Here is a 115343-nt window from a genome sequence, read left to right on the forward strand (position 1 = left end):
CTCCTCCCCCGCGTTGGTCCGCCAGCGGGTCTCCCCGGAGTACGCCAGGAAGAGCACGGGCCGGACCACCCCGTCGCGCAGCGCGTCGGAGTAGCCGTACACCGAGTCGGCGCGGGAGCGCAGCAGCCCGTCTCCGCCCCGCTCGTAGCTGACGAACGGGATCGGGTTGTCATCGGAGCGGAACGGTGTCCCGGTGAGCATCAGCCGGCGTACGGCGGGCTCGAAGGCGGCCTTGACCCCGTCACCCCAGGACCGGGAGTCGCCGGCGTGGTGGATCTCGTCGAGGATGACCAGGGTGCGTCGCGTCATGGTGCGTCGCCGGTGCACCTGGGGGGCCATCCCCACCTGGGCGTAGGTGACCACCGCGCCGTGGAAGTCGGCCGCGGAGTGCACGTCGGCGTTGCGGAACGCGGCGTCGAGCTGAATACCCACCCGGGCGGCGGCCTCGGCCCACTGGTTCTTCAGGTGTTCGGTCGGGGCGACCACGGTGACCGCCTCCACGGTGCCGTCACCGAGCAGCTCGGCCGCGATCCGCAGGGCGAAGGTGGTCTTGCCGGCGCCGGGCGTGGCGACCGCGGTGAAGTCCTCGGTACGCCGGCGCAGGTACTCCACCAGGGCCTTGCGCTGCCAGGCACGTAGTGCCGGGAACGTCTCGAGCACCGGCGTCCGGGCTGCCACGCGAAGCTCCTCTCCGACCGCACGACGGCGGACCCCGGGCGAGGGCCACGAGTACCGCCGCCCATGAAAACGCCTCCGCGCAGAAGCTGCCGCGAAGGCCGACTCAGCATAACCAGCGCGGGCCCCACGGCCCAGGCGACGCCACGCTGGTCACATCAACCACCCCGTCCGGGCGGTCTCACCACTCCCGGTCGGTGCGCGGATCCGCCCCACCGGTACGCGGCGGGCGCAGCGTCGCCACCGGGGCGGACCAGCGCCGACGCAAAGCGATCAGGCGCAGCCCGAAGACCAGGACAGCGGCGGCGGTGAGCGGCACGGGCCCGGTCTGCCCGGTGACGTACAGCAGCGCCACCATGACCGAGCCGGCCAACGCCGCCAGCGCGTAGATCTCCCGGCGTAGCACGACGGGGATCTCGGCGGTGAGCAGATCCCGGCCGAGGCCGCCGCCGATCGCGGTGAGCATGCCGATCAGGCAGGCGCCGACCGCCGGCACCCGGGCGTCGAGCGCCTTGAGCGTGCCGGTCACGGTGAACAGCGCCAGGCCCGCCGCGTCCAGCACCAGGACGGTGGTGCGCAGTCGGGCCAGTTGTGGGTGCAGCCAGAAGACGGCGAGTGCGGTGATCGCGGCCGTGGCCGCGTACCGCCAGTCCGCGAACGCCAGCGGCGGCACCTCGTCGATGACCAGGTCCCGGAAGATCCCACCGCCGAGAGCAGCCACGAAGCCGACAAACGCGACACCGAACAGGTCCAGCCGCTTGGCCACCGCCGCCGACGCCCCGGATGCGGCGAACACCGCGACCCCGAGCAGGTCAGCGAGGAGCAGGGCGGTGGAGGTGGTCACCGCCGCAGGCTACGTCGCTGGCCGGGACCCCGGCCGAGGTTCACTCGCGGTACGAGTCGTAGATCTCCTTGCACTTCGGGCAGACCGGCGAACCCGGCTTGGCCGCCTTGGTGACCGGGAAGGTCTCGCCGCAGAGCGCGACGACGAAGGTGCCCATGACGGCACTCTCGGCGATCTTCTCCTTGCGGACGTAGTGGAACATCTCGGGACCGGTGTCGGCGTCCTTCAGCTCCGGACGCTCGAGAACCTCTGTGCTCACGTGTGCACCTCCAACGGTCAAGTTTGGCAGGTCATCACGGCCGGGTCCACTTGAGGCCGACCGAGGCCCCACCCCGTACCGTGCCCGTGTGACTGACTTTCGCATCAGCTACGGCACCGAGGTCGCCGAAGCCCTGCGCGACGGCCGGCCCGTCGTCGCCCTGGAGAGCACCATCGTCTCGCACGGCCTGCCCCGGCCGGAGAACCTGCGGGTGGCCAGGGAGATCGAGCAGGCGGTCCGGGGCGCCGGGGCCGTCCCGGCGACGATCGGGATGATCGGCGGCGAGCTGGTGGTCGGCCTGGACGACGCACAGCTGACCCGGCTCGCCACCGTCGACGGAGTGACCAAGCTCTCCGTGCGCGACCTCGCCGTGGCGGCGGCGACCGGCGCCGACGGCGCGACCACGGTGGCCGCGACCAGCGCGGTGGCCGCCGCTGCCGGGATCGGGGTGTTCGCCACGGGCGGGCTGGGCGGGGTGCACCGGGAGGCCACGCACACCTTCGACGAGTCGGCGGACCTGATCACCCTCGCCCAGACCCCGATCGCGGTGGTCTGCGCCGGGGTCAAGTCGATCCTCGACGTGGGCGCGACGCTGGAGCGCCTGGAGACCCTCGGGGTCGCCGTGCTCGGTTACCGCACCCGCCGCTTCCCCGGCTTCTACCTCACCGACGCCGGCTTCGACCTGGACTGGTCGGTGGACTCGCCCGAGCAGGTCGCCGCCGTGCTCGCCGCGAGGGACGAGCACGCCCTGCACACCGGCGGGCTGCTCGTCGCCAACCCGCTGCCGGTCGACGAGCAGCTCGACCCGGATCTGCACGACCGGACGCTCGCCGACGGCCTGGCCCTGCTGGAGCGGGACGGGATCACCGGGAAGGCCGTCACCCCGTACCTGCTCGCGCACTTCCACTCGGCCACCGAGGGCGCGAGCCTGGCGGTGAACGTCCGGATCATCCTGCGCAACGCCGACCTGGCCGCGCGGATCGCGGTCGCCGCGGCGGCCCGCACCACCGCCGCCCCGGCATGACCCGACCGGCCCGGGTGGTCGTCGTCGGAGACGTGATCACCGATGTGGTCGCCGTGCTGTCCGGGCCGCTCGCGGCCGGCTCGGACACCGGGGCCGAGATCAGTCTCGGCGGCGGTGGTCAGGCGGCCAACACCGCCGCCTGGATCGCCGCGCAGCGGGTGGACGTCACGCTCGTCGGCGCCGTCGGTGACGACGACGCGGGGCGGGTCCGGGTGGCCGAGCTCGAGCGGGCAGGTGTCGACTGCGCGGTCGAGCGGATCGAGGGCGTCCCGACCGGAACGGTGATCGTGTTGGCCACCGACGGCGAGCGCACCATGGTCAGCCAGCGGGGCGCGAACCTGCGGCTGGGCGCCGCGCACGTCGAGCGGGCCCTCGCGGCGGTGCCCGACGCTGGGCATCTCCACCTGTCCGCGTACACCCTGTTGGACGCCGGGTCGCGCGGCGCGGGGCTGCGGGCGTTGGCCGCCGCCCGCGAGCGCGGGCTCACCACCAGCGTCGACGCGGCCTCCGCGGCGCCGCTGCGGCGGGTGGGCGCAGCGGCCTTCCTGAGTTGGGTACGCGACGTCGACCTGCTGCTGGTCAACGCGGACGAGGCCACGGCGCTGGCCGGCGGGCTGGACCCGGCGGCGCAGGGGCGGGCGCTGTCGGCGACGGCCCGGCGGGTCGTGGTCAAGCGCGGCGCGGCGGGCGCGGTCTGGGTCGACCGCACCTCGGTGGTCTGCGCGGATTCGGACCGCCGGGTGGCGGTGGTGGACGTCACGGGGGCGGGCGACGCCTTCGCGGCCGGCCTGCTCACCGCCTGGCTCGCCGGTGCCACCCCGACCGCGGCGCTGAGCCGCGCCACCGACCTGGGGGCACTGGCCGTCTCCACCGTCGGCGCACGGCCACAGTCGTGACCGGTCGAACCCTGGCCCGTTCGCGGGTCAGGGTTCGACGTCGATGACCTTGTGCGGCCGCTCCTCGGCGGCGAGGCTCATCGGCGGGGTGTCGTCCTGCTGGCGGGAGTGGAACCGGTTGGCCAGCCGGTGCTGCTCCTTCGGCGGCCGGTCGTTCGCCAGCAGCACGGCCAGCCAGGGGATGAGCACCATGCCGAGGCCGCACAGCGGCAGCCAGAGCCAGAGCAGTGGGGCGTTCACACCGACCAGGATCGCGCCGACGATGATGCACGCCACCCGGATGCCCATCATCAGGACATAACGGCGCTGGCGGCTGGTGAGCTGATCGTCCTGGCTGCGCGAGGCGTCGGTGATCAGAATCGGCTGGTACGCCTGACGCTTCACCATGGACCTCCTCGAGGGGAATACGCCTCATCCTGTCACCGCACGACCGTGATCAGCGAAATTCGACTCATCCCGGTGCGTGTTACGTCCGTGGTACGCTCCGGGACGTGGGCAGCAGGTTCAGCTTCACCGACGAGGCGTTGGCCAACCTGAGGGTCTACGACGTCACGCCCGGGGAAGTCTGGGAGGCGCTGCACAGCGCTCGCCGGGTCATCCGCCACCTGGGTGACGACGTGATGGTGGTCTACGCCGCCGCCCGTCGGGGCCGCCGACTGGCGGTGCTGCTCGCCGAGGCCGATGGCACCGACAACGACTGGGACATCCTCTCCGCTCGCGAGCTGAGCGACGCCGAGTCCAAGCGCTACGACGAGGCCGTGCGGAGATCTCGCCGATGAGGAGGCCGTGACGATGCACCGTAACGACGCGACCAAGCAGTTCCACAGCGGCGACGACCGGATCGCCGAGCTGATCGATGAGAGCCCGGCGGTGGATCTCCCCACCCCCGACACCGACGTGCCGATGGTGAGCCGATCAGTCCGGCTGCCGCTGGAGACCTACGAGCGGGTGCGGGCCGCCGCCGACGCCCGGGGCATCGGGGTCACCACCCTGATGCGTCAGTGGATCGAGGCCGGCCTGGCCGACCTGGACGACTCCGCGACGGTCTCGCTGGCCGACGTCCGGCGCGCGCTGGCCTCGCTGGCGCACCCCACCGCCGCCTGAGCGGCAGCCCTCACCGGGTCGGTCGCGTCAGCCGCCGGTGGTCTTCGCCTTGGCTGCCGCCTTCATCTGCTGCTTGAACTCCCGCACCCGACGCAGCGAATCGGCGTCGGTGACGTCGGCCACCGACCGGTACGCGCCCGGGTCGCCGTAGTCTCCGGCCGCCTTCCGCCAGTCCTGCGGGGTCACCCCGAACCGCTTGCCGAGCAGGGCCACGAAGATCTGTGCCTTCTGCTTGCCGAAGCCGGGCAGCGCGGAGACCCGGCGCAGCAGCTCCGGCCCGTCGGCGACCTCGGCCCAGAGCAGCGCCGCGTCACCGTCGTAGCGCTCCACCAGCACCTGGCAGACCTCCTGCACCCGGGCCGCCATGGCCTTCGGAAACCGGTGCAGCGCGGGCGGCTGGGCGAAGAGCGCGACCAGGGCCTCCGGGTCGTACCCGGCCAGCTCCGCCGCGTCCAGGTCATGGCCGAGCCGCTGCGCCAGCACGTACGGCGACGAGAACGCCTTCTCCATCGGCACCTGCTGGTCGAGGACCATGCCGAGGAGCAGGGCCAGCGGGCTGCGTTCCAGCAGCTGGTTGGCCTCCGGGTCGATGGGCAGCACAAGCGTCATGCGGACATCCTGCCTGGCGTGCCGACCCGGGCGGACACCGACGCTCCGACGTCTTGCGGCGGGTGGTGCCGCCCCGGGGCGTGACGGGAGGCAGGATGGCGGCGTGGACGAACACGACATGCTGCTCTCCCCCGCCGGCATCGACGCGCTGCGAGCCGCGCTGACCCGGACCGGGTTCACCAGCAACGGCATCGCCGAGAGGCTGGGCGCGCAGGCCACCGCCGCGGTCGCCCGCAACGACTATCGGGCCGCGTTACGCGCCACCGAGGACGGCGATCCGCTCGGCACCCTGATCCGGGTGTTCATCTGCGACCAGATTGAGCCGGAGGCGGCGGTGGCCGCCGCGCTGGCGCCGCTGAGTCTGGAGGAGGCGCTGGCCGGCGGGCTGGTCGAGCGGTCCGGCGACGGCCTGCGCGCCGGCGTCGACCTGGAGCCGTACGGCGACGACTGGTGGGTGCTCGCCGACGTCTCGGCCAGCGCGCGGCCGGGCCGACCGTTGCATGCCGAGCACGTCCTCGGCATCGGCGGGGCCACCCAGACACTGATCAACGCGACCATGCGCCGGCCGGTCGACACCGCGCTGGACGTCGGCACCGGCTCCGGCGTCCAGGCCCTGCACCTGGCCACCCACGCCAGGTCCGTGACCGCCACCGACCTCTCCGACCGGGCGCTGCGCTTCGCCGCGACCACCGCCGCCCTCAACGGCCAGGACTGGGAGTTGCTGCGCGGCGACCTGGTCGCGCCGGTGGCCGGCCGGCGGTTCGACCTGGTGGTGAGCAACCCGCCGTTCGTGGTCGGCCCGGGCACCACCACGCACGTCTACCGCGACTCCGGCAGGGTCGGTGACGCGATCGGCGCCGAACTGGCAGCCGCCGCCCCCGGCCTGCTCACCGAGGGCGGCACCATGCAGTACCTGGCGAACTGGGTGCACGTCGCCGGTGAGGAGTGGGACGAGCGGGTGGCCGGCTGGTTCGCCGGGACCGGCCTGGACGCCTGGGTGATCCAGCGCGAGGTGGCCGACCCGATGGCGTACGTCGACCTGTGGCTCACCGACGTCGGCGAGACCGCCGACCCGCAGCGGATGGCCGCCTGGCTGGACTGGTTCGACGCGCACAAGGTGGAGGGGATCGGCTTCGGCATCGTGTCGCTGCGCCGGGGTGGACACGCCGACCCGGTGGTTCGCGTGGAGGATCTGCGCCAGCGGGTGCAGCCGCCGCTGGGCGACCAGATCGCCGCCTGGTTCGACCGACAGGACTTCCTACGGGTACGCGACACCGATGGGCTGCTGGCCGAGCGCTACCGGGCTGCCGAGGGCCTTCAGCTGCGGCAGGAGGCCACCATGGGCGAGGAGGGCTGGGCGGTGGACCGGCAGGTCCTCGCGATGCCGCACGGCCTGCGCTGGACCGAGGAGATCGACCCGCTGGTGCTGGCGCTGGTCGGTGGCGCCGACGGCCGGCTGCCGCTGCGCGACCAACTCGCCCTGCTCGCCGCGGCACACGACGTGGAGCCCGACGAGATGGCGGAGGCAGCGGGCCCGATCGTGGCGCACCTGGTGGAGCGCGGCTTCATCGAGCCGGTGACCGCCTGATGCGGGCGGTGGTGCAGACCGTCGGGCGGGCCAGCGTGACAGTGGACGACGAGGTGGTCGGTGCGATCGAGGACGGACTGCTGGTGCTGCTCGGGGTGACCCACACCGACACCCCGGAGACCGCTCGGACGATGGCCCGCAAGGTGCACGAGCTGCGCATCCTGGACGACGAGCGGTCCGCCGCCGACACCGGTGCGCCGATCCTGGTGGTCAGCCAGTTCACCCTCTACGGCGACGCCCGCAAGGGCCGCCGTCCGAGCTGGACCGCCGCCGCCCCGGCCGAGGTGGCCGAGCCGCTGGTGACGGCGGTCGTCGAGACCCTGCGCGAGCGGGGCGCCAAGGTCGAGACGGGTCGCTTCCGCGCCCACATGCTGGTCGAGAGCGTCAACATCGGCCCCCGCACCCTCCTCCTAGACCTCTAGCCCCACCCCACCCCGCCTTTGCAGAGTTGATCAAGAGGTTCGCGTCAGAATTCGCCGTTGGCGTGACGGAAACCTCTTGATCAGCGGAGGAATCCGGGGGTTAGGAGAAGAGGCCTCGGCGGGACAGGGACTGGCGGAGCCAGTTGTCGAGTTCGGTGGACCAGTCGGTGCGCTCGGCGGTGGCGTGGTCGACCGTGAACCGGCCGAAGGCGTCCCGCCCCTCGGTGAAGACACCGCCACGCTTGTCGACCTCCAGCACGACCTGCATCTGCCGCGCATCGGCGATGAAGGTGACCTCCAACTGGTTGATCGAGCGGGCGTACTGCGGTGCCGGGCTGAACTCGATCTCCTGGTAGAACGGCAACGTCTGCCGTACGCCGTAGATGTGACCACGCTCCACATCGGCGCGCGCGAACCGGAAGCCCAGTCGCAGTAACGCGTCCAGCAGTCGCTCCTGCGCCGGCAGCGGGTGCACCGACACGGCGTCCAGGTCACCCTTGTCGACCGCGCGGGCGACCTCCAACTCGGTACGCAGGCCCATCGTCATGCCGTGCAGGTGCTGCCCGTACAGCTCGGTGACCGGTGTCTCCCACGGCACGTCGAAGCGGAACGGGATGTCGTAGCGCTGCCCTGGCTCAAGGCGGAACGCGCCGGTGACCTGCTGGCGGTGGAACTCCTGGGTGGTGTCGTAGTTGTTGTCGCCGCTCTCCACCTCGACCCGGGTGACCAGGCCGAGCGTCACGTGGTCGATGTCGACCTGGTGGTCACCGCCAACCACCTGGATGCGGCCCTCCAGCTGGCCGCCCGGGCGGCTGTTCGGGTTGGCCAGCGCCGTCTCCACCGACGGGCCGCCAACCCCCATCGCCTTCATGAGCCGCTTGAAGACCACACCGTCCCCCATCTCATGTCCCCGCCGACCCGGGTGGTCGACCGTCCGCAACGTAGCCGGGGCGGGCAACCACACATCGGGACGACACACCGCACCAGCGATCCGATCCAATTCCTGTCGGGTGCCCGATCGCCTCACTCCCGTTTTACGCCCCGCCCGCCAAGCTGTGTCTCACACCGGCACCACCGGGCCGGAGACACGGCACAGACGTGGACACGGGGAGAGACAGAGATGGTCCTGCAGATGACGGAACACCGGACGCGCCCGGCCACCACGACCGACACCGACGGGGCCCCCGAGGTCCTCGCCGATCTGGACGCCACCGACGAGCGCGGCATCTCCACTGACCTGGTCCGGGCGTACCTCAACGGGATCGGCCGGACGAAGCTGCTGACGGCGGCGCAGGAGGTCGACCTGGCCCGGCGGATCGAGGCCGGCCTGTTCGCCGACGAGAAGCTGGCCACCTGCACCCCGGTCTCCCCGGAGCTGCGAACCGACCTGGAGCTGATCGTCGCGGAGGGCCGGGCGGCCAAGGACCACCTGTTGGAGGCGAACCTGCGGCTGGTGGTCAGCATCGCCAAGCGCTACACCGGCCGCGGGATGGCCTTTCTCGACCTGATCCAGGAGGGCAACCTCGGCCTGATCCGCGCGGTGGAGAAGTTCGACTATGCCAAGGGCTACAAGTTCTCCACGTACGCCACCTGGTGGATCCGCCAGGCGATCACCCGCGCGATGGCCGACCAGGCCCGCACCATCCGCATCCCGGTGCACATGGTCGAGCAGGTCAACCGGATGGTGCGGGCCCGCCGCGAGCTGGCGGTGACGCTGGGCCGCGAACCCACGGTCGCCGAGGTCGCCCGCGCACTGGAGATCCCCGAGATTCAGGTCATCGAGCTGATCTCCTACGACCGGGAGCCGGTCAGCCTGGACCAGGCCGTCGGCGACGACGGCGAGAGCGCGCTCGGCGACTTCGTGGCCGCCGTGGACCCGCGCACCGAGCCGGGCGACGCGGCCGCGCAGGGTGAGCTGCGCAACGAGGTCAGCATCGTGCTGGCCACCCTGTCCCAGCGGGAGCAGGCGGTCATCCGGCTCCGGTTCGGTCTGGACGACGGCCGGCAGCGCACTCTGGACGAGGTCGGTCGGGAGTTCGGCCTGTCCCGGGAGCGGATCCGGCAGATCGAGAAGGTGACGCTGCTGAAGCTGCGCGCCCCGGAGCGAGCCCAGCGCCTGGAGGCGTACGCCTGCTGACGCACCCGGTTCCCATGGAAGGCCCCGGCGGTTCGCCGGGGCCTTCCATGCTGTCGAGGTGATTGACGGTGACACCCACCCCGCGATATAACCATCTAGTTATTGAACTAGGAGGTTATAAGCGGTGGGTGCGGAGCTGTTGGATGCGACCTTCGCGGCGCTGGCCGACCCGACCCGGCGGGCCATCCTCGCCCGACTGGCCGTCGGTGAGGCGACCGTGACCGAGCTGGCAGAGCCCTTCGAGATGAGTCAGCCGGCCATCTCCAAGCACCTCAAGGTGCTGGAACGCGCGGGCCTCGTCAGCCGAGGGCGGGACGCCCAGCGCCGGCCGTGCCGGTTGGAGGCCCGCCCACTGCGGGAGGCGACGGCCTGGCTCGCCAACTACCGCGACTACTGGGCGGAGAGCTACCAGCGCCTGGACGACCTGCTCGACGAGCTCCAGGCCGTCAAGCAGACCGACGCCGAGCGCCCGGGCGCCCGACCGGACGGCACGGTCGGATGACCGGCGCCGACGACCCGATCGTCGTGCACACCCCGGGCGACCGGGAGATCGTGTTGAGTCGGCTGTTCGAGGCACCAGCACAGCTGGTGTTCGCCGCTTTCACCCGACCCGAGCTGCTGGTCCGGTGGTACGGCGCGCGCGGCTGGCGGCTGGCCCAGTGCGACGTCGACCTGCGGGTGGGCGGGCGGTGGCGGTTCGTGTCACTGGGCCCGGACGGCGCCCGGATGGTCCAGACCGGGGTCTACCGGCGGATCGAGCCACCGCACCGGCTGACCTGCACCGAACTCTTCGATGACCAGTCCTACCCGGGCGAGACTCTGGTCAGCCACGACTTCACCGAGCTGGCCGGACGGACGACGGTCACCACCACGCTGCGCTACGCCACCCCCGAGGGGCGGGACACCGTGCTGCGTTACCCGATGACCAGGGGCGTCGGGCAGAGCTTCACCCGGCTCGCCGAACTGCTGACCACCACAACGACGATGCGAGGAGAACAACCATGAACTGGACGCTGGAAGTGGTGATCGTGCCGGTCTCCGATGTGGACCAGGCGAAGACGTTCTACGCCGACCAGCTCGGATTCGCGGTGGACCACGACACGGTGATCAGCGACGAGGCGCGCATCGTCCAGCTGACCCCACCCGGCTCCGGCTGCTCGATCGTGATCGGCAGGGGCGTCGTCCCGGACATGCCGCCGGGCTCGCTCAAAGGCCTGCAACTGGTGGTGCCCGACCTGAAGCGGGCTCGCAAGGAACTGGTCGAACGTGGTGTGGAGGTCAGCGAGATCCAGGTGGTGGGGCAGAACCCTCGGCCGGTGCCGGACCCGCTGGACAACGTCGGCTTCGTCTTCTTCACCGACCCGGACGGCAACTCGTGGGGCGTCCAGCAGATCTCCAGCCGCGCCTGACCGGCACCACGCAGAGGGCACCTACAGGCGACGGGGGCCGGTGTCCGGCCGGGCCGCCACACCGCCGACCCGTACCTGGGCGTGCAGGACCGAGATGCCGTCCGGCCGGGCGAGCACCGGGTTGAGGGTCAGCGACCGCACCCGGGGCTGTTCGTCGGCGAGCTGACCCACCCGCAGCAGCAGGTCGGCGAGGGCCGACCGATCGACCGGTGCGGCGCCCCGGTGCCCGCGCAGCAGCGGCGCCGCCCGGGGCTCGTCGACCAGCTCGGCGGCATCCCGGTCGGTCAGCGGCACCGCCCGCCAGGCCCGATCGCCGAGCAACTCGGTGGCGACCCCGCCGAGACCGAAGCCGACGACCGGCCCGAACGCCGGATCTTCCACCACCTCCACCACGCAGGCCACCCCGGGTGGGACCATCGGCTGGACCAGTGCGTCCGTGCCGAAGGTCGCCGCCAGCTCGGCGTACGCGCGGCGGAGGGTCGGCTCGTCGGGCAGGTCGAGCCGGACCGCACCGAGGTCGAGCCGGTGCCGCAGCCCGGGGGCGGCCGCCTTGAGCGCCACCGGGAAGCCCAGCAGCGCCGCCGCTTCGACCGCCGCGCCGGCCGAGTCGACGGGCACCGACGCCACCACCTCGATGCCGTACGCGGCCAGCAGCGCGTTCGGGTCGCTGGCCTCGGTGCGGAGCGCGACGTGCGCGGCGGCCTGATCGATGCCGGGCAACTCGGGTGCCACCCCGGGCGGGCGGCGAAGCCACTCGGCGTACCGGTGCACCCGGGCGAGCGCCCGGACGGCCTCCTCCACACCGCCGTACGCGGGCACCCCCGGCGGCAGCCGCCCGACCAGGAACGTCGCCACGGTCGGCTTGCCCAGTGCGAGAGCCGCCGGTAGCGCGGCGGTCACATCGGCGTCCACCTCGGTCAGTTGGCCGGGCAGCGGCGGGGCGAAGACCACCACCAGCGCGTCCACCCGGTCGTCGCCGGCCGTCTCCGCGAGGGCGGCGGCGAACTCGGCGGCACCGGCGCTCGGCCCGACGTCGCGGGGGTAACCGTCAGCCACGGTGAGGCCCTGCCCGACGCAGGCGGTGGCGGCCAGCCCGGTCAGCGCCGACGAGTTGCCGACCACACCGACCCGGCCGCCGACCGGCAGCGGCTGGTTGGCCAGCAGAACACCCACGTCGAGCAGCTCCGGCACGGTGTCCACCCGGATCACCCCGGACTGGGCGAAGAGCGCGGCCACCGCCGCCTCGTCCGGCCCGGCGGTGTCACCCACCCCGAGCGGGCGGGCCGGTGAGGCGAGCGCGACGACGGGCTTGGCGCGGCCGATCCGCCGGGCCAGCCGGGCGAACTTGCGCGGATTGCCGAAGGTCTCCAGGTACAACATGATCACGTCGGTGCCGGGGTCGTCCTGCCAGTACTGCAGGAGGTCGTTGCCGGAGACGTCCGCCCGGTTGCCGGCCGAGACGAAGCTGGACAACCCGAGGCCACGCCGGTCCGCCTCGGCGAGCAGCGCTACCCCGAACGCACCGGACTGACTGAAGATGCCGACCCGGCCGGCCGGTGGGAGCGCCGGGGCGAGGGTGGCGTTGAGGCGTACCGTCGGGTCGGTGTTGGCCACGCCCAGGCAGTTCGGGCCGACCACCCGCATCCCGGCGGCGTGCGCCGCGCGGACCAACGCCCGCTGCGTGGCCGCGCCCTCGGCGCCGGCCTCGGCGAAGCCGGCCGAGATGACCACCAGGCCGTGCACTCCCGCGGCGGCGGCATCGGCGACCACCGCGGTCGCCGCCTCCGGTGGGACCGCCACCACCGCCAGGTCCACCGGCGTCCGCGCGTCGGCCGCCGACGGGTACGCGGGCAGGCCCGCCACTGTCGACGCGCTCGGATGCACCGGCACCACCGCACCGGTGAAACCGCCGTCGCGCAGGTGCCCGAGCACCGCCGCGCCGACGCCCTGGCCGGTGGCGCTGGCGCCGTACACGACGATGCCGCGCGGGGCGAGGAGCCGGGCGATCGAGCGGGCCTCGGTGCGGTGCTCCCGGCCGCGCTGCACCTCCAACGTGGCCTCGGTGGGCGCGATCGGGAAACTCAGGTGCACCACACCGTCGGCGTACTCGCGCTGGACCTGGTAGCCGAAGTCGGCGAAGACCCGCAGCATCGTCCCGTTGGCGGGCAGCACCTCGGCGACGAAGCTCATGATGCCGTTGCGACGGGCGGCGTCGGCCAGGTGCTCCATCAGCACCGAGCCAATGCCCCGACCCTGGTAGGCGTCCTCCACCACGAAGGCGACCTCCGCCTCCGGGGCCTGCGGGCCGAGCCGCTCGTACCGGCCCACCGCGACGATCCGGTCGGCGGCCAGCACCACGAACGCCTCCCGGTCATGGTGGTCGACCGTGACGAACCGGATCAGATCCCGTTCCGGGATGCGCGGATACGGCGAGAAGTACCGCAGATAGCGGGTGCGCTCGGAGAACCGGCTGTGCATCGCCACGATGCCCGGCGCGTCGGCCGGGTCGATCGGTCGCAACTGGACGGTGCTGCCGTCGCTGAGCAGCACGTCCACCGGTTGGTCCACCGTCGTCACCGGTGCGGCCCTCCCCCGGCCCGGCTCAGTCCCGCGGGTCGTACGGGTCGAGCCCCAGCAGCGGGAAGACCGTCTTGCGGGTCGCCGCGATGGCCCGGTCCACCGCGTTCGGCTCACCGGTCGGCTGCCACGGCTCGTACGACGGGTCCGCGTCGTCGGTCATCCGCAGCGGCACCTCCCGGCCCAGACGACGGGAGGCGACCAGGTCCCGCCACGCCGGCGGGGTGAGCGTGGCCGGGTCGATCGGATCGCCGGTGGCCACGGCCAGCAGGTGACTCCACGCCCGGGGCACCACCTCGACCAGCGCGTACCCGCCGCCGCCGGTGGCCACCCAACGGCCGTCGCACAGTTCGTCGGCGAGTGCCCGCAACGCCAGGTAGGTGGCCCGCTGCCCGTCCACCGTCAGATTCAGGTCGGCGAGCGGATCCAGTCGGTGCCCGTCCGCACCGCACTGGCTGACCAGCACCTGCGGCCGGAACGCCCGCAGCACCGACGGCACGATCGCGTGGAAGGCCCGCTGCCAGCCGGTGTCGTCGACAGCCGGGGGCAACGGCATGTTGACCGCGGTGCCCTGCGCGCCCGGCCCACCCGTCTCGTCGGCAAAACCGGTGCCCGGGAAGAGTGCCAACGGGGTCTCGTGCAGGCTGACCGTGAGCACCCGGGGGTCGTTCCAGAAAATCTGCTGCACCCCGTCGCCGTGGTGTACGTCGACGTCCACGTACGCGATCCGCTCAGCGCCCAGGTCGAGCAGGCGGGCGATCGCCACCGCGGGGTCGTTGTAGACGCAGAAGCCGGAGGCCCGCGCGGGCATCGCGTGGTGCAGGCCGCCGGCCACGCTCACCGCCCGCCGGGCGTTGCCGCGCCAGACCGCCTCGGCGGCGGCCACCGTCGCGCCCGCGACCAGCGCGCTGGACTCGTGCATCCCCTCGAAGACCGGGTTGTCGGACGTGCCCAGCCCGTACCCGGCGAAGAGCGGGTCGCGCGGCGCGGCGCGCACCGCGGCCAGGTAGGCCGGGTCGTGCACCCGGGTGAGCAGGGCATCGTCAGCGGGCTCCGGCTTGACCACGCGCACCCCTGGGCGATCCAGGATGCCCAGCTCGCGGGCGAGCGCGATGGTCAGCTCCACCCGGACCGGGTCGAGCGGATGGTCACCCATGTCGTAGGCGAGCAGCGACTCGTCCCACACCACCACCGTGTCGTCGGACATGAGCCCATCGTCGCACGAGGGCCGTCGCCGGCCCACCGCACGCGCTGGTCAGCGGCCAGGTGTCTGCCCGGAGGCGACCGGCCGGGCCGGGTCGGCCACCCAGTTGCTCCACGATCCAACGTAGAGCGCCGCGTCCGTGCGGCCGGCCAGGTGCAGCGCGAGCACCGCCTGCGCGGCGGTCACCCCGGAGCCGCAGTACGCCCCGACGGCCCGCGCCCCGGTCACCCCGGCCGCGGCGAACCGCTCGCTCAACACGTCGGCGGCCGGGAAGCGCCCGTCCGGGCCGACGTACTCACCGGCGGGCAGGTTCGCCGCTCCCGGTACGTGCCCGGCGACCGGGTCGATCGGCTCCACCTCGCCCCGATAGCGGGGCGCCGCCCGCACGTCGAGCAGCACAGCGTCGTCCGCGGCGGCCAGCGCGGCGGCCTGCCCCGCGTCGAGCACCGGGAGATCACCGGGGCTCACCACGACGTCACCGGGGGCGGGGGTGGGCACGTCGGTGGAGACGGGAAGGCCGGCGGCGACCCAGGCCGGGTAGCCACCGTGCAGCAGACGCACCGGGCGGTGCCCCGCCCAACGCAGCGTCCACCAGGCCCGCGCGGCAGCCATGCCGTCGCCGCCGTCGTACACCACCACGGGGTGACCAGCGCGGACGCCGGCGCCCCGCAGCGCGGCCTGCAGCGCGGCCGGGTCGGGCAGTGGATGCCGGCCGCCGGCGCCCGGCGGCCCGCAGAGCGCGGTGTCCAGGTCGATGAAGACCGCGCCCGGCAGGTGGCCGGCGCGGTAGTCGTCGCGGCCCGGCGCGCCGATGAGCCGCCAGCGGACGTCGAGCAGGGTGGGCGGATCGGCGTGGTCGAGCGCGGCGGCGAGCCGATCGACCTCGACCAACGGCTCCTGAGTACCGGACATGGCGACCATCCAACACCATCCGTGTCGACGGCACGCGGTTCGGCGGCGCTCGCTCGTCGTTCACCGAGGTAACATCGTGCACCGGAGGGCCGCTGACGTTATGAAGTCTCACGACCTGGTCGACACGACCGAAATGTACCTGCGCACCATCCTTGAATTGGAAGAGGAGGGGGTGCCGCCGCTGCGTGCCCGAATCGCCGAACGGCTGCAGCAGAGCGGCCCCACCGTGAGCCAGACCGTCGCTCGGATGGAGCGCGACGGCCTCCTCACCGTCGAGGGCGACCGGCACCTGACGCTCACCGCGCAGGGCCGTGGCAGCGCCGTGTCGGTGATGCGCAAGCACCGCCTCGCCGAGCTGCTGCTGGTCAACGTCATCGGGATGCCCTACGAGGAGGCCCACGAGGAGGCCTGCCGCTGGGAGCACGTGATGAGCGACGCGGTGGAGAAGCGGGTGTACGACCTGCTCAACCGGCCGACCCGCTCCCCGTACGGCAACCCGATCCCGGGTCTACAGGAGCTGGGCTCGCCGGCGACCGAGACCACCGAGGCCGTTGAGAGCGAGCGCAACCTGGCGTTCCCCGGTCTCTCCGGGCCCGTCGTGGTGCGCCGGATCTGCGAGAGCGTGCAGAAGGACGCCGACGTGCTGCGCCAGTTGCACGCCGCCGGTGTCGACCCGGGTGCCACGGTGACCGTGGCGCAGGAGCGCGACGGGGTGTCGATCGACCGCTCCGGTGACCGGGTGCGGCTGCCCCGCGAGGTCGCCTCCCGGGTGTTCGTCGCCGCCAACTGAGTCGCCGCCAACCGACCGACGGCACACCCGGGCGTCACAGCGCCCGGGTGTCCACCTTCTTGGCCAGCGCGACCAGGTCGCCGGTCACCTTCTCGGCCGCCGAACGCTCGCTGCCACGAGCACCGGTCCAGCTCAACGTGGCCAGCCGCCCATCGGTGGCGAGCCAGCCCACCTCGGCGACCGGCCCGTGCCCGCTCGCCGCACCGGTGGTCCGCTTGTACGCCTGCTGACCCAACCCGGTGACCTTCGCCGCCTTGTCGGGCACCACATCCGCGCCGAAGGTGGTCTTGTCGATCGTGGTCTCGGACACACTCAGCGTCAGCTCCGGTAACGTCGCGCCACCGGCCCGGACCACACAGGTGTGCGTGTCGCCCTGTTCGCTGGCCCCCGCCACGTCGAAGCGCGTCTTGACCAGCTGCTCGATCACCGTGAAGTCCAGCAACCGGCAGGCGCCGCCCGAGGAGGCCGCTGCCACGTCCACCGCGACCGGCACCGGCGGCGGCACCGCCACCGGCTCCGCCTCGGCGGCGCAGCCGCTCACCAGCAGGCCCGCCAGCCCGGCGACCACGATCCGCCCGCGCACGTTCCACCCTCTCGCCGACCGACGGCGGAAAGCAACCGCCGGATGTCCGTCGGAAACCGTACGGGGTGTCGGTGTCGGGCGGAAGCCCTCCTTTCGCCGCCCCGCTGACGCCTATCCGAACTGTGGGTCATCCACGTACGGGCAGTGCCGGCAACCGCGTCCGCAGCACGTGCCGCGCCGGGCCAGGAAACCGGCGCTGAGCACGAACAGCCCGGTCGCCGGGTCGAGGTAACCGGCCTCCCCGGCGGCCAGCGCGGCCGTGTGCGCGGCGAGGATCCGGGCCCGGTCGGGGTGCTCGGGCGGTAGCCGGGACGGGTGCGGCTCGGTGAGCGGCCGGTCGGCCAGGGGTCGAGGCTCTCCGGTCACCGCAGCAGTCTAGAGCGGGCCCGGCGACCCGACCGGGCGGCACGAAATGCGGTGTCGCGTGCGAGCGCGGCCCCGATAGGGTCTCCCGGCCGTCGGCCGGCGGCACGCGCGACCGCACAGACAGGCTGTGATCGTGACCCAGCAGGTGACCCAGGCCCCGGCGGGCGCGAGCGGCCCCGGCCCATCGCTCTGGCGCAGCCGGACCTTTCTGCTGCTCTGGGGTGGTCAGACGGTCAGCGAGCTGGGCACCCGGATCGCCAACGTGGCGGTGCCGCTGCTCGCCGCCGACACTCTGAACGCCAGCGTCTTCCAGGTCTCCCTGCTGACCGTCCTGGCCTGGCTGCCGTACCTGCTCTTCTCGCTGCCGGCGGGCATCGTCGCCGACCGGCTCGACCAGCGGCGGTTGATGATCGCGTGCGACCTGGGCCGGGCCGCGCTCATGCTGTCGCTGCCGGTGGCCGCTCTGGTCGGCCAGCTCACCCTCCCCTTCCTGTACGCGGTGGTGGGGCTGGGCGGGGTGCTGACCGTGCTGTTCACGGTGGCGTACAAGACCCTGCTGCCCCGGCTGGTGCCGGCTGATCTGCTGGTGGACGGCAACGCCAAGCTCACCGTCAGCGAGGATGCCGCCGAACTGGTCGGTCCGACGGTCAGCGGTGTGCTGATCGGGCTGGTCGGCGCCGCCCGGACCTTCGTGACCAACGGGTTCGCCTTTCTGGTCAGCGCGCTGACGCTGCTCCTCATCCGCGAGGCGCCGGTACGCCGCGAGCCGGCCCCTCGGGTGCCGCTGCGGGTGGAGCTGACCGACGGGCTCGCCTTCATCCGGCGGCAACCGATCCTCGTCAGCATCCTGGCCTGCACCACCTGGTCGAACTTCTGGGTGATGGCGTCCGGCTCGATCGAGGTCACCTTCCTGGTCCGCGAGTTGCACGCCAACCCGGTGCAGGTGGGGCTGGTCTTCTCGGTCAGCGCGGTCGGCGGGCTGGTGGTGGGGGTGCTGGCCGCCCGGCTGACGGCCTGGCTCGGCTCGGCCCGGGTGATCTGGGTGGCGATGGCCGCGCCAGGCCCGCTCTACCTGCTCATGCCGCTCGCGCAGCCCGGCTGGGGGCTGCTGCTCTACGGGATCGGGCTGGCCGCGTTCTCGGCCAACGCGGTGCTGTTCAACGTGGCGGCGATGTCGTACCGGCAGCGGATCACCCCACCGGCGATCCTCGGCCGGGTCAACGCGGCGTTCCTCTGGATCTGCCTCGGGGTGATCCCGCTCGGCGCGCTGACCGGCGGTGCGCTCGGCACCGCGCTGGGGCTGCGCGCCGCCCTCTGGGTGTGTGTGCTGGGCACCTGGGCGGCGTGCCTCTTCGTGGTCTGCTCCCCGCTGCGCCGGATGCGGGACATGCCGTCCTGAGAGGATGTTCTCATGGCCACCTTCGCCGCGCCCGACGGCACCGCACTCGCGTACCGGACCATCGGCGGGGGTGACCCGCTGGTCTGCCTGCCGGGCGGGCCGATGCGGGACTCGGCGTACCTCGGTGATCTCGGCGGTCTGGGCGCGTACCGGACGCTGGTCGTCCCCGATCTGCGGGGCACCGGTCGATCGGCCGTGCCGGCCGACATCTCCACCTACGGTTGCGACCGCCTGGTCGGCGATGTGGAGGCACTACGCCGGCACCTGGGCCTCGACCGACTGGACCTGCTCGGGCACTCCGCCGGAGCGAACGTGGCGTTGCGGTACGCGACCCGGCACCCCGAGCGGGTCGGCCGGCTCGCGCTGATCACACCCAGCACCCGGGCGGTCGGGCTGGAGGCGACCGCCACCCTGCGCCGGGAGGTCACCCAGGTCCGAGCCGGCGAGCCGTGGTACCCGGCGGCAGCAGCCGCGTTGGACTCGATGGTGTCCGGTCGGGCAACCCTGGATGCCTGGCAGGAGATCGCGCCGTTCTTCTACGGCCGGTGGGACGAGGCCGCCCGCGCGCACCAGGCGGCGGAGCCGGACCAGCGCAACCAGGAGGCGGCCCGGGTCTTCGGCGCCGAGGGCGCCTTCGATCCGCCGGCCACCCGCGCCGCGCTCGCCGCACACCGGGGTCCGGTGCTGCTGCTCGCCGGTGAGGTCGACCTCGGCGCCCCGCCGGGCCTGGTCGCCCAACTCGCGGAGCTGGCACCCGGCGCCGAGCTGGTCGTGCAGCCGGGCGCGGGGCACTACCCGTGGCTCGATGACGCCGACCGGTTCACCGCCACGGTCTCGACGTTCCTGCGCTGACCCGCCGCTCCGCATCGCCGGGGTGTTCTGGCGACTGCCGCTGGTGTTGGCTTGAGTCTCCAGCGGGGGGAGACAGCAGGGTGGGGGCATGAGCGGGGAGACGCGTCACACGATCGGCGAACTGGCCCGGCGGACCGGCCTGAGCGTCAAGACCATCCGGTACTACGCCGACCGGGGAATCGTGCCGCCCACCGACCGGAGTCCGGCCGGCTACCGCCGCTACGGCCCGGAGGCGGTCGCCCGGCTGGAGCTGGTCCGGACGCTGCGCGACCTCGGCGTGGACCTCGCCGCGATCCGGCGGGTGGTCGACCGCGAGGTGCCGTTGGCAGAGGTGGCCGCCGCGCACGCCGAGGCGGTGGCGGTGCAGATCCGCGTGCTGCGGTTGCGCCAGGCGGTGCTCACGGTGGCGGCGAGGCGCGGGTCGGGCCCGGCGGAGATGGACGATCTGCACCGGTTGGCGCAGCTCACCGCACACGAACGACAGCACCTGGTCGACGATTTCCTGAACGTCGTCTTCGTCGACCCGAGCGACCAACCCACGTACCCCGGGGTGGTCGTCTCGATGACGCCGGACCTGCCCGACGAGCCCACCACCGAGCAGGTCGAGGCGTGGTTGGAACTGGCCGAGTTGTGCCGCGACCCCACCTTTCGTGCGAGCATGCGGCAGTTGGCACGGCAGCACGCCGCCGACCACGACGTTCCGGGGTTGCCCCGCCCGGACGCGGTCGCGGTGGTGCGGGACGCGGTGGCCCCCGCACTAGCGGCCCGTCTCGATCCGACCGGGCCCGCGGCCGATCCGGTGATCGCGGCGGTCACCACCCGGTACGCGAGCCTCTGCGACCGTCCCGACGACGCCGACCTGCGCCAGCGGCTGCTCGCACGGCTGACCGTGGCGAACGACCCCCGCCGGGACCGGTACCTCGACCTGTTGTCGGTCATCAACGGCTGGTCGAGCGGCGTTCCGGTCACACCGGCCGTGGGCTGGTTCCTCCAGGCCCTGCACGCCCGGATGCCCGAACCGACCAGGTAGCCGGCCGCCTCGACTCGTGTATCAGGCGAACCAGGTCATCGCCTGGCCGTGCCCCCGGGTCCAGGCCAGTGGCGTGCCGTCCAACGCGAGGACGTTGTGGAGCCCCTCTTCCGGCGACGGCGGCAGCCCCTCGTACGGGAGCACCTCCGGGGCCTCGTTCGCGACCCAGTGTCCGGGCAGGCCACGGACCAGCCCGACAAACTCCTCCCGACGCGGCGCGGACACCTGGTAGAGCACGGACGTGTGGAAGACCACCAGCGTCGCGCCGGCCGGAGCCCGTGCGGCCAGCGCCGGCAGGTCATCCACCAGATCGCCACGGACCAGCAACGGCGGCTCGACAGCGGCGACCGCCGCCGCGGCGCGCAGCCGGGCCCGCCGGTGCGCGTGCTCCGGCCAGATCAACGCGTCCAACCAGGACACGTCGTCGGGGTCGGTCACGTCGAGCGGGTTGAGGTCCAGGCCGGCCCGCCACACCACCTGGGGTACGCGTGCCGGCGGCACCAACCCGCTGGCCGTGCAGTCCAGGACCGGCTCGCCGGAGCCGACCTGATGCTCGCCGTAGCGGTACGCGTACCGGTCCGGGTAGAGGCAGAGCCCGGCGGACGCGCCGACCTCCAGCAGAGCGAGCGGCTGCGGCAGCGCGGCGAGCACCGGCAGCAGGACCGCGCACCGCCCGGCCTCGTTCGTCTGGGTGGCCCGGACACGCACCTGCGCCTCGATGGCCGGCCAGTTCGTCACGGCGTAGTCGTGGAACGCGGCCGGGTCCTCGACCGGGCCGCCGAGCCACCGGACGACACCGAAGAGCAGGTTCGGCTGCCGCTTGACCGGCGGGAGCCCGTCGAGCAGAGCGAGCAGTTCGTCGTCGCGGGAAACCGCCCGGGACAACCGCTCGTACGCGGGCGAGATACCACGCACCTCGCGGCCGGCAAACCTGGCGTACGCATCGGCGGTCGTCATGCCCTGATCGTCGCAGCCATCCCCGTGCACGTCACACCCCGTGTCCCCGATGCCAGGCGCCGCCTCCACCGCCTCGTAGAGTGCGCCGGCGGCCGGACCGTTGAGCAGCAGCTCAGCCGGCCGCAACGGGAACGGGGAGGTACGTGTCGTGCGGGGTGACGGTGTTCGGGTACTGATCGTCGGCGGTGGTGTCGCCGGGCTGGCGACGGTGGCCGCGTTGCGGGACTGGGGCGCGGCGGTCGACGTGGTCGAGCGGGCACCTGGGCCGGTTGACTCCGGCACCGGCATCTACCTCACCGGCAACGCGACCCGGATGCTCGACGTACTCGGTCTGCGGGAGCCGGTCGCCGACGCTGCCGTGGAGATCACGCGGCAGCGCAGCGCCAACCAGCGCGGGCGACGCCTCTTCGACATCGACGTGACCGCACTGTGGCAGGGCCTCGGGCCCTGCGTGTCGCTGCCCCGGGCGCAGTTGCACCGGGCCCTGCTCGCCGGCGTCGGCGACGCCCCGATCCGCTGGGGCCGCCAGCCGGTCGCGCTCCGCCAGGAGGGCGACGTGGTCGCCGTCGAGTTCGACGACGACAGCACCGAACGGTACGACCTGGTGATCGGCGCCGACGGGGTGAACTCGACGGTCCGGCGGCTCGCCTTCAACGGTCAGACGGCCCGCAACCTCGGCCAGTACGCGTACCGGTGGATCGCTCCCCGAATCGACGACGAGCCGGTCTGGTCCGTGCAGTTGGGGCGCGGTAGGCAGTTCCTCACGATCCCGATCAGCGCCGAGCAGACGTACTGCTACTACAACGACGGCCCGGTGGCCGACCGGCCCGGCTGGCGCGACGAGCTGGCCGAGACGTTCACCGAGCCGGCCGCCACCATGCTCAAGGCCCTCGACTACGACGACAGCACCCTGCACGCCGGGCCGAACCAGGAGGTCGTTCTCGACTCCTGGTCCCGGGGGCCGGTGCTGCTGATCGGCGACGCCGCCCACGCCACCTCGCCGAACATGGCCCAGGGCGCGGCGATGGCCCTGGAGGACGCCGTCGTGCTCGCTTCGTCGTTGGCCACCGCCGATTCCGTCGCCGACGCGCTGCGTGGCTACGAGGCGCGGCGCCGCCCGCGTACCGACTGGGTGCTCAGCCAGACGCACCGCCGGGACAAGGCCACCGGCCTTCCGCCCGCGCTGCGCGACCTGGTGCTGCGCCGGCTCGGCGAGCAGATGTTCCGCTCGAACTACGGGCCGCTGTTCGCCCAGCCCTGACCGGTCCGACGTGACCGGACCGGTCAGGGCTGGGGCATGCCCACCGCCGCTCAGGGCAGCTGGCCCGGCCGGTCGACGATTGCGATGCGGAGTAGCGCGACAGCGTCGTACAGGGACTCCTTGCCGTTGCGCACCACCGACCCTCGGGTGCCGAGGAATACGTGGGTGTCCCGGTCGAAGAGGAAGTCCTCGTTACCACCGATCACGCCGGGCATCCGAATCGCCACCCCATGCCGACCTGCGGCGTCCACCACGTCGCCCGATATGACGACCGCTCCGGGCTCCCGTGCCAGCAGTTCGAACAGCGCCGCGAGCGCTCGGGGCGGCACGTAGCCGCGGAGCATCGACCGCGCGGTGGTGTACGCCATGCTCTCGTCCCCGTAGACGGCCTCCTCATCGGCTCCTTCGGGAAGATGCAGGTCGACCGGGTGTTCCCGAAGGTATCGAAGCAGCTCGTCCGGATCGGTGGGCAGGTCGCCGTGGTACGCGGGCGGCTGGAACGCGTCGAGCTCCTTCTCGGGATCGACGGGATCGTCGATGCGGAACACCCTCAGCTCGCTCCACCCGTTCGGATCGGCCTCCGGTCGGTAACGTCCCTGCGTGTACGCGACTCCACCGGCCGACTGCCACAGTTGGTTCCGCACGGTCTGGTACGGGCCGCTGTCCGGCATCTCCCGGATCGTCGCCAGGGATTCCGTGAAGACGTACTGATCGGGTCGGGCGGTGAGCTCCGGCTGCTGCCGGGCCGCGTCGGCCGCCAGATGGAAGATCTCCGACGCGCTGGCCGTCGGCGGCGGCCGATTGCCCAGCCTCATCGTCTGGACTGCCAGACCACCGGCGGTCAGTGCGACCGCCAGCCCGAACGCTCCGGCGAGGCGCCAACCGTGGACGAACCGGGTACGGCGTCCGGCCGGACGGGCCGCCGAAGCCATCTCGGCGCGCCGGGCGACGTGTGTGGTCAGATCCCTGAGGAGCTGCTCCTCGAAACCCTGCGGCGACCGTTCGGTCTCGTTCATCGTCATCTCCGTCTCCTCAGGCGAGGGTGGTGACCGGGCGGGCGAGCACGGCGCGGACGACGCGGCGGGCACGATGCAGGCGGACCCGCGCGGCGACCGGCGACATCCCGAGTACGGTCGCCGCCTCCGCGACGGTGAGGCCGTCCACGGCGACGAGTTCGACAAGCGTCCGGGTGCCCTCGGGTAGCTCGCTCAGCGCCCGATGGGTGTGGCGGGCCGCCGACTCGGCGTCGATCCGCTCCTCGATGCGGGCGATGTCATCGGGGCCCAGGTCCCGTCGTCCGGCCAGTCGGCCGGTCACCCGCAGGCGTTGGGCCGCCCGACGCCGCTCGTCGCCGATGACGTTGCGGGCCACCCCGTACAGCCAGCCGATCTGGCTGCCCCGGTCCGGCCGATAGCCGGCCGCCGACTCGATCACCGCCAGGAACACGTCGGCGGTCAGGTCGGCGGCGAGGTGTGGGTCGTCGACCCGCCTCGCCACGAACCGGCCCACCGCCTCCAGGTGCCGCCGGTAGAAGACCTCGAAGGCCACCGGATCGGCTCCGATGCCGGAGATGTCATCATCGGCTCGGCTCATTCACAGGCCGTCCTCTCTCGTAGCCTTCACACCCCTTCTTCGTACGGCGGAGCGCAGGTGTTACCGAACCATCCGGCACGACAGGCAGGTGGATGGCGGGGATAGGCACCCGCATCATGAGGTCACCCCGCCGGATTTCCATGATCCTTCGTGGCGATTCCACGGCCCGTTCAGCCGTCGCCCCGCCTCGTTCACCAGGCTCAGCGAACGGGTCGTACCAGCTGAGATACGGCCGAGGGCAGCGGACCTGGGGAGTTGAACAACGTGCGCAGACAGTGGATGAGCTGGGCGTTCGCCGTAGTGGCGACCGGCGTCGTGGTGGGCCTCGTACCGCCCGCCGTGGCGGGCGCGATCGGAAACGCGACGACCGCGACCGGCGCGAGCGTCGAGGGCGACCGGCCCAAGCCACCCGCTCAAACGATCGAGCAGGTACGACGTCAGTACCTCGACCACCGGCCGGAGGTTCCGGTCATGGTGGTGGCGCACCGCGGCTACTGGCGGGGTGCGCCGGAGAACTCCGTACCGGCGATCGACCTGGCGATCAGGAACGGCGCGCAGGTCGTCGAGATCGACGTGCAGCGGACCTCCGACGGCCAGCTCGTGGTCATGCATGACACATCGGTCAACCGGACGACGAACGGCACCGGCCAGATCTCCGGCATGACCCTGGCGCAGATCAAGGCGCTGCGTCTGCGCGCCGGGCTGGGCGGCGGGCAGGCGCCGATGACCGACGAGCAGGTGCCGACGCTGGCCGAGGCCCTCGCCGTGGTGAAGGGCCGAGCGCTGGTCAACCTGGACAAGGGCTGGCCGTTCCGGGACCAGATGTACGACCTGCTGGTCGCCACCGGAACCCTGGGCCACGCCATCTTCAAGAGCTCGGCGCCCGTGGCAGAGGTGGAGGCGTTCCTCGACCGGGACCCGCACATCCTCTACAGCCACGTCGTCGACGACGGCAACGCGACCAGCATCGGCGCCTTCACCCGGCACCTGCCGCCGTCGTACGAGCTCGTCTTCGACCGGCTCACCGACGCCCAGATCCAGCCGGCCGCCGTCGCGCTCGCCCGGAAGGACGCCCGGATCTGGGTCAACAGCATGTGGTACGGCCTCGCGGCCGGCTACACCGACGAGGGTTCGTTGATCGACCCGGCGAACGGCTGGGGCGCGCTGCTCGACCGCCACCAGGTTGACATGATCCAGACCGACAACCAGGAACAGCTGCTCGCCTGGCTGGCGACCCGCCGCGAGCACGGTAAGAAGGCGCAGTGGCCGGCCCTGCCGGACGGCAGCGTCCGCGTACAGGCCGAGGATTACTCGCGCGACGGCAAGGACGTCGGCTACCACGACGCCGAGGACGACAACAAGGGCGGCGCGCAGCGCAAGTACGAGGGCGTCGACATCTGCGACCAGAACGGCGCGATCGACGTCTGCTGGATCCGCGGCGGTGAGTGGATGACGTACACCGTCGAGGTGCCGAAGAGCGGCACCTACCAGGTGGCGGCCCGGGTCTCGTCGCCGTACGCGCCGGCGGGACGGTTCACTCTGACGTTCGACGGCACCCGGACCACCGCCCCGGTCGACGTCATGACCACGACCTCGCACGACGCCTTCACGCTCCAGCAACTGCCGGAGACCCAGTACCTCACGCGGGGCACCCACGAATTCGTCATCAACATGGATGCGGCCGCGTACCAGAACTTCAACATCGACTACTTCGACTTCCGGTACGCCGGCAAGCGCTGAACCATCGGTCGGCCATTGTCAAGATCACTTGATGCCGAGTAGTTGAATCGGGTCCTCCACAACTACTCAGCATCAAGTGATCGAGCCGACTTCCTACGCCGGGAGATCTCCTCCAGGTGCTGAAGCTGGTGCTGCCGGACCATCTCGTCCCAGACCTCCTGGTCGTAGTCCGGGCCAGGCGGGATCCACCTGTGCGAGTTGTCGCTGTAGTGGAACCGCTCGTCGCCCCGCCGGATCAGACTCACCGGACCCAGCCCAGGAAGCGCCGGTGCAGCAGCCCGGCGGGCACCCAGGTCAGGTCCTCGGCAGCCCAGACCAGGTAGGACCCCATGTAGAGACCCAACGACACAGGTGCGCCGTCGAACTCGGCCCGCAGCTCGGTGCGCCGGGTCCGGCAGGGCCACGGCGCGTCGCAGCCACCGCAGGTCCACACCGGAAGGACCGGGCCGTGCGTGGTCACGGCAGGCCATCCAGGAAACGCCGGGTGGCGGCTCGCGCGTGCCAACGGGCCGCCCATTCCGCCTGATAGCAGGGGTACGGAGACAGCCGTGCCCACCACCAGCGGCAGCCAGCGCACAGGCCGTCGACGCCGGGCACATGCACGGACAGGATGCGTCCGACCTGATCCTCACTCACTCCTGCTCCTCCCCTGGCCAGTGGCCTCGCCGGATCGGGATGCGATGCCGGGCTCGACACGGCAGGTCCGCACCGCAACGACAGATCCGCCGCCACCGACGCCACGACCAGACCGGCCTGTGTCGCCGCGCCAGGGTCAGCGCCACCGCCAGCAGGTAGTCGTCGTACGGCACGTGCGATCCCATAAGACCCCAAACTTGGACTCCTATTTTGGAAGTACAAGAAGACTAAAGTTGGACTCCTAATTTGGGAACCTCTTGGCGGCGTGTCGCGGAATCCAGCGATGGCCGGGCCATAATCAGCCGGTGGTGAACCCGACGATCCAGCGGCGGCGTCTCGGCCTTGCCCTCAAACGGGCTCGCGAAGGTGCAGGCAAGACGCAGGACGAGGCGGCTGCCGTCATTGACGCGGCAGCAAGCAAAATCAGTCGACTTGAGCTTGGACAGTCGGGGCTCAAGCTGACGGACCTGAACCTGCTGCTCGACCTCTACGGCATCCACGGGGACGACGCCGAGCCGCTACGTGACCTCGCACGAGCTGGGCGGCAACGCGGTCGCTGGAGCACCTACCGGAACGCCGTGCCGGACTGGTTCCGCCAGTACCTGGACCTCGAAGGTGACGCGTCAGAGATCCGCTGGTACCAGCCGGAGGTCATCCCCGGAATACTTCAGATCGAGCCGTACATCCGCGCCATGAACGCGATCGCCCATCCACGCCCGTCCACCGACGAGGTCGACCGGCAGGTTGCCGTCCGCATGGAACGGCAGTCGATTCTGCGGCAGGACGATGGGCCTGACCTGAGCTTCATCCTCAGCGAGTCAGCGCTGCGGCGAAGCATCGGCGACGGAACGACGATGCGCAGCCAACTCCTGCACTTGGCAGAGGTCAGCGCGCAATCCAACGTCGCGCTGCAGGTGTTTCCGTTCGACGCGCAGACCTACGAGACGGCGTCGTTCAGCTTCATCATCCTGCGCTTCGGCGACGATGCGGCATCGGACGTGGTCTACGTCGAGACCCTCACCGACGCCGACTACCTTGACCGGCCCGACGCGGTCCGCACCTACACTCGACTGTGGGACCGACTCCGGGCAGCCGCTCTCGGGCCGGTAGAGTCGCGCAAGCTCATCCTGAGGATGGCGGACGACATGGAGCGGCAACAGACCTGAGAGAGTGATCATGGAGACCTCAGATCGCCTGGTCTGGCGCAAGTCGAGCTACAGCGACAACAACGGCGGCGCATGCGTCGAGGTAGCCGAACTGGATACGAGCATCGTGGTGCGCGACAGCAAGAATCCCAGCGGGTCGACCCTTCGCTTCAGCAGAGGCGCGTGGATCGGGTTCGTACGGGGGGTTCGGTAGCTCCAGTTCCCAATCCCAAGGATCAAGAGACCGGCGTGCCGTGGTGTGGCGACAGGTGGCGCTGGTGGCTCACAGCAGGCGGTGGTGCGCTCGCGCTACTGCCGCTCGGGCAGGGTACGCCCATGGTCGCGGTATTGGCGGGGATCTGCGGCCTGCTCGTGGTCAGCGCCTGGGCGTGGGGAACCCGATCGCCGCGCGTCAGTGCATGAGCGACTCGGGTTCCATGAAGCCGGGCTGTCCGCGCGAGATTGATACGCCGGTTTCACGGAACCCGAGTCGATCATGCGGCGGGCGGGCCCATCGACCCTGCCACGAGCGGAAGCGCCGCGAGCGCGGCAGGTGACCCCTGCCGCGCTCGCGTCTGTTGCGGTCGTACGTCAGCTGCAGCCGCTGGTGGAGCCGCAGCCCTCGCAGACGTAGCAGCTACCGGCCGGGCGCATCTTCGTACCGCAGGTGAAGCAGAGCGGTGCGTCGGCGGCCTTGCCGATCACGGCTTCGAGCAGCTCGGTGCTGGAACCCACGCTCGGAGCCGGCTTGGCGGCGGCCACGTCGGCCATCTCCTGTGCCGGCTGTGCGACGGCCTCCGGCTTGACCGGGGTCTCCACCGGTGCCGAGGACGCCATCGCGGTGAGCTCCACGCCGGTGACCGCGGCGGCTTCCGCGTCGGCCTCGGCCCGCAGCTGGGCGGCCCGCTCCGAAGCGGTGAAGATGCCCAGCTCGGCGCGGCGCTCGTAGGGCAGGAAGTCCAGCGCCAGGCGACGGAAGATGTAGTCCATCACCGAGGCCGCCATCCGCACGTCCGGGTCGTCGGTCATGCCGGCCGGCTCGAAGCGCATGTTGGTGAACTTGCTGACGAACGTCTCCAGTGGCACGCCGTACTGCAGACCGATGCTGATGGCCACCGAGAAGGCGTCCATCACCCCGGCCAGGGTCGAGCCCTGCTTGGACATCTTGAGGAAGACCTCACCAAGGCCGTCGTCCGGGTAGGACGACGCGGTGAGGTAGCCCTCGGCACCTCCGACGGAGAAGCTGACCGTCTCGGACGGGCGCTTCTTCGGCAGACGCTTACGCACCGGCCGGTACTCGATGACCTTCTCCACCGCGGCCGGCGCGGCCGACGCGGTCTCGACGGCGGCCGGCTCGGTGGCCTTGTTGGACTTGGCCACCGAGAGCGGCTGGCCGACCTTGCAGTTGTCCCGGTAGATCGCCAGTGCCTTGAGGCCGAGCTTCCAGCCCTCGAAGTAGATCTTCTCGACGTCCTCGACGGTGGCCGCCTCCGGCATGTTGACCGTCTTGGAGATGGCGCCGGAGACGAACGGCTGGATGGCCGCCATCATCCGCACGTGACCCATCGGGGCGATCGTCCGCTCGCCCATGGCGCAGTCGAAGACCGGGTAGTGCTCCGGCTTGAGGCCGGGGGCGTCCACCACGTGGCCGTGGTCGGCGATGTGCTCGACGATCGCCTCGACCTGCTCCTCGGGGTAGCCGAGGCTGCGCAGGGCACGCGGAACCGTCTGGTTGACGATCTGCATCGAGCCGCCGCCGACCAGCTTCTTGAACTTGACCAGCGCCAGGTCCGGCTCCACGCCGGTCGTGTCGCAGTCCATCATGAAGCCGATCGTGCCGGTCGGGGCGAGGACGCTCGCCTGCGCGTTGCGCCAGCCGTTCTTGTCGCCGATCTTGTTGCCCTGGGTCCACTGCTTGGTCGCCTCGCGGACGATCGCGGTGGCCACCGGGCTGGTCGGCTTGATCTCGTCGTTGGCCGCGGCGTGCTTGCGCATGACCCGCTTGTGCGGCTCGGCGTTGCGGGCGTAGCCGTCGTACGCGCCGACGACGCCGGCCAGCTCGGCCGAGCGGCGGTAGGCGGTGCCGGTCATCAGGGACGTGATCGCGGCGGCGACCGAGCGGCCCTGCTCCGAGTCGTACGGCAGGCCCGTGGCCATCAGCAGGGCGCCCAGGTTGGCGTAGCCGATGCCGAGCTGCCGGTAGGCGCGGGAGGTCTCACCGATCTTCTCGGTCGGGAAGTCCGCGAAGCAGATGGAGATGTCCATCGCGGTGATGACGAACTCGACGGACTTGACGAACTTCTCCACCTCGAAGCCACCGTCGGCGCGGAGGAACTTCATCAGGTTGAGCGAGGCCAGGTTGCACGAGGAGTTGTCCAGGTGCAGGTACTCCGAGCACGGGTTCGACGCGGTGATCCGCCCGGTCTCCGGGCAGGTGTGCCAGTCGTTGATCGTGTCGTCGTACTGCAGGCCCGGGTCGGCGCACTCCCAGGCGGCCTGGGAGATGGCGCGGAACAGGTTCTTGGCATCGACGGTCTCGATCACCGAGCCGTCCAGCCGGCCGCGCAGGTCGAAGCCCTTGCCGTTCTCCACCGCCGACATGAACTCGTCGGAGACCCGGACCGAGTTGTTGGCGTTCTGGTACTGCACGCTGACGATGTCGGAGCCGCCGAGGTCCATGTCGAACCCGGCGTCCCGCAGCGCGCGGATCTTGTCCTCCTCGCGCGCCTTCGTGACCACGAACTCCTGGATGTCCGGGTGGTCCACGTCGAGGATGACCATCTTGGCCGCGCGCCGCGTGGCGCCACCGGACTTGATGGTGCCGGCCGAGGCGTCCGCGCCGCGCATGAAGCTGACCGGGCCGGAGGCGTTGCCCCCGGAGGAGAGCAGCTCACGGGACGAGCGGATCCGCGACAGGTTGACCCCGGAGCCGGAGCCGCCCTTGAAGATCAGCCCCTCCTCCTTGTACCAGTCGAGGATCGAGTCCATCGAGTCGTCGACGGCCAGGATGAAACAGGCGCTGACCTGCTGCGGCGACGGCGTGCCGACGTTGAACCAGACCGGCGAGTTGAAGCTGAACACCTGGTTCAGCAGCATCCAGGTCAGCTCGTGCGCGAAGATCTCGGCGTCGGCCGGGCTGGCGAAGTAGCCGTACTCCTCACCCGCGGTGCGGTAGGTGGTGACCACCCGGTCGATCAACTGCTTGAGCGACCACTCCCGCTCCGGGGTCCCCACCGCGCCCCGGAAGTACTTCGTGGTGACGATGTTGGCCGCGTTGACGCTCCACGACTCCGGGAACTCCACCCCGCGCTGCTCGAAGTTGATCGAGCCGTCCCGCCAGTTCGTCATCACGACGTCGCGGCGCTCCCAGCTGACCTCGTCGTACGGGTGGACCCCCTCCGTCGTCCACACCCGCTCGATCTTCAACCCCGCGCCTGCCTTGCTTCGTGAACGGCTAGTTGTCACGCCGTCGCCCCCTCGTCTGCGCGGTCACCCACCGCGCGTCCACCTGTAAGAACACAAAACTCAACTGGTACGGCCGGCGGGCCCCGCCGCCCCGGCCTCCGCCGCGCCCTCCCGGGCGCGAGCGGCGGCCCGCAATGTCTCGATCTCCTGCTCGAAGTCGGCGAGCGAGTCGAAGGACCGGTAGACGCTGGCGAACCGCAGGTACGCCACCTCGTCCAGACCCTGCAGAGGGCCCAGGATCGCCAGCCCCACCTCGTGGCTGGGGATCTCGGCCGCACCCTTGGCCCGCACGGTCTCTTCGACCTTCTGTGCCAGCAGGGCGATCGAGTCCTCGTCGACCGGCCGGCCCTGGCACGCCTTCCGCACCCCGCCGATGATCTTCGTACGGCTGAACGGCTCGGTCACACCGCTGCGTTTGACGACCGCGAGGACCGCCTCCTCGACGGTGGTGAACCGCTTGCCGCACTCCGGGCAGGACCGCCGCCGTCGGATGAGCTGACCGTCGTCGGCCTCCCGCGAGTCGACCACCCGGGAGTCAGCGTGCCGGCAGTACGGACACCGCATCGCCCACCTCCTAAAAATGATCAACTGCGAGCACACCGGGCACCCCCGGACACGACCGACCGCGACGGTGTCATCGTCGGATGACGCCCGCCGTGATCGACGTTACGGGAGTGCGGTCGGTAGTCGGACCCAACCTGTAGGCAACTTACGCCCGTGTCACTACTACATCTAGGGGTTGACCGTATGTCGCTGGCGAAGCCGGGTCAAGTTGGCGGGCGTGTCCGGCGCGTCACGGACCATCCGGTCATCCACGCCCGCCACCACGCCCGAAAGCCCAACGCCGAGACCCCGCCCGGGTTACCGGCCAGCAGGCCGGAGTGGCCCGGAAAACGGCCGACGATCGAACATCAGTGCTACCTGACGTACCATTTATCAGAACATCCGTACGACCGGAGCGGTTTTTCGCCTCGACACGCCGGTAAGAGGTCGTACAGATGTTTGAAAATGACCGATCTCACCTATACGGTCATGAACAACGTGGCACCACCGCACGCACCACGAGCCGACGAGGCACCCAGCGCCGACCAGGGAGGACGGACGTGACCGAGGACCGGGCCAGCCGGCCGAAGAGCCCGCAGCACATCACCGAGGCGGGCCCGCCGGCCACCCGACGCCGCAGCGCCGCGCGCAGCCGGACGGGTCAGCCCGCCGTGCGCCCGGTCACCCCGGTGGTCAGCGCCTTCCCCGACCCGGCGACGGTCGACCTGACCGCCCGCCAGCGCCGCATTCTGGAGTTCATCCGCACCTGGGTTGAGCGGCACGGCTACCCGCCCAGCGTCCGGGAGATCGGCGAGGCTGTCGGCCTGGTGTCGCCGTCCAGCGTCGCCTACCAGCTCAAGGAGCTGGAGAAGAAGGGCTTCCTGCGGCGCGACCCCAACCGGCCGCGCGCGGTGGACGTCCGCGCCCCCAGCGAGGCGATCGACGACGAGCTGTCCCGCGCCCAACGGCCGACCCCGGCGTACGTGCCGATGCTCGGCCGGATCGCCGCCGGTGGGCCGATCCTCGCCGAGCAGGCCGTGGAGGACATCTTCCCGCTGCCCCGCGAGTTGGTCGGCGAGGGCGAGGTCTTCATGCTCCAGGTCAAGGGCGACTCGATGCTCGACGCGGCGATCTGCGACGGCGACTGGGTGGTCGTCCGGCAGCAGCCGACCGCCGACTCGGGCGAGATCGTGGCCGCGATGCTCGATGGCGAGGCGACCGTGAAGACCTACCGGCGGCGCGACGGCCACGTCTGGCTGATGCCACAGAACCCGGCCTTCGACCCGATCCCCGGTGACGACGCCACCATCATGGGCCGCGTCGTGGCGGTGCTGCGCCGGATCTGACCGGTCGGCGGGTGAGTGCCCACGGCGCTCACCCGCGCCTGTTCACCGGGCCGTCAGACCGACCGGCCCCGTGTCCCGAACCAGCCGTCAGTAACGGTCGCCCCGGTAACCGCGACCGCCCCCGGGATACTGCCCGTACGGGTCGACGGGCGCGTCGTCTTCACGCCGACGGCCGGGCCGCTGGCCCCGGTAGTCGGGCTCCTGCCCACCGCGCCGGGGCGGCTCCGCGCGACCGGCGCCGGGCTGACCGCTGTCGCCGCCGTACACGCCACCGCCAGGGCGACCGCCCCCGCCCTGCGGACGACCGCCGCCCCCCTGGGAACGACCACCGCCGCCACCGGCCGGAGGGCGCCCGCCGCCACCACCCTGGGGACGACCACCGCCACTGGCCGGAGGGCGTCCACCGCCGTACACGCCACCGCCACCGCCACCCGGTCGGGGCGCACCGTAGCCGCCGTCGGCGACCGCCGGACGGCCGCCGCCGTAGACCGCACCACCCGCCGGGGCCGGACCGCCACGACCGGCACCACCGCCGCCGCCGTAGACCGCGCCTCCCGCCGCCGCGCCGCCACCGTAGACACCACGCTGACGATCACCAGCTGCCGGGGAACCGTCGACGGCACGGCCCCCTCGCGGACCCAACGGCTCGCCATCCGGGTCGGACGCGTCGGCGCCCGGCGGGCGGCTGCGGGCCCGGACGATGCCGATGATGCCGGCGCCGACCAGCAGCAGGCCGATCAACCCGACCGCGCCGACCAGGTACGTGATGTCGTCGAGACTCAACCCGTCCGTCCAGGATTTCGAGGCGGCCGGCTTGGTGCCGCCCTCCGGAGCCAGTGGCACAGCAGTCGAGCTGGACGGCGTGTAACTGACGATGTCGAGGGGTTCGTCTTCGGCGAACCGGGCCGCGTCGGAGACGGTGAGGAACGACTTCCCGTCCGGGGTGTAGCTGATGGCCTCGCCGAACGGGTCGGCCAGCGCCGTCACCCGAGGCTTGACCGTGGTGAGCGCGCCGACGATGTCACCGCCGGTCACGTCGAACTCGAAGGCGTCGGCGTAGGTACGCAGGACCACCCGGGAGCCGTCCGGTGACCGGGAAGCGCCGGTGATCGCGATCCGGCCGAACGTGTTGAGCGCGTTCTCCGTCTGCGTCTGCGGCAACGCGATGTCGCCGACCTTGCGCATCGGCACCGGGTCGGTGTCGCCGCTCTTCAGGGCCGCCGTCGGGGTGTAGATCTCGGCCTTGCCGCTGGTCACCTTGGTGATGATCAACGGCTTTCCGTCGTCGCCGATGAGCAACGCCTCGGCGTCGCGCGGCTTGGACTCGGGGTAGGAGAGCCGGTGCAGCGTCGGCTGCTTGGCACCGGTGACGGGCATCGACCAGAGCGCGACGCGTGAGCGGCGCTCCTTCGAGCTGGTGTTGTCACCGGTGTCGGCGATCCAGAGGGTGGAGCCGTTCTTGGAGAGCGCGAGATCCTCGGTGTCGGTCGGACCCTGACCCGAGTATCGGACCGGCTCCTTCGAGATCTTGCACTTGCTGTCGAGGAAGAAGATCCGCTCGCGTGCCGCAACCTCGGTGTCATCGTTGATGACGATGAACCCACTCTTGGTCGCGACCAGGCCGGACAGCTCCCGCAGTCGCTCGTCGGTGATCGTGCAGCGCTTCTGACCGGGAGTGACGGCAGTCGGCCCGGACGACCCGGGAGCGGGAGCCGCCGCGGCGACTCCGGCGAGCGCCACGGTTGCCCCGAACAGGCCGAGGGCAACCGTGACCGAGGAAACAACGCGGCGCATTCGGCCAGTGTCGCATGCCACGCGTTTCCGGTGGATGACGCCGTGGTCGCTCAGGACCGGATGCCGACCACCTGCTCCTGCCGCTCGACATCGAACGGCGCCAGCTCGGCAGCCAGCTCCGCACCGACGCGGACGTGCAGCAGCGTGCCCTCCGGCAGGTGCGCCGTGCTGAGCACCTCGCCCGTGCGGTGCACCCGGGCCACCAGGTCACCCCGGTCGTACGGCAGCACGGCCCGGACCTCCACGGCTGGGCGCGGCAGCCGCTCCTCGATGGCCGCGCGCAGCCCGTCGATGCCCCGCCCGGAGTACGCGGACACGAAGATCGCGTCCGGCCAGAGCCGCTTGAGCCGCAGCAGAGTGTCCTCGTCGGCCGCGTCGGTCTTGTTGACCACCAGCAGCTCGGGGAGCCGGTCCGCGCTCACCTCGGCGAGCACCGCGTGGACCGCCCGGACCTGCTCCTCCGGATCCGGGTGGGTGCCGTCGACGACGTGCACCACCAGATCCGCCTCCGCGACCTCCTCCAGCGTCGAGCGGAACGCCTCGACGATCTGGTGCGGCAGGTGCCGGACGAAGCCGACGGTGTCGGAGAGGGTGTAGAGCCGCCCGTCCGAGGCGGTGGCCTTACGGGTGGTCGGATCCAACGTCGCGAACAGCGCGTTCTCCACCAGCACACCCGCGCCGGTCAGGCGGTTGAGCAGGCTGGACTTACCGGCGTTGGTGTAGCCGGCGATGGCCACCGCGGGGACGGCGTTGCGGGAGCGTCGGGCGCGCTTGGTCACGCGTACCGTCTTCATGCTCTTGATCTCGCGACGCAGCCGGGAGATGCGGTGGCGAATACGCCGCCGGTCGGTCTCCAGCTTGGTCTCACCGGGACCACGAACACCCACACCACCGCCGGCGCCGCCGCCCCGGCCGGAACCACCGGTCTGCCGGGAGAGCGTCTCACCCCAACCGCGCAGTCGGGGCAGCAGGTATTCGAGCTGGGCCAGCTCGACCTGCGCCTTACCTTCCTTGCTCTTGGCGTGCTGGGCGAAGATGTCGAGGATCAGCGCCGTGCGGTCGACAACCTTGACCTTGGTGCGCTGCTCCAGGTTGCGCAGCTGCGACGGGGACAGCTCACCGTCGCAGATGACCGTGTCGGCCCCGGTGGACAGCACCACCGCGCCGAGGTCGTCGACCTTGCCACGGCCGATGTACGTGGCCGGGTCGGGCCGGGTACGGCGTTGGATGAGCCCTTCGAGCACCTGCGAACCGGCGGTCTCGGCCAGCGCGGCGAGCTCGGTCAGCGAATTCTCCGCGTCGGTCACCGTGCCCTCGGTCCAGACGCCGACCAGGACGACCCGCTCCAGCCGCAGCTGGCGGTATTCCACCTCGGTGACGTCGGTGAGCTCGGTCGACAGACCCGGGACGCGTCGGAGGGACTGCCGCTCCGACAGCTCCATCTCGCCGGTGGTGACGTCGTCGAGCTCGTCCTCGACGGGGACAAAGCTCTCCTGGTCTCGCAAGCGGTTCTCCTGTCCGTTTTGATAAGTAGAACGTAATCCTGACATGACACAACACGGAACGCACCTGCTATATGCCCATGCTGAAGGTCGCCAAAAGTGGGGGCGAATGCGGGTCGGCCTCGACAACCCGGTAGAAATGCGGACGGCGGCCGACCGGCCGCACAGCCGTGACGGAGGGATCCCGTGGCCATCACCCGACTGCCGAGCGCCGGATTTTCGATCACCATCCGGATCGCCGTGACCGCGGACGCCTCCTCGATCGGCCGCCTCACCACCTCCGTTGGCGAGGCCGGCGCGATCGTCACGGCGCTGGACGTGGTGGACTCGGATCCGACCCATGTGATCGTGGACCTGACCTGCGACACCGCCGACGCCGGCCACGCCGACCAGGTGGTCGACGCGCTGACCGCGCTCGACGGCGTGGACGTGCGCAAGGTTTCCGACCGGACGTTCCTGCTGCACCTGGGTGGGAAGATCGAGGTGACCTCCAAGGTCGCGCTGCGCAACCGCGACGAGCTGTCCCGGGCGTACACCCCGGGGGTGGCCCGGGTCTGCATGGCGATCGCCGAGAACCCGGCTGACGCCCGGCGACTGACCATCAAGCGCAACACCGTCGCGGTGGTCAGCGACGGTTCGGCGGTGCTCGGCCTGGGCAACCTGGGCCCGGCCGCGTCGCTGCCGGTGATGGAGGGCAAGGCGGCGCTGTTCAAGCGCTTCGGCGGGGTCGACGCCTGGCCGGTGGTGCTGGACACCCAGGACACCGACGAGATCGTGCAGATCGTCAAGGCGATCGCGCCGGCGTACGGCGGGATCAACCTGGAGGACATCGCCGCACCGCGCTGCTTCGAGATCGAGGCCCGACTGCGCGAGGCGCTGGACATCCCGGTCTTCCACGACGACCAGCACGGCACCGCGATCTGCGTGCTGGCAGCGCTGACCAACGCGCTGCGCGTGGTGGGCAAGCAGCTCGAGGACGTCCGGGTGGTGGTCTCCGGAGCCGGCGCGGCCGGCACCGCGATCATGAAGCTGCTGCTGCGCCAGGGCGTCGGCGACATCATCGCGTACGACCGGCAGGGCGCCCTGCACCGAGGGCTGACCGGGCTCAACTCGGCGTGGCAGTGGCTGGCGGACAACACCAACAAGGAGAACTACTCGGGCGACCTGCCGGGTGCGATCCGGGGCGCCGACGTGTTCATCGGCGTGAGCGCGCCGAACCTGCTCACCGGCGAGGACATCGCTCAGATGGCGAAGGACGCGATCGTCTTCGCGCTCGCGAACCCGGACCCGGAGGTCGACCCGCGCGAGGCGCGCAAGTACGCCGCGGTCGTCGCCACCGGCCGCTCGGACCAGCCGAACCAGATCAACAACGTGCTCGCCTTCCCCGGGGTGTTCCGCGGCATGCTGGACGCGCACGCCGAGGAGTTCACCGAGGAGATGGCGATCGCGGCCGCCCGGGCCATCGCCGACGTGGTCGGCGAAGACAAGATCAACCCGACGGTGATCGTGCCGAGCGTGTTCGACTCCCGGGTCGCCCCGGCGGTCGCCGCCGCCGTCCGCGCCGCCGCGCACAACCCCAGCCCGCTGCCGGCCGCCGACCCCGGCCCGGCGGACCTCCCCGAGATCGCGGCCAACGCGAGCGCGACCCCCTGATCACCTCCCCCGTTGATCAAGAGGTTTCGGTCACCAGCGAGGCGCAGGGTGACGCAAACCTCTTGATCAACGGGGTGGAAACTCAGGCGGACACTTGCAGGGCGGCCGGGTCGATCTCGCCGGTGGCCACCAGGACGGCCGGGCCGGACAGCCAGCAGGAGTTCTCGGTGACGGTGACCGTGACGCGGCCGCCGAGCACGTCCACGGCGACCACTCCGGTGTCCCGGCCGGCGTCGCGCAGGGCCACGGCGGCCACCGCACAGGCGCCCGTGCCGCAGGACAGGGTCTCGGCGCTGCCGCGCTCGTACACCCGCATCAGCGTGTGCCCGTCGGTGCCGTCGACCGGATCACCCGCCACGATGAACTCCACGTTCACCCCGGTCGGGAAGACCGTCGGGTCGAACCCGGGCGCGGTCGTCAGGTCCAGCGCGGACAACTCCAGACCGGCCGGCAGGACGCAGACCAGGTGCGGGTTGCCGACGTCCACGGCGGTGCCGGGCAGGGTCAACCCACCGAGGGTGGCCGTGGAACCCTCGTGCAGCCGGGGACGGCGCATCTCGACGGACACGGTGCCGCCCTCGACCAGGGCGCGCACGACGCCGGCCCGGGTGGCCACCGGCAGCGCCGCGCCGGCGGGTGTCGCCAACCCGGTGTCGAGCAGGTAGCGCACGAACACCCGAGCGCCGTTGCCACACATCTCGGCGAACGAGCCGTCGGCGTTCCAGTAGTCCATGAACCACTCGGCCTCGGCAGCCTGCCCGGCGCCGTCGGGATGCTTGGCCGCGCGCACCACCCGCAGTACGCCGTCCGCGCCGATGCCCCGGCGCCGGTCGCAGAGCGCCGCGACCAGCTCCGGGGTCAGGTCGAGCTGACCGTCCGGGTCGGGAAGGATGACGAAGTCGTTGCCGGTGCCGTGGCCCTTGGTGAACTCCACGTCCCCATCATCGCGCAACGGCCGGCACCAGGCGCAGGGCGGCCTCGATCAGGTCCGGTGCGGTCGAGTCCAACCAGCGGATCCGCGGGTCACGGCGGAACCAGGACCGCTGCCGGCGGACGAAGCGCCGGGTGGCCCGAACCGTCTCGTCGTGCGCCTGCGCCTCGGTCAACTCACCGGCGAGCAGGCGCAGCACCTGCTGGTAACCGAGCGCCCGGCTCGCCGTCCGCCCTTCGGCCAGCCCCCGCCCGACCAGCTCGCGTGTCTCCGGCACCAGGCCGTCGGCCCACATCCGGTCGACCCGCAGTGCGATCCGCTCGTCCAGCAGCTCGGTGGCCAGGTCGACTCCGAGCTGCACCGACGGGTAGTACGGCGTGGGCTCCGGCAGCGAGGCGGTGAACGGCGCGCCGGTGATCTCGATCACCTCCAGGGCCCGGACGATCCGCCTGCCGTTGCCCGGCAGGATGCTCTCGGCGGCGACCGGGTCGGCGGCACGCAGCCGCTCGTACAGCGGAGCCGGACCGCCCTCGGCCAGCTCCCGTTCCAGCCGCTCCCGCAGCTCCGCGTCGGTGCCGGGGAACTCGAACCGCTCCAGCACCGCCCGCACGTACAGCCCGGACCCACCGACCAGCAGCGGCACCCGCCCCCGGGACAGGATGTCGTCCACCGCCGCGCGGGCCAGCCGCTGGTACTCCGCGACGCTCGCCGGCTCGGTGACCTCCCAGATGTCCAGCAGGTGGTGCGGGACCCCGTCCCGCTCGGCGGGGGTCAGCTTGGCGGTGCCGATGTCCATGCCCCGGTAGAGCTGCATCGAGTCGGCGTTGACCACCTCCCCGTCGAGGGCGTGCGCCAACGCGATGCTCAGCGCCGACTTGCCCGCCGCGGTCGGGCCGACCACCGCGACGACCGTGCCGACTCCGCCGCTGCTCACACCCGCTCCCAGGACGCCACGAAGTAGGCGACGCCGTAGGGGGCCGCGTCGTACAGCAGCTCACCGCGCCACCCGCCGTCGGTCGAGCGGGCCGCGCCGGCGAGCACCTGCCAGGGCGCGCGACCGGCGGCCTTCAGCTCCGTCGACACCACCGGGTCGAGGTCGAGCAGGACGTCCAGGTCCGCCTCGGCCAGCGCCGCGGCAACCCGCTGGTCGTACGGGCGGGCACGCGGGTCGTCGTACCCGGGGGCCTTCTCTCCCCGGCAGGCCGAGCCGTCCCCGAGCACCAGCAAGGCCACCCGGTCACCCGCGGCGCCGACCCGGTCGGCGAGCGCGGCCAGCTCGGCTGGGCCGGCGTCGGCGGCCACCTGCAGGGCGGCCACCGGCGCTCGCGCGTCGTGCCGGGCCAGCAACCACGCACCGATGGTCAGACTCAACGGCAGCACCGCGCCCCGGTCGGGCTGGCCGGAGAACAGCGGCACGTCCAGGTCGACGCCCCAGGGCTGGAGGCTGCCGGTCGCCGGGCTGTGGATCGGGCCGGTCACCGGGCCGGTGCCCAGCAGCACCACCGCGGCCGGATCGGCGGCCAGCAACCGGCGTAGGGCCGTGTCGCAGGCCGCCCGCAGATCGTCCAGCTCCGGGGCCGCGGAGCCGGCCACCTCGGGCACGAGCAGGGGCGGATGCGGGCAGACTGCGGCGGCGACCAGTGGCACCCGTTCACCGTAGCGGGAATCCCCGGTGCGTCTGCGCGCCGATACGGTCATTCGGCCCCTAGGACACCGTATGGTCACGGTCGGCGATAGGCGCTCGACGCGGACCGGGTCGGACCTGTGACAATGCCGGGAGCAACTTGGCTGCGCCGTGGCGGCGGCGGGGGTCGATTCCCTCGACGCCGGGAGAACGAGGATGGGCACATGAGCGACTGGACTGCCTTCGGACGGGTGGACGCGGACGGCACCGTGTACGTCAAGACCACCGAGGGCGAGCGGGTGGTCGGATCCTGGCAGGCGGGAGCACCGGAGGAGGGCCTGGCGCACTTCGCACGCCGCTTCGCGGATCTGGTGACCGAGGTGGACCTGACCGAGGCGCGGCTCAAGTCGGGTGCGGCGGATGCCGGGCATTCGCTGAGCACGATCCGGCGGATCCGCACCACGCTGCCCGAGGCCCACGTGGTCGGCGACATCGACGCGCTGGCGGCACGCCTGGACAAGCTGGCGATCCTCGCCGAGGAGAAGGCCGGCGAGGCTCGTGCGGCCCGCGACGCCGCTCGCGGTGAAGCCCTGGCCCGCAAGACCGCGCTGGTCGAGGAGGCCGAGAAGCTGGCCGCCGAGTCCACCGGTTGGAAGACCGCCGGTGACCGGCTCAAGGAGATCCTGGACGAGTGGAAGACCATTCGTGGGGTCGACAAGAAGGCCGACGGTGAGCTGTGGAAGCGGTTCGCCGCCGCCCGGGACGGTTTCACCCGGCGCCGGGGCGCCCACTTCGCCTCCCTGGACTCGCAGCGCAAGCAGGCGCAGACGGCCAAGGAGGAGCTGGTCGCCGAGGCGGAGAAGCTCTCGGACTCCACCGACTGGGCCGCCACCGCCAACCAGCTCAAGGATCTGATGACCCAGTGGAAGGCCGCGCCGCGCGCCTCCAAGGAGGCCGAGCAGAAGCTCTGGGAACGATTCCGGGCCGCGCAGGACGCCTTCTTCAGCCGGCGCAGTGAGGTCTTCTCCGCACGGGACAACGAGCAGCGCGGCAACCTGGAGCGCAAGCAGGCCCTGCTCGCCGAGGCCGAGGCGTTGGACATCGACGCCGACCCGAAGGGCGCCCAGGCCAAGCTGCGGGAGATCCAGGCACAGTGGCACGAGGCCGGCCGGGTGCCTCGCGAGGCGGCCGCCGGGCTGGAGCGCCGGCTGCGCGTCATCGACGACAAGGTCCGCGAGGTGATGGACTCGGCGTGGCGCCGCACCACCAAGGAGGACAACCCGCTGCTCGCCCAGATGCGGTCGCAGGTGGCGGAGGCCGAGGACCGGCTGGCCCGGGCGCAGAGCGCCGGGGACGCCCGCCGGATCAAGGAGGCCGAGCAGGCGCTCGCCGCCAAGCGGCAGTTCCTCCAGCTCGCCGAGCAGGCCGGCTGAGCTGACGCGTTCCGGGAGCCCCCGGTCCCCTGAGGGGACCGGGGGCTTCCGCGTGCCTGGCTCCGGGCAGGTTGACGCATCGACCTCGGCTGATCAGAATGAGCGGCGGAGTCAGGTAGGGCGACCGGCACGAGGGCGACGAGGGCGGAACACCGCTGTCGAGGGTCGCCGGTGAGCTTCCGCGAGTGACCGCGTCCGCGTGACATGGACCGTCGCGCACTGTCCGCGTACCCCTGAGGGACCGTGACGTGCGGACGGCCGCCCGCCCGGGCGCCGCCCACGGACGGCGCCCGGGCCTCCGAAATGGAGCTCGCATGTTCCGTCCCACCGCCTTCGGCGGCGCGCTGACCGCGCTCGCCACCGTCGCGGCCGGCGTGTTCCTCGCCGCCGCCGTCAACACCAGCCCGGCCGTCGCCGCTGGCACCGGTACCGGCTACCTGCACACCAACGGCAACCAGATCGTGGACAGCACCGGCGCCACGGTCCGGCTGACCGGCATCAACTGGTTCGGCATGGAGACCGACAACAAGACCTTCCACGGACTGTGGTCGAACAACCCGTGGCGGGGGCAACTCGACACGATGGCCCGGCTGGGTTACAACACCCTGCGGGTGCCGTACTCGAACGACGCCCTGAAGCCGGGCGCGACGGCCAGTGGGGTCAACGACTTCGTCAACCCGGACCTGGTCGGGCTGTCCCCGCTGCAGATCCTGGACAAGGTGATCGACTACGCCGGCAGCAAGGGGATGCGGATCATCCTGGACCGGCACCGGCCGACGGCGGCCGGGCAGTCGCCACTCTGGTACACGTCGACGGTCTCCGAGGCGACCTGGATCAACGACTGGAAGATGCTCGCCCAGCGGTACGCGGGCAACCCCACGGTGATCGGCGCCGACCTGCACAACGAACCGCACGCCGAGGGCACCAACCCGGCGGCCACCGGCGCGTGCTGGGGCTGCGGCGACACCACCCGGGACTGGCGGCTCGCCGCCGAGCGGGCCGGAAACGCGATCCTCGGCGTCCAGCCCAACTGGTTGATCTTCGTGGAGGGGGTGAGTTGCCCCAGCGGCGGCCTCTCCAACGTCTGGGACAACGACCCGAGCAACGACGAGGACTGCGGTTGGTGGGGTGGCAACCTGTCGAAGGCCGGTGAGTTCCCGGTGCGGCTGAGCGTGGCCAACCGGCTGGTCTACTCACCGCACGAGTACGCCACCTCGGTCTACCGGCAGAGCTGGTTCGACGCCCCCGACTACCCGGCGAACATGCCGGCCATCTGGGACAGGTACTGGGGTTACCTCTACAAGCAGAACATCGCCCCGATCATGATGGGTGAGTTCGGCAGCACCCTCGCGGACCCGAAGGACCGGGTGTGGCTGGAGAGGTTGATGGCCTACACCGGCACCGGGGTCAGCGGCATGTCCTTCACCTACTGGTCGTGGAACCCCAACTCCGGGGACACCGGCGGCATCGCGCTCGACGACTGGACCACCATCAACACCACCAAGCAGGCGATCCTCCAGCCGTACCTGATCGCGCCGTCCGGCGGCGGCGCCGGCCCGACGCCAACGCCGACGTCGACGCCCACCGGCGGGCCGACGAACCCGCCCACCGGCGCCTGCTCCGCCAGCTATCGGCAGGTGAACGCCTGGCCGGGTGGCTTCCAGGGTGAGGTGACGGTGAGCAACACCGGGTCCGCGGCGGTGAACCCGTGGTCGGTCACCTGGAGTTGGCCGTCCGGGGTGACGCTGGGCAGTGGCTGGAACGCCACCGTCACCCAGTCCGGCACGACGGTCACCGCCGCCGCCCCCGGTCACGCCCCGTCCCTGCCGGCGGGCGGGTCGGTCACCGTGGGCTTCACGGCCAACGGCACCGCCAGCGCCCCGGCAACGGTCAAGCTCAACGGCACCAGCTGCTGAGCCGCCGGGCGGCCGGTGCCCACCGCATGGGCACCGGCCGCCCCTCACCTGTCAGTGCGCGGCGCAGCCGGCGGTGGGCGCCGGGGCGACCGGCGGCGCGCCGATCGTCGGCAGACCGAGCAACACCCCGGGGGTACGCGGGGAGCGACCCGCCTCGGCAGCGTCGCCGGCCCGGGTCCGCCGGTGCGCCACCGGCGCTCCGTCGGCGTTGAGGTGATGCGGCGCGGCGTACGTGATCGTGGTGTGCACGATGTCGCCCGGTCGGATCTGGCCGGCCAGCGAGTCCGTGCCGGGGGCCTCGGTCGCGAAGTGCACCAGCCGACCGTCACGGGCCCGGCCGGACATCCGGCCGGTCCGCTCGTCCTTGCGACCCTCGCCGACCGCGACCAGCACCTCCACGGTCTCCCCCACCAGGCGCTTGTTCTCCGCCCAGGTGATCTCCTCGACGGTGGCGACCAGCCGCTCGTAGCGCTCCTGCACGACCTGCTTGGGCAGCTGGCCGTCCATGGTCGCGGCGGGGGTGCCGGGGCGCTTGGAGTACTGGAAGGTGAAGGCCGAGGAGAACCGGGCCTCGCGCACCACGTCCAGGGTGCGCTGGAAGTCGGCCTCGGTCTCGCCGGGGAAGCCGACGATGATGTCGGTGGTGATCGCCGCGTCCGGCATGGCCGCCCGGACCTTCTCGATGATGCCCAGGTACTTCTCCGACCGGTACGAGCGGCGCATCGCCTTCAGCACGTCGTCGGAACCGGACTGCAACGGCATGTGCAGCGAGTGGCAGACGTTGGGCGTCTCGGCCATCGCGGCGATCACGTCGTCGGTGAAGTCCTTCGGGTGCGGGCTGGTGAAGCGGACCCGCTCCAGCCCGTCGATGTCGCCGCAGGCGCGCAGCAGCTTGCCGAAGGCGTACCGGTCGCCGAACTCGACGCCGTACGAGTTGACGTTCTGCCCGAGCAGGGTCACCTCCAGCACGCCCTCGTCGACCAGGGCGCGCACCTCGGAGAGGATGTCGCCGGGACGGCGGTCCTTCTCCTTGCCGCGCAGCGCGGGCACGATGCAGAACGTGCAGGTGTTGTTGCAGCCCACCGAGATCGACACCCAACCGGCGTACGTGGACTCGCGGCGGGTGGGCAGCGTGGAGGGGAAGACGTCGAGGGACTCCAGGATCTCCACCTCGGCGGCGGCGTTGTGCCGGGCCCGCTCCAGCAGCACCGGCAGCGCGCCGATGTTGTGGGTGCCGAAGACCACGTCCACCCAGGGCGCCTTACGGACGATTTCGCCCCGGTCCTTCTGGGCCAGGCAGCCACCGACCGCGATCTGCATCCCGGGATGCTTGTCCTTCACCGGGCGCAGCCGACCGAGGTTGCCGTAGAGCCGGTTGTCCGCGTTCTCCCGCACCGCGCAGGTGTTGAAGACGACGATGTCCGGGGTGTCGTCGGCCGGCACCGCGCGCACGTAGCCGGCCTGTTCGAGCAGCCCGGAGATGCGCTCAGAATCGTGCACGTTCATCTGGCAGCCGTACGTCACGACGTTGTAGGTCCTAGCCACCCTCTTGGTGCCCCTTCCCCTCGGGCTACCAGGGTAGCGGCCCGTACGGCGGCCCCAACCCACCGGCATTGACCCGGTGGCCCATGGCGGGCATCCACGACGGGCAGTACGCTGCACAACAAGAATGTGTTCTGGGCGATTTCGGGGGCTTTGCACTCGGCGCCGACGATGCGCGGCTCCGTTCACGGGGGAGCACATGACGACCCGCGGGAGGCCAACCGTGACGCGACAAGATGCGACACAGCGCACCGTCACCACCCCGGACGGGCGGCACCTCGCGGTGGAGACCTCCGGCGCGCCGGACGGGCCCGCGGTCTTCCTGCTGCACGGCACCCCGGGCAGCCGCAGTGGTCCCCGACCCCGGGGCATCGTCGTCTACCGCCTCGGCGTGCACCTCGTCTGCTACGACCGGCCCGGTTACGGCGACTCCGACCGGCACGAGGGTCGGCGGGTGGCCGACGCCGCGGCCGACGTGGCGGCGATCGCCGACGACCTCGGCATCGAGCGGTTCGCGGTGGTGGGCCGATCCGGTGGAGGGCCGCACGCCCTGGCCTGTGCGGCGCTGCTGCCGGACCGGGTCACCCGGGCCGCGGTGCTGGTCGGGCTCGCCCCGGCCGGCGCACCCGACCTGGACTGGTACGCCGGGATGGCCGAGACGAACGTGGAGGACTACGGGCAGGCCGACGAGGACCTGGCCGAGCTGACGCTCAACCTGAAGGTCCGCGCGGAAGAGGCCCGGCGGGACCCGATGACGCTGCTGGATTTCCTCCGCCCCCAGTTGCCCGAGGCGGACATCCGGGTCGTCGACGATATCGCGATCCGCCGACTGCTCACCGACATGTACGCCGAGGCGCTGCGGCACGGCCCCGAGGGCTGGATCGACGACGTGCTGGCGATACGGCGGGGTTGGGGCTTCGACCTCGGCGCCATCCGGGCGGAGGTCCGGCTCTGGCACGGCGAGCAGGACCGCTTCTCCCCGGTGGAGCACTCCCATTGGCTCGCCTCGCGGATCTCGCGCGCCGAGGTCCAGGTGCAGCCCGGCGCCGCGCACTTCGGGGCGGTGGAGATCCTGCCGCAGACCCTGACCTGGCTGGCCACGCCGGAACTCGCGACCAGCCCACGGCTCTGAGCCGCCGAGGCGGCACGGCCCGACCGGCGGGCGGGCCGGACGCCCGACCGCCCGCCGAACCGATCCCGATCAGATCGTGTGCGGGTCGATGACCCGCACGATGAACCGCCGCTCGCGCAGGGTCTGCACGGTCGGATGCTCCTGGCCGATCACCTCGGCCAGCCGGTCCGCCACCGCGGCGACGTCCTCGGCCGGGGCGCCGTCGCGGGCCTGCCTCGACACCAGGGCGAGATCACCGAGGCAGCGCAGCGTGTCGGGGTGACCCGCGCCGATCACCGCGGACAACCGGCCGGCCGTCTCCCGCAGCCGGTCCCGCGCCGACCCCCAGTCGCCCTCCTCGGCGAGGCACACCGCCTGGTTCACCTCCGCCGCGAGGGTGTGCGGGTGATCGGGGCCGAGCACCTTGCGCAACTCACCGGCGGCCCGCGCAGCGGACACGAGGGCGTCCGCCCGGCGGCCGAGCGCCCGCTCGGCAGCGGAGATGTTGCTCAGCGTCGCCAGGGTGTGCGGGTGCTCCGGGCCGAGCTGGAGCTCCTCCTCGTAGGCCTGACGCACGGCGGTCATCTCGGTCAGCGCCCGGGTCGCGTCGCCGACCGCCAGCAGGTTCGCCGCACGGCTCGACCGGCACGCCACCGTGTCCGGGTTGTCCGGTCCGAAGAGTTCGTCGAGCTTCCGGTAGGCCGCCTCGAACATCGGTGCGGCCTCGGCTCCCCGACCGGCGCTGCGCAGTGACACCGCCAGGTTGACCTGGGCGCCGAGGCTTCTGCCGTCATCCGGCCCGAGCACCTCGCAGTACGAGTCGTAGACGGTGCGCAGCAGGGTGGCCGACCTCTCGTACTCGCCGGCCTCCCGCAGGTCGGTGCCGAGCCGCAGAGCGGAGATGAGGGTGTACGGGTTGGTGGGGCCGAGCACCAGCCGCCGCCGCTGGTGCACCTCGTCGTCCCAGCGACGGGCCGACCGGTAGTCGCCGACCAGCCGGTACGAGACGGCGAGGTTGTTGGCCGCGCTCAACGTCCGCGGGTGGTCCTCGCCGAACACCTGGAGCCAGGAGGCGTAGGTGGACCGGTCGCGTTCCAGCGCCTCGGCGTACCGGCCGAGCGCCCGCAGGTCACCGGCGAGGCTGCCGGCGGTCATCAGGCTGTGCGGGTGCAGCGGGCCCAGCAGTCGCCGCTGCTCGGCCAGCACCGCCTCGTCCAGGTCCCGGGCCTCGTCGAACCGGCCCAGGCTGCGCAGGATGTTCGCCCGGTTGAACCGTAGGTGCAGCAACTGTCGACCCAGCGCCGCCACCTCCGCCTCATCCTGCATCTCACCGAGCCGAGCGGACCAGGTGTCGTCCACCTCCTGGCTGAACCCGTCGGCCTGGTCCAGGCCGCCGCGCTGCCACAGATAGCGGACCCGGTCGATCAGCAGCTGACACACCGACTCGTCCGGGCAGGTCAGCGCCTCGGAGACCTCCAGGTGCGGCCAGAGCATGCGCAGCCGGGGCCAGGTGGTCGGATCGTCCACGTCGCCGCGTGGGCGGGACGCGGCCAGCACCAGGTGCACCTGGTGCCGGGCGGCGCTGATCTCGTCCTCGGTCATCCGGTCGCGTACCACCGCCTGCAACAGCCGGTGCACCTGGACCCGACCGCCCTGCACGTCGACTTTGAGCAGCGCCAGCCGGTTGATCTGCTGGACCAGGGCACCGCGCACGAGCCGCTCCGACACCGACGGGTCGAACGGTACGAGGGCCTCCGCCATCTCGTCGCTGTAGATGAGTTCGAGGGCGATCTCCGGGGCCAGCACCGAGCAGAGCTGCAGCAGCCGGTACGCGGCGGGCGCCTGATCGAGCAGCCGGTTCAGCGACAGGTCCCAGGTGGCCTCCACGGAGAGCGCACTGGGGCCGTGCCGCTCGATCTGCCGCAGGTAGTCGGCGACCGACGTGCCCGTGTCGGCGAGCCACGCGCCCGCCGCCGCCACCGCGATCGGCAGGTCGCCGAGCGCCTCGGCCACGCGGTCGGCCTCCTCCGCGCTGATGGTGGGCACCCGCTGGACCAGGTGCGCGACACTCTCGGTGCGGTCGAAGACGTCCACCTGGATCGGGTTCGCCCGGTCACCCCAGGCACGGTTCCGGGAGGTCAGCAGGACGTGCCCGGGGCCCTGTGGCAGGAAGGGCTCGATCTGGTCGAGCTCCTCGGCGTTGTCGAGCACGACGAGCCACCGCTCGTACGGCTCGCCCCGGCTCAGCACCTGCAGCACCGACCGAACCGTGTCGGGCAGGGTGGGCCCGGCCAGGACGCCGAGGCGAGCGGCGAGGTCCGCCAGAGCGGTGTCGACGAACTGCGGCGGGTCCGCGACGATCCACCAGACCACGTCGTACGCGGCCTTGAACCGGTGCACGTATTCCAGGGCCACCTGCGTCTTACCGACGCCGCCCATGCCCTGCAGGGCGACCGGCAGCACCACCGCGCTGCCCCCGCTCTGCAACTGTGCGCGCAGCCGCGCCAGGTCGTCCTCCCGGCCGGTGAACCGGGCGTTCCGGTTGGGGGCGTTGAAGATCAACGGCTCGGAGCCGGGATAACGGGCGGCCCCGCCCGCCGGGCCGTCCGCCGTCGACGGCACCGGCCGGCCGACCAGCCGCAACACCCGCTCCACGGCGGTCGCGGCGCTCACGTTGACCAGGTTGGCAGAGCTCTGGGAGGGGAACTCCGCCAACGGGCGCAGGTCGGCGACGTACACCGCGAGGGCCGTGGAGCCGGTGCTCGTGTCGCGGTCGGGCAGACCACCCGACGGCGTCGCCACGTAGGCCGGCGAGACCACGGTCAGCGTCCGCGGGGCGGGCGTACCGGCGGACCCGACGACAGCCGCAGGCTCCACCACCCGCATCCCGGCCGAACTGAGCACCCGCTCCAGCCACTCGGCCCAGATGGCGTCCTCCGGGGCGCAACGGAGCACGATCTGGTCGTCGATCGCCTCGGTACGCCGACGGAAGCGGGCCTTGCCCCGCTCCCGCACCGACTCGTCCATCACCGGCAGCGCGGTCACCGTGCCGTCGGTGAGGATCCCGGTCAGGGTCTCGAACGCGGCCAGCAGCGACGTCGGCGAGCCGGGCGGGTCGCCGAACGTCGCCAGTGTCTCCTCGTACGCGTAGAACGGCCGGTACGGGACCTCGACCGCCGCCCAGTACCGTCGCCGTTCCGCCTCGGTCATGCCCGCCGGCAAACCGGCGAACCGACGCATCGCCAGCAGGCGGCCCGCCTCGGCCCGCTCCTTCTCGGCCTGGTCGACCCGCATCGGCACCGGCAGGACCCGGATGTCGCGCCGCCGGTACCGGTCCCGCACCGAGTGCGCCACCCGGGCCGCGCCGTCGATGCCCTGGTCGCTGAGGGTGAAGCAGTCGACGAGGGTGTCCGGCAGGTGCAGGGTGCAGATGTCGGCGACGTCGCTCAACCCGGTCCGGCTGTCGATCAGGGTGAAGTCGTACTGGCGCTTCATGTCCGCCCGCAGCGCCTCGAAGAACTGCGCCCCGCCCAGCCGGTTGTAGAAGTTGTCCCAGTCCAGCCCGCTGACCGAGACGGCGTAGTCGCTGTTCTGCCGGCCCGCGGAGAGGAAGTCGAGGCCGCCGCCGTCCGGAAAGTTCCAGCGCAGCGAGAACGCGTGCCGCCCGACCTGGGCGTACTGCTCCATCCAGCGATCCGGTCGGTCGACGACCCGGGTGGTCTCCCACTCGTAGTCGCGGATCATGTCGATCACACCGCTGGTGCCCTGGATCGTTTCGGCGTCGAGGAACGGATGGAAGAAGCGGTGCAAACCGGGTGACTCGAGGTCCCAGTCGGCGACAAGCACCCGTCGCCCGCTGGCCGCGAGGATCCAGGCCACGTTGGCCAGCGCCATCGTCCGGCCCGTCCCACCCTTGAACGAGTAGAAGGTGACGACCTGGCCTTCACGATCGTTGTTCATCGGTTCTCTCCGTGGGGACGCTGTGGGGCCGGATCATCAGGCGGGGACGCGGGATCGGGCGTAACGGTCGGGCCGTCGCGCAGGGTGGGCAGCGGCTCCGGTGGTGGCTCGAAGGGAACGACCGGGCCGTGTTTGAGGAACTGACGGCGGGCCTCGGTGACCAGGGCCGGCATCAGATCGACGAACTCCGGCATGCTGCACGCCCTCTTCACCTGGGGCAGACCGGCGTCCTGCAGCAGCTGAGTCACCTCGGTGGCCCATCGGGTGGCGTCCTGGGTGTCGTTCTCGTCGGTGACGACCAGCGGGACGACCCACTCCCGCAGACCGTGCAGCATGCGGGCGAGGGCGCTGGACGCGTCCGGTGCCGCCGCGATCCACGGGTCGACCAGCAGCACGGCCGGTCGGTGTTCGAGCAGCCCGGCGGCCTGCGCGAGGTCTTCCGTGCGGGCCGCCAGCCCCAGGCGCTCGGCGGTGCTGGCCGCGTACTCGGCGGCGGGCAGCACCTGGCGTCGCCCGTACGGCCGCCAGAGCCGACCGCTGGCGGCGTAGCCGGCCGGGTCTCGGTCGGGCGGCAGACGGTCCCGGGTCGGGGCCAGGACGGCGACGACGAAGTCCGGGTCGGTCGGTGCGGGGCGGGTGACCTCGTCGAGGCTGGGCGCCCGGGACGGGCCCAGCGGTCGCTGCTCGGCGGTGTGCACGATCCGCTTGGCCAGGCGGCTCAGCAGAAGGTCGTACTGCGCCCGGTACGAGTCCAGCATGCAGAAGGCGCGGAGGCCGTTCTCGGCGTACTCCGGGACGTCCCGGCCCAGGTCCAGAGCGCCGTCCAGCTCCGGATGGGACTCCCACGGCGGAAACGGGATCCACAACACGGGGGTGAGATGGCCGGCGGTGAGCCGGGCCGGCCCCGCGGCGGCCAGCCGGGCCCGGAAGGACTCCTGCTCCCCCAGGGCCCACGGGCGACTGAAATAGCCGGGCGAGTAGAGCGGGACGAAGACCTCGGCGTCACCGAGCGCCTCCGCCAGAGCCGCCTTCCAGTCGGCGCCCAACGGGATGTGCTGGTCGAAGAAGCCGATCCGCATCCCCGCCACTGGCCGGGCCTCGCGCCGCACCTCGTTGACCAGGTCGGTGAAGAACTTCCCGACCCAGGCGTCGGCGTCGAGAGGGGCGCCCTGCGACTGAGCGGAGTGGGCATAGCTGAGAAAGAAGTACGTCCCTCCCGCCGCCGACCGGCGCCGGTCCGCCGGCGGGCTCATCCTGGTTCCTCCGCGAACCGGTTGCACAGCTCGTCCATGCTCGCCGGCACCCAGGGCTCCACCAGGTACGACCGGTGGATGGCCACGATCCGCTGGGCGAGCCGCCAGACCACCACCCGGTACGCGTTCTCCAACTGCATGGTCAGCAAGCCATAGACCCCATCCCGCTGGTAGTGCACCGCGATGTCCGGATCCGGCATGGCGGTCGGGGAGAACCGTTGGATGTCGCGGAGCACCCGAGGCAGTGGTGTGCCGTTCGTCGGTAACCAGGTGACCGGCACGATCGCCGTCTCATGGGCGGAGGCGGACCTGTGCCGCGGGACGATCCGGCGGCGGGAGAACGCGTCCCACTCCCGGCCACACCAGTCGCTGCCGAGCAGTGCGGCGGACACCAGCGGAACGAAGACCTGGCAGGTGCCGGCGGCCTGGAGAAGCTCCGGGCTCCAGCGTTCCCCGCCCGCGATGGAGCTGTCCAGGAAGCCGGGGTCCACCCCGGTCACCGGGCCGACCAGCTCACTGACATGGACGGAGAGGTCCTCGAAGAACCGGGATTCGAACTCGTCGGGTTTGCCGGTGGCCCGGCGGACCGGCGCTTGGGAATAGCTGAGAAAGAAGAGCGGCGCGCGCGTTCCGGAGGGTGCGTCCACTGTGCTCACGACTGCCCCTCCGCCCTCCCCACGCGGCCGGAACATCAGCGTAGTCCCCACGTCAATGTCTTGCCGCCAAGCGGTTCGCGGCGAACCAGCCGACCGCGAAGTCCACAGAGGCGCGCGCGGACAGCAGGCGAGCGCGCGCCCGACCGACCCGACCGTGCTGGACGAACGGCGCGTCGTCGAGCGCGGCACCCACCTTCGGAAAGTCACGGTCGTCCAGGTCGAGTGCGCGGAAGTCGAGGCGGACCCGGCGCCCGTCGACGAGCCGGAAGCAGTGGTAGTCGCGCTCGGGCGGCGGCACCGGGAGCCGGTACTCGGCCAAGTGCAGGGCGCTGCACGCCTCATAGCCGAGGCCGAGCAGCAGGATCTGCCCGTCCGCCGCGTAGAGACCGCCCACCGGTGAGCGCTCCCCCAGGTGGCAGGTGAGGTCGTGGCCGTCGGTGAGCTGCCGGGCCCGGGGGCCCAGCGCGGCGAACGAGGTCTGGGGGTGATCGCTACGCACGGCCCCGGGGGCGCACCGGACGTACTCGGCGAGCGCGCCCATCCGCTGGGAGGGGGTGTTCCGGCGGTCCCAACCCGGCAGCGACGCCTCGTACCGGTCGCGCTGCGCCCGGTCCATACCGGCGGTGGCCGCCAGATAGGCGCGGGAGGTGGTCGAGTTGCCGTCGGTCTGCGTCGGCACCAGCAGCGTGCCGGCAGGGCCGAGGACGTCCCGCAGAGCGCCGGCGAGGGTCGCGGGGCCGTGCTCCAGTGGGCCCACCCTCCGGAGGCCACAGTGCACCAGGAGGCACGCGCCCGGGCGGACGCCCAACGTCCGCAGGTCGTCGGCGAGGCGAGGACGGCCCAGTGTGGGCGGGTGCCGCTCATCCGGACCCGACACCGGTCTCCTCCAGGGCGTGGCGCATCTGGCCGACGAACCGCTCACCCGCCGCGGTGAGCGACCGGCTGGCCAGCAACGCGTCGACGCCGTCCCGGGTCCAGGCCAGGAATCGAGCGGCGTGCGCCGACGCGTCCCCGCCGTCGGTGGCCGCCCGGGACCGCCACACCTGGGTGACGGCCAGGTGGGCGTACACCCCCTGGAGCACGCCCTCGGGCGGCCGTGGGTCGGGGCGCCAGGGCACCCGGATCAGGGTGCCCTGGCCGGGTGCCACGAGGTCGTACAGGTCGAGCACCGCGCCGAGCTTCGCGTGCTGCCACTCGTGCACGAGGAGCACCGCCATCGTCTCCGGGTCCGGATCGGGGGTGACGGCGACCGCGCCGAACGCGTGCCGGGCCGTCGCACTCCGCAATGGTCTCACCGGGTCGGGTGCCAGCGGCACAACGACGCGCAGGCCGCCGTCCAGCGCCGCCGCGTGCGCCGGCACGTCCCGGTGCGCGATCCGCCAGGCCTCGGCCAGGGTGCGGCCCAACGCCCGCGCCGCCGAGGGCTCCAGGCGCGGTGCCACCGGCTGGCCGTAGCAGTCCCGGTACGGGTCGCCGTCCTCGACGAGCAACCGGCCACCGGGCACCGACACGTCGCGCGTCGGCCGCCAACCGGGCGGCGGCGGCGCGATCGGATCGAGAAGCACCGTCTGCTCCGTCGACCCGTCCCGGATCCGGAAACCACCGGGCAGGACGGTCACCTCGACGCTCTCCGCCGAGTCGGGCAGCGTCAGGCTGCCGAGCGTGGGCACGGTGATCGCACCGCCTCGCACCGGCACGGTCACCACGGCGGCGACGCCCGCCCGGAGGGCCGCGGCGACGGCGAGCGCCGGCAGCGGGTCGACCGCCGCGCGGACGCCGGACCGGGGCGACGAGTCGAGGCGATGCACCAGCCAGGGTCGAACGAAGGGGTGCTCCAGGACCACCCGGACCGCTTCCGGTGCCGCTTGGTCGAGGTGGACGAGCAACTCCCAGGCCGCCGTCGGGCCGACCCTGTCCCGGCAGGCCGCCAGCAGCGCCCGGGTGATGGAGAGCTGCGTGGCGGCGAGGAGAGCGAGCGTCGGCGGCGACCCGTGCCCGGTCGCCAGGTCGTCCAGCACCTCGTCGACGGGCGAGTCGGCCCACTGGGTCGGCGCGGGGTGGGCCGGCTGCGGGTACGCGTCCACGCTGTCGATCAGCCGGAGCAGGTCCGCGCAGTACACCGAGGGGTTGTCGAAACCGGAGCCGGTGCGCCAGCGGTGGGCGTACAGGCCGCCCCCGCACCGGTCGACCACCGGGCAGGCCCGGCAGGTCGCGCAGAGCCCGTCGACGCCGTCCTGTCGGACGGCGACCCCGGGGTGCCGGGCGGCCTCGTCCACCGAATGGTCGAACACGTCGAACCCGGTGCCGGCCGCGCCGTGGTACGTGGTCTTCAGCGAGTCGACCTGCTCCCAACTGCCGTCCGCCTCGATCACCAGCACGTCGGCCGGCGCGAGGCCGAACGCCTCGGTGCCGCCGCCACCGGGCCGTAGCGCCTCGAACAGCCGGATCGACACGGGGCGCCCGTCGTCCACCCACCGTCGGTGCAGCCGCCCCAGCCAGTCGGCGTACGGGGTGGACCCGGGGCCGGGTCGCTCCGGGGGATGGTCCCAGGTGGCGTGTGGCAGCAGCAGGTCGACCCGGGGCGGGCTCTCGGCCACCAGTGCCTCGTACACCCGGTCGGGATCGTTGCGGACGTCGATCGTGCAGAGGATGCCGGCGTAGCTGGCGCGGTGCTCCGGTCGCCGGAGCAGGGCCAGCGCCCGCCGGACGTGGTCGTGGCTGCTGCCGCCGTGGGCGAAGACCCGGTGGCGGTCGTTGGCGGCGCGGTCGCCGTCGAACGACACACCGACCCGCACGTCGTAGTCGACGAGCAGCCGGCACAGCTCCTCGTCCAGCAGGACCCCGTTGGTCTGCATGCGCAGGTCGAGCGTCGTCCACGGCGTGATCGCCGCCCGCAACTCGGCCAGCACCTCGCGCAGCCCGGCGGCACCCAGCAGCAGCGGCTCACCCCCGTGCAGCACCACGTGCACAACCGGCACCTCGTGCTCCCGGGCGTGCTCGGCGATCCGTCGTGCGGCGGCGCGGACCGTGGCCGGTGGCATCCGCACCGGTCGGTCACGCCAGGTCTGGTCGGCGTGCTGGTAGACGTAGCAGTGGTCGCAGCTGAGGTCGCAGCGGCTGTGCACCTTCAGCACGAACTGACTGATCCGCCGGCAGGATCCGCCCGCTGAGGGTGGACCGCACCGGCAGGCCATCAGTCAGATGGACGAGTTGAAGGCGGCGACGGCCACGCTGCCGGACGGCACGGACTGACTCGCAACGACCCGCCTGCGCACCGCCTCGACCAGATCGGCGTGCTCGACGGCGATCCGTTCCAGCGGGGTGTGCAGGCTACGTGTGAGGTCATCGAGGTCGGGACGGGTGGGACGGGTGGGGGCGTGGTCCACAATGAGTCTCCGGGGGCCCGGGGCGCTGGGAGCGCGAACGGCGGCAATGGCTCGAAAGGCTCTGGTCCGTGACCAGGATAGACAAATATCGACCCAGTGTCACCGTCGGTACAGCCGCCGGCACCAGGGGTGGCAACCGGGGCGCCGACAGAGAAGGAGCGCACATGTGCCGGAGCATCAAGACGCTGCGTGAGCCGTTCACCCCGCAGGTGACCGACGCGGACGTCGAGGCGGCGGCGTTGCAGTACGTCCGGAAGATCTCTGGCTTCCGGGCGCCCGCCGCGCACAACGCCGCCGCGTTCGACGCCGCGGTGGCCGCCGTGACCGAGGCCACCCGCACCCTGCTCGACCAACTGGTGGTGCGGGGTGCCGGGTCGGGCACCCCGGACCGGCAGGCCACCGCCTCCAGCTGATCGCCGAGGCCGTCGGGCTCGCCCGCCAGCGCGCCCGACCGGCCGGGCCCGACCCCTGGGTCAGGCCGCGGCGAGCGCCGGGGCGACCGTGTCGGGTGCCCAGCGCGAGCGGTGGCACTGCGACCAGCCCCGACAGCCCGGGTCGCCCAGCGAGCAGAGCCGTTGCCTGCTGAGCACCTCGCCGTCGTCGGTGTCCCGCACGTCGAAGTGCACCGGACGGACCGTGCCGTCCGGGGCGACGAGCAGGTGCCGACCCGCGTCGAGCGTGTCGTCGCGCAACAGGCAGTTGCGGCTGAGCAGTCGAGCGAGCGCCGCGATGCTCGCGTGCTCGGAGAGCTGCTCGGGCACCCCGTAGCAGTCCACGACCGTCGCGAACTCCCCCGGCGCCTGCCAGACGTCGCACACCACCGCGTACGCCGGCAGCCGGACCGGGTCGGCCACCGCCAGCGGCATCACCACCCGACCAAGCGCCTCGGCCAGCGCCGGGTAGACCTCCACGGGGCGCACCCCGTCGATTCTCCAGTTCCACAGCTCGGTCATTCCGCCTCCTCGCTGCGTTCGTCCCACCGGCCTCCGGATCGGGCCTTACTCACGATGGTGGGGGGCATTTGACCCCAGCCGGGGGCAAGTTACCGGTCTGTGACCATTCCGGGCAAAATTTCCCTGAGCGGCATTGCTCCGAGTAGCGGGAAGGTGACAGTTTATCGGGTATGGTGCGCCATCCCCACCACCACCGCCGCGTGTTCGACGACGGCCGCGGAGAGGGTCACCGCAGGACGACGAGGTGCTCCCCGCGGGGCAACAGCTCGCCCACCACGGGCGCGCCGGGCACCTCGCCGGCGACCAGCAGGCCGCCAGAGGTCTGCGCATCGGCCAGCAACAACCGCTCGTCCTCGCCCACGGCGCCGAAATCGGTCCACGGGGTGACCCATTCCAGGTTGCGCCGGCTACCGCCGCTGACGTAGCCGTCCCGCAGCGCCTCCCGCGCCCCGGACAGGTACGGCACCCGGGCCGTGTCGATGGCCACCGTGAGGCGGCTGGCCCGGGCCAGCTTCGAGGCGTGCCCGAGCAGCCCGAACCCGGTCACGTCGGTGCCACAGCGGATGCCGGCGGCGACCGCCGCGCGGGCGGCGTCCCGGTTGAGCGCGCTCATCGAGGCGACCGCCTCCGGGAAACTCTCGCCGGTGGCCTTGTGCCGGGTGTTCAGCACACCCACCCCGAGCGGCTTCGTCAGCGACAACGGCACCCCGGCCCGCCCGGCGTCGAGGGTGATCAACTCCTCGGGTCGGACCGTGCCGGTGACCGCGAGGCCGTACTTCGGGCCGTCGTCGTCCACGCTGTGCCCGCCGGCCAGGTGACAGCCGGCCTCCCGGGCCACATCCTGGCCGCCGCGCAGGACCTCGCCGGCCAGCTCCATCGGCAGCACGTCGCGCGGCCAGCAGAGCAGGTTGAGCGCGACCAGCGGGGTGCCGCCCATCGCGTACACGTCGGAGAGCGCGTTGGCCGCGGCGATCCGACCCCAGTCGTACGCGTCGTCGACCACCGGCGTGAAGAAATCGGCGGTGCTGACCAGCCCGGTCCGCTCGTCCAGGCGCACCACGGCCGCGTCGTCGCCGTGGTCCAACCCGACCAGCAGCTCCGCGGTTCCGGTGGCCGGGCCGAGACCGGACACCATGATCTCCAGCTCGCCAGGCGGGATCTTGCACGCACAGCCGCCGCCTCGGGCGTAACGAGTCAGCCGTACCCGTTCGGTCATCCCCCTATGATCCCGACAAGCCGTCACGATGACCACCGTTGCCACCCACACGGTGACTGGAATCGGACGCGCCACGACGATCGTGACCGGTGTTACCGCTCCGTGACCCGCCGAGTTGCATTCCGCCACATCAGGCCGCCTACAGTGGCCGCACCGGGGGTCAACCGACCCCGATCCGGGAGACGACAGGGGACGGTGGACGACGTGACGACGGGCGAACCGCTCATCGTGCTGGACGCGGTCAACAAGTGGTTCGGGCCGCTGCACGTGCTGGACGACGTCTCGCTGTCGGTGGGTCGTGGCGAGGTGGTCGTGGTGATCGGCCCGTCCGGCTCCGGCAAGTCGACGCTGTGCCGCGCCATCAACCGACTGGAACCGATCAGCTCCGGCACCATCACCTTCGACGGCCAGCCGCTGCCGGCCGAGGGCAAGCCCCTCGCGAAGCTGCGCAGCGAGGTGGGCATGGTCTTCCAGTCCTTCAACCTCTTCGCCCACAAGACCATCCTGGAGAACGTCACCCTCGGCCCGATCAAGGTCCGCAAGGAGAAGCCGGCCGCCGCCCGCGAGCGCGGCCTGGCCCTGCTCGACCGGGTCGGCATCGCCAACCAGGCGGACAAGTTCCCGGCCCAGCTCTCCGGCGGCCAGCAGCAGCGGGTGGCCATCGCCCGGGCCCTGGCCATGCAGCCCAAGGCGATGCTCTTCGACGAGCCGACCAGCGCACTGGACCCGGAGATGGTCGGCGAGGTGCTGGACGTGATGACCTCGCTGGCCCGAGACGGCATGACGATGGTCGTGGTCACCCACGAGATGGGCTTCGCGCGGCACGCCGCGAACCGGGTCATCTTCATGGCCGACGGCCAACTGGTCGAGGACGCCCCACCGGCGGAGTTCTTCGCCAACCCGCGCAGCGACCGGGCGAAGGACTTCCTCTCCAAGATCCTCACGCACTAGGCGTCCGTAGTGGAGCGCGCCGCATCCCGGTGGGCTCCGTTGAAGAAGGAGAAGAGTATGCGTATCACGCGCGTTGCGGCAGTCGCCGCGGTCGCCGCTCTGGCGCTCGGCCTCACCGCCTGCGGTGGCGACGACGGCGGGGAGGGCACCGGCGCTGGCAGCAAGTCCTTCGCCGCCGGCAGCACCATGGAGAAGCTGAACAAGGCTCAGAAGATCAAGGTCGGCACCAAGTTCGACCAGCCCGGCTTCGGCCTGAAGGGCCTGTCGGGCAAGCCGGAGGGCTTCGACGTCGAGATCGCGAAGATCATCGTCAAGGAGCTCGGCATCCCCGAGGACAAGATCGAGTGGGTGGAGGCCCCCTCGAAGGTCCGCGAGGACGTGATCGTCAACGGCACGGTCGACCTGGTCGCCGCGACGTACACGATCAACGACAAGCGCAAGGAGCGGATCGCCTTCGCGGGCCCGTACTACGAGGCTGGCCAGAACATCCTGGTCAAGAAGGACGACACCTCCATCACCGGTCCGGACTCGTTCAAGGACGGCACCAAGAAGGTCTGCTCGGTCACCGGCTCCACCCCGGCCGAGACGATCAAGCAGTACGTCAAGGACGTCGGCACCCAGCTGGTGCTTTTCGACACCTACGACAAGTGCCGCGACGCCCTCAAGGGCGGCCAGGTCAACGCCGTGACCACGGACAACGTGATCCTGCTCGGCTACATCGCCAAGGACGAGGCCTCCTTCAAGCTGGCCGGCACCAACTTCACCAAGGAGCCGTACGGCATCGGGGTGAAGAAGGAGGACGCCGACTTCCGCAGCTTCATCAACGACACGCTGGACAAGGCGGTCGCCGATGGCAGCTGGAAGAAGGCCTGGGACGACACCGCCGGCAAGTTCGGCGCGGAACTGGGCTCGGCGCCCACCATCAACCGCTACTGATCTGATCCTTCGATCTGGAGGGTGGGGAGGAACACCGACCCGTGAACGTGCTCATCGACAAGTTCGACGTCTTTGCGGGTGGTTTCTGGCTCACCCTCCAGATCTGCATACTCGCCGCGATCGGCGCCCTCATCCTGGGCGCCGTCGTGGCGGTGCTCCGCATCTCGCCGGTGCCGCCGCTGCGCGCGCTCGGCACCAGTTACGTGAACGTCTTCCGCAACATGCCGCTGACCGTGGTGATGTTCTTCGCCGCGTTCGGTCTGCCGGCGCTCGGCTCCAACGCGGATTTCCTCCGCATCCCGGTGATCGACTCGTTGTTCACCCGACTCGGCACGGACCTGCCGTACTTCCGGTTCGCGCTGATCGCCCTCGTGCTGTACACCGCCGCGTTCGTCTGTGAGGCGCTGCGGTCCGGGGTGAACGCAGTGCCCGCCGGCCAGGCGGAGGCCGCGCGGTCGCTGGGCCTGACCTTCGGGCAGAACCTGCGCCACGTGGTGCTGCCGCAGTCTTGGCAGGCGTCGGTGGTGCCGCTCGGCTCGGTGATCATCGCGATGATCAAGAATTCGGCGCTGGCCGGCTTCTTCGGGGTCGTCGGCGATCTGTCGGCCACGGCCGACCAGCTCACCGGGGCCGAGGGCTACGCCTTCATCCCGGTCGCCATCGGCATCTCGATCGGCTACCTGATCATGACCGTGCCACTCGGCGCCCTTCTGGACCGGATCGAGAAGCGACAGGCGGTGGCCCGATGAGTCAGCAGACCAGCGTCCTCTACGACGTCCCCGGGCCCCGGCAGCGGCGGATCACGCTGATCAGCAGCATCGTCGCCGGGCTGGTCCTGCTCGTCGGGGCGTACTTCCTGATCTACCGGCCCTTGGACGAGAAGGGCCAGATCTCGATGGAGTTGTGGGGGCCGCTGGTCGACCCCTCCAACGAGAACTTCGCCCTGGTGTGGGAGCGGATCGGCCTCGGCTTCAAGAACACCCTGATCGCGGCGGCGCTGGCCATCGTGGCCTCGCTGGTGGTCGGCACGCTGCTCGCCGTGCTGCGGGTCCAACTCAAGAGCCTCAGCCGCCGCCGGTTCACCGGCGCAGCGGTGCCGGTGGCGTACCTGCTGCGCGGGCTGAGCCTGCTGCTGTCGGCGGTCACCCGCGTCTGCGTCGAGGTGTTCCGCGGCCTGCCCGTCGTGATCACCATCTTCTTCGTGGCCCGCGGCTTCCCCGAGTTCGGCCTCTACTTCGACAACCTCTGGTATCTGGTCATCGGCCTCACCATCTACAACTCCGTGGTGATCGCCGAGATCCTCCGCTCCGGCATGGAGGGCCTGCCGGGCGGCCAGGCGGAGGCCGCCGCCGCCATCGGGCTCTCGCCCTCGCAGACCACCCGGATGATCCTGCTGCCGCAGTCCTTCCGGATCATGCTGCCGGCACTGATCAGCCAACTGGTCGTGGTGCTCAAGGACACCTCGCTGGGCTTCATCATCAGCTACGAGGAGACCCTGAACATCGGCAAGCAGATCATTGGCGTGCTGGGCAACCCGATCCAGGTGTACGTCGTGATCGCCGTGCTCTTCATCATGGTGAACTACTCGCTGTCGAAGCTCGCCCAGTACGTCCAGCGGCGGCTCGCCAAGGGCCGCAAGACCGCAGGCACCCCGGCGCAGAATCCGCCGTCGGCGGCACTGATGTCCCAGTCCGAGAGTTCCGGCGTGGGCATCTGACACTCAGCTCGCAGGGAAAGGGCCAGCCCGCGTCCGGGCTGGCCCTTTTCACTTCGCCCGTGCGCAGGGCAAACTCTCACGGATGAACACCGTCGCCCAGTTCGTCGTCGGGACAGTGGTGGCGCCGACGTCCGCCATCGTGATCTATCTGCACGGCGTATGGGCGGGTCATTTCCTCGACCTCCGGGCAACCAGCGAATACTGCTCCGCGAAGCCGTTGGGGTCGACCCCGACGAGCACCGACTGGGTGCCGCTGAGACACCTCTGTCGCTACGCCGACGGCACCACCAGCAATCTCGTGCCCGCGTACGTCAACCCGATCGTGTTTCTCTGCCTGGCCGCCGGAGTGGCGTGCACGGCACTGGCCGTACGAGCCGCTCGCCGGCCCGGCAGAACCGACCCAGCGGCGGACAGTCTGGCCCACCCCGTCGGCCAGGCAGGTGTGTCGGACTAGCGGGCGATCTCGGTGACCCGGGACTCGCGGACCACGGTGACCCGGATCTGACCCGGGTAGGTCAGCTCCTCCTCGATCTGCTTGGCCACGTCCCGGGCCAGCACGGCCGCCCCGATGTCGTCCACGTCGTCCGGCTTGACCATCACCCGGATCTCCCGGCCGGCCTGCATGGCGAAGACCTTGTCCACGCCGAGCTTGCTGGCCGCGATCTCCTCGATCCGCTCCAGGCGCTTGACGTACGCCTCAAGGCTTTCTCGACGCGCGCCCGGCCGACCACCGGAGCAGGCGTCGGAGGCCTGGGTGAGTACGGCCTCGATGGTCTGCGGCGGCACCTCGTTGTGGTGCGCCTCGATGGCGTGCACCACGTCCTCGTGCTCGCCGTACTTGCGGGCCAGGTCCGCGCCGATGATGGCGTGGCTGCCCTCCACCTCGTGGGTGAGCGCCTTGCCGATGTCGTGCAGGAACGCCGACCGCTTGATGGTGGGCACGTCCAGCCGCAGTTCGGCGGCCATGATGCCGGCGATGTGGGCGGTCTCGACCAGGTGCTTGAGCACGTTCTGGCCGTACGAGGTGCGGTAGCGCAGCCGGCCGAGCAGGGTCACCAACTCCGGGTGGATCTCGGTGATGCCGACCTCGACCAGGGCGTCCTCGGCGGCCCGGAGGCAGAGCTGCTCCACCTCCTGCCGGGCCAGGTCGTAGACCTCCTCGATCCGGTGCGGGTGGATCCGCCCGTCCAGGACCAGCTTCTCCAGCGTCAGCCGACCCACCTCGCGGCGGACCGGGTCGAAGCAGGAGAGCAGCACCGCCTCGGGGGTGTCGTCGATGATCAGGTTGACGCCGGTCACCGACTCGAAGGCGCGGATGTTGCGCCCCTCCCGGCCGATGATCCGCCCCTTCATCTCGTCACCGGGCAGGTGCAGGACGCTGACGACGCTCTCCGCGGTCTGCTCGCTGGCGACCCGCTGGATCGCGTCCACCACGATGTGCCGCGCCCGCTGCTCGGCGGTGTTGCGCGCGTCGGACTCGATGTCCCGCACCAGCAGCGCCGCCTCCCGCTTGGCCTGCGTCTCGATCGCCTCGACCAGCTCCAGTCGCGCCGAGTCGGCGGTGAGCCCTGCGATCCGTTCCAGCTCCCGGCGGCGCAGTTCCTCCGACTCGGTCAGCTCGGCCTCCCGCTGGGCGAGCGCGGACTCCCGGGCCGCGAGGGCGGCCTTCGCCGCGGTGAGCTGCCGCTCCCGCTCGGCGAACCGCTCCACCTCCTCGGTGTGCATCCGCTCCCGCTCGTCCATCCGGGCGGCCCGACGTTCCACCTCCGCGGCCTGCTCCCGGGTGGTGGCGGCGAGCACCGCTACCTCCCGCTCACCGCTGCGCCGGGCCGCCGTACGTAGCTGCTCGGCGTCCGCCTCGGCCTGCTTGTGGGCGCGCTCCAGAACGGTGTCCGCCTCGGCGCGGGCGTCGTCGAGCACCCGGCGCGCCTCGGCGCGGGCCGCCTTAGCTTCGGCCTTCGCGGCCGCCGCCTCGGTACGGGCCGCCGCGGCGGCGGACTTCGCCACGTCGATCGTGCTGTTCGCCTCGTCGGCCGCGGTCCGCAGGGCAGCGAGGGACTGCTCCTGCCGGTCCTTCTCGGCGATGAAGGCGGGATCCTCCGGAGCCGGCGCCGCGCCCATCCGACGCAGCGTCCGGATGCCGACCAGCACGGCCCCGATCACCACCACCGCGAGGACGAGGACGGCCGCGAGGAGCACGACGTCGAAGGCGTTCATGCCGGGACCCCGTCGGGTCTACCGGTGAACCTGTGCCGCCGCCCCGCCATGGCCGCCTCCCCTAACGTCGAGACCGCAGCGACCGTGCCAGGGGCACACTCCTGCGGCTGTGGACGCCCGACCGGAGCGGCTGGCCGTGGGTAGCTCTCTCCGCCGGCGGTGCCCGCGGGCAACGTCGGCGACCGGGTGCAGTTGTCGCGGCGTTCCGGACCGGCCTGTCCGGAGTTGCCGCCAAAGGCCGTGGAGTCGGCCAAAGTGATGCTGTCTTGTTACGAGATCTATGTTGTGCGCTTAGCCTGCAATGGTCGGGCAATGTGAGCCTGTATGGCGAGGCTAGGTCGCCGGGGGTGCTCTGGTCAAGGACTCATGATCAAACCCCCCGAACGGAGAGAAGTTGAATCGTCACGGCGTGCTGATGTCGCGCCGGACACGAGGGGACAAACTCCGCGAGGCGTTCGATCCGTCGAACGAGTCACGCCTGGTCAACCCGGGCCTAACCGGCCATCAACTCTCATTCCACCGGGTGCACCGGTCGGTGGGCGGGTGTGACCCATCCGTCCAATTGCGAACAGCCGCCGGACCGAGCGGCGGGCGGTCAGTCGGCCGGACGGTTGTCGCGGTCCAGCTCACCCTCGGCGTCGGCGAGCGCGTCGGCGTCGATCTGCTCGGCGAACTCGGCCGCCTCGGCGCTCTGCGCGGCGAGCGCGTCCTTCACCGCCCGGATCGCCACGCCGGGCGGGTAGCCCTTGCGGGCCAGCATGCCCACCAGCCGACGGAAGACCGCGTCCGGCTCACCCCGGGCGGTGCGCAGCTTGCGCTCCACCAGGGCGCGGGCGGTGTCCGCCTCGGTCTCCTCGTCCAGCTCACCCAGCGCCTCGGTGGCCACCTCGCCGTCCACGCCCTTGCGGCGCAGCTCGTTGGCGAGCGCCCGGCGAGCGAGGCCGCGCCCGGCGTGCCGGCTGGACACCCAGGCCCGGGCGAACGCGGCGTCGTCGATGATGCCGACCTCGTCGTACCGGTCGAGCACCTCGGCCGAAACCTGCTCGGAGATGCCTCGCTTGGCCAACGCCCCGGCCAGCTCGGCCCGAGTGCGGGGCCGGACGGCAAGCTGGCGCAGACAGATCTCGCGGGCCACCTCGGACTCGTCACGAGGAGGAGCCGGAGACTCGACGGTGTCGGCCTCCTCGGACCCACCCCGGCGGCCTCGCCGAGGGCGCGGCGGATCGGTGGCGTCGCCCGTACGAGGCGGGCTGGCATCCCAGCCTCGCCCCGTACGAGCGCGTCGTCCTGCCATGGGTCAGCGACCGGTCAGAAGTCGACCGGCGGCAGCTCCGGGCCACCGGCGGCGTCACCCGCGCCGACCCCGACGCCGAGCTTCTCCAGGATCTTCTTCTCGATCTCGGCGGCCACGTCCGGGTTTTCCTTCAGGAACTCCCGGGCCTTCTCCTTGCCCTGGCCGAGCTGGTCGCCGTCGTACGTGTACCACGCTCCGGACTTGCGGATGATCGTCTGCTCCACGCCGACGTCGATCAGCGAGCCCTCGCGCGAGATGCCCTTGCCATACATGATGTCGAACTCGGCCTGCTTGAACGGCGCGGCGACCTTGTTCTTCACGACCTTGACCCGGGTGCGGTTACCGACCACGTCGGTGCCGTCCTTGAGGCTCTCGATGCGTCGCACGTCGAGCCGGACCGAGGCGTAGAACTTCAGCGCCCGACCACCGGTGGTGGTCTCCGGGCTGCCGAACATGACGCCGATCTTTTCCCGCAGCTGGTTGATGAAGATCGCCGTGGTGCCGGTGTTGCTGAGCACACCAGTGATCTTCCGGAGTGCCTGGCTCATCAGCCGGGCCTGGAGGCCCACGTGGCTGTCGCCCATCTCGCCCTCGATCTCGGCGCGCGGCACCAGGGCCGCCACCGAGTCGATCACGATGATGTCCAGAGCGCCGGAACGGATCAGCATGTCCGCGATTTCCAGCGCCTGCTCGCCGGTGTCCGGCTGAGAGACCAGCATCGCGTCGGTGTCGACGCCGAGGGCCTTCGCGTACTCCGGGTCGAGCGCGTGCTCGGCGTCGATGAAGGCGGCGATGCCGCCGTTGCGCTGGGCGTTGGCCACCGCGTGCAGTGCCACCGTGGTCTTACCGCTGGACTCGGGACCGTAGATCTCGACCACCCGGCCACGGGGCAGGCCGCCGATGCCGAGGGCCACGTCGAGCGCGATGGAGCCGGTCGGAATGATCGCGGTCTGGACGACCGGCCGGTCACCCAGCCGCATCACCGAGCCCTTGCCGAATTGCTTGTCAATCTGAGCGAGAGCAAGGTCGAGTGCCTTCTCCCGGTCAGGCCCTGCTGCCATGGTTGCCACCCCTGCCTTCGCCGGCGTCTTTGCTGAGCTTCGCGTCACGCGGACACGCTAGGCGCTGGGTCCGACAGAAAACCAGCCGACGGGCCGCGAGCTGTGGACGAGCACCCCGCTGTGGACAATAGCCGAACAGGTGTACGACTCGGCAAGCGACACGCGGAAGCGGCGAAAAGGCTGCTCAGCGTAGTCGAGCGGGCACCCGGTCGGGGTACGCGGCGCAGACCGCCCGCCACACCACATGCGTCTGCTCCCCCGACGCCAGTGCCTGCTCGATGGTTCGTCCGCCGAGCTGGGACAGCACCTGATCGCGGGCGATGCTGGCCGCGTAGCCGGGCCCGAACGCCTCGTCCAACCGCGTCCAGAAGTCGGTCAGCCGCACAGTGATCAGCCCTCCTCGTCCGGTGCCCCGGTCGGCACCGGGCGCAACGCTAGCGCCACCAGGGGCACCGCCGCGACCGCCGCGAGCAGGGTGAGCACGGGATAACCGGCGAACTGCATGACAAACCCGCTGACCAGGGCGGCACCGGTCCCGGCCAGTCCCATGATCAGGTCGGACAGCCCCTGGACGCTCGGCCGCACACCGGCCGGCACCGACTCGGACAGCAGTGTCGAGCCGGCCACCATCGTCCCCGACCAGCCCAGCCCGAGCAGGACCAGACCCACCGAGAGCCGGGGTGTGTGGTGCCCGGCGGTGCCGGCGACCGCGCAGGCGGCCAGCAGCAGCCCGACCCCGCCGAGGATCACCGCCCGCCGACCGAGGCGGTCGGTGAGCCAACCGACCACCGGGGAGAACGCGTACATGCCGGCGATGTGCAGGCTCAGCACGATGCCGACCAGCCGCAGCACGTCGGCGTCGGCGTGCGACTCACCGAGCCGGACCGGGGTCATCGCCATCACCGCCACCATCACCAGGTGACCCACCGCCACGGCGGCGATGCCGAGTCGGGCGGCGGGCTGTCCGCGTACCACCGACCAGGCCGCCCGCATCCCGGCGCCGCGCGGCGCGCGCACCTCGACCGGCGCGGCGGCCGGCACCGCACCACCAACGGCCGGGCCACCACCCGCCGGCGCCTCGGCCGCCACGGCGGTCGACGTCGCATCGGCGGCCGGCGGCAGGTTGGCAACGGGCGCCCCGGTCGCCGCGAGCCGCCGCGCGGTGAGCAGCGGGTCGGGCCGGAGCAACCCCAGGAGTACGACGGCAGCCAGCACGAACGCCACCGCGCTGAACGCGAACGGACCGGCCAGCGGGGGCAGCCCCCAGCCCGTGGTGACCCGGTCGGCCAACGCGGCGAAGTTCGGCGCGGCCACCGCACCGATGGTGGTGGCCCAGACGATCAGGGAGAGCTGCCGCCCTCGTCGGGCCGGCTCGGCGAGGTCCACCGCCGTGTAGCGGGCCTGCAGGTTCGCGGCGGTGCCCCCGCCGAAGAGCAGCATGCCGAGGAAGAGCAGCGGCACCCAGCGGGTGGCCGCGGCCAGCACCACCAGCACGCCGCCGACGGCGCCGACCGCGTACGCCAGCACCAGGCCCGGCCGGCGACCGTGCCGCGCCATGATCCAGGTGACCGGGACGGCGAGCAGCGCCGCACCGACCACCCCGGCACTCTGCGCGACACCGGCCGCCGCGGTGCCGGCGATCCGTGTCGCGAGCAGCGCGCCCACGGCGATGCCGATGGTCACGCCGATGCCGCCGATGATCTGGGTGGTGAAGAGCAGCCGCAGGGTACGCCGCTGGATCGTCGTGACATCGGGGGCGGCGGCGGTACGCGGCGCGGTCAGGTCGGTGGCCATCGGCGCTCCTGTCGAAAGGGGGTGCCCCATCCTCGCGCACCCGCACCGCCGCCCGCCGCGTCAGCTGGCCATCACCCGCTGGTGCAGCGCGGAGACCGCCGAACGCGCCGCCACGAACGCACCGTGCTGCCAGGCCACCTCGTGGCTCAGCCAGTCCCCGGCGAAGTAGACCCGCCCGGCCGGCTGGAGCAGCAGGTTGTATCCGGCTGAGCCGTACCGGGGCGACGTCCAGGCGCCCTCGATGTAGCGGGTCCGGTCCCAGGCGTGGGAGTACGAGGTGACCAACTCGCTGCGGTACTTGTCGCCGTGGATCTTCACACCCTGGCTGATCGCGCGCTCGCTGCGCTGCTCGGGCGTGAGCCCGCTGTACGCCCGGGCGTTCGCCCCGGTGTTGTAGTAGCCGACGACCAGGCCACGCTTGCCGTGGAAGCCGTGGGACGGGTACCAGATGTGCGACAGGTCCAGATCGGTCTCGGTGATGCCGCCGTAGATCCGCTGATCGGTCTCCCACCAGCGGCTGCGATATTCCAGGCCGATCTTTCCGGAGGCGGTGACCGGGAAGTCGGCCAGAGCCGCGGTCACCGCCGTGCCGAGATTGTGCGGTACGCGGGCCATCAGGTGCGGCGGCAACGCCGCCACGCAGTAGTCAGCGGTGATCTGCGACTGCCGGCCGCCCTGCCGGTAGGTCACGTCGACCCGGCTGCCCCGGTCGGTCACCGCGGTCACCTCGGCGTTCAGTCGGATCCGATGCGGGCCGACCGCCTTGGCCAGGGCTCGGGGAATCTGGTCCATCCCGCCGACCGGCTGGAACATCAGCATGGCCTGGTCGTAGCCGAACTCGAAGGAGAAGTACCGGCCGACGTTGCTGGCGAAGACGTCGGAGAGCGCCGGCGGCGTGCCGAGCGGGCTTCCCACGTCGTTGCCCGCACCGGGGTACGCGGAGAAACCGCGACGGTTGGTCCCGGTGTACGCCCAGCCGCTGGTACGTCCGCCGATCGCGCCGAAGCTCTGGAGGAACGACAGCAGCCGGTCACGGTCCTCGGCGGTGAGCCGGGCGTCCAGCGCGCCCTGGTCGGTGGCCTTCGCGAGCAGCTCCGAGACGTAGCCGTACACGTCGGCCTTGGCGGTGCGGTACCGGATCGGCTCGGTCATCCCGGCGGACTCGTTGTAGACCCAGGCGTCGGCGTTCTGGTTGGTGAAGACCTCGATGGGTACGCCGAGTTCCCGGCAGTAGTCCATTGTGACCATCCACTGCGCGATCCGCCCCGGCCCGGCGTTGAAGTAGACCCCGTCGGAGAAGCCGGCCCGCTGGGTGCGTCCGTCGAGGTCCGTCTCGACATCGCCGCCCCGGATGGTCAGGTTCCGACCACCGACGCGGTGCCGCGCCTCAAGGATGGTGCAGTGGTAGCCCGCCTTGCTCAACTCGTACGCGGTGGTGAGCCCAGCGATGCCGCCGCCGAGAACGACCACGCTGGCGCCCGACCGCCCGGTCAGGGCGAAGTCGGAACGCTCCGGCGCTCGGAATGCTGGGGTTGCGGCCCCGGCCGCGCTGGGAGCAAGCCCCATGGCACCCATCGTGGCGAGCATCGCACCGGCACCGCCGCTGATTCCGACGGTGCGCAGGAACCCACGCCGGCTGACCATCGACTGCGTCTGATCGCTCATAACGGCCTCCCCTACAAGATCGACTCAGCTGAGTCTGTAGAGGACCTGTTTCACTGATCACGCATTGCCGTTTCCGGCAGGTATCGCCTTCCCGTTCGACCGCGCCGGCAATTTCCGACGAGCTACGTCCGGCTCCACTGTCGTCCCACAGTGACCCGGCGGGACCGCAACACGCCGTGCAGGCGATCGGGTGGCAGAGGAGGCGGCCGAGGCCGCCGGCTATCCGGGCAGGGCGCGCTATCCGGGCAGGGCGCGGGTGACGACGGTGAGGTCGGAGACCAGTCCCTCGTACGCCTTGTCCTGGTCGTCGGCGCGCAGCACGGCGGACGGGTGGATGGTGGCCAGCAGCCGTGCGTCCGGCGCGTCGGCCCGCTTTCCGGCGTTGTCGATCGGCACCCGCCGGAAGTCCTCCGGGTGCTGGGCCGACTCCGGCCAGGGCAGCAGCTCGCCCCGCTGCCGGGTGACCCGGAAGGACGGGCCGAGCAGCGCCTTGGCGGCGGTCGCGCCGAGCACCACCACGATCTCCGGACGTAGCCGGGCGAACTCCGCGACCAACCAGGGACGGCAGGCGGTGATGTGCACCTGGTCCGGGGTCTGGTGGATCCGCCGCTTGCCGCGCACCTGGAAGCGAAAATGCTTCACGGAGTTTGTGAGATAGAGCTGACCCGGGTCCAGCCCGGCGTCATCGACCGCACGGCGCAGAAGGCGACCGGCGGGCCCGACGAAGGGCAACCCCTTCTGGTCCTCCATGTCGCCGGGCTGCTCGCCGACCAGCACCACCCGGGCACTCTCGTCGCCCCGGCCGAAGACCGTCTGCGAGGCGTCCCGGTACAGCTCACAGCCCCGACAGCCGCCGGCCGCGGTGCGCAGCTCGTCGATGGTGTCGGCGTCCGGCGGGATGAACCGCTGGGCGCCCGGGGCACTCCCGGTCTGCTCGGCCATGCCGACTGTTATATACCCGTTCGGTGCCCACTGCCGGATACAACCCGGCGCGGTGCCCACTGCCGGGTACGCCCCGGCGCGGGTGCCCAGCCGGGTACGCCCCGGCGCGGTGCCGGCCCGGCCGTCGCGTCAGTACCCGTTACCGCCGCCGTCCCCACCCGAAGCGATCGCGATCAGCACGATGATGATGATGATGATCGCCACCGCAACCGCGATCCAGACTCCCTTACGCGTCCCACCTGATGCCATGATCCCCACCTCCGGCGCGCCGCATACCCACTCTCTACGCCCCAAACCATCGTGAGCCAGTACTTTCTGCACGAGCCGATGGTCGGGCGCCGTCGGAGTCAGATGGGGAAGCCCGGGAGTGGGGTGGGATTTGTCGCCTGGGCCAGGGCGGCGGCCAGGGGGGCCAGATCGTCGGTGGTCAGAGAGCTGACGGTGATGCGGAGGGCGGGTGGCGCGGCGATCCGGTAGAGGGCGCCGGGGGCCACCGCCCAGCCGGCGTCCCGCAACGCGGTGACCGCGCTGGTCTCATCCGCCACCGGCAGCCAGAGGTTGATGCCGCTGCGGCCGCGCGCGGCCAGGCCGTGCTCCGCCAGCGCGGCCAGCAGACCCTCGCGCCGCTGCTCGTAACTCTCCGCCGCCCGCTCGACCAGTTCGGCGACCTGACGGTCCCGCCACAGGGCGAGGACCAGCCGTTGCAGCACGGTGGAGACCCAGCCGGCGCCGACCCGCGTACGGCCGGTCACCCGGGCCACCGTGGTCTCGTCGCCGACCAGCACCGCGAGCCGCAGGTCCGGGCCGAAGGGCTTGCTCACCGAGCGGAGGAAGGCCCAGCTCTCGGTCGCCCCAGCCAGGGGGTGCAGGGGTACGCGGGCCAGCTCGGCCGCGTGGTCGTCCTCGATCAGCAGCAGGTCCCGCCGGCCGGCGAGCAGTGCGCGCAGCTCCTCGGCGCGGGTGGCGGAGACGGCGGCACCGGTCGGGTTCTGGGCTCGGCTGGTGACCACCAGCGCCCGCGCTCCGGCGGCGAGCGCGGCGGCCACCCCGGCCACCAGCGGCCCCTCGTCGTCCAGCGGTACGCCGATCGGACGCAGCCCCAGCGCGGCGACCAGGTCGAGCAGGTTGGCCCAGCCCGGGTCCTCGACCGCCACCGCGTCGCCGGGGCGCAGGTGGGCGCCGAGCAGCCGCTCGATGCCGTCCAGCGCGCCGCCGGTGAGGGTGAGTTCCCCGGCCGGCACCCCGTCGGCGCTCAGCCGGGCGCGGGCCGCCGTCGCCAGCTCGGGCAGCACCCCGGCGTCGGAGTAGCCGACCGACGGGCCGGCCTCGGTGGCGAGCGCCGCGAGGTGCGGGCCGAGCGGGGGCAGCAGCCGCGGGTCGGGCTCACCCCGGGACAGGTCACGGGCACCGGGCAACGGCGCCGGGCGGAGCGCGGAGCGTCTGGCGGCCACCGGCGGTCGGGGGCGTACGTGGGTGCCGTACCGCCCGGCCGTGGCGAGCAGGCCGCGCTGGCGCAGCTCCTGGTAGGCGCGGGCGACGGTGGCCGGGCTGACGCCCAGCTCGACGGCGAGTGCGCGCACCGGCGGCAGGGCGGCTCCCGGTGACAGGGCGCCCGTACGGATGCCCGACTCGATGCTGGCCGAAATCTCGACCGCGGTCGTACCGCTGAACTGATAGCGTGCTGACACAAACAAGAGATTGTACTAGAACAAAGGGGCGAGCATGTATCCACCCACCGCCCGGACCACACCCAACCGTTCACGCGACAAGATGAGCTACGACCGGGCCACCGCCCACGCCGTGCTCGACGAGGCGTACGACTGCGCACTCGGCTTCGTTGTCGACGGCCAGCCACGGGTGTTGCCCACCCTGCACGTCCGCATCGGCGACACGCTCTACCTGCACGGCTCCACCGGCAGCCGGCCACTGCTCGCCGCCCGGGGCGACGGGCTGCCGGTCTGCGTGGCGGTGACCCTGCTCGACGGGCTGGTCTACGCCCGATCCCAGTTCCACCACAGCGCCAACTACCGCTCGGTCGTCGCGCACGGCACCGCCCACCTCGTCACCGACGAGCGGGAGAAGACCGCCATGCTCACCGCGCTGGTCGAGAAGGTCGGCTCGGGACGCAGCACGGAGACCCGCCCACCCAGCCGGCGCGAACTCGCCGAGACCGCCGTGCTGGCGCTGCCGCTGCGGGAGGTGGCGGTCCGGGCCCGCAGCGGCGGGGTCCGCGAGGACGAGGCCGACCTGCACCTGCCGCACTGGGCCGGTGTGCTGCCGCTGCGGCTGACCGCCGGGCCGCCCGAGCCGGACGCCGGGGTCACCGCGCCGCTGCCGGCGTTCCTGCGCACGGCCCGCACGCCCTGGCACGACCCGGTGTCGCTGCACGGCGAGCACGTCCGGCTGGAGCCGTTGGACCTGGCGCACGCCGACGAGCTGCACGCCGCCACCGCCGACGCGGAGGTCTGGCGGCACCTCAGCGTCGCGCTGCCCACGACGCCGGCCGGGACCGCCGAGGTGATCGCCGCCGCGCTGGCCGCCCAGCACCGTGGCGAGCGGGTGCCCTGGGTGCTGCGCTGCACGGCGACCGGGGCGGTGGTCGGCACCACCTCGTACTACGAGATCGACCCGGAGCGTCGCTCGGTGGCGATCGGGCACACCTTCCTCGGCCGGCCCTGGTGGCGTACCGGGATCAACACCGAGGCGAAGCTACTGCTGCTCAGCCGGGCCTTCGACGAGCTGGGCGCGGTACGGGTGGCCTGGCACACCGACATCCGCAACGAACGCTCGCAGGTGGCCATCGAACGGCTCGGCGCCACCCGGGAAGGCGTGCTGCGGATGCACCGGCAGCGCCCGGACGGCTCCTGGCGGGACACCGTGCAGTACGCGATGACCGTCGACGAGTGGCCGAACGCACAGGCCAGGCTGCGGGAAAGGCTTCGCCGGACGGCACCCGTGGCGTGATGATGGCGGGCGTGCTGGGGATCACCGACATCTGGACGTACGTGCTGGGCACCGTGGCCATCATCCTGCTGCCCGGGCCGAACTCACTCTTCGTGCTCTCCACCGCCGCCAAGCGGGGCGTGGGGGCCGGTTACCGAGCCGCGGGCGGGGTGTTCGTCGGCGACGGGGTGCTGATGTTCCTCTCCGCCGCCGGGGTGGCGTCGCTCCTCAAGGCGTACCCGCCGGTGTTCTTGGTGATCAAGTACGCCGGTGCCGCGTACCTCGGTTATGTGGGGTTGACCATGCTGCGCGGCGCCTGGCGGCGCTGGCGCGACCGCAACGACCCGAGCACGCCGCGGCTCATCGACGCCGCGGCGCCGGCGGCGATGCGCAGCCCGTTCCGCAAGGCGCTGGTGATCAGCCTGCTGAACCCGAAGGCGATCCTCTTCTTCATCTCGTTCTTCATCCAGTTCGTCGACCCCGGCTACGCCTGGCCGGCGTTGTCGTTCCTGCTGCTCGGGCTGATCGCCCAGGTGACCAGCGCGCTCTACCTGACCGCGTTGATCTTCGCGGGCACCTTCCTGGCCACACAGTTCCGCCAACGTCGCCGACTGGCCGCAGGCGGCACCACCGCCGTAGCCGCCCTCTTCCTGGCCTTCAGCCTCAAACTGGCCACCGCCAGCGCGGGCTGACCCCACCCCCGACCGCCACCCCCCTCTCGCGCGATCTTGCAGTTTCGGTCGCCGGAATGCCCCGCTTGGCGTTGTTTGTCGAAGCAGAAACTGCAAGATCGCGGAGAACGGCGGGGCGGGGCGCGGGGGCGACGGGGGGCGGGCGGGGGCGGTTAGGTGCCGTCGCCGCCGGAGCCGCCGCCGCCGATGCCGGCGCCACCGGCGGTGCCGCCGAGCCCGTAGCCGGGTTGGACCGGCTCGTCGGGGTGACGGCTGACGTGGGCGGACCCGGCGATCTGCGCGGACCAGTCGGCGTGCGCGGCCGCGGCGGCGTGCCGGTTGATCGCCTGACGCAGCCAGCCGTCCACGGTGGCGACCCAGTCCCGCCGATCGGCGTCCGCGTGCCAGATCCGGAACCGGCTGATGCTCTGGTGGGTGATCCCGGCCAGCGCCAGCCGGCGGTCCATCCAGAGGATCGCCTCCAGGCCCGCCGAGTTGGTCACGAAGATCACCTCCATCTCGGTGATCGGGCCGGCGTAGAGCGGCGCCACCCAGTAACCCCAGCGCTGGTGCAACGGCAGGGTGTGCTCCACCCCGGGCAGCCCGCCCTCCTGCAACCCGGCCTGGCGGATCATGAAGCCCAGCGTGTCCAGCGCCGCCAACACGTGCTGCTGGGTGGGAATGGGGTGCACGAAGACCGGCACCATGGCCCCCTGGTCCAGATCCGGGTCGACCGATACCTCGGTACGCAGACCCATCCGCAGGCTCAGCAACGGCACCCCGCCGAAAATCGTCACCGGGGTCTCCCAGGGCAGCGGCAACGCGAAGTCGACCGCCCGGCGCCGACCGGCCGGTACGACGAACCGGCCGGCGATCGGCAGTTGGTGGAACTGCATGAGGCGCCTGGGGGCGGCCGGGTCATCCGGCTCGACCGTGGTGACCAGGCCGAGCCGGATGTGCCGAACCAGCACGTCCTCCGGCCCGGCCGCGAGGGTCACCCGCCCCGGCAGGCGCAGACCCGGCCGGGTGCTCGGATTGGGGAGGGTGGTCTGCACGGACAGGCCGGTCCAGCCGGACTCCCGGGACACCCCCGTCAGCCGCACCGCGCGCCCCCTCCCGGAACGGGGCCCCGCCGGCCCCGCACCAGCCGCGCCTACCCCGTCGGGGTGACCTCAAGCCCGCCGCGCCGACCCGGCTGCGCCCGACCCGGCCGCGCTTCGTCAGCGCGGCCGGGTCGGCAGCTCAGCGCAACCGCCGCCCGCGCGGCACCGTGTCGGTCTCGTCGTCGAACTCCCCGATGACCTCCTCCAGAAGGTCCTCCAGGGCCACGAAACCGATCGGCCGGGCCGGGCCACCGCCGTTGCGCACCAGCGCGAGCTGCGACTGCCGGGCCCGCATCGCCGCCACCGCCTCGGTGACCGAGGACGTCGCGGGCAGGGTGAACGCAGTTGTCATCAGCTCACCGGCGGTGGCGACGCGGCCGGTGGTGACCACCCGCACCGCCTCCCGAACGTGCACCAGGCCGCACACGTCGCCCGCCTCGTCCAGCACCGCCAGCCGGGACCGACCGCTGTCCCGGCTGACCTCCTCGATCCGCTCGGCCGGATCGTCCCGACGGACGGTGACCATGGTGGCGAACGGTTCCATCACCTGCGCCACCGACGTGCCCTGCAACTCCAGCATGCTGGTCAGCAGCTGGTGCTGCTCGGCGCCGAGCAGCCCGTGCTCACGGGACTGCTCCAGCAGGATTCGCAGCTCGTCCGGGCCGTGCACCTGGGCGAGCTGATCCTGCTGGTTGACCCCGAACAGCCGCAGGATCGCGTTGGCCAGGGCGTTGAGCGCGGAGAGCACCGGCCGGGACACCCGGGCGAAGGCGCGGAACGGCAACGCGAGCAGGGTCGCGGAGCGCTCCGCGTCGGTGATGGCCCACGACTTCGGCGCCATCTCCCCCACCACCAGGTGCAGGAAGGTGACCACCCCGAGGGCGAAGACCAGGGCGATCAGGTGACTGGCCGCGTCCGGCAGACCCACCGCGTGCAGCAGTGGGCTGAGCAGGTGCTCGATCGCCGGCTCGGCCAGCGCGCCGAGACCCAGGGTGCACAGCGTGATGCCGAGCTGCGCGCCGGCCAACATCAGCGACAGCTCGCGGACGCCGTCCAGCGCGGCCCGCGCCGCCCGACCACCCGTCGCCGCCGCCTGCTCCAGGCGGTACCGCTTGCTGGCCACCAGGGCGAACTCGGCGGCCACGAAGAACCCGTTCAGCGCCAGCAGGATCACCGAGCTGAACAGCGCGATCGAGGGGCTCATGCGGTCACCCCCGGCTTGGTCAACTGCAGCCGCACCGAGTCGGCCACGTGCCGGTCGACGGCCAACACCTCGACCAGCGCCCGGGGCTCAGCCTCGCTGTCCTCGCCGTCCGCGCCCTCGGGCAGCAGGGTGATCTCCAACCGGTCACCGACCTCCGGCACCCGGCCCAGCTCCCGCATCACCAACCCGGACAGGGTGTCGTACTCCGGGGCCTCGGGCAGGGCGATGCCGGTGCTGTCGGCGACCTCGTCGATCCGCCAGCGGGCCGGCACCACCCAGGACCCGTCGTCCTGCCGGGCCGGTGCCCGCTCCGGTGGGTCGTCCTCGTCCCGGATCGGGCCGACCAGTTCCTCGGCGATGTCCTCCAGCGTGATCACGCCGGCGAAGCCGCCGTACTCGTCGACCACGCAGGCCATCTGCCGGTGCCCGGACCGCAGTCGGTCGAGCACCGTGGGCAGGGGCAACGTCTCCGGTACGAGCAGCGGGGGGCCTGCCACCGCACTCACCGGAGTGGTCGCCCGCTCCCCCGGCGGTACGCCGAGCACATCGGCGATGCCGACGACACCAAGCAGGTCGTCGACGCCCTCCGCACCGCGCACCGGGAAGCGGGAGTGGCCGGTGTCCAGCAGCTCGACCACCCGGCTGACCGGCTCGTGCGCCCGTACGGTGTGCACGTCGACCCGGGGCACCATCGCCTCGCCGGCGGTCAGCTCCCGGAAATCCAGACCTCGGTCGAGCAGCGTGGACATCTCCGGGTCCAGGCTGCCCTCCTCGCGCGACTCGGCGATGATCTGCTCCAGGTCCGCCGGGGTGGCGCCACTGGGCAGTTCCTCGATCGGCTCGATGCCGATCCGGCGGAGCAGGCGTACCGACGCCCGGTCGAAGAGCCGGATCACCGGCCCGGCGACGGCCAGGTAGATCAGGGTGGAGCGGCTCAGCGCCCGGGCCAGCGGCACGGCCCGCGCGATGGCCAGGTTCTTCGGGGCCAGTTCACCGAGGACCATCTGCACCACGGTGGCGATGACCAGGGCCAGTGCCACCGACAGCGGCAGGCTGACCGCCTCGCTGACGCCGGCCACGCCGAGCAGGTCGGCGAGCCCGCCACCGAGGTACGGCTCGGCGACGTAACCGACGAGCAGGGCGGTGACGGTGATGCCGAGTTGTGCGCCGGAGAGCATGAAGGAGAGCCGGCTGGTGACGGTCAGGGCCCGGGCGGCGGCCTGATCGCCGTCATCGGCGAGCTGACGCAGCTTGCCCCGGTCCACGGCGACATAGCCGAACTCCTGCGCCACGAAGTAACCGGTGGCGGCGGTGAGAACGATGATCAGAAGGAGACCAACGACGATCAACACGGGTCGCTCAGGGCTCCCGGGGTCGTCGGTACGGGAATATGCCGGGCACGACCCGGCTGGCTACTGCTGCCCTCCTGGGCAGAAGAGTCGATCATCCCGCTATTTTATCGGCGCTGGCTGGGACTCCGCTGCGGGTGGGCCGAAGGAGCGGATCGTCCGGTTCACCCGCCGTGCCCAGGTGGTCACGCCGGCCCCGCCGAACCGCCACCGGATCCGCGTTCGGCCAGCTCATCGGCGTCGAGCAGACCCCGGTCGAGCCGGCCCGACCGGTACGCGGCCCGCCCGATCATCTGCGCCGCGACCGGCGCGGTGGCCAACTGGAAGACCGCCACCAGCAGGATCATGCCCAGATCGGCCGGAGACCGCAGCCGCAACGCGATGCCCAGCAGCAACAGGAGCACCCCGAGCACCTGCGGCTTGGTGGCCGCGTGCATCCGTGACAGCGCGTCCGGGAAGCGCAGTACGCCGATCCCGGCGGCCAGGGCGAGCAGCGCGCCGGCCACCAGGCACACGGCACCGAGCCAGTCGGCGACCGTCGCGATCACTGCTGCTCCCGGACGGCGAAGCGGACCAGCGACACCGAGCCCACGAAGCCGAGCAGGGAGAGCACCACCAGGACAGGCAGGGTGGTGGCGTGCTTGTTGACCGCCGCCTCGGCGCCCACCGCGCCGACCATCGTGGCGAGCAGCATGTCCGCGGCGATCACCCGGTCCACCAGGGACGGGCCGCGGTAGAGGCGGGCCAGCGCGAGGAGCGCGGTCACCGACAGCAGAACGGTGAGGACGACGGCCAGGAACGTGGTCACGGGCGGGTTCCCTTCTCGGAAGCGTCGGTCTCGACGCGGCGCAGTTCGGCGGCGGAGCCCACCGCGCGGACGATCCGCCGTTCGAGGGCGAGGGTGCGTTCCCGGGCCACCTCCAGGTCCGCCGGCCCATGGGTGTCCAGCACGTGCAGGTAGAGGGTGCCGGATTCCCGGTCCACCTCGAGGATCAGCGTGCCGGGCACCAACGAGACCGCTTCGGCGGTGAGCGCCAGGTTCAGGTCGGTGGTCACCCGCAACTGGACCGCGATGATCGCCCCGCGCGGCCGGTACCCGGGCTGCACGGCGATCCGGGCGATGTGCAGGCTCGCGCTGACCAGCTCGACGACGAACCGGCCCGCGAACACCAGCAGCGCGACGGGCCGCAGCCGGCCGCCGAAGCTGACCGCCGGCAGCGGAAAGAAGACCAGCACCGTGCCGCCCACCAGCAGGCCGCCGGCCAGGTTGGCCCAGTTGATCTCGCCCCAGAGGAGGTTCCAGACCACCACCAGCCACCCGAGCGCCACCGCCTGGTCCCGCCGGCGCGCGAGCCGGCCGCGCCCCGACGGGGGCGGCCCGGGAAGGCTCCGGGTCGTCTCAGGTGGGCCGCTCACGGCACGCCGCCCGGCAGCACGGCACGCACGTACGGGGTGCGCAGGCGCAGGTCGGCAGCCGCGTCGGCGGTGACGTCGAAGAGGGGACCGGCCAGCACGGTCAACGCCAGCCCGAACGCGACCAGGGCCACGGTGGCCCCGACCATCAGGCGCGGCAGCCGGACGGCCGGCTCGGTGGTGGCCAGCCGGGGCGCCCGCCAGAAGGCGATGTTCCACACCCGGGACGCCACGTAGAGGGTGAGCAGACTGGTCAGTGCGCCGGCCGCGACCAGCACCCCGGGCAGCGGCCCGCCGGCCGCAACCCCGGCCTGGAGCAGGCCGAGCTTGCCGAGAAAGCCGGAGAACGGCGGCACCCCGGCGAGGTTCATGGCCGGGACGAAGAACAGCACACCGAGCAGCGGCGCGACCCGGGCCAGCCCGCCGATGCGACGCAGGTCGGTGCTGCCCGCCCGCTCCTCGACCAGGCCCGCGACCAGGAACAACGTGGTCTGGATGGTGATGTGGTGCACCACGTAGAAGATCGCGCCGGAGAGCCCGGCGGCGGTGCTCAACGCGACCCCGAAGATCATGTAGCCGATGTGGCTGACCAGGGTGAACGAGAAGAGCCGCTTCAGATCGGACTGGGCCACCGCGCCGAGGATGCCGATCACCATGGTCAGCCCCGCGACCACCATGAGCAACACGTCGGCATGTCCCCCGGGAAACAGCAACGTCTCGGTGCGGATGATCGCGTAGACACCCACCTTGGTGAGCAGACCCGCGAAGACGGCGGTGACCGGGGCCGGCGCCGTGGGGTAGCTGTCCGGCAGCCAGGCCGACAGAGGGAAGACCGCCGCCTTGATCGCGAAGGCCAGCAGCAACATCAACTCCAGGGCCAGTCGGACGCCGTCGGGCAGGTCGTCGAGGCGCTGGGCGAGCTGGGCCAGGTTGAGCGTGCCGGTGGCCGAGTACACCAGACCCACCGCCGTCAGGAAGATCATCGACGAGAGGATGCTGACCACCACGTACGTTGACCCGGTGCGGATCCGGGTCTCGGTGCCCCCCAGCGTGATCAGCACGAAGCTCGCCGCCAACAGGATCTCGAAGCCGACGAACAGGTTGAACAGGTCACCGGCGAGGAACGCGTTGGTGACGCCAGCGGTGAGCACCAGGTACGTCGGGTGGAAGATGGCCACCGGCGTGGTCTCGCTCGTCTCGCTGCGCCCCTGGCCGATCGAGTACAGCAGCACGCAGAGGGTCACCGCCGAGGAGACCACCACCATCAGCGCGGCGAGTTGATCGGCGACCAGCACGATGCCGACCGGCGCCGGCCAGGCGCCGACCGCCAGCACCACCGGGCCGTACCGGTACGCCTGCACCAGCAGCAGCACCGCCACCGTGAGGGTGCCGCCCAGGCAGAGCACGCTGACCGCGCGCTGCAGCCGGGGCTGCGCGGCCAGCAACAGGGTCAGCGCCGCACCGAGCAGCGGCACCACCACCGGCAGCGGCAGCAGCGCGCTCATCACGCCTCGTTCCCGCGTCGCAGCCGGCGGCGGGCGGGCTCGGGATCGACCTGCTCCGGGTCGTCGTCCGGGCCCTCCCCACCGAGGTCGACAGGGCCCACCTCGTTACGCCCGGCCCGGCGAATGATCTGCCGGTCCTCCAGGTCGTCGGGCACCTCGTCGTCGCCGGTGAGATACCAACTCCGGTACGCCACGGCGAGCAGGAACGCGGTCAACCCGAAGGTGATCACGATGGCGGTCAACACCATCGCCTGCGGCAGCGGATCGCTCATCCGCTCCACCGGGCCGGTGCCCACGATCGGCGCCCCACCGGGCCGGCCACTCAACAGGATCAACACGTTGACCCCGTTGCCGAGCAGGATCACACCGAGCAGGATCCGGGTCAGGCTGCGCTCCAGCAGCAGGATGACGCCGCAACCGACCAGCACCGCGACGGCCAGCACCAGCACCAACGTCGGACCAGCGCCGCTCGCCGTCACTGTGCCACCTCTGTTCGCGACTGCGGGGCTCGCAACCCCGGCTCACTCCTCGCGCTCACGGCCGCTCGCCCTTGTCGACGGCCAAGCCGCCCGTGGCCGCCCCGGTCGCCTCGATGTGCCGGTCCACCTCGGCCCCGAGGCTGCGCAGGATGTCCAGCACCAGCCCGATCACGACCAGGTACACACCGATGTCGAAGAAGAGCGACGTGACCAGGTGGGCGTCGCCGATCAGCGGCAGGGACCGGTCGATCTTGGCACTCTCCAGCACCGACCCACCGACCAGCAGCGCCACCACGCCGCTGCCCACCGACACGGCCAGCCCGGCACCGAGGATCGCCCCGGCGCCGATCGGGGCCGCCTCGGTCAGCTCATAGCGGCCGCCGGCCAGGTAGCGGACCACCAGGGCGAGACCCGCCACCAGGCCACCGGCGAAGCCGCCACCCGGCGCGTTGTGCCCGGAGAAGAGCAAGAACAGGGAGAACAGCACGACGGTGTGGAAGATCAGCCGGATGACCACCTCCAGCACGATCGAGCGGCGCTCCTCGTAGAGGGTGGGGCCGCCCCGCAGCCACACCCGGCGACCGGGTCTGTTCACCCGCCGGTCCGACTCCGGCCGGCGCGGTCGCGGCCCGGTACGGGACCGCTCGAAGATCAGGCTGGCCACCCCGGTCGCGGCCACCACCAGCACCGCCAGCTCACCCATCGTGTCCCAGGCCCGGATGTCCACCAGGGTCACGTTGACCACGTTGCGGCCGTACCCATGGATCACCGCCAGGTCCGGAAAGGCGGCGGAGACGTCCGGCGCCCGCCGGGCGCCGGCCGCCATGAGGGCCAGGCCGGCCGTCGCCACGCCCACCGCCACCCCGATCGCCCGACGGACCCACCGGGTGCGCCGCAGCGGCCGGGCCGAGAACCGATCCGGCAGGCGACGCAGCACCAGCACGAAGACCGCGATCGTCGCGGTCTCCACCAGAAACTGGGTGAGCGCCAGATCGGGGGCTCCGTGCAGGACGAACAGCATGGCGGTGCCGTAGCCGGTCATTCCGACCAGCAGCATCGCGGTCAGCCGGCGGCGGGCCCCGACCGCCAGCACAGCGGCCACCGCGATCACCAACACGACCACCGGTTGCAGCAGGCTGTCCCAGAGCGGGATCCGAGCCCGCCACGGACTGGCGGTGAGCATCGCCCCGCCGGGCACCACCACCAGGGTGATCAGGATGACGCCCAGATACTGCGGCAGGGAACCGCGCTGGGTCGCTCCGGTGACATCGATGGCCAGCTGGTCGAACCGGCCCACGACCCACTCGTATCCCTGGTTGCCGCCCACCGGCGAGCGGAGCCGGGCCAGCACCGGGGCGAGCGGCCCGCGCACGGCGAAGAGCAGGCCACCGCCGACGAGCGCCAGCAGGGACAGGCCGAGCGCCGAGGTCGGTCCGGACCAGAGCGCCAGGTGCGCGTCGACCCCGCCGAGCAGATCGGCGTACGGGCGCAGCAGGCCGTCCAGCACGCTCGCGGCCGGACCGGCGAGCAGACCGATCCCGGCGAGCACGGCCGGCGGGACCAGCAGCGACGCGGCGATCGGGCCCGACCGGGCCGGTTCCACGCCCGGCCGGTCGGCGAACGCGCCCCAGAGGAAGCGGGCGCTGTACGCGACGGTGAGCACCGTCCCGGCGACCAGACCGGTGAGGAGCAGCGGCTGGTCGGTGAACGCCCCGAACACCGCCTCCTTGGACACGAAACCGACCAACGGCGGCACACCGGCCATCGACGCCGCAGCCAGCACCGCGACCACGAACAGCGGCCGGGACCAGTGCCTCAGCCCGGACAGCTCACGCAGGTCACGGGTGCCGGCGCTGTGATCGATGATGCCGACGACCAGGAACAGTGCCGCCTTGAACAGGGCGTGCGCCAGCAGCATCGCGGTGCCGGCCAGGGCCGCGTCCGGGGTGCCCGAGCCGGTCACCGCGACCAGCAGACCGAGCTGACTGACCGTCCCGTACGCCAGCAGCATCTTCAGGTCGGTCTGCCGCAGCGCGGCCCAGCCGCCGAGCAGCAGGGTGGCCACGCCGGCGACCTGCACCACCGGCCGCCACGGCCCGACGGTGGCGAGCGCCGGCGCGAGCAGCCCGACCAGGTAGACGCCGGCCTTGACCATGGCGGCGGCGTGCAGGTACGCGCTGACCGGCGTGGGTGCCGCCATCGCGACCGGCAGCCAGGAGCTGAACGGCAGCACCGCCGACTTGGACAGCGCGCCGGTCAGGATCAGCAGTACGGCGGCCACCAGGTATCCGCCGCCGGGCAGCGGCTGGGCGGCGATCTCCGACCAGCGGTAGGTGCCGGCATGCTCGCCCAGCATGATGAACCCGACAAGCATGGCGAGCCCACCCAGTGTGGTGACGGTCAACGCCTGCGCCGCCGCCCACCGGCTGGAACGCCGTTCGGTGCTGTGCCCGATCAGCAGGTACGAGAAGATCGTGGTCAGCTCCCAGCCGACGTAGAGCAGCAGCAGATCGTCGGCGAAGACCAGGACGAGCATCGCGCCCGCGAAAGCGACCAGGACCGCGGCGAACCGCGCCAGGCCGATCGACCCGGCGCTGAAGTAGCGGGCGCTGTAGACCAGCACCAGCGCACCGATGCCGCCGATCAGCAGCGTCATGAGCCAGGACAACGTGGTGAGCCGTAAGGCGATGTCGAGGCCCAACTGCTGGATCCACGGGTACGTCTCGATGACCGCCCCGCCGTCGTCGACAGCCGGGGTGTGGGCCACCGCCCAGCAGAACGCGGCGGCCGGCGCCAGCGCCAGCGGGTAGCACGCGCGTGGACCCCACGATCGGACGAGCAGGGGCGCGGCGAGGGCCGCCACGAGGTGGAGGATGAGCAGTACCAGCACCCGCGCTCCCGATCGAGGTGGCCGACGCCCGTACAGCGGTGGCGCCTAGCAGCGATCAGACGCCAGTTCATCGCCTTACGGGCGGTTTTGCAGGAATTAGCCCAAGTTCGCCAGCCCAGCGACCATGGAGTCGCGGTGCCCCTTCAGGTCACCAATGAGGACCTTGTCACCCACCACAACTCCATGATCGACCGGATCGGGCAGGTGCGGTCGGGGCGGGTTGGGATCAGCGCAGGAGGGCGTCGCCGAGAGGCAGGGCGTCGTCGGGCGCGGGACGGTCACGGCCCAGATCGGCGAGCAGATCGAGACGGCCGAGCTGGCGCGCCACCCGGTCCACCACCCGCTCCGCGGCGGCCAGCGACCGCACCGAGAGCAGCCGGCCGCGGCTTTCCCGACGCAGGACGAAGTAGTGGACGGCGGCGCGGACCTGACCGCGATCGGCGGCGCTCGCCTGGGCGGTGCAGAGGACCAACTCCCGCAGGCAGCGGGCGAGGCGTTCGGCGAGCTCCAACTCGGGACCGTGCAGGCCACCGCGGAGCGTGGCGAGATGGCTGTCGACCTTGCGAATCAGCACGTCGGTGCCCGGTTCGACGGTGCTCTGCTCGCCGGCCATCAAATCCCCTCACCCCCGGTTCGCGTTGCGAGTGAAGTTACTTTATGTTGCGCCTCACAAGCAAGCAGTTAAGTGAGACTTAACGTATTAACCGCGCATCATGGCCTTTCTCCTTCTGATCCGGCATATTCCGCTGTGGGTCGCTCGTGGTTGTCGGACCGGCGGGGCACGATGGACCGGTGACCGGGGCAGACGCAGACGCCGGCGCGGTGCTCGCCGGGTTCGGCCCGGCCACCCGCGCCTGGTTCGACGCCGCCTTCGCCGCGCCCACCGCCGCACAGACCGGTGCCTGGCGGTCGGTCTCCGCCGGCCGTAACGCCCTCGTCGTGGCGCCCACCGGCTCCGGCAAGACGCTCGCGGCCTTCCTCTGGTCCCTCGACCGGCTGGCGCGCGAGCCCGCACCGGCCGAGGCACGCCAGCGGTGCCGTGTGCTCTACGTCAGTCCACTCAAGGCGCTCGCCGTCGACGTGGAGCGCAACCTGCGCGCCCCGCTGGCCGGCATCCGGCAGGCGGCAACCCGGCTCGGCGTCGCACCGCCCGACATCACCGTCGGCATGCGCACCGGCGACACGCCGGCCGACGAGCGACGGGCCTTCGCCCGCACCCCACCGGACATCCTCATCACCACGCCCGAGTCGCTGTTCCTGCTGCTCACGTCCGCGGCCCGCGATTCGCTGCGCGGCATCCAGACGGTGATCGTCGACGAGGTGCACGCGGTCGCGGGCAGCAAACGCGGCGCCCACCTCGCCCTCTCCCTCGAACGCCTCGACGAGCTGCTGCCCGGCCCGGCGCAGCGCATCGGCCTCTCCGCCACCGTCCGACCGATCGACGCCTGCGCGCGGTTCCTCGGCGGCGCGCGCCCGGTCGACGTGGTGCAACCGGCCACACCGAAGACCATCGAGGTCAGCGTGCAGGTCCCGGTGGAGGACATGACGCGCCTGGACGAGCAGGAGCGGCCACCGGAGGACGACCTCGGCGGGCCCGGGCCACGCCGCGCCTCGATCTGGCCAGCCGTGGAGGAGCGGGTCTTCACGCTCATCGGGCAGCACCGCTCGACCATCGTCTTCACCAACTCCCGCCGCAGCGCCGAGCGCCTCTGCGCCCGGCTCAACGAGCTGGCCGCCGAAGAGGTGGCCTCCGCGTCGGGCGAGGGCACGGTCGGCGTACCGGAGGGGTTGTCGGCGGGCGGCCCGGCGGGCGACGGCGGCCCGGCGGCCGGCACGCACCGCTGGGGTGACCCCGCCGGTCCGGTGCGCAACCGGCCACCGGCCGAGGTGATGGCCCAGTCCGGCGCCGCCACCGGCGCGGCACCCGTGATCGCCCGCGCCCACCACGGCAGCGTCTCCCGAGAGGAACGCAAACACATCGAGGAGGCGCTCAAGTCCGGCCAGCTCCCGGCGGTGGTGGCCACCTCCAGCCTGGAGCTGGGCATCGACATGGGCGCGGTCGACCTGGTGGTGCAGATCGAGGCGCCGCCGAGCGTGGCCGCCGGGCTGCAACGGGTCGGCCGGGCCGGGCACCAGGTGGGCGCCGTCTCCCGCGGGGTGGTCTTTCCCAAGCATCGCGGCGACCTGCTCTCCTGCGCGGTGGTCGCCGAGCGGATGACCGACGGCGCGATCGAGGAGCTGCACTACCCGCGCAACCCGCTGGATGTGCTGGCCCAGCAGATCGTCGCGATGGTGGCGCTGGAGCCGTGGCCGCTCGGCGACCTGGCCGTGCTGGTCCGCCGGGCCGCGCCCTTCGCCGAGCTGCCCGACTCCGCGTTGCACGCCGTGTTGGACATGCTCTCCGGCCGCTACCCGTCCACCGCGTTCGCCGAGCTACGCCCCCGGCTGGTCTGGGACCGGGCCACCGACCTGCTCACCGGCCGTCCCGGTGCACAGCGACTGGCGGTGACCAGCGGCGGCACCATCCCCGACCGAGGCCTGTTCGGGGTCTTCCTGGCCGGTGCGGAACGGGCCGCCCGGGTCGGCGAGCTGGATGAGGAGATGGTCTACGAGTCGCGGGTCGGCGACGTCTTCCTGCTCGGCTCCTCGTCCTGGCGCATCGAGGAGATCACCCCCGACCGAGTGCTGGTCTCGCCCGCCCCCGGGCAGGCCGCGCGCATGCCGTTCTGGAAGGGCGACCAGCTGGGCCGGCCGGTGGAGCTGGGCCGGGCCATCGGTGCCCGGGTGCGCACCCTGCTGCGGCAGAGTGACGAAGCGGCGCTGGCCGCGCTACGTGACGGTGGCCTGGACGACTGGGCCGCCGGCAACCTGATGGCCTACCTGCGCGAGCAGCGGGAGGCCACCCGTTCCCTGCCCGACGACCGCACGATCGTGGTCGAGCGGTTCCGCGACGAGCTGGGCGACTGGCGGCTCGCCGTGCACAGCGTTCTCGGTGCCCGGGTCAACGGGCCGTGGGCCCTCGCGGTGGGCCGCCGGCTGGCCGAGCGGTACGGGGTGGACGCCCAGGTGATGCCCTCCGACGACGGCATCGTGGTGCGACTTCCGGACACCGCCGACGAGCCACCCGGCGCCGACGTGGTGGTTTTCGAACCCGACGAGATCACCCAGCTGGTGGAGGAGTCGGTCGGCACCTCCGCCCTCTTCGCCGCCCGCTTCCGGGAGTGCGCCGCACGGTCGCTGCTGCTGCCCCGCCGGGACCCACGCCGCCGCCAGCCGCTCTGGCAGCAGCGGCAACGCGCCGCGCAGCTGCTCGACGTCGCCCGGGAGTACGCGGACTTCCCGGTCACCCTGGAGGCCGCCCGGGAGTGCCTGCAGGACGTCTTCGACCAGCCGGCTCTGGCCGGGCTGATGCGTGACCTCGCCGCCCGGAAGGTGCGGTTGGTCGAGGTGGAGACCAACGCGCCGTCCCCGTTCGCCCGGTCGCTGCTCTTCGGCTACGTCGGGGCGTTCCTCTACGAGGGTGACGCCCCGCTCGCCGAGCGGCGCGCCGCCGCGCTCGCCCTGGATTCCACGCTCCTCGGCGAGCTGCTCGGCCGGGTCGACCTGCGCGAGTTGCTCGACCCGGCGGTGCTCGCCGAGACCGACCGGCAGTTGCGCTGGCTGACCGAACAGCGCCGCCCCCGCGACGCCGAAGACGTGGTTGAGCTGCTGCGGGTGCTCGGCGACCTGAGCGACACCGAGTTGGCCGAGCGGGGCGTACCGGAGACCTGGCTGACCGAGCTGGAGGCCACCCGCCGGGTGCTGCGGGTCCGGATCGCCGGTGAGCAGCGCTGGGTGGGCGTCGAGGACGCCGCCCGGCTGCGCGACGCCCTCGGCGTGGCGTTGCCGGTCGGGGTGGCCGAGGCGTACCTCGCCCCGGTGGCCGACCCGCTCGGTGACCTGGTGGCCCGCTACGCCCGCACCCACGGGCCGTTCGCCGCTGCCAGCTGCGCCGCCCGCTTCGGGCTCGGTGTGTTCGTCGTCGAGCAGGCGCTGCGCCGGCTCGGCGCCACCGGGCGGGTGATCTCCGGGGAGTTCACCCCCGATTCGGCCGGCGCCCAGTGGTGCGATGCCGAGGTGCTGCGGATGCTGCGCCGCCGCTCACTCGCGGCGCTGCGTCGGGAGATCGAGCCGGTGCCGCCCCGGGCGCTGGCCACGTTCCTGCCCCGCTGGCAGCAGGTCGGCTCGTCCGCCCGAGGTGTGGAGGCACTCGCCGCGACGGTGGAGCAGCTGCAGGGCGCGGCGGTGCCGGCGTCCGCCCTGGAGCGGTTGGTGCTGCCCGGCCGGGTCGCTGACTACTCCCCCGCCCAGCTCGACGAGTTGTGCGCCAGCGGGGAGGTGCTCTGGGCGGGGTCGGGAGCGATCTCCGGCGGCGACGGCTGGGTCACCCTGGCATACGCGGACGCCGCACCGCTGCTGCTTCCGCCCCCCGACGAGGCCTTGACCCGCACCCCACTGCACGACGCGGTGCTCGACGCGCTCGGCGACGGGCAGGCGCTGTTCTTCCGACCGCTCGCCGACCGGGTCGGCGCGACCGACGACGCCGCGCTGACCGCCGTGATCTGGGACCTGGTCTGGGCCGGTCACCTCACCAACGACACCCTCGCCCCGCTGCGCGCGGTGCTCGGCGCGGGCGGCGCGCACCGGTCGCGGCCGTCCGCGCCGCGCACCCGTTACCGGAGGCCCGGTCGGGTTGCGCTGCCGACCCGGGGTGGCCCGCCAACCGTCGCCGGTCGGTGGTCGCGCCTGCCGGAGCGGGACATCGACCCGACCCGGCGCGCCGCCGCCCTGGCCGACGTGCTGCTGGAGCGACACGGGGTGGTCACCCGCGGCGCGGTGATGGCCGAGCAGGTGGTCGGCGGCTTCTCGGCGGTCTACCCCGTGCTGTCGGCACTGGAGGAGCGCGGCGCGGCCCGCCGGGGTTACTTCGTCGAAGGGTTGGGCGCGGCGCAGTTCGCGGTGCCCGGCGCGGTGGACCGGCTGCGCGCACTGGCCGAGCCGACCGACGGCGCCCGGGGCCGGGGCACGCCGGCCACCGTGCTCGCCGCCACCGACCCGGCCAACCCCTACGGCGCGGCGCTGCCCTGGCCGGAGCGGGTGGTCGACTCCGGCGACGGGGCCGCCCCGGCGACCGGGCACCGGGCCGGCCGTAAGGCGGGTGCACTGGTGGTGCAGGTCGGCGGCGACCTCGTCCTCTACGTGGAACGCGGCGGCCGCACGCTGCTCTCCTTCACCGACGACACCGACGCGCTCGCCGCGGCCGGCAAGGCGCTCGCCGACGCCGTCCACTCCGGGGCGTTGGGTGCGATGTCGGTGGAGCGGGCCGACGGCGAGGCCGTGCACTCCTCGCCGCTGCGCGACGCGCTGACCGCTGCCGGCTTCCGCACCACCCCACGCGGCCTGCGCCTCCGCGGCTGACCGGCACTCAGCGGCAGACCGGCGCTCAGCCGAGACCGTTGAGCACCTTCTCGTAGCGGGCACGGTCCCCGGTTGGGGTCTTCGCCTCCAGGTAGTTGAGCACCACCGCGCCACGCCGGTACGACTGGCCGCTCCACGTCTCCGCGATGTCGCTGGCGCTGGTCTCGTCGGGAAACACGTACACCGTGACCGCGTCGGTGGAGATCAGCTCGGAACAGCCCAGGCCGAGCCCGTCCGGCCCGCAGTCGACCGATCGCTCCTTCGGGTGCGGCACCTTCAGGCCGGCGGCCTTGAACGCGTCGACGACCTGCTTCGCGCCGGGCGCACCGGCCGGCCGCTGGGGCAGCACCACCGGCGGTGGGCTGGCCAGCCGGCGCTCGGTGGGCCCCTGCGCGGCCGGGGCCGGCGGGGAGGCGGCACCACCGGCACTGGAGGGGCCTCCCGAGGGCGCCGGCAGACCGGTGGCCGTCGGGGCCGGGACGGACGAGGCCGCATCCGACTGGCCGGCGTCGTCGCTGCCGCAACCGGCGGTGAGGGCGACGGCGACCATGAGTACGCCGAGGGCGGGCAGGCTCCGATGTGTCACCAGGGCAGTCTGCCCAACGGCGACCGGGGGCGGGAGTGGCCGGTCGGCCAGTGCGATGTCCCATATCCGCCAGCCACCGGTCGACCGTGTGCCCCGGGCGCCGGGCCGGCGGAGCGGACGCGGCGGCGGGCGGGAGCCTGGCCCGAAGGTCCCCCTGGTCGGCGCGGACGACATCCCGCCGCACGACGAGCTGGTCCTGGAGCTGCGTACCGATGTCGAGGGTTAGCCTGCGGGCATGTCCGTCACGCCCTGGATCTCGCTGACCACCGACTACGGCCTCTCCGACGGTTTCGTGGCCGCCTGCCACGGGGTGATCGCCCGGATCGCGCCGGCCGCCCGGGTCGTCGACGTGACCCACCTGGTGCCACCGGCGGACGTGCGGCGGGGCGCCGCGGTGCTGGCGCAGACGGTGCCGTACCTGCCGGTGGGTGTGCACGTGGCGGTGGTCGATCCGGGGGTGGGCACCGCCCGCCGGGGCGTCGCGCTGGCCACCCCGGGTGGGCTGCTGGTCGGTCCGGACAACGGGCTGCTGCCGGACGCTGCCGCCGCGCTCGGCGGGGTGAGCGCCGCGGTGCAGCTGACCGAGCCGCGCTGGCTGGCCGGTCGGGTGTCCAGCACGTTCCACGGGCGGGACGTCTTCGCGCCGGTGGCGGCCCGGCTGGCGCTCGGCGCGCCACTGGGCGAGGCGGGGCCGCCGATCGACCCGGACGGTCTGGTCCGGATGCCGTCGCCGACGCTGACGTCGGATGATGACGGCTTCACGGCCGAGGTGTCGACCGTGGACCACTTCGGCAACGTCCAGTTGGCCGCACCGGCGCACCTGCTCTCGCCGCTTCCGGCGGCGCTGCGCGTCGGTCCGCCGGGTCCGGCACCGGCCCGGCCGGCCGTACGGGGGCGGACCTTCGGCGACGCCCCGGCCGGTGGCCTGGTGGTGTACGTCGACTCGGCCGATCTGGTCGCGGTCGCGGTCAACGGCGGACGGGCGGTGGATCTCCTTCAGGTGGCACCGGGTGACGTCCTGCGGGTATCCGGCTGATATTCGACTGTGGAATGCTTCTCCGGTGGGTGAACATGTAGTTCCCGTGGGCTGTCCCTGCTGTGCATCCCGTACTGGCGGGGGGACCTGCCCGGTCTGCTTCTGGACCGACGACGGCCAGACCGACGCCGACGCCGACGCCGTCCGGGGTGGTCCCAACGGCGACCTGAGCCTCTCGCACGCCCGACTCAACTACGCCGTCTACGGTGCCAGCCACCCGCGCTACCAGGACATGGTGCGCCCGGCCCGCCCCGACGAGCGCCCCTGACGCAGCACCCGACGGGGCGAGCATGGTGGCTCAGCAGACCGGCACGCTGCCGCCGTACACGCTGGAGATGTACGCGTGGCTGACGTACTGCCCGGTGGCCAGGCGGTTCCAGCGGGTGGTCGTGCGGTACGGGCCGGCCACCGACTGGCCGGTGACGTAGCACTGGATCGGCACGTGGGCCAGGCGGGCGGCGAGGCCACGGATCGAGTAGGACGTGCTGGCCCCGGAGCGGATGTTGAGCGGCCCGTCACCGACCACGCCGCGTGGCCCGCCTCCGGTCCACAGGTAGGCGACGTCCACCCAGGCGTTGGTGGTCAGTCGCAGACCGTCCCAGAAGGTGCCGTCGGCGAGGTCGATGCCGGCGGGGTTGAGCACGGTCCGCCCGAACTGGTCCCGCCCGCCGTTGTAGCCGGACTGGTACGCGGCCTGCGCCTCGGGCCGACCCTGCGGCAGGTCCTTCCAGTTCTCCCGTACCGATGAGGGGTTCCAGTAGTCGTCGCGGGTGTTCCACGGCCCGACGTCCCAGACCGGGGCGTACTCGCAGCGGGAGCCGGTGGTCGTACAGACCCGCACGGTGTAGTCGCCGGTGTTGAGGGGGGAGAGGCCGCGCCGCGACGGTAGCGCCACGAAGTGGTCCCGGGGTTGCACGGTACGACCGTTGGCGGTCACCTCGCCGACCAGCCCGATCCGGGTGGCGTACACCCGGTAGGTGCGGCCGGGTGTGGCGGCGGACACGGCGGCGGTCGCGTCGGCGGTGAGCTGCACGCCGCGTACCGTCGCGGTGGCGCCGCCCTGGGGCGCGGTGAGCACCACCCGGGTCTGCACCCGGGTGACCGGCCGGTCGAACACGGCGCCGGAGGTGGCGGCCTGCCACTCCGTCCAGCCGATGGCCCGCCAGCCGCGGACCTGCGCCTCCACGGTTGCACCAGCGGGGACCGAGGCGCTGATCTCGGCGTGGACCCGGGTGGCCGGGCGGGCGAGGGCGCGGGGGGTGGTCAGCAGCATCCCCTCGGCGACCGCGCTGTGCGGGCTGCGAGCGCTGCGCCCGGGAGACCGGGCCTCACGCAGTCGTAGCCCGGCGGCGGTGCGCCGGACGTTGACGTCGTCGCGGTCGACGACGGAGAGGTCGGCGCTCCACCGTTCGGCGCTCGGGGCGGCGGCGGTGAGGGTGAGGGGGCCGTGGTTGGCGGGAGCGTCGGAAACTCCGCCGGGCAGGAGCGCGGCGGTGAGCGCGAGGGTGAGGGCGGCGACGAGGGCGACGGATTGGGTACGACAACACGGTCGCGTCATGGGCATTCTCCTCAGAACCCCCTGACCCTCGCATGTCAGGAGATCATGAGGAACCTGTGTACAAATAGCGACACATGCGAATCCTGCTCGAACGAGGGAGGATGGCAGGGTGCCCGAAGGCGACACCGTCTGGAACACCGCGCGCGTGCTGCACCGCGCGCTGGCCGGCGCGCGGATCAGCGGCAGTGAGTTCCGGGTGCCGCAGCTGGCGACGACGGATCTCACCGGTTGGACGGTCCGCGAGTCGGCCAGCCGGGGCAAGCACCTGCTGCTGCGTCTCAGCGCGCCGGACGAGGCGCACTGGACCCTGCACTCGCACCTGCGGATGGACGGCGCCTGGCGGGCGTACGCCCCGGGGGAACGCTGGAACGCTCGGCCGGCGCACCTGATCCGGGTGGTGCTGCGCAGCCCCGGCGCTGTCGCGGTCGGCTACCACCTGCACGAGGTGGCCCTGGTGCCGACCGCGGAGGAGGACCGACTGGTCGGCCACCTCGGCCCTGATCTGCTGGGGCCGGACTGGGACCCGGCCGAGGCGGTCCGCCGGCTCGCCGACGCCCCGGAGCGGACCATCGGCGAGGCGCTGCTCGACCAGCGCAACCTGGCCGGGGTGGGCAACCTCTACAAGTGCGAGGTGCTGTTTCTGCGCGGTGTGTCGCCGTGGATGCCGGTCGGCGCGGTGCCCGACCTGTCCGGCATGGTGACCCTCGCGCAGCGGCTGCTCGCCGCCAACCGGGGTCGGTGGACGCAGAGCAGCACCGGCTCGCTGCACCGGGGGCAGACCAGCTACGTGTACGGGCGCCGCGCCCAGCCCTGCCGCCGCTGCGGCTCCGCGATCCGCAAGGAGGAGCTGGGCGAGCGGGTCACCTACTGGTGCCCGGTCTGCCAGCCGGAGCACCCGGACACGCCGCCACCCGGCTGACCAGGAACCCCGCCGACCAAGGCCGTCCCAGATACGGACGATTGGGTAATTCCTATCCGGCCGCCGGAGTCGCATGCTGCGGTTGAGTGCTCACCGACCGTCAGCCGAGTGCAGACGTCCGCCACGCCGGGGTGGCGGACCTCGTGCCCCGACCCGGGGAGAGTCATGGCGATGTTCCGCAGACTCCGCTCCACCTTCTTCGAGCGGACCAGCCGCGAGACCAACGGCCAGACGGCGTCCGTGCCGGCCGCGCGTACCGCGGAGGAGACCGAGACCCACCCCGCGCCGAGCCTGGACCCGGCCGTGGTGCCCCGCTACTTCGGCCCGGTGCCGAACTTCGCACACAGCCCCCGACCAACGCGTGACCCGGACGGACGGGTGGTGCCCGGCACCGGGCTGCGCAAGTTCGTCGACCCGCTGCCCACCCCGGGCCGGCCGGGCCGCACCGACCTCGGCGGCCACCTGCCGGTGGCGGCACCCGACACGATCAGCTATCCAGGCTGCGACTACTACGAGATCGGGTTGCAGGAGTACGCCCAGCGGCTGCACCGGGACCTACCACCCACCCGGCTACGCGGCTACCGGCAGCTGAACCTGGGCACCGACGCGTCCGGCCACAACACGGTGGCGCCCCCGGAACGGCCCTGGCACCTCGGCCCGATGATCCTCGCGCGCCGGGGCCGACCGGTCCGGGTGAAGTTCATCAACCAACTCCCGACCGGCCGGGCCGGCGAGTTGTTCCTGCCGGTCGACGACACGATCGAGGGGGCCGGGCTCGGCCCGCTCGACGGGCCGGCACCGTACCCGCAGAACCGGGCGGTGCTGCACCTGGCCGGGGCGCACGCCGGCTGGACCAGCGCGGGCAACCCCGGGCAGTGGATCACCCCCGCCGGGGAGATCACCCCGTACCCCACCGGTGTGGGCCTGGCCCACGTGCCGGACATGCCGCCGCCGGGCGCTGGCGCCACCACGCTCTACTACCCGAACGAGCAGAGCGGCCGGCTGATGTGGTTCCACGACAACACCCTCGGCCTGGCCCGGCTCACCGTCTACGGCGGGCAACTCGCGCTCTACCTGCTCACCGACCCGGCCGAGGAGCAACTCGTCACCGACGGGGTGCTGCCAGCCGACCAGCTACCGCTGGTCATCGAGGACAAGACGTTCGTGCCGGACGACACCCAACTGGCCGCCGAGGACCCGACCTGGGACCGGGAACGCTGGGGCGCCCGGGGAAGCCTGTGGCACCCACACGTCTACCAGCCGCGGCAGAACCCGTACCGGTCCGGCGGACGCAACCCCACCGGCCGGTGGGACTACGGCCCCTGGTCGCGCGACCCGGCCCCGGACGGCAACCGTGCCGACGGCTGCGTACCGAACCCGCACCACGACCCGGTCGGCGCGCCGGACGAACCACCGCTGAGCCCGGGAGTGCCGCACCCGTCCGCGGTGCCCGAGGCGTACGGCGACACCCCACTCGTCAACGGCGTCGCGTACCCGTACCTGGAGGTGGGGCCGCGCGCGTACCGGTTCCGGATCCTCAACGCCTGCCTGGACCGCGGCCTCAACCTCCAGCTCTACCGGGCCTGCTCGGACGGACCGATGTGGACCGACGCCGGCGGTCTGGCCGACGCCGAGGCGGGCGAGGTGCCGATGGTGCCCGCGGTACGGGCGGCGGACCGGCCGGCGGGATGGCCGACCGACGGGCGCGACGGCGGGGTGCCGGACCCGCGCGCCGCCGGGCCGGCGTTCATCCAGATCGGCAACGAGGCGGGGCTACTGCCCGCCCCGGTGGTCCTGCCGAACCAGCCGATCGGCTACCGCTACGACCGGCTCGACCCGACCGTGCTGAACATCGACGGGCACACCCTGCTGCTCGCCCCGGGCGAACGCGCCGACGTGCTTGTCGACTTCTCCGCCGTGCCGCCGGGCAGCACGCTGATCCTGTACAACGACGCACCGGCCCCGCTGCCCGGCTTCGACCCGCGCTACGACCAGTACACCGACGCCCCCGACCGGACCACCGGGGGCGGCCCACCCCCCACCGAGCCGGGGTACGGCCCGAACACCCGCACTCTGCTCCAGTTCCGGGTCACCGGGGCGCCGGCACCGCCGTACGACCTGGCCCGACTGTGCGAGAGGCTGCCCCTGGCGTACGCGGCCAGCCAACGCCCGCCGATCGTGCCGCAGCCGGCGTACGACCCGGCGTTCGGCACCCGGACAGCGTCGGAGACGACGGTGCCGGTGCACGCCACCACAGTGACGTTCACGCCGACGGCCGGCGCCGGCCCGGTGACCCTGCCGATCACGGTCAAGGCCGCACAGCAGGTCTTCGAGCCCGACCATGGCCGGCTGGCCGGCCGGCTCGGCGTCGGGCACCCGAACGCCGGACCGCTCGGCCCGACGACCCTGCCGCTCGGCCCGACCGACCCGGTCACCGAGGTGCTCTTCGCCGCCGACCCCGCCGTGCCGATGGGTACGCCGACCGACGGCACGCAGCTCTGGCGGATCAGTGGCGACGTCCGGCAGACCGAGCCGCTGCACTTCGGCGGTTGCGACGTGCAGTTGGTCAACCGGGTCGGCTGGGACGGCCGGCTGCGGCCCCCGCATGGCAGCGAGCTGGGCTGGAAGGAGATCGTCCGGGTCAACCCCCGGGAGGACGTGGTGGTGGCGCTGCGCCCGGTCGCCCCGGTGCTGCCGTTCAAGCTGGGCGACAGCGTCCGGTTGCTCGACCCGGGTCGCCCAGCCGGGGCGCGGACCGGGGCGACCCCGATCAGTCCGGCCGACGGGCGACCCGCCGCGGTGGTCAACCAACTGGTCAACCTGGGCTGGGAGTACCGCTGGCACAGCAACCTCGCCGGCCACCGCGACGGCGGGATGAGCCGGCCGCTGGTGCTGCGGGTGGCGCCGAAGGCACCGACCGGGCTGACTGCCACGCCGGTGCCCGGCTCGGCCACCGCGCTGCCCGCCATCACGCTGGCCTGGACCGGCAACGGGGGCCGACCACCCGCCACCAGCCACCTGCTCCAGCGGGCCACCGACGCGACCTTCGGCGGCGAGGTCACCACGATCACCGTCGCGGCCGCCGCAACCCGCTACACCGACGCGACCGTGACCCCCGGGGTCACCTACCACTACCGGATCCGGGCGGAGAATGCCGTCAGCTACTCGTCGTGGTCGAACGGCGTACCCGCCTCGGTGAACCTGGCCGCACCGAGTGGACTGGTCGCGGCACTCCCGCCTGCCGCGCCGCTGCGGGTGGCGCTGCGCTGGACGAACCGGTCGTTCGCCACCGGCATCGACGTGCAGCGGGCCACCAACCCGACCTTCACCAGCGGCCCGAGCACCACGGCGATCGGGGTCGGAGACACCCACCTGGACGTCACGGTCGCACCGGACACCACGTACTACTACCGCGTGCGGACCACCTACCTGGGGGCCGCGTCGGCCTGGTCGACGGTCGCCGCCGTGAGTTCCCCGCCCGCGCCTGGCACCCCGAGCGGGGTGACGGCCACCGCCAGCGCACCAGGTCCGGACACCGCGACGGTGATCCTGGCCTGGGCGTCGAGCACCTCCGCCGGTGCGGGGTCCGGGTTCATCGTGCAGCGGGCGCTGGACCCGGTGTTCGACCGGGAGGTGGCCACCTTCACGGTGACCGGTCGCGGCTTCACCAACACCGGGCTGGCCCGGGGCGTGACCTACCACTACCGGATCCGGTCGTTCAACGTCGTGGGCAGCTCGCCGTACACCGGCCCGATCCAGGTCACGACACCGCCGTGACGGCTGGGGGTCAGCGGCCGGCGATGGTCAGCGGCAAGGCCCGCTCAGCGGGTGGGCGCACGCAGCGGAGTGCCGACGGCACGCAGCTCGGCCAGGGCACCGGCGACCCCGTGCAGCAGGTCGGTCGCCTCGGTGAGCCGGTCGGCGGCCGGGTGGGCGGTCTCCGGTCGGGCGTCCTCGGCCAGGTAGCCGGCGGCGGCGACCACCAGCCGTTCGTAGGCCGCGACCCCGCCCTCCAACTGGGCGGTCAGCGCGGCGTGTGCCTCGGCCAGCGGCGGCCGGGCATCAGCCGGCGCCAGCCGCAGCGCACGTTCGACGCTGGCCACCCGTGCGGCCAGGTCGCGCAGCGAACGGTCGGCGGCGGCGGCCTCCAGCACCGCCGGCTCGGCCAGCCCGGTGAGCCGTGGGGCCATCCCGGCCAGGGTGAGTGCCGCCCGGTCCAATCGAGCCCACTGCTCGCCCGCGCTGGTGCCGCGCAGCGCGATCCGAGAGCGGACCCGGCGTACCTCGGCCAGCACACCCGGGCCGACCGGCAGCCGCTCGACGGCGGCGACCAACCGGGCCCGCGACCGGGCGGAGGCCTCGGCCGGGTCGAGCGCGGGGGGTGCCGGCCGGGCGGCCAGGGCACGCAGGTCGACCCAGCGCCAGGCAGCGAGGGCCACCGCACTGCCCGCGGCGCCGGCCCAGGCCGCGTCGGGCAGACCGAGACCGGCGTACGGCGTCAGCACCGCCGCCGCGCCGCCAAGCCCACCGGCCAGCACGCTCCATCGTCGGGCGGACCGACGAAGCCGGCCCAGCCTGCGGAAGTACCGCGTCCGCTCGTCTGCCACCCTGACCTCCTCGGTCCGGTCGTTCAGCCGGCGGCGGTCGGGTCGCCGGTGCCCCGCTCGCGAGCCATGCTGGCGCGGAGCTCGTCCAGCCGGGCGGCGGCCGCCGGGTCGGTGGCCGGGCTGGCCTTCTCAGCCTGCGGCACGGCCGGTCGCTGCGACGTCCCGCCGAGCTGCTCCCCGGCCATGCTGGACCGGATCTGCTCCAGCCGGGCCGAGCCGGCCGAGTCGATCGTCGCCTTCTGGATCTCCAACATCCGGCCCTCGGCGGAGTTGCCGGCCAGTTCCGCGCGACCCATGGCGTTGGCGTACCGCCGCTCGATGCGGTCGCGCACCTCGTCGAGCGACGGGGTGGTGCCGGGCGCGGTCAGCGACGACATCGACTCCAGTGAGCGGGCCACCGTCTCCTGCATCTTGGCCTGCTCCAGCTGGCTGAGCAGCTTGGTGCGCTCGGCGAGCTTCTGCTGAAGGATCATCGAGTTGTTCTCGACCGCACGGCGGGCCTGGGCGGCGGCGCCCAGCGCCTGGTCGTGCAGGGTCTTCAGGTCTTCGGTGGCCTGCTCGGCGGAGACCAACTGGGTGGCCAGCGTCTGCGCCGACTGCTCGAAGCGGGCGGCCTCGGCCTCGTCACCCTTGGCCCGGGCCTGGTCGGAGAGCACCAGGGCCTGCCGGGCGTTGCCCTGCAACCGCTCGACCTCGGACATCTGCCGGGACAGCTTCATCTCCAGCTGACGCTGGTTGCCGATCACCGCGGCGGCCTGCTGAACCAGCGCCTGGTGCTGCCGCTGGGCATCCTCGATGGCCTGCTGGATCTGCACCTTGGGATCGGCGTGCTCGTCGATCTTCGCACCGAAGAGCGCCATCAGGTAGTTCCAACCCTTGACGAACGGGTTCGCCATCTCCGCGATATCCCCTCAGTAGCGTCGCTCCACCACGGCGGACCGGATGGACCCACCGACCACGACCGGCCGGTCTCCATCGTCCCAGCCGAACGCCAGCGAGGCATCCGTACCGGGCGGTCGACGGCACCGGCAGCTCCTGCGGGCCACCCTACGCGGCCGGGGCCACCCCGCCCATGGTCAACCGGAAGGACGGGCTCAGGCGGCGCAGACCACGTCCCGGTCGCGCTCGGTCGGGCGGACGCGGGCTCGACGCAGCGTGGCCTTGAGCGGCGAATCCTGGCGGACCGAGACGGCGACCTTGCCGTCGGAGGTGACCTGGCGGACGCCACGGTTGCTGCTCTTGTGCACGGCAGCGGCGTCGGCCGGCTCGTCCTGCATCGGGACGAGCACCCCCGGCATCTGCTCAGCGAGCGCCACGGTGTCACTCACCTCGCGCAGAAGCTCGGACAAACGGGCACCGAGGGCGTCACAGATCGCGGCGAGCAGCTCGCTGGACGGCTCCTTGTGCCCCCGCTCGATCTCGGAGAGGTAGCCGAGGCTGACGTTGGCGGCGGTGGACACCTCACGCAGCGTGCGCTGCTGCCCCTGCCGGCGCGCCCGCAGTGCGTCACCGATCACCCGGCGTAGCAGGACCATCGCACCTCCCCCTGAGGGATACCTCACGCCCGGCGCCGGGCAGCCGGTCGCGGCGGACCGCGCCGACCCCGAACGTCGGAGCCTTCCCGCAACCGTACCCGTTGCGGGCCCGGGCGACATCCCGCCCCGCCCGTCCGTTCGCCGGGAAGGGCTCACCGGCGCGCGGCGGCGATCGTCCCCGCCCCACCCGGGGCGGCCTCGCCCGCGGTGTTGGGCTCGGCTTCAGCCTCGTCGGCTTCCGCCGCGTCGATCTGATCGGTCAGCAGTCGCAGCGCCTCGACCACCGCCGCCGCGCGGACGTGTTTCCGCCCGCCGCCCAGGTCGAGCTCGCGGACCTCGACGCCACTCGGGCCGGCGACCGCGACGTAGACCAGGCCGACCGGCTTGCCGTCCTGCGGCTCGGGGCCGGCGACGCCGGTGGTGGCCAGCCCCCAGTCCGCACCGCAGCGTCGACGACCGCCCTTGGCGAGTGCCGCCGCCACGTCCGGGTCCACCGGCCCCCGCTCGGACAGCAGGTCGGCGGGTACGCCGGCCAGGCTGCCCTTCAGCTCGGTGGCATAGACCACGAGGCCGCCCTGGTAGACCCCGCTGACCCCGGCGATCTCCACGATCGACGCGGCCAGCAGCCCACCGGTGAGCGATTCGACCGTGGCCAGGGTCTCGTGCCGCTGCGCCAGCCTGTGCACCACACTCGCCGCCGCGCTGCCCGGAGCCTCATCGCCCGCCGGCTCCCCAGAATCCGTGTCCCGCTGCATCAACCCGTCCTTCCCCACCCGCGGACCCGCAACCCTCCCGGCACCATGACGTCGATCATGACCGGAGGCGGCGGAGGCGGAGGGCCTGCGCGATGTAATCGAAGCCGGTGGCGACCGTGACCAGGACGGCGGCGGCCATGATCCAGGGGCCCACGGCGGCGAGGGCGGCCGGCATCGGCCACAGGTACCACGCGATGGCCAGGATCTGGAGCGCGGTCTTGACCTTGCCGCCTCGGCTGGCGGCGATCACACCGTGCCGGATCACCCAGAACCGCAGCCCGGTGATGCCCAACTCGCGGACGAGGATCAGCGCGGTCACCCACCAGGGCAACTGGTCGTACCAGGAGAGCAGCACCAGGGCCGCGCCGGTGAGCGCCTTGTCGGCGATCGGGTCGGCCACCTTGCCGACCGAGGTGACCAGCCCGAACCGGCGGGCGATCCAGCCGTCCACCAGATCGGTCGCCGAGGCCACCGCGAAGATCAGGCAAGCCGCCATCCGCCAGCCGGAGTGGGTCATCCCGGACATGATCACCGAGGCGGCGAAGACCGGCACCAGCACCAGCCGTAGCGCGGTCAGCGCGTTGGCCGCGTTGAGGACGGGCACCACGGCGACCACCCGGCCCGACGCCGACTCCGTCGCTCCGGTCACCGCCGACTCCGTCGCGCCGGTCATCGCCGACTCCGTCGCGCCGGTCATCGCCTCACTCCGCTCGGGCCGCCGTGGCGTTCCCGGCACCGCACCACCTGGCTCCCCCGCTCCGCTCGGGCCCGCCGTCACCGTGCCGCGCCGGGCGCCGCCGAGATCATCTCATCCGGCACGGCCAGCAGGTCCACCCCTTCGGTTCCGGTCACCGTCGCGCGAACCAGGTCACCCGGGCGCAACGCGGCCAGATCGACCCCGCCCTCGGCCGGGGCGACCAGGGTGGTGGAGCCGTCCACCTCCGGCGCCTGGTGCGCCGCCCGGCCCTCCACCACGCCGTCGACGATCGAGTCGACCAGCACCTCGACGGTCGAGCCGAGCCGGTCCTCAGCCCGCTGCGAGCAGAGCTCGTCGGCGAGCGCGCTGAGCCGGTCGTAGCGCCGCTTGATCGTCGCGGCGGAGACCTTGCCGGGCAGCCCGGCGGCTTCGGTGCCGTCCTCGTCGCTGTAGTCGAACATGCCGATCGCGTCGAGCCGAGCCTCGGTCAGGAACCGGACCAGTTCGTCGACGTCGGCACGGGTCTCGCCGGGGAAGCCGACGATGAAGTTGCTCCGGGCGCCCGCATCCGGGGCCAGCGCACGGGCACTCGCCAGCAGCTCCAGGAACCGGTCGGTCGAGCCGAAACGCCGCATCCGGCGCAGCACCGGCTCGCTGGAGTGCTGGAACGACAGGTCGAAGTAGGGGGCCACGCCCGGGGTGTTGGCGATCGCCTCGACCAGCCCGGGCCGGGTCTCGGCCGGCTGGAGGTAGCTCGCCCGTACGCGGACGATGCCGGTCACCGCGGCGAGCTGCGGCAGCAGCTTCTCCAGCGCCCGGGGGTCACCCAGGTCCTTGCCGTAGGAGGTGGAGTTCTCGCTGACCAGCACCAGCTCCCGTACGCCGGTCTTGGCCAGCCACTCCGCCTCGGCGAGCAGCTCGTCCGGGGTACGCGAGACGAACGCCCCACGGAAGGCGGGGATGGCGCAGAACGCACAGCGGCGGTCGCAGCCGCTGGCCAGCTTCAGCGAGGCGACCGGGCCGGTGTCCAGCCGGCGGCGCAGCACCTGGCGCAGGTGCGCCGGGGTGTGCTCATCGGTGTCGACGGCGGCGCGCACGACGGTGCCGTGCCCGGGCAACGACACCCCGCTGTCACGCCGCTTCACCGGGGTCAGCGGCAGCAGCTCACGCCGGTCCCGGGGGGTGTGCGCGGTGATCTGCTCGCCGGCGACGACCGCGTTCAGTCGGGCGGCGATGTCCGGGTAGTCGTCGAAGCTCAGCACCGCCTGCGCCTCGGGCAGGCTGTCGGCCAGCTCCCGGCCGTACCGCTCGGCCATGCAGCCGGCGGCGATCACCTTGGCGCCGGTCTCGGCGGCGGCGAGCAGGGTCTGGATGGAGTCCTGCTTGGCTTTCTCCACGAAGCCGCAGGTGTTGACGACCACCACGTCGGCGCCCTCGCCGTCGGTGGTCACCTGCCAACCGTCGGCGTGCAGCCGGGCGGCCAGCTCCTCCGAGTCGACCTCGTTGCGGGCACAGCCCAGGGTGAGCAGGGCGACACGACGGCCCTGGGCGTTGTCAGAAGGAGAAGGAGCGGTGGCAGACACCATCCGAGGGTACCGGGCCTGCCGGGGAAGCCCACGCACGCGGGCTGGCCGAGCGCCTGTCAGCCCGCCCCGCTGTGCTGTACGGCTCCGAATGGAGGCCGGCCGGCCTGGCGCTGTTCGGTCAGTCCCGCCCGCGTTCGGTCAGCGAGCGGTGGCGGCCACCCGGGTCAGCGCGTCGAGGAGGAACACCTCGGTGCCGGCCAGGCCGGTGGAGCAGAAGACGGAGATCTGGTCCGCGGTGGTCCGGCCGGAGACCGCGCCGGCCAGGATGCCACCGAGGTCCCGCAACCGTCCGGCGTACGGGGGTGTGGCCGCGAGCATCGGTGGCTGGTAGTCCGCCGCCTGGGCCGGCGAGTCGGTGACCAGCAGGTCGGCGGCGTCCAGCAGGTCGGTGCCGAACTCGCTGCGGTCGCGCTGTTTGAAGCCGACCGCGTTGACGTGCGTGCCGGGGCTGAGGTCGGCGGCGTGGAGCACCGGCGTCGGGCTGGTGGTCGCGAGCACCACCAGGTCCCGCCCTGCCACGGCCGAGGCCGGCTCGGTCACCGCGCGGGCCGGCACGCCCAGCTCGGCGCGGACCCGGGCGGCGAAGGCGTCCCGCCGCGCGGCGGAGCGGCTGTGCACCAGCACCTCGCGCAACGGGCGGACCGCGGCGGTGGCCCAGACCTGGGTCCACGCCTGCCGGCCGGAGCCGATCACTCCGAGGGTGGCCGCGTCCGGGCGGGCCAGCGCGTCGACGGCCAGGCCACCCAGCCCTCCGGTACGACGGGAGCCCAACTCCTCGCCGACCGCGACCGCCCGGATCGCCCCGGTTCGCGCGTCGTGCAGCACCACCAGTTGGTCGCCCTGCGGGTGGCCGAAGGTGTCGTACGAGCGGAAGCCGTACCACTCACCCACCAGGTGCCCGGCGGTGAGCACCATCCGCCCACCGCCCAGCGGGGCGGCGGTCCGGGGCGGGGCGACCAGGCGTCCCTCGTACGCGGCCACCAGGGCGGCGCGCATGGCGTCGACCGTGGTGGCGGCGTCCAGCACGGCGGCGACCTCGGGATCGGCGTAGAGCAGGGTCATGGCCGCCATAGTGCAAGTTGAAGTGAGGTAGAGGTCAACGGGTCGTGGCGGGAGTCACCGCGCCGCCCCGGGCCCGGTGCTAGCGTCGGCGTCGGTGGCCCTCGGATGCCCGTGGCCGCTCCGGACGAGTGGTGGGCGTACCCGGTCAGGCCAAGACGCCCCGCGTGACGTGCAGACTCGACTCGTCCCGGCGCGGCAGCCCGGGCGCTCTCCGTGAGGTGGACGATGGCCTGGCTGGTGTTGGTGATCTCAGGACTGCTGGAGACCGCCTGGGCGATCGCCCTGGACCGCAGCGCCGGCTTCAGCCGACTGGTCCCGTCGGTGGTGTTCGTGGTGACCCTGGTCCTGAGCATGGCCGGGCTGTCGTACGCGCTGCGGGAGATCCCGGTCGGCACCGGGTACGCGGTCTGGGTCGGCATCGGCGCGGTCGGCACCGCCCTGATCGGCATGCTGGCGCTCGGCGAGTCGGCGAGCCTGCCCCGCATCCTGTGCCTGTCGCTGGTGGTCGCGGGTGTGATCGGTTTGAAGATCTTCCACTGAAGAGCCGCACCGGCACGAGTGGTGAGCACGCACAGTGGGTAGTCATCGATCCGTCACCAGCGGCTCTCACCAGGAGGAAGACATGGCCGACATGCCGAGCACCGCCCGTCCCCGCAGCAACGCCGCCCGGATCCTCACCATCGTGGGCTTCGTCTTCGCGGTCCTCGCCCTGCTGCTCAGCCCGATCATCTTCGGCGTGCTCGGCGTCATCGCGGGCATCGTCGGCGCCGTTCTGGGCGACAAGCCGCTGGGCTGGTACGCCGCCGCGGCCAGCGTCGTCGCCGCGATCATCGGTGTGGTGGTCGTCGCCGCGTTGATCAACAACTGACCGCCCCACGATCACGGGCCCGCCGGACTCCGGCGGGCCCGTTCTGCGCTCCGGGCCCGGTCAGTCCCCGTCGCCGCGCAGGCCGACCAGGACCTCGTCCAGCTCGTCCGGCTTGACCAGCACGTCACGCGCCTTCGACCCCTCGGACGGCCCGACCACGCCACGGGTCTCCATCAGGTCCATCAGTCGGCCCGCCTTCGCGAAACCGACCCGCAGCTTGCGCTGAAGCATCGAGGTCGAGCCGAACTGCGAGGTGACCACCAGTTCCACCGCCTGCACCAACAGGTCGAGGTCGTCGCCGATGTCCTCGTCGATCTTCTTCTTGTTCTCCTGCGCGGGGGCCAGTACGTCCTTGCGGAACTCCGGCTCCCGCTGGTCCTTGCAGAACTTCACCACGTCGGCGATTTCCCGCTCGGTGACCCAGGCACCCTGGATCCGCACCGGCTTGGAGGCGCCCATCGGCAGGAACAGCCCGTCACCACGGCCGAGCAGCTTCTCGGCGCCCGGCTGGTCGAGGATGACCCGCGAGTCCGCGAGCGAGGAGGTGGCGAACGCCAGCCGGGACGGTACGTTCGCCTTGATCAGACCGGTCACCACGTCGACCGAGGGGCGCTGGGTCGCCAACACCAGGTGGATGCCGGCGGCCCGGGCCAGCTGGGTGATCCGGACGACCGAGTCCTCCACGTCGCGCGGCGCGACCATCATCAGGTCGGCCAGCTCGTCCACGATCACCAACAGGTACGGGTACGGCCGCATCTCCCGTTCGCTGCCCGGCGGAGCCTTGATCTCACCGTTGCGCACCTTGCGGTTGAAGTCGTCGATGTGCCGGACCCCGTTGGCGGCGAGGTCGTCGTAGCGCATGTCCATCTCGCGGACCACCCAGTCCAGCGAGTCGGCGGCCTTCTTCGCGTTGGTCACGATCGGGGTGACCAGGTGCGGAATGCCCTCGTAGCCGGTCATCTCGACCCGCTTCGGGTCGATCAGCAGCAGCCGCACCTCGTCCGGGGTGGCCCGGGTGAGGATGGACACCAGCAGAGTGTTGAGGCAGCTCGACTTACCCGCGCCGGTGGCGCCAGCGATGAGGATGTGCGGCATCTTGGCGAGGTTGGCCACCACGTAGCCACCCTCGATGTCCTTACCGAGGGCCACCACCATCGGATGGTGGTCGCTGGTCGCCGCCCGCGAACGCAGCACGTCGCCGAGAGCGACGTTCTCCGGGTCGGTGTTCGGGATCTCCACGCCGACCGCGCTCTTGCCCGGGATCGGGCTGAGGATCCGCACGTCCGGTGACTTCACCGCGTACGCGATGTTGCGGGACAGCTGGGTGATCCGTTCGACCTTGACGCCGTGCCCCAACTCCACCTCGTACCGGGTGACGGTCGGGCCGCGGGTGAAGCCGGTGACTGCGGCGTCCACATCGAACTGGTCGAACACGCCGGTCAGTGCGGCGATCACCTCGTCGTTGGCCTTGCTGCGGGTCTTCGCGGCGGCACCGGCGCTGAGCATGTTGGCCGGCGGCAGGGTGTAGTCCCCGGCCAACCCGGTCAACGCGAGTTGTTCGGCCCGGGTCGGGGCGGGCGAGTGCTCCGGCGGCTCGACCGGCGGCTTGCGGCTCGCCGGCACCTTCGACGGCGCCTTGCGCGGCAGCACCATCGTCTCCTGGAGGTCCGCGCCCTCCAGGTCCTCGAAGTCGTCCGGGTCCAGTGGCGACGGCATCCGCTTCGCCGGTCGTCTGCGCGCCGGCTTGGCCGGCTCGTCCGCCTCCTCGGCGGTCTCCGGTGCGGCGACCAGCCCGCCGGCCAGCAGGCCCAGCCGCTCGGGGATCTTGTTGATCGGCGTCGCGGTCACCACGAGCAGACCGAAGAGCAGCAACAGGATCAGCAGCGGAACCGCCACCCAGGCGGTCACCGCCCGCTCCAGCAGCCCGCCGATGCCCGCGCCGACCAGGCCGCCCGCGAAGTCACGCTGCAGCGGGTCGGCCGGGTCCTGACCGATCTGGAGCAGCGCGGCCGTCGACACCAGCAGTGAGCCCCAGCCGATCAGCCCGCGGCCCCGGTGCGCCGGATCCGCCGGCTGACGCATCAGCCGCCACGCCCCGATCATCAGCAGCACCGGGACGACCACCGAGATGGCGCCCAGGAACAGCCGGATCGAGTCGGCCAGTCGCGCGCCCACCGGACCGGCTCCGGAGAACCAGAGCGCGACGGCGCTGAGCAGGGCGAGCCCGAACATCAGCAGGCCGGCACCGTCGCGGCGGTGCTCCGGGTCGAGGTCGCGGGCCGAGGCGGCCTGCCGGCCGGCGGCCCGCACCGCCCAGCCCATCCCGTGCGCCAGGCCCATCCACAGTGCTCCGACCGCGCGGCCCACGTAGACGGCCGGGCCGGGCCGGGCGGGCGCGGTGCGACGCCGGACCGGCGCCCGGGTCTTCTTCGCCGGTTGACGGGCACGACTGTTGGTGCCACCGCGCGGCGACGCGCCGCGCCGCCGGCTCGCCTGAGAGGTACGGCCCGCCATAGAGTCACGGTAACGGTGGGGCCGGGCAGATCCCCGCTTTTAAGGGTCGTGTCCGCGCGTCGCAACACGGACCCCGCCGCCGGTCGTGATATCCGCCTCAGAAGGGATGCCCCATGGCGTCGCCGGAAATCGCGGGCGATCCGGACGATCCGCTGGCCGGGCACCCTGGCGTCCTGCGTCCACTGACAGGCGAACTGGTCGCCGCGGTCCTCGCCGCCCGCGGCCGGTCCGTCGGAATGACCGTGGACGGCGAGCTGGTGGGCCAGTTCGACGACAACATGATCTGGTTCCTCCGCCTCGGCGGGGACGGCGAGCTGCTCCAGGTTCGCACCATGGTCGCGCCCACCTTTGGGATCGAGCAGGTGCCGGCCCTGTACGCGTTCTGCAACTCGTGGAACCACGACCGGCTCTGGCCCAAGGCGTTCGTGCACGTCGACGACGACGGCCGGGCCCGGGTCTACGGCGAGGTGATCACCGATCTGGAACGCGGGGTGACCCCGCACCAGCTCGACCAACTGCTCGACTGCGGCATCTCCACCGGTTGCCAGCTCGCCGTGGCGGTCCGTCGGCTGCCCGGTGCGGTGCCGTCGTGACCGGGCGGGACGAGTTCACCGGCCGCCGCACCGACCGGACGGACCACCCCGACGCGCCGCACGCCGGTCCGGTCGACCGACTCGGCGAAGGCCGCCTGCCGGCACTGAACGCCGCGCTCGCCGACGCCCGGGACCTGCCCGACGGGCCGGCCCGGCAGGTGGCGCTGGAGCGGCTCGCCGAACGCGCGGACGCGGCCGGGGACGTCCGGTCCGGGGTGGACGCACGGTTCGCGCTGATCGAGGCGTACCTGCTGCATGGGGAACGGTGGCGCCTGGTCGAGCCGGTCCGACGGTGCCGGGCCGCCGCCGACCACCGGCCCGAGCTGCTCACCGACGCCGAGGCCACACTGCTGCTGCGCTACCAGCGGTACGCGGTGGAGGCGCTGCTCGGCACCCCTCGGATCGGGCTGGACCAGACCCGGTCCCTGCTCCACGACCTGGCCCACCGGGTCGGCGGAGACGGTCCGGACGCGCCGACCGTCGCGGAGCTGCACTGCCGCATCGCCGACCACCTCGGCGACGAGCCCACCGCCCGCCACTGGTACGAGCGGTGGTCCGGGAAGCGGCCCGGCCCGGCCGGCGGCTGCCCGGGCTGCGCCTCGGCCCGGCGCGCGGAGCTGCTGGCCGGCTGGGGCGAGTGGCGAGCCGCGCTCACCGAACTGCGAGAGTCCGACGGCGACCCGGATGCCTGTACCGACCAGCCCGAACGGGATCTGGCCGCCGGTCTGTTGCCCGCACTCCGCGCCGGCGAGCCGGAACGGGCGGCGGCGGCACACGTGCGGGCGTACCGCCGGCACCGGCGCGAACGCGCGGCGTTCCCGCATCTCGCCGCGCACCTGCGGTTCTGCGCGCTGGGCGGGCACCTGGAACGCGGGCTGACCATCCTGGCCGAGCAGTTGCCCCGGCTGGACCGGCCGACCGACGACCTCGCCGCCATGGAGTTCGCCGCCGCCGGGGCGCTCGTCTGCGGGCTGGCGGTGGAGGCCGGGCTGGTCGGCCGGGCGATGCCGCGCCCGGCGTACGGCGAGCGGCCGGCCACCAAGCTGGACGTGGACACACTCGGCGCGCTGCTGCTCGGAGTGGCCAGCGAGCTGGCCGGCAGCTTCGATGCCCGCAACGGCACCGGCCACCACTCGGGACGGATGGCCGCCTGGCTCGCCGAGCGCCCGCTCACGGCACCGGTTCCACTGCCCGCCGACGACGTACCCGACGAGCCCGACACCGACCGGGCCGACGATGGGGCCGGGTTGGACGAGCGGGAGCTGGCGGCGTTGACCCTCGAGATGATCACCGCGGTGCTGGACCAGCGCGGCGACCGGTACCTGGTCGACGAGGACGCCACGGTGGTCGGCCACTGGGATGGCGCGGTGATCCAGTTCCGGCGGGCCGGTGAGCGCGGCGAGGTGCTGCACGCCCGCGCCATGGCCGCCCGCCGGCTGCCGGTGGCCCGCCGCTCCGAGGCGTACGCCTTCTGCAACGCCTGGAACCACGACCGGCTGCTGCCCAAGGCGTACGCGCACGACCTCGGCGAGGAGTTGGTGCTGGCCGGCGACGTCGCCACCGACCTGGCGCACGGGGTGGCCCCGGCGCAGCTCATGGTGCTGGTGGACGCCGCCATCACCACCGGCGTCGCGTACGCCGAGGCTGTCGCCGCGTTGCCCTGACGCGCCCCGGACGCGGCGACGCCGGCCCACCCCGTTCGGGTGGACCGGCGTCAGCGGGAGTTGCTCAGACCTCGACGACGGTGGGCACGATCATCGGCCGACGACGGTACTTGTCGTTGACCCACCGCCCCACGGTCCGCCGGACGATCTGCTGGAGCTGGTGCGGGTCGGTGATGCCGTCCGCAGCGGCCCGGTTGAGCGCCTCGGTGACCAGCGGGACCACCGGGTTGAACGCCTCCGGGTCCTCGGAGAAGCCCTTCGCGGACAGCGTCGGACCGGCGACCACCTTGCCGGTGACCGAGTCGACGACGACTGTGGTGGCGATGAAACCGCCGTCACCGAGGATCCGCCGTTCGGTGAGCAGCGACTCGCTGACGTCACCGACGGCGAGGCCGTCCACGTAGACGTACCGGCTCTTCACGTGCCCGACCAGGCTGGCGCGGCCCTCGACGAGGTCGACCACGTCGCCGTCCTCGCAGATCACCACCCGGTCGGCGGCGACCCCGGATTCGATGCCGAGCCGGGCGTGGGCGCGCAGGTGGCGCCATTCGCCGTGCACGGGCATCAGGTTGCTGGGCCGGACCACGTTGAGCAGGTAGAGCAGCTCTCCGGCGGGGGCGTGCCCGGAGACGTGCACCTTGGCCACGTCCTTGTGCACGACCACCGCGCCGGCCCGGGCCAGCCGGTTGATCACCCGGTAGACCGAGGTCTCGTTGCCGGGCACCAGCGAGGAGGCCAGCACGACGGTGTCGCCCGGGGCGATGGTGATGTGCCGGTGGTCACCGCTGGCCATCCGGCCCAGCGCGCTCATCGGCTCACCCTGCGACCCGGTGGACATCAGCACGATCTGCTCCGGTGGCAGCGTGGTCGCCTCCTCGATCCCGATGACCAGGCCGGCCGGGATGTTGAGCAGACCGAGGTCCCGGGCGATGCCCATGTTGCGGACCATCGACCGACCGATCAGCGCCACCTTGCGGCCGTGCTCCGCGGCGGAGTCGAAGACCTGCTGCACCCGGTGCACGTGCGAGGCGAACGAGGCCACGATGATCCGGCCCTTCGCCTTCGCGAAGATCGAGTCGAGCACCGGCCCGATCTCCCGCTCCGGGGTGACGAAGCCGGGGATCTCCGCGTTGGTGGAGTCGGACAGCAGCAGGTCGACGCCCTCGGCGCCGAGCCGGGCGAAGCCGGCCAGGTCGGTGATCCGACCGTCCAGTGGAAGCTGGTCCATCTTGAAGTCGCCGGTGTGCAGCACCAGACCCGCGGGGGTGCGGATGGCCACCGCGAGGGCGTCCGGGATCGAGTGGTTGACCGCGAAGAACTCACACTCGAACGGGCCGAGCCGCTCGCGGCCGCCTTCCCGCACGGTCAGCGTGTACGGCTGGATCCGCCGCTCGGCCAACTTCGCCTCGACCAGCGCGAGGGTGAACTGTGAGCCGACCAGCGGAATGTCGGGCTTGTGGGCGAGCAGGTAGGGCACCGCGCCGATGTGGTCCTCGTGGCCGTGGGTCAGCACGATCGCCTGGACGTCGGCCAGCCGGTCCAGGATCGGGCCGAAATCGGGCAGGATCAGGTCCACACCCGGCTGCTCGACGTCGGGGAACAGGACCCCGCAGTCGACGATCAGCAGCTTGCCGTCGTACTCGAAGACGGTCATGTTCCGACCGATGGCGCCGAGCCCGCCGAGCGGGATGATCCGCAGGCCACCTTCCGGCAGCGGCGGGGGTAGTTCCGCCTCGATGTGCGCCTCGGTCACGCGTCCACCTCATTCTGCGACGCCGTCACTCGGCGCCCATCGTGTCGTTCGATCATTCGGGTAGCTCCAGGCCCGCTGCCGCGAAGTCCGCGCGCAGCTGGGCGATCTCGTCGTTGGTGGCGTCCACGAGTGGGGGTCGCACCGGGCCGGCCGGCAGGCCCAGCGACGCCAGGCCCGCCTTCACCAGGATGGTGCCCTGGGTGCGGAAGACGCCGGTGAACAGCGGCAGCAGCCGCTGGTGCAGGGCGAGCGCGGCCGGCATGTCCCCCGCGTCGTACGCCTCGATCATCTGTGCGGTCAACGCCCCGGTGAAGTGCGTCGAGGTGCCGACCACGCCCACGGATCCGACGGCCAGCGCCGGCAGGGTGAGGGCGTCCTCGCCGCAGTAGAAGGCGAGGGCGGTCCGGCTGGTCACCCAGCTGGTGGCGGTCAGGTCGCCCTTGGCGTCCTTGACCGCGACGATCCGGCCGTGTTCGGCGAGCCGGACCAGCGTCTCGGTCTCGATCGGCACGCCGGAGCGGTGTGGGATGTCGTACAGCATCACCGGCAGGCCGGTGGCGTCGGCCACGGCGGTGAAGTGCCGCAGCAGCCCGCTCTGCGGTGGCTTGTTGTAGTACGGGGTGACCACCAGCAGACCCTGCGCGCCGGCCTTCTCGGCGGCCGAGGCCAGTTCGATGGTGTGCCGGGTGTCGTTGGTGCCGACTCCGGCGACCACCTTGGCGCGGTCACCGACGGCCTCCACGACGGCCCGGATCAGGCGTTCCTTCTCCGCGTCGGTGGTGGTGGGCGACTCGCCGGTGGTGCCGTTGACCACCAGCGCGTCGTTGCCCTGCTCGTCGACCAGGTGGGTCGCCAGTTGGGCGGCGCCGTCGAGGTCGAGCGAGCCGTCGGGGGTGAACGGACTCACCATGGCCGTGAGCATCCGGCCGAAGGGGCGGGACACCGGTCGGGCCGCGGCGTCGAGGTGGTCGTGCGTCATACCCTCCAACCTAGCGGACGACCAGCCGGGGCCCGCCGGGGAAGGGCTCAGGACGCCTCGTGCGGGCTGGCCGCGATCTCGGTGCCGTCCGGCAGCGTGGAGATCACGAAGTCGGCGAACACGTTCGGGGCTACCCCCTGCAGCTGGCGCAGGCATTCCACGGCCAGCTCACGGATCTCCACGTCGGCGTGCTCGGTGGCCCGCATCGCGATGAAGTGCCGCCAGGCCCGGTAGTTGCCGGTGACCACGATCCGGGTCTCGGTGGCGTTGGGCAGCACCGCCCGGGCCGCCTGCCGGGCCTGCTTGCGGCGCAGCGTCGGGTTCGGCTCGTCGGAGAAGCGCTGCTCGAGGCCCTCCAACAACTCGGTGTACGCCCGAACGCTCGCCTCGGCGGCCTCCACGAACTTCTTGTGCAGCTCCGGGTCGTCGGCGATGACCGCTGGCTCGACCATGGCCGCGTCCCGCTCCGGGACGTAGCGCTGGGACAGTTGGGAGTACGAGAAGTGCCGGTGCCGGATCAGCTCGTGGGTGAAGGAACGGGACACCCCGGTGAAGTAGAAGGTCACCGAACCGTGCTCCAGCACCGAGAGGTGCCCGACCTCGAGGATGTGCGCCAGGTAGCCGGCGTTGGTGGCGGTCGCCGGGTTCGGCTTCTTCCACGACTGGTAGCAGGCCCGGCCGGCGAACTCGGCGAGCGCCTGGCCACCCTCCGCGTCGGTCGACCACGGCACGTCGTCCGGGGCCGCGAACTGGGTCCACGCGATCAACTTGACCTGGGGCTGCACCATCTCCGGCATTCCTGGGACTGTAGTGGCGGAGCACCTCCCGGCCCAACTCAGGCGCGCCCCGTGCAATGTCGATCACTCGCGGCGGCGAAGCCGTCGATGCCCGGAGACGTGGGTCGAGGCCTGGGGTAGCCGGCGTCGGGGCGGGCGAACCGGCGCAGCGCGGCGTCGGACCGGTCGCTCAGACGTAGAGCGAGGTGAACGGCGCCCAGGGCAGATTGCGCAGCACCGAGAAGGCGAGCCACGCGGCCAGGAAACCACCGATGACCTTCGAGCTGATCCGCAGCTCCGGCAGTCGCCAACCGAACGCCTGGTTTCCCGCCCAGGCCACGAAGAGGTACGCCAGGAACGGCAGCGCGAAGACGAACAGGAAGTGATGCCGGGCGGCGGCCGGCAGGTCGCCGTGCAGCACGTACCAGAGTGCCCGGGTGCCACCGCAGCCCGGGCAGTCCAGGCCGGTGGTCAGCTTGAGCAGACAGGTCGGCGCGGCGTCGGGGTCGGCGTGGGTCGGATTGCTGAGCAGCGCGTAGCCCATGCCGAGACCGACGCAGCCGAGTGCGGCCAGCGGCACCGCCCAGCGCGGCGAACGGTCGTACAGCCGCAGCACGAACCGGGTGAGCCGGTCCGGCTCGGGCGCCGCGTAGCCACCCGGCGGGGTCGTCGGCCAGCCGGCCGGACCGGCGCCGGCGACATCCGCCGGCACCGTGTGGACCGCCCCGGGAGCGGGCTGCGGCTGGTCGACCGGTCCGGGAGCGCTCGTCACACGCTCACGGTACACCGGACACGCCGGCCAACGCGGCGGTGAGCGGACCGGCCAGGTCGCCCGCCGCGGGCGGTGCCACCGCGCTCAGCCCCAGCCAGCCGGCGAGCCGGTACAGCTCGGCGGCGAGCGCTATGGCGGTCTCCCCCTGGTCGGCGCCCGGCTCGACCCACGCGGCCGGCACCAGCAGCACCCCGGCCTTGCGATCGGCCTTCAGGTCGACCCGGGCGGTGAACCGGTCACCCTGGAGAAACGGCAACACGTAGTAGCCGTAGACCCGCTGTGGCGCCGGGACGTAGATCTCGATCCGGTAGGTGAAGTCGAACAGCCGCTCGGTGCGAGCACGTTCCCAGATCAGCGGGTCGAAGGGGCTGACCAGGGTGTTGCCCCGAATCCACCGGGGCAGCCGGGCGGACGCGTGCAGCCACGCCGGCTGGCGCCAGCCGGCCACGGTGACCGGCACCAGCTCACCGGCCTCGGCCAACTCCGCGATGGCCTGCCGGGCGCCGGCCAGCGGCAGCCGGAAGTAGTCGCGCAGCTCCGGCTCGGCGGCCACCCCGAGCGACCGCGCGGCAAGGGCCACCAGCGTGCGGTACGCCTCGGCGTCGGTCGGGGTGGGCGCGGCCAGCACCGCCGGGGGCAGCACCCGCTCGGGCAGGTCGTAGCGGCGGGCGAACGAGGTGCTGCGCTCCGCTGCGGCCACCTCCCCGGCCCAGAACAGGAACTCCAGCGCCCGCTTGACCGCCGACCAGTTCCACCCCCAGTTGCCGGTCTCCCGGGGTGCGTCGTGCTCGATCTCGGCAGCGGTCAGCGGCCCCCGGGCGGCCACCTCGTCGCGGACCCAGGCGACCAGCTCCGGTTGCTCCTGGGCGATCCGCCGCATACCACCCCAGGATTCGGTGTGCGCCCGGGCCATCCGCCAGCGCAGCGTCGGGTGCAACTCGACCGGGACCAGCGACGCCTCGTGGCCCCAGTATTCGAACAGCTCACGCGGGCGGCGGTACGCGGCCTGGTCGAGCAGCGTGGTCGGGTAGGGCCCGAGCCGGCTGTACAGAGGTAGGTAGTGCGCGCGTTGCAGCACGTTGACCGAGTCCATCTGGATCAACCCGACCCGGTCGAGCACCCGGCGCAGATGCCGGCGGGTGGGCACGCCGGCCGGCGCCGGGTCGGCGAAGCCCTGGGCGGCGAGCGCCACCCGG

Annotated in this window: 107 protein-coding genes and 1 riboswitch (2 of these 108 running past the window's edge); of the genes, 41 read left to right on the forward strand and 66 right to left on the reverse strand. The window is 72.2% G+C overall.

The features are described 5' to 3' along the window. From ACQEUX_RS17395 to ACQEUX_RS17405, 3 genes are all read right to left on the reverse strand, one after another. Positions 1–678, reverse strand: the 5' end (the start) of a protein-coding gene (locus ACQEUX_RS17395; RefSeq protein WP_433048464.1) for a DEAD/DEAH box helicase. 1056 nt of this gene lie to the left of the window's left edge; only the first 678 of its 1734 coding nucleotides appear in the window; the start codon lies at positions 676–678; its stop codon lies off the left edge, out of view. 178 nt (positions 679–856) lie between these two features. Then, entirely contained in the window at positions 857–1519 is a 663-nt protein-coding gene (locus ACQEUX_RS17400) for a trimeric intracellular cation channel family protein (protein ID WP_433048467.1), read from the reverse strand. A 40-nt stretch (positions 1520–1559) separates the two neighbouring features. Continuing rightward, positions 1560–1778 (reverse strand): DUF3039 domain-containing protein, encoded by a 219-nt coding sequence (locus tag ACQEUX_RS17405; RefSeq protein WP_007456912.1) that lies wholly within the window; start codon positions 1776–1778, stop codon positions 1560–1562. Between the two features lie 88 nt (positions 1779–1866). Here ACQEUX_RS17405 and ACQEUX_RS17410 point away from each other — a divergent pair, with 88 nt between their 5' ends. Beyond that, positions 1867–2802, forward strand: coding sequence for a pseudouridine-5'-phosphate glycosidase (locus ACQEUX_RS17410; protein ID WP_433048471.1), 936 nt, complete (start codon positions 1867–1869; stop codon positions 2800–2802). Continuing rightward, positions 2799–3698: a carbohydrate kinase family protein gene (locus ACQEUX_RS17415; RefSeq protein ID WP_433048474.1), complete on the forward strand. Its 900-nt coding sequence runs from the start codon at positions 2799–2801 to the stop codon at positions 3696–3698. Before ACQEUX_RS17410 ends, ACQEUX_RS17415 begins: the two co-directional genes overlap by 4 nt. A 27-nt stretch (positions 3699–3725) precedes the next feature. Here ACQEUX_RS17415 and ACQEUX_RS17420 read toward each other — a convergent pair whose 3' ends face one another. After that, complete coding sequence (locus ACQEUX_RS17420) at positions 3726–4085, reverse strand: DUF3099 domain-containing protein (protein WP_433048477.1); 360 nt, start codon at positions 4083–4085, stop codon at positions 3726–3728. 104 nt (positions 4086–4189) lie between these two features. On the opposite strand from ACQEUX_RS17420, the gene ACQEUX_RS17425 reads away from it, so the two are divergent. Together ACQEUX_RS17425 and ACQEUX_RS17430 are read left to right on the forward strand one after the other, a co-directional pair. Continuing rightward, entirely contained in the window at positions 4190–4477 is a 288-nt protein-coding gene (locus tag ACQEUX_RS17425) for a hypothetical protein (protein ID WP_088946797.1), read from the forward strand. Between the two features lie 13 nt (positions 4478–4490). Further along, on the forward strand, positions 4491–4802 hold the full coding sequence (locus tag ACQEUX_RS17430) for a hypothetical protein (protein WP_074318058.1): 312 nt from the start codon (positions 4491–4493) through the stop codon (positions 4800–4802). A gap of 27 nt (positions 4803–4829) precedes the next feature. Here the strand turns inward: ACQEUX_RS17430 and ACQEUX_RS17435 are convergent, their stop codons facing one another. Next, entirely contained in the window at positions 4830–5411 is a 582-nt protein-coding gene (locus tag ACQEUX_RS17435; RefSeq protein WP_433048481.1) for an HhH-GPD-type base excision DNA repair protein, read from the reverse strand. Between the two features lie 103 nt (positions 5412–5514). On the opposite strand from ACQEUX_RS17435, the gene ACQEUX_RS17440 reads away from it, so the two are divergent. Further along, positions 5515–6999, forward strand: coding sequence for a DUF7059 domain-containing protein (locus ACQEUX_RS17440; protein WP_433048484.1), 1485 nt, complete (start codon positions 5515–5517; stop codon positions 6997–6999). Beyond that, a complete protein-coding gene (gene dtd, locus ACQEUX_RS17445; protein ID WP_433048487.1) occupies positions 6999–7421 on the forward strand; it encodes a D-aminoacyl-tRNA deacylase in 423 nt (140 codons plus the stop codon). The genes ACQEUX_RS17440 and dtd overlap by 1 nt, the downstream gene beginning before the upstream one ends. A gap of 100 nt (positions 7422–7521) precedes the next feature. Here dtd and ACQEUX_RS17450 read toward each other — a convergent pair whose 3' ends face one another. Beyond that, positions 7522–8310 carry a sporulation protein gene (locus ACQEUX_RS17450; protein WP_433049929.1) on the reverse strand — a complete coding sequence of 263 codons (789 nt, stop codon included), beginning with the start codon at positions 8308–8310 and terminating at the stop codon, positions 7522–7524. A 231-nt stretch (positions 8311–8541) separates the two neighbouring features. On the opposite strand from ACQEUX_RS17450, the gene sigB reads away from it, so the two are divergent. The 4 genes from sigB (at position 8542) to ACQEUX_RS17470 (ending at position 10967) form a co-directional block, all read left to right on the forward strand. Then, positions 8542–9558, forward strand: coding sequence for an RNA polymerase sigma factor SigB (sigB, locus tag ACQEUX_RS17455; protein ID WP_433048490.1), 1017 nt, complete (start codon positions 8542–8544; stop codon positions 9556–9558). A gap of 124 nt (positions 9559–9682) precedes the next feature. After that, on the forward strand, positions 9683–10060 hold the full coding sequence (locus ACQEUX_RS17460; protein ID WP_433048493.1) for an ArsR/SmtB family transcription factor: 378 nt from the start codon (positions 9683–9685) through the stop codon (positions 10058–10060). After that, a complete protein-coding gene (locus ACQEUX_RS17465) occupies positions 10057–10563 on the forward strand; it encodes an SRPBCC domain-containing protein (RefSeq protein ID WP_433048496.1) in 507 nt (168 codons plus the stop codon). Before ACQEUX_RS17460 ends, ACQEUX_RS17465 begins: the two co-directional genes overlap by 4 nt. Continuing rightward, a complete protein-coding gene (locus ACQEUX_RS17470; protein WP_433048499.1) occupies positions 10560–10967 on the forward strand; it encodes a VOC family protein in 408 nt (135 codons plus the stop codon). Before ACQEUX_RS17465 ends, ACQEUX_RS17470 begins: the two co-directional genes overlap by 4 nt. Before the next feature lie 21 nt (positions 10968–10988). Here the strand turns inward: ACQEUX_RS17470 and ACQEUX_RS17475 are convergent, their stop codons facing one another. From ACQEUX_RS17475 to ACQEUX_RS17485, 3 genes are read right to left on the reverse strand one after another with little or no spacing between them, the layout of a single operon-like run. Next, positions 10989–13544 (reverse strand): GNAT family N-acetyltransferase, encoded by a 2556-nt coding sequence (locus tag ACQEUX_RS17475; RefSeq protein WP_433048502.1) that lies wholly within the window; start codon positions 13542–13544, stop codon positions 10989–10991. 25 nt (positions 13545–13569) lie between these two features. After that, positions 13570–14751: an acetoin utilization protein AcuC gene (locus tag ACQEUX_RS17480; RefSeq protein ID WP_433048505.1), complete on the reverse strand. Its 1182-nt coding sequence runs from the start codon at positions 14749–14751 to the stop codon at positions 13570–13572. Positions 14752–14799: 48 nt separating this feature from the next. Next, complete coding sequence (locus ACQEUX_RS17485; RefSeq protein WP_433048508.1) at positions 14800–15660, reverse strand: sulfurtransferase; 861 nt, start codon at positions 15658–15660, stop codon at positions 14800–14802. Positions 15661–15760: 100 nt separating this feature from the next. On the opposite strand from ACQEUX_RS17485, the gene ACQEUX_RS17490 reads away from it, so the two are divergent. Next, a complete protein-coding gene (locus ACQEUX_RS17490; RefSeq protein ID WP_433048511.1) occupies positions 15761–16450 on the forward strand; it encodes a metal-dependent transcriptional regulator in 690 nt (229 codons plus the stop codon). A gap of 34 nt (positions 16451–16484) precedes the next feature. Here ACQEUX_RS17490 and ACQEUX_RS17495 read toward each other — a convergent pair whose 3' ends face one another. Together ACQEUX_RS17495 and ACQEUX_RS17500 are read right to left on the reverse strand one after the other, a co-directional pair. Then, a complete protein-coding gene (locus ACQEUX_RS17495) occupies positions 16485–17033 on the reverse strand; it encodes a hypothetical protein (RefSeq protein WP_433048514.1) in 549 nt (182 codons plus the stop codon). A 111-nt stretch (positions 17034–17144) separates the two neighbouring features. After that, positions 17145–17399 carry a DUF5522 domain-containing protein gene (locus ACQEUX_RS17500; RefSeq protein WP_433048517.1) on the reverse strand — a complete coding sequence of 85 codons (255 nt, stop codon included), beginning with the start codon at positions 17397–17399 and terminating at the stop codon, positions 17145–17147. A gap of 133 nt (positions 17400–17532) precedes the next feature. On the opposite strand from ACQEUX_RS17500, the gene ACQEUX_RS17505 reads away from it, so the two are divergent. The 3 genes from ACQEUX_RS17505 (at position 17533) to ACQEUX_RS17515 (ending at position 20680) form a co-directional block, all read left to right on the forward strand. Next, positions 17533–18798 carry an MFS transporter gene (locus ACQEUX_RS17505; RefSeq protein WP_433048520.1) on the forward strand — a complete coding sequence of 422 codons (1266 nt, stop codon included), beginning with the start codon at positions 17533–17535 and terminating at the stop codon, positions 18796–18798. A 12-nt stretch (positions 18799–18810) separates the two neighbouring features. Next, entirely contained in the window at positions 18811–19650 is an 840-nt protein-coding gene (locus ACQEUX_RS17510; protein WP_433048523.1) for an alpha/beta fold hydrolase, read from the forward strand. 88 nt (positions 19651–19738) lie between these two features. Beyond that, entirely contained in the window at positions 19739–20680 is a 942-nt protein-coding gene (locus tag ACQEUX_RS17515; RefSeq protein WP_433048526.1) for a MerR family transcriptional regulator, read from the forward strand. A gap of 21 nt (positions 20681–20701) precedes the next feature. Here ACQEUX_RS17515 and ACQEUX_RS17520 read toward each other — a convergent pair whose 3' ends face one another. Beyond that, entirely contained in the window at positions 20702–21637 is a 936-nt protein-coding gene (locus ACQEUX_RS17520) for a DUF2332 domain-containing protein (protein WP_433048529.1), read from the reverse strand. A 148-nt stretch (positions 21638–21785) separates the two neighbouring features. Here ACQEUX_RS17520 and ACQEUX_RS17525 point away from each other — a divergent pair, with 148 nt between their 5' ends. Then, positions 21786–22898: an FAD-dependent monooxygenase gene (locus tag ACQEUX_RS17525; protein ID WP_433048532.1), complete on the forward strand. Its 1113-nt coding sequence runs from the start codon at positions 21786–21788 to the stop codon at positions 22896–22898. Between the two features lie 50 nt (positions 22899–22948). Here ACQEUX_RS17525 and ACQEUX_RS17530 read toward each other — a convergent pair whose 3' ends face one another. After that, complete coding sequence (locus ACQEUX_RS17530; protein ID WP_433048535.1) at positions 22949–23920, reverse strand: CU044_5270 family protein; 972 nt, start codon at positions 23918–23920, stop codon at positions 22949–22951. 10 nt (positions 23921–23930) lie between these two features. Then, on the reverse strand, positions 23931–24491 hold the full coding sequence (locus ACQEUX_RS17535; protein WP_433048538.1) for an RNA polymerase sigma factor: 561 nt from the start codon (positions 24489–24491) through the stop codon (positions 23931–23933). Positions 24492–24770: 279 nt separating this feature from the next. On the opposite strand from ACQEUX_RS17535, the gene ACQEUX_RS17540 reads away from it, so the two are divergent. Further along, positions 24771–26231: a glycerophosphodiester phosphodiesterase family protein gene (locus ACQEUX_RS17540; RefSeq protein ID WP_433049932.1), complete on the forward strand. Its 1461-nt coding sequence runs from the start codon at positions 24771–24773 to the stop codon at positions 26229–26231. 62 nt (positions 26232–26293) lie between these two features. On the opposite strand, the gene ACQEUX_RS17545 is transcribed toward ACQEUX_RS17540, so the two are convergent. From ACQEUX_RS17545 to ACQEUX_RS17555, 3 genes are read right to left on the reverse strand one after another with little or no spacing between them, the layout of a single operon-like run. After that, positions 26294–26476 (reverse strand): hypothetical protein, encoded by a 183-nt coding sequence (locus tag ACQEUX_RS17545; RefSeq protein ID WP_433048541.1) that lies wholly within the window; start codon positions 26474–26476, stop codon positions 26294–26296. Then, a complete protein-coding gene (locus ACQEUX_RS17550) occupies positions 26473–26691 on the reverse strand; it encodes a hypothetical protein (RefSeq protein WP_433048544.1) in 219 nt (72 codons plus the stop codon). Before ACQEUX_RS17550 ends, ACQEUX_RS17545 begins: the two co-directional genes overlap by 4 nt. After that, positions 26688–26867, reverse strand: coding sequence for a hypothetical protein (locus ACQEUX_RS17555; RefSeq protein WP_433048547.1), 180 nt, complete (start codon positions 26865–26867; stop codon positions 26688–26690). Before ACQEUX_RS17555 ends, ACQEUX_RS17550 begins: the two co-directional genes overlap by 4 nt. A gap of 305 nt (positions 26868–27172) precedes the next feature. Here ACQEUX_RS17555 and ACQEUX_RS17560 point away from each other — a divergent pair, with 305 nt between their 5' ends. Continuing rightward, positions 27173–28033, forward strand: coding sequence for a DUF5753 domain-containing protein (locus ACQEUX_RS17560; protein ID WP_433048550.1), 861 nt, complete (start codon positions 27173–27175; stop codon positions 28031–28033). Between the two features lie 10 nt (positions 28034–28043). After that, positions 28044–28226, forward strand: coding sequence for a DUF397 domain-containing protein (locus ACQEUX_RS17565; protein WP_433048553.1), 183 nt, complete (start codon positions 28044–28046; stop codon positions 28224–28226). Between the two features lie 377 nt (positions 28227–28603). Here the strand turns inward: ACQEUX_RS17565 and ACQEUX_RS17570 are convergent, their stop codons facing one another. Then, positions 28604–31477: a vitamin B12-dependent ribonucleotide reductase gene (locus tag ACQEUX_RS17570; RefSeq protein WP_433048558.1), complete on the reverse strand. Its 2874-nt coding sequence runs from the start codon at positions 31475–31477 to the stop codon at positions 28604–28606. 60 nt (positions 31478–31537) lie between these two features. Next, the gene (gene nrdR, locus ACQEUX_RS17575) at positions 31538–32041 is read right to left on the reverse strand and encodes a transcriptional regulator NrdR (protein WP_433048561.1); all 504 of its coding nucleotides are present in this window, start codon (positions 32039–32041) and stop codon (positions 31538–31540) included. Positions 32042–32580: 539 nt separating this feature from the next. On the opposite strand from nrdR, the gene lexA reads away from it, so the two are divergent. Further along, on the forward strand, positions 32581–33366 hold the full coding sequence (gene lexA, locus ACQEUX_RS17580; protein ID WP_425735618.1) for a transcriptional repressor LexA: 786 nt from the start codon (positions 32581–32583) through the stop codon (positions 33364–33366). 87 nt (positions 33367–33453) lie between these two features. On the opposite strand, the gene ACQEUX_RS17585 is transcribed toward lexA, so the two are convergent. Together ACQEUX_RS17585 and hflX are read right to left on the reverse strand one after the other, a co-directional pair. Next, positions 33454–35160 (reverse strand): hypothetical protein, encoded by a 1707-nt coding sequence (locus ACQEUX_RS17585; protein WP_433048565.1) that lies wholly within the window; start codon positions 35158–35160, stop codon positions 33454–33456. Between the two features lie 50 nt (positions 35161–35210). Next, positions 35211–36665, reverse strand: a complete 1455-nt coding sequence (gene hflX, locus ACQEUX_RS17590) for a GTPase HflX (protein WP_433048568.1) — start codon at positions 36663–36665, stop codon at positions 35211–35213. A 183-nt stretch (positions 36666–36848) separates the two neighbouring features. Here hflX and ACQEUX_RS17595 point away from each other — a divergent pair, with 183 nt between their 5' ends. Then, positions 36849–38315, forward strand: coding sequence for an NAD-dependent malic enzyme (locus ACQEUX_RS17595; protein ID WP_433048571.1), 1467 nt, complete (start codon positions 36849–36851; stop codon positions 38313–38315). 82 nt (positions 38316–38397) lie between these two features. On the opposite strand, the gene dapF is transcribed toward ACQEUX_RS17595, so the two are convergent. The 3 genes from dapF to ACQEUX_RS17610 are packed head-to-tail and all read right to left on the reverse strand — an operon-like array spanning position 38398 to position 40893. Further along, positions 38398–39249: a diaminopimelate epimerase gene (gene dapF, locus ACQEUX_RS17600; protein WP_433048574.1), complete on the reverse strand. Its 852-nt coding sequence runs from the start codon at positions 39247–39249 to the stop codon at positions 38398–38400. 7 nt (positions 39250–39256) lie between these two features. Beyond that, positions 39257–40180 carry a tRNA (adenosine(37)-N6)-dimethylallyltransferase MiaA gene (gene miaA / locus ACQEUX_RS17605; protein WP_433048577.1) on the reverse strand — a complete coding sequence of 308 codons (924 nt, stop codon included), beginning with the start codon at positions 40178–40180 and terminating at the stop codon, positions 39257–39259. Beyond that, positions 40177–40893, reverse strand: a complete 717-nt coding sequence (locus ACQEUX_RS17610) for a class III extradiol dioxygenase subunit B-like domain-containing protein (protein ID WP_433048580.1) — start codon at positions 40891–40893, stop codon at positions 40177–40179. The genes miaA and ACQEUX_RS17610 overlap by 4 nt, the downstream gene beginning before the upstream one ends. A 201-nt stretch (positions 40894–41094) precedes the next feature. On the opposite strand from ACQEUX_RS17610, the gene ACQEUX_RS17615 reads away from it, so the two are divergent. Then, positions 41095–42303 (forward strand): DUF349 domain-containing protein, encoded by a 1209-nt coding sequence (locus tag ACQEUX_RS17615; RefSeq protein WP_433048583.1) that lies wholly within the window; start codon positions 41095–41097, stop codon positions 42301–42303. Between the two features lie 314 nt (positions 42304–42617). Then, positions 42618–44219, forward strand: a complete 1602-nt coding sequence (locus ACQEUX_RS17620) for a cellulase family glycosylhydrolase (protein ID WP_433048586.1) — start codon at positions 42618–42620, stop codon at positions 44217–44219. Positions 44220–44270: 51 nt separating this feature from the next. Here the strand turns inward: ACQEUX_RS17620 and miaB are convergent, their stop codons facing one another. Next, positions 44271–45764, reverse strand: a complete 1494-nt coding sequence (gene miaB, locus ACQEUX_RS17625; protein ID WP_433048589.1) for a tRNA (N6-isopentenyl adenosine(37)-C2)-methylthiotransferase MiaB — start codon at positions 45762–45764, stop codon at positions 44271–44273. Between the two features lie 220 nt (positions 45765–45984). Here miaB and ACQEUX_RS17630 point away from each other — a divergent pair, with 220 nt between their 5' ends. Continuing rightward, complete coding sequence (locus ACQEUX_RS17630; RefSeq protein WP_433048592.1) at positions 45985–46893, forward strand: alpha/beta fold hydrolase; 909 nt, start codon at positions 45985–45987, stop codon at positions 46891–46893. A 69-nt stretch (positions 46894–46962) separates the two neighbouring features. Here the strand turns inward: ACQEUX_RS17630 and fxsT are convergent, their stop codons facing one another. The 6 genes from fxsT to ACQEUX_RS17660 all read right to left on the reverse strand — a co-directional run bounded on the left by fxsT (position 46963) and on the right by ACQEUX_RS17660 (position 56127). Continuing rightward, entirely contained in the window at positions 46963–50832 is a 3870-nt protein-coding gene (gene fxsT, locus ACQEUX_RS17635) for an FxSxx-COOH system tetratricopeptide repeat protein (RefSeq protein WP_433048595.1), read from the reverse strand. Next, on the reverse strand, positions 50829–52085 hold the full coding sequence (locus ACQEUX_RS17640) for a TIR-like protein FxsC (protein ID WP_433048598.1): 1257 nt from the start codon (positions 52083–52085) through the stop codon (positions 50829–50831). Before ACQEUX_RS17640 ends, fxsT begins: the two co-directional genes overlap by 4 nt. Beyond that, positions 52082–52741 carry a TIR-like protein FxsC gene (locus ACQEUX_RS17645; protein WP_433048601.1) on the reverse strand — a complete coding sequence of 220 codons (660 nt, stop codon included), beginning with the start codon at positions 52739–52741 and terminating at the stop codon, positions 52082–52084. The genes ACQEUX_RS17640 and ACQEUX_RS17645 overlap by 4 nt, the downstream gene beginning before the upstream one ends. Before the next feature lie 52 nt (positions 52742–52793). After that, on the reverse strand, positions 52794–53618 hold the full coding sequence (locus ACQEUX_RS17650; protein ID WP_433048604.1) for an aminoglycoside N(3)-acetyltransferase: 825 nt from the start codon (positions 53616–53618) through the stop codon (positions 52794–52796). After that, positions 53602–55875 carry an FxsB family cyclophane-forming radical SAM/SPASM peptide maturase gene (locus tag ACQEUX_RS17655; protein ID WP_433048607.1) on the reverse strand — a complete coding sequence of 758 codons (2274 nt, stop codon included), beginning with the start codon at positions 55873–55875 and terminating at the stop codon, positions 53602–53604. The genes ACQEUX_RS17650 and ACQEUX_RS17655 overlap by 17 nt, the downstream gene beginning before the upstream one ends. 63 nt (positions 55876–55938) lie before the next feature. Then, positions 55939–56127, reverse strand: a complete 189-nt coding sequence (locus ACQEUX_RS17660; RefSeq protein WP_433048610.1) for a hypothetical protein — start codon at positions 56125–56127, stop codon at positions 55939–55941. Between the two features lie 164 nt (positions 56128–56291). On the opposite strand from ACQEUX_RS17660, the gene ACQEUX_RS17665 reads away from it, so the two are divergent. Further along, complete coding sequence (locus ACQEUX_RS17665; RefSeq protein ID WP_433048613.1) at positions 56292–56540, forward strand: DUF2277 family protein; 249 nt, start codon at positions 56292–56294, stop codon at positions 56538–56540. A 60-nt stretch (positions 56541–56600) separates the two neighbouring features. Here the strand turns inward: ACQEUX_RS17665 and ACQEUX_RS17670 are convergent, their stop codons facing one another. Both ACQEUX_RS17670 and selD read right to left on the reverse strand, forming a co-directional pair. After that, positions 56601–57080: a hypothetical protein gene (locus ACQEUX_RS17670; protein WP_433048616.1), complete on the reverse strand. Its 480-nt coding sequence runs from the start codon at positions 57078–57080 to the stop codon at positions 56601–56603. A gap of 226 nt (positions 57081–57306) precedes the next feature. Further along, a complete protein-coding gene (gene selD / locus ACQEUX_RS17675; protein WP_433048619.1) occupies positions 57307–58296 on the reverse strand; it encodes a selenide, water dikinase SelD in 990 nt (329 codons plus the stop codon). Positions 58297–58491: 195 nt separating this feature from the next. On the opposite strand from selD, the gene ACQEUX_RS17680 reads away from it, so the two are divergent. The 5 genes from ACQEUX_RS17680 to ACQEUX_RS17700 all read left to right on the forward strand — a co-directional run bounded on the left by ACQEUX_RS17680 (position 58492) and on the right by ACQEUX_RS17700 (position 62354). Continuing rightward, entirely contained in the window at positions 58492–59247 is a 756-nt protein-coding gene (locus ACQEUX_RS17680; RefSeq protein ID WP_433048622.1) for an amino acid ABC transporter ATP-binding protein, read from the forward strand. Between the two features lie 57 nt (positions 59248–59304). Continuing rightward, positions 59305–60183, forward strand: a complete 879-nt coding sequence (locus ACQEUX_RS17685) for a glutamate ABC transporter substrate-binding protein (RefSeq protein WP_433048625.1) — start codon at positions 59305–59307, stop codon at positions 60181–60183. 41 nt (positions 60184–60224) lie between these two features. Further along, positions 60225–60932 (forward strand): amino acid ABC transporter permease, encoded by a 708-nt coding sequence (locus ACQEUX_RS17690; RefSeq protein WP_433048628.1) that lies wholly within the window; start codon positions 60225–60227, stop codon positions 60930–60932. Then, positions 60929–61900 (forward strand): amino acid ABC transporter permease, encoded by a 972-nt coding sequence (locus ACQEUX_RS17695; protein WP_433048631.1) that lies wholly within the window; start codon positions 60929–60931, stop codon positions 61898–61900. The genes ACQEUX_RS17690 and ACQEUX_RS17695 overlap by 4 nt, the downstream gene beginning before the upstream one ends. A gap of 82 nt (positions 61901–61982) precedes the next feature. Next, positions 61983–62354, forward strand: a complete 372-nt coding sequence (locus ACQEUX_RS17700; RefSeq protein WP_433048634.1) for a hypothetical protein — start codon at positions 61983–61985, stop codon at positions 62352–62354. Here ACQEUX_RS17700 and rny read toward each other — a convergent pair. The 8 genes from rny to ACQEUX_RS17740 form a co-directional block, all read right to left on the reverse strand. Further along, positions 62351–64117, reverse strand: coding sequence for a ribonuclease Y (rny, locus tag ACQEUX_RS17705; RefSeq protein WP_433048637.1), 1767 nt, complete (start codon positions 64115–64117; stop codon positions 62351–62353). The genes ACQEUX_RS17700 and rny overlap by 4 nt on opposite strands. A gap of 595 nt (positions 64118–64712) precedes the next feature. Then, positions 64713–65411, reverse strand: a complete 699-nt coding sequence (locus ACQEUX_RS17710) for a regulatory protein RecX (RefSeq protein WP_433048640.1) — start codon at positions 65409–65411, stop codon at positions 64713–64715. Positions 65412–65425: 14 nt separating this feature from the next. Next, on the reverse strand, positions 65426–66472 hold the full coding sequence (gene recA, locus ACQEUX_RS17715; RefSeq protein ID WP_433048643.1) for a recombinase RecA: 1047 nt from the start codon (positions 66470–66472) through the stop codon (positions 65426–65428). A 184-nt stretch (positions 66473–66656) separates the two neighbouring features. Then, positions 66657–66857 (reverse strand): DUF3046 domain-containing protein, encoded by a 201-nt coding sequence (locus ACQEUX_RS17720; protein ID WP_030489422.1) that lies wholly within the window; start codon positions 66855–66857, stop codon positions 66657–66659. A gap of 5 nt (positions 66858–66862) precedes the next feature. Continuing rightward, positions 66863–68266 (reverse strand): MFS transporter, encoded by a 1404-nt coding sequence (locus ACQEUX_RS17725; RefSeq protein ID WP_433048647.1) that lies wholly within the window; start codon positions 68264–68266, stop codon positions 66863–66865. Positions 68267–68326: 60 nt separating this feature from the next. After that, on the reverse strand, positions 68327–69931 hold the full coding sequence (locus ACQEUX_RS17730) for an FAD-dependent oxidoreductase (RefSeq protein ID WP_433048650.1): 1605 nt from the start codon (positions 69929–69931) through the stop codon (positions 68327–68329). Between the two features lie 237 nt (positions 69932–70168). Then, positions 70169–70873: a UdgX family uracil-DNA binding protein gene (locus tag ACQEUX_RS17735; RefSeq protein WP_433048653.1), complete on the reverse strand. Its 705-nt coding sequence runs from the start codon at positions 70871–70873 to the stop codon at positions 70169–70171. Between the two features lie 347 nt (positions 70874–71220). Then, positions 71221–72561 carry an aminotransferase class I/II-fold pyridoxal phosphate-dependent enzyme gene (locus tag ACQEUX_RS17740; protein WP_433048656.1) on the reverse strand — a complete coding sequence of 447 codons (1341 nt, stop codon included), beginning with the start codon at positions 72559–72561 and terminating at the stop codon, positions 71221–71223. 34 nt (positions 72562–72595) lie between these two features. Between ACQEUX_RS17740 and ACQEUX_RS17745 the strand changes: the two genes are divergently transcribed. Beyond that, the gene (locus ACQEUX_RS17745) at positions 72596–73837 is read left to right on the forward strand and encodes a bifunctional pyridoxamine 5'-phosphate oxidase family protein/GNAT family N-acetyltransferase (protein WP_433048659.1); all 1242 of its coding nucleotides are present in this window, start codon (positions 72596–72598) and stop codon (positions 73835–73837) included. Next, positions 73837–74508: a leucine efflux protein LeuE gene (leuE, locus tag ACQEUX_RS17750; RefSeq protein WP_433049935.1), complete on the forward strand. Its 672-nt coding sequence runs from the start codon at positions 73837–73839 to the stop codon at positions 74506–74508. The genes ACQEUX_RS17745 and leuE overlap by 1 nt, the downstream gene beginning before the upstream one ends. A 152-nt stretch (positions 74509–74660) precedes the next feature. Here leuE and ACQEUX_RS17755 read toward each other — a convergent pair whose 3' ends face one another. From ACQEUX_RS17755 to ACQEUX_RS17800, 10 genes are all read right to left on the reverse strand, one after another. Then, entirely contained in the window at positions 74661–75590 is a 930-nt protein-coding gene (locus ACQEUX_RS17755; protein WP_433048662.1) for a sporulation protein, read from the reverse strand. 139 nt (positions 75591–75729) lie between these two features. Next, complete coding sequence (locus tag ACQEUX_RS17760; protein ID WP_433048665.1) at positions 75730–76794, reverse strand: hemolysin family protein; 1065 nt, start codon at positions 76792–76794, stop codon at positions 75730–75732. Then, entirely contained in the window at positions 76791–78146 is a 1356-nt protein-coding gene (locus ACQEUX_RS17765) for a hemolysin family protein (protein WP_433048668.1), read from the reverse strand. Before ACQEUX_RS17765 ends, ACQEUX_RS17760 begins: the two co-directional genes overlap by 4 nt. Positions 78147–78328: 182 nt before the next feature. Further along, positions 78329–78688, reverse strand: a complete 360-nt coding sequence (mnhG, locus tag ACQEUX_RS17770; protein WP_433049938.1) for a monovalent cation/H(+) antiporter subunit G — start codon at positions 78686–78688, stop codon at positions 78329–78331. Next, positions 78688–78951 carry a monovalent cation/H+ antiporter complex subunit F gene (locus ACQEUX_RS17775; protein WP_433048671.1) on the reverse strand — a complete coding sequence of 88 codons (264 nt, stop codon included), beginning with the start codon at positions 78949–78951 and terminating at the stop codon, positions 78688–78690. Before ACQEUX_RS17775 ends, mnhG begins: the two co-directional genes overlap by 1 nt. Continuing rightward, a complete protein-coding gene (locus ACQEUX_RS17780; RefSeq protein WP_433048674.1) occupies positions 78948–79559 on the reverse strand; it encodes a Na+/H+ antiporter subunit E in 612 nt (203 codons plus the stop codon). Before ACQEUX_RS17780 ends, ACQEUX_RS17775 begins: the two co-directional genes overlap by 4 nt. Next, on the reverse strand, positions 79556–81061 hold the full coding sequence (locus tag ACQEUX_RS17785; RefSeq protein ID WP_433048677.1) for a Na+/H+ antiporter subunit D: 1506 nt from the start codon (positions 81059–81061) through the stop codon (positions 79556–79558). The genes ACQEUX_RS17780 and ACQEUX_RS17785 overlap by 4 nt, the downstream gene beginning before the upstream one ends. Further along, positions 81061–81540 carry a Na(+)/H(+) antiporter subunit C gene (locus ACQEUX_RS17790; protein WP_433048680.1) on the reverse strand — a complete coding sequence of 160 codons (480 nt, stop codon included), beginning with the start codon at positions 81538–81540 and terminating at the stop codon, positions 81061–81063. The genes ACQEUX_RS17785 and ACQEUX_RS17790 overlap by 1 nt, the downstream gene beginning before the upstream one ends. A gap of 55 nt (positions 81541–81595) precedes the next feature. Further along, a complete protein-coding gene (locus ACQEUX_RS17795) occupies positions 81596–84430 on the reverse strand; it encodes a Na+/H+ antiporter subunit A (protein WP_433048683.1) in 2835 nt (944 codons plus the stop codon). 226 nt (positions 84431–84656) lie between these two features. Then, a complete protein-coding gene (locus ACQEUX_RS17800) occupies positions 84657–85043 on the reverse strand; it encodes a hypothetical protein (RefSeq protein ID WP_433048686.1) in 387 nt (128 codons plus the stop codon). Between the two features lie 179 nt (positions 85044–85222). On the opposite strand from ACQEUX_RS17800, the gene ACQEUX_RS17805 reads away from it, so the two are divergent. Further along, the gene (locus ACQEUX_RS17805) at positions 85223–89887 is read left to right on the forward strand and encodes an ATP-dependent helicase (RefSeq protein ID WP_433048689.1); all 4665 of its coding nucleotides are present in this window, start codon (positions 85223–85225) and stop codon (positions 89885–89887) included. A 25-nt stretch (positions 89888–89912) separates the two neighbouring features. Here the strand turns inward: ACQEUX_RS17805 and ACQEUX_RS17810 are convergent, their stop codons facing one another. Next, positions 89913–90473: a hypothetical protein gene (locus ACQEUX_RS17810; RefSeq protein ID WP_433048692.1), complete on the reverse strand. Its 561-nt coding sequence runs from the start codon at positions 90471–90473 to the stop codon at positions 89913–89915. A gap of 55 nt (positions 90474–90528) precedes the next feature. Between ACQEUX_RS17810 and ACQEUX_RS17815 the strand changes: the two genes are divergently transcribed. Genes ACQEUX_RS17815 through ACQEUX_RS17825 form a run of 3 tightly spaced genes read left to right on the forward strand, consistent with a single transcriptional unit; the run spans position 90529 to position 91777 of the window. Beyond that, positions 90529–90699, forward strand: coding sequence for a hypothetical protein (locus tag ACQEUX_RS17815; protein WP_433048694.1), 171 nt, complete (start codon positions 90529–90531; stop codon positions 90697–90699). A gap of 9 nt (positions 90700–90708) precedes the next feature. Beyond that, positions 90709–91509, forward strand: coding sequence for an SAM hydrolase/SAM-dependent halogenase family protein (locus ACQEUX_RS17820; protein WP_433048697.1), 801 nt, complete (start codon positions 90709–90711; stop codon positions 91507–91509). 25 nt (positions 91510–91534) lie between these two features. Beyond that, complete coding sequence (locus ACQEUX_RS17825; protein ID WP_225854764.1) at positions 91535–91777, forward strand: CPCC family cysteine-rich protein; 243 nt, start codon at positions 91535–91537, stop codon at positions 91775–91777. A gap of 30 nt (positions 91778–91807) precedes the next feature. Here the strand turns inward: ACQEUX_RS17825 and ACQEUX_RS17830 are convergent, their stop codons facing one another. Then, positions 91808–93067, reverse strand: a complete 1260-nt coding sequence (locus tag ACQEUX_RS17830; RefSeq protein WP_433048702.1) for a hypothetical protein — start codon at positions 93065–93067, stop codon at positions 91808–91810. A gap of 109 nt (positions 93068–93176) precedes the next feature. Here ACQEUX_RS17830 and ACQEUX_RS17835 point away from each other — a divergent pair, with 109 nt between their 5' ends. Continuing rightward, positions 93177–93986 (forward strand): DNA-formamidopyrimidine glycosylase family protein, encoded by an 810-nt coding sequence (locus tag ACQEUX_RS17835; RefSeq protein WP_433048705.1) that lies wholly within the window; start codon positions 93177–93179, stop codon positions 93984–93986. A 165-nt stretch (positions 93987–94151) separates the two neighbouring features. Then, a complete protein-coding gene (locus tag ACQEUX_RS17840) occupies positions 94152–97763 on the forward strand; it encodes a hypothetical protein (protein ID WP_433048708.1) in 3612 nt (1203 codons plus the stop codon). A 44-nt stretch (positions 97764–97807) separates the two neighbouring features. On the opposite strand, the gene pspM is transcribed toward ACQEUX_RS17840, so the two are convergent. From pspM to ACQEUX_RS17875, 7 genes are all read right to left on the reverse strand, one after another. Continuing rightward, a complete protein-coding gene (pspM, locus tag ACQEUX_RS17845; protein WP_433048711.1) occupies positions 97808–98593 on the reverse strand; it encodes a phage shock envelope stress response protein PspM in 786 nt (261 codons plus the stop codon). 23 nt (positions 98594–98616) lie between these two features. Then, complete coding sequence (locus tag ACQEUX_RS17850) at positions 98617–99489, reverse strand: PspA/IM30 family protein (RefSeq protein ID WP_433048714.1); 873 nt, start codon at positions 99487–99489, stop codon at positions 98617–98619. Between the two features lie 198 nt (positions 99490–99687). Next, positions 99688–100128 (reverse strand): helix-turn-helix domain-containing protein, encoded by a 441-nt coding sequence (locus ACQEUX_RS17855; RefSeq protein WP_433048717.1) that lies wholly within the window; start codon positions 100126–100128, stop codon positions 99688–99690. 152 nt (positions 100129–100280) lie between these two features. Further along, positions 100281–100883, reverse strand: coding sequence for a CinA family protein (locus ACQEUX_RS17860; protein WP_433048720.1), 603 nt, complete (start codon positions 100881–100883; stop codon positions 100281–100283). Positions 100884–100938: 55 nt separating this feature from the next. After that, positions 100939–101532, reverse strand: a complete 594-nt coding sequence (gene pgsA, locus ACQEUX_RS17865) for a CDP-diacylglycerol--glycerol-3-phosphate 3-phosphatidyltransferase (protein ID WP_433049941.1) — start codon at positions 101530–101532, stop codon at positions 100939–100941. A 125-nt stretch (positions 101533–101657) separates the two neighbouring features. Beyond that, complete coding sequence (rimO, locus tag ACQEUX_RS17870) at positions 101658–103166, reverse strand: 30S ribosomal protein S12 methylthiotransferase RimO (protein ID WP_433048723.1); 1509 nt, start codon at positions 103164–103166, stop codon at positions 101658–101660. Positions 103167–103304: 138 nt separating this feature from the next. After that, the gene (locus tag ACQEUX_RS17875; RefSeq protein WP_433048726.1) at positions 103305–104228 is read right to left on the reverse strand and encodes an ornithine cyclodeaminase family protein; all 924 of its coding nucleotides are present in this window, start codon (positions 104226–104228) and stop codon (positions 103305–103307) included. Between the two features lie 91 nt (positions 104229–104319). Next, positions 104320–104393, forward strand: a riboswitch (guanidine-III (ykkC-III) riboswitch). Positions 104394–104453: 60 nt separating this feature from the next. On the opposite strand from ACQEUX_RS17875, the gene sugE reads away from it, so the two are divergent. Then, positions 104454–104768, forward strand: coding sequence for a quaternary ammonium compound efflux SMR transporter SugE (gene sugE, locus ACQEUX_RS17880; RefSeq protein WP_433048729.1), 315 nt, complete (start codon positions 104454–104456; stop codon positions 104766–104768). 82 nt (positions 104769–104850) lie between these two features. Then, positions 104851–105096 (forward strand): hypothetical protein, encoded by a 246-nt coding sequence (locus tag ACQEUX_RS17885; RefSeq protein WP_433048732.1) that lies wholly within the window; start codon positions 104851–104853, stop codon positions 105094–105096. A gap of 60 nt (positions 105097–105156) precedes the next feature. Here ACQEUX_RS17885 and ACQEUX_RS17890 read toward each other — a convergent pair whose 3' ends face one another. Then, on the reverse strand, positions 105157–107610 hold the full coding sequence (locus ACQEUX_RS17890) for a DNA translocase FtsK (protein WP_433048735.1): 2454 nt from the start codon (positions 107608–107610) through the stop codon (positions 105157–105159). 113 nt (positions 107611–107723) lie between these two features. Here ACQEUX_RS17890 and ACQEUX_RS17895 point away from each other — a divergent pair, with 113 nt between their 5' ends. Beyond that, complete coding sequence (locus tag ACQEUX_RS17895; protein WP_433048738.1) at positions 107724–108203, forward strand: YbjN domain-containing protein; 480 nt, start codon at positions 107724–107726, stop codon at positions 108201–108203. Continuing rightward, on the forward strand, positions 108200–109867 hold the full coding sequence (locus tag ACQEUX_RS17900; protein WP_433048741.1) for a YbjN domain-containing protein: 1668 nt from the start codon (positions 108200–108202) through the stop codon (positions 109865–109867). Before ACQEUX_RS17895 ends, ACQEUX_RS17900 begins: the two co-directional genes overlap by 4 nt. A 64-nt stretch (positions 109868–109931) precedes the next feature. Here the strand turns inward: ACQEUX_RS17900 and ACQEUX_RS17905 are convergent, their stop codons facing one another. The 5 genes from ACQEUX_RS17905 to ACQEUX_RS17925 all read right to left on the reverse strand — a co-directional run. Continuing rightward, the gene (locus tag ACQEUX_RS17905; RefSeq protein ID WP_124854118.1) at positions 109932–111620 is read right to left on the reverse strand and encodes a ribonuclease J; all 1689 of its coding nucleotides are present in this window, start codon (positions 111618–111620) and stop codon (positions 109932–109934) included. A gap of 52 nt (positions 111621–111672) precedes the next feature. Continuing rightward, positions 111673–112599 (reverse strand): 4-hydroxy-tetrahydrodipicolinate synthase, encoded by a 927-nt coding sequence (gene dapA, locus ACQEUX_RS17910; protein ID WP_433048746.1) that lies wholly within the window; start codon positions 112597–112599, stop codon positions 111673–111675. Positions 112600–112646: 47 nt separating this feature from the next. Beyond that, positions 112647–113387, reverse strand: a complete 741-nt coding sequence (thyX, locus tag ACQEUX_RS17915) for an FAD-dependent thymidylate synthase (RefSeq protein ID WP_433049944.1) — start codon at positions 113385–113387, stop codon at positions 112647–112649. 178 nt (positions 113388–113565) lie between these two features. After that, positions 113566–114087 carry a DUF2752 domain-containing protein gene (locus ACQEUX_RS17920; protein WP_433049947.1) on the reverse strand — a complete coding sequence of 174 codons (522 nt, stop codon included), beginning with the start codon at positions 114085–114087 and terminating at the stop codon, positions 113566–113568. A 64-nt stretch (positions 114088–114151) separates the two neighbouring features. Next, positions 114152–115343: the 3' portion of a winged helix-turn-helix domain-containing protein gene (locus tag ACQEUX_RS17925; RefSeq protein WP_433048749.1), read on the reverse strand. The gene runs 38 nt beyond the window's last position; 1192 of the gene's 1230 nt are visible here — the last part of the coding sequence; its start codon lies off the right edge, out of view — the gene reads right to left on this strand; the stop codon is at positions 114152–114154.

The organism is Micromonospora sp. CA-259024 (assembly GCF_050936255.1).
Lineage (GTDB): Bacteria > Actinomycetota > Actinomycetes > Mycobacteriales > Micromonosporaceae > Micromonospora.

Excerpts from the sequence above, each read along its gene's own strand:
- ACQEUX_RS17640 (WP_433048598.1), bottom strand. The coding sequence starts at position 52,085 with ATGAGCCCGCCGGCGGACCGGCGCCGGTCGGCGGCGGGAGGGACGTAC.
- ACQEUX_RS17480 (WP_433048505.1), bottom strand. The coding sequence starts at position 14,751 with ATGTCCGACGACACGGTGGTGGTGTGGGACGAGTCGCTGCTCGCCTAC.
- ACQEUX_RS17510 (WP_433048523.1), top strand. The coding sequence starts at position 18,811 with ATGGCCACCTTCGCCGCGCCCGACGGCACCGCACTCGCGTACCGGACC.
- ACQEUX_RS17730 (WP_433048650.1), bottom strand. The coding sequence starts at position 69,931 with ATGAGCGATCAGACGCAGTCGATGGTCAGCCGGCGTGGGTTCCTGCGC.
- ACQEUX_RS17540 (WP_433049932.1), top strand. The coding sequence starts at position 24,771 with ATGAGCTGGGCGTTCGCCGTAGTGGCGACCGGCGTCGTGGTGGGCCTC.
- ACQEUX_RS17520 (WP_433048529.1), bottom strand. The coding sequence starts at position 21,637 with ATGACGACCGCCGATGCGTACGCCAGGTTTGCCGGCCGCGAGGTGCGT.
- ACQEUX_RS17490 (WP_433048511.1), top strand. The coding sequence starts at position 15,761 with ATGAAGTCTCACGACCTGGTCGACACGACCGAAATGTACCTGCGCACC.
- ACQEUX_RS17895 (WP_433048738.1), top strand. The coding sequence starts at position 107,724 with ATGGCGTCGCCGGAAATCGCGGGCGATCCGGACGATCCGCTGGCCGGG.
- ACQEUX_RS17850 (WP_433048714.1), bottom strand. The coding sequence starts at position 99,489 with ATGGCGAACCCGTTCGTCAAGGGTTGGAACTACCTGATGGCGCTCTTC.
- ACQEUX_RS17855 (WP_433048717.1), bottom strand. The coding sequence starts at position 100,128 with ATGGTCCTGCTACGCCGGGTGATCGGTGACGCACTGCGGGCGCGCCGG.
- sigB (WP_433048490.1), top strand. The coding sequence starts at position 8,542 with ATGGTCCTGCAGATGACGGAACACCGGACGCGCCCGGCCACCACGACC.
- ACQEUX_RS17875 (WP_433048726.1), bottom strand. The coding sequence starts at position 104,228 with ATGACCCTGCTCTACGCCGATCCCGAGGTCGCCGCCGTGCTGGACGCC.
- rimO (WP_433048723.1), bottom strand. The coding sequence starts at position 103,166 with ATGGTGTCTGCCACCGCTCCTTCTCCTTCTGACAACGCCCAGGGCCGT.
- ACQEUX_RS17695 (WP_433048631.1), top strand. The coding sequence starts at position 60,929 with ATGAGTCAGCAGACCAGCGTCCTCTACGACGTCCCCGGGCCCCGGCAG.
- ACQEUX_RS17800 (WP_433048686.1), bottom strand. The coding sequence starts at position 85,043 with ATGGCCGGCGAGCAGAGCACCGTCGAACCGGGCACCGACGTGCTGATT.
- ACQEUX_RS17420 (WP_433048477.1), bottom strand. The coding sequence starts at position 4,085 with ATGGTGAAGCGTCAGGCGTACCAGCCGATTCTGATCACCGACGCCTCG.
- ACQEUX_RS17665 (WP_433048613.1), top strand. The coding sequence starts at position 56,292 with ATGTGCCGGAGCATCAAGACGCTGCGTGAGCCGTTCACCCCGCAGGTG.
- ACQEUX_RS17485 (WP_433048508.1), bottom strand. The coding sequence starts at position 15,660 with ATGTCCGGTACTCAGGAGCCGTTGGTCGAGGTCGATCGGCTCGCCGCC.
- ACQEUX_RS17615 (WP_433048583.1), top strand. The coding sequence starts at position 41,095 with ATGAGCGACTGGACTGCCTTCGGACGGGTGGACGCGGACGGCACCGTG.
- ACQEUX_RS17530 (WP_433048535.1), bottom strand. The coding sequence starts at position 23,920 with ATGACGATGAACGAGACCGAACGGTCGCCGCAGGGTTTCGAGGAGCAG.
- ACQEUX_RS17710 (WP_433048640.1), bottom strand. The coding sequence starts at position 65,411 with ATGGCAGGACGACGCGCTCGTACGGGGCGAGGCTGGGATGCCAGCCCG.
- ACQEUX_RS17760 (WP_433048665.1), bottom strand. The coding sequence starts at position 76,794 with ATGAGCCCCTCGATCGCGCTGTTCAGCTCGGTGATCCTGCTGGCGCTG.
- selD (WP_433048619.1), bottom strand. The coding sequence starts at position 58,296 with ATGACCGAACGGGTACGGCTGACTCGTTACGCCCGAGGCGGCGGCTGT.
- ACQEUX_RS17840 (WP_433048708.1), top strand. The coding sequence starts at position 94,152 with ATGGCGATGTTCCGCAGACTCCGCTCCACCTTCTTCGAGCGGACCAGC.
- dapA (WP_433048746.1), bottom strand. The coding sequence starts at position 112,599 with ATGACGCACGACCACCTCGACGCCGCGGCCCGACCGGTGTCCCGCCCC.
- ACQEUX_RS17585 (WP_433048565.1), bottom strand. The coding sequence starts at position 35,160 with ATGCGCCGCGTTGTTTCCTCGGTCACGGTTGCCCTCGGCCTGTTCGGG.
- ACQEUX_RS17860 (WP_433048720.1), bottom strand. The coding sequence starts at position 100,883 with ATGCAGCGGGACACGGATTCTGGGGAGCCGGCGGGCGATGAGGCTCCG.
- ACQEUX_RS17670 (WP_433048616.1), bottom strand. The coding sequence starts at position 57,080 with ATGACCGAGCTGTGGAACTGGAGAATCGACGGGGTGCGCCCCGTGGAG.
- sugE (WP_433048729.1), top strand. The coding sequence starts at position 104,454 with ATGGCCTGGCTGGTGTTGGTGATCTCAGGACTGCTGGAGACCGCCTGG.
- ACQEUX_RS17890 (WP_433048735.1), bottom strand. The coding sequence starts at position 107,610 with ATGGCGGGCCGTACCTCTCAGGCGAGCCGGCGGCGCGGCGCGTCGCCG.
- thyX (WP_433049944.1), bottom strand. The coding sequence starts at position 113,387 with ATGGTGCAGCCCCAGGTCAAGTTGATCGCGTGGACCCAGTTCGCGGCC.
- ACQEUX_RS17725 (WP_433048647.1), bottom strand. The coding sequence starts at position 68,266 with ATGGCCACCGACCTGACCGCGCCGCGTACCGCCGCCGCCCCCGATGTC.
- leuE (WP_433049935.1), top strand. The coding sequence starts at position 73,837 with ATGATGGCGGGCGTGCTGGGGATCACCGACATCTGGACGTACGTGCTG.
- ACQEUX_RS17415 (WP_433048474.1), top strand. The coding sequence starts at position 2,799 with ATGACCCGACCGGCCCGGGTGGTCGTCGTCGGAGACGTGATCACCGAT.
- ACQEUX_RS17820 (WP_433048697.1), top strand. The coding sequence starts at position 90,709 with ATGTCCGTCACGCCCTGGATCTCGCTGACCACCGACTACGGCCTCTCC.
- recA (WP_433048643.1), bottom strand. The coding sequence starts at position 66,472 with ATGGCAGCAGGGCCTGACCGGGAGAAGGCACTCGACCTTGCTCTCGCT.
- ACQEUX_RS17815 (WP_433048694.1), top strand. The coding sequence starts at position 90,529 with ATGTCCCATATCCGCCAGCCACCGGTCGACCGTGTGCCCCGGGCGCCG.
- ACQEUX_RS17735 (WP_433048653.1), bottom strand. The coding sequence starts at position 70,873 with ATGGCCGAGCAGACCGGGAGTGCCCCGGGCGCCCAGCGGTTCATCCCG.
- fxsT (WP_433048595.1), bottom strand. The coding sequence starts at position 50,832 with ATGAACAACGATCGTGAAGGCCAGGTCGTCACCTTCTACTCGTTCAAG.
- rny (WP_433048637.1), bottom strand. The coding sequence starts at position 64,117 with ATGAACGCCTTCGACGTCGTGCTCCTCGCGGCCGTCCTCGTCCTCGCG.
- ACQEUX_RS17700 (WP_433048634.1), top strand. The coding sequence starts at position 61,983 with ATGAACACCGTCGCCCAGTTCGTCGTCGGGACAGTGGTGGCGCCGACG.
- ACQEUX_RS17430 (WP_074318058.1), top strand. The coding sequence starts at position 4,491 with ATGCACCGTAACGACGCGACCAAGCAGTTCCACAGCGGCGACGACCGG.
- ACQEUX_RS17620 (WP_433048586.1), top strand. The coding sequence starts at position 42,618 with ATGTTCCGTCCCACCGCCTTCGGCGGCGCGCTGACCGCGCTCGCCACC.
- dtd (WP_433048487.1), top strand. The coding sequence starts at position 6,999 with ATGCGGGCGGTGGTGCAGACCGTCGGGCGGGCCAGCGTGACAGTGGAC.
- ACQEUX_RS17685 (WP_433048625.1), top strand. The coding sequence starts at position 59,305 with ATGCGTATCACGCGCGTTGCGGCAGTCGCCGCGGTCGCCGCTCTGGCG.
- ACQEUX_RS17885 (WP_433048732.1), top strand. The coding sequence starts at position 104,851 with ATGGCCGACATGCCGAGCACCGCCCGTCCCCGCAGCAACGCCGCCCGG.
- ACQEUX_RS17745 (WP_433048659.1), top strand. The coding sequence starts at position 72,596 with ATGTATCCACCCACCGCCCGGACCACACCCAACCGTTCACGCGACAAG.
- ACQEUX_RS17515 (WP_433048526.1), top strand. The coding sequence starts at position 19,739 with ATGAGCGGGGAGACGCGTCACACGATCGGCGAACTGGCCCGGCGGACC.
- ACQEUX_RS17465 (WP_433048496.1), top strand. The coding sequence starts at position 10,057 with ATGACCGGCGCCGACGACCCGATCGTCGTGCACACCCCGGGCGACCGG.
- ACQEUX_RS17470 (WP_433048499.1), top strand. The coding sequence starts at position 10,560 with ATGAACTGGACGCTGGAAGTGGTGATCGTGCCGGTCTCCGATGTGGAC.
- nrdR (WP_433048561.1), bottom strand. The coding sequence starts at position 32,041 with ATGCGGTGTCCGTACTGCCGGCACGCTGACTCCCGGGTGGTCGACTCG.
- ACQEUX_RS17785 (WP_433048677.1), bottom strand. The coding sequence starts at position 81,061 with ATGAGCGCGCTGCTGCCGCTGCCGGTGGTGGTGCCGCTGCTCGGTGCG.
- ACQEUX_RS17830 (WP_433048702.1), bottom strand. The coding sequence starts at position 93,067 with ATGACGCGACCGTGTTGTCGTACCCAATCCGTCGCCCTCGTCGCCGCC.
- ACQEUX_RS17435 (WP_433048481.1), bottom strand. The coding sequence starts at position 5,411 with ATGACGCTTGTGCTGCCCATCGACCCGGAGGCCAACCAGCTGCTGGAA.
- ACQEUX_RS17535 (WP_433048538.1), bottom strand. The coding sequence starts at position 24,491 with ATGAGCCGAGCCGATGATGACATCTCCGGCATCGGAGCCGATCCGGTG.
- ACQEUX_RS17565 (WP_433048553.1), top strand. The coding sequence starts at position 28,044 with ATGGAGACCTCAGATCGCCTGGTCTGGCGCAAGTCGAGCTACAGCGAC.